Consider the following 110006-nt stretch of genomic DNA (forward strand, 5'->3'; position numbering starts at 1 on the left):
GAGCGAAGAACCGCGACAACGCGCTGGAACTCGGCGAGACGCAGCCCGACTACATCTTTTTCGGCCGTTTCGGCTATGACGGCAAACCTGAGCCGCACCCGCGCAATCTTGCGCTGGGCGAATGGTGGTCGCAGTTGGTGGAGATTCCCTGTATCGTGCTCGCCGGCGCGGATATCGCCTCGGTGGACGATGTCGCGCGGACCGGTGCGGAGTTCGTCGCCCTGGGCAACGCCGTCTTCGCCGCCGGCGCCGATCCGGCGCAAATGGTCGCAGAGGCAAATGCGCGGCTCGACACGCACGCACCGAGATTGGACGATCTGGCGAAATGAAGCCGAAGCAGTTCCCGCCCTTCCGCCTCGTCGTATTCGCGCTGGCCGCAGTCGTGGCCTGGTCCGCCGCCCCCGCGCAGGGGGTGGACGGGACGGAAAGCGGCGCCGAGGAGCGGCAGGAGGCTCCCTTCGAGCTGAAACGGCCCACCCTGGAGAACGTCGATCCCCGGCGCTTCGGTAAACGGGAGGATGCCGCCTTCGGCGCGTTTCAGCGCGGCTATTACCTCACCGCCCTGAAGCTCGCCCGTCCGCGCGCCGAGGCCGGCGATCCCGCCGCGCAGACCCTGATGGCGGAGATTTATGCCCGTGGGCTGGGGGTCGCCAAGGACGTGGAGAAGGCGGCTGAACTGTACGCCGAGGCGGCCAAGCAGGGCATACCGGAAGCGCAGATGCAGTATGCGCTGATCCTCATCGACGGCAGCCTCGTGGAGAAAGATCCCGAACAGGCCCTGACGCTGATGCGCAGCGCGGCGGAAGCCGGCGAGCCGCTCGCCCAGTTCAATCTTGCGCAGATGATGATGGAGTCGGGCTCCTCGGTCGACGAGGCGGTGAGATGGTACGAGCGCGCCGCCTCAGCGCGCCTGCCCGACGCGCAATATGCGATGGCGCAGATCCATACGCACGGCGTCGGCCACAAGCAGCAGGACGAAGCCGAAGCGCTCCGCTGGCTGCGCAAGGCGGCCCGCCAGAACTACGACACCGCCCAGCTCGACCTCGGCACCTGGCTGGTCGAGGGGCGTGGCGGAAAGGCCGATCCGAAAAAGGGCTTCGCATGGCTGAAACGCGCGGCCGAAAGCGGCAACATCGCCGCCCAGAACCGTGTCGCCAAGCTCTACCGAGCCGGCATCGGCGTCGAAGCCGATTCTGTGCTCGCCGCCGCATGGTATATCCTGGCCCGCCGCGCCGGTCTGGAAGATCCCGAAATGAAGGGCTTCATGGCGGGGCTCACCGACGAAGAGCTGAAGGAAGCCGTCGAGCGGGCCAATCGGCTGCGGTGAGCGAAAACAGGACAACGAGAGCCCGCTTGCTTTTGGTCGGCTCTTTTTCCATTGCCGCACCGGCCGACTGCCTCGCCCCACTCTCCCACTCCCCTGATCACCGCGACTTGCCTACACACCCGTTTTATGTTCTTGGAAGCTCCGGCCCGCGCCTGCGCGACGCACGAACACATCAGGACAGGTCAGGATGAAGATCAACGGCAATGAAATCCGGCCCGGAAACGTCATCGAGCACAATGGCGGTCTCTGGGTGGCTGTGAAGACCAACCACGTCAAGCCCGGCAAGGGCGGCGCCTACAATCAGGTCGAGATGAAGAATCTCATCGACGGCACCAAGCTCAATGAGCGCTTCCGTGCCGCCGAGACGGTCGAGAAGGTGCGCCTGGAGCAGAAGGAGTTCACCTATCTCTACGAGCAGGGGGACGCCCTGGTCTTTATGGATTCGGAGACCTACGAGCAGCTCGAATTGCAGAAGGACTTCGTCGGCGACCGCGCCGCCTTCCTGCAGGACGGCATGACCGTGACCGTCGAACTCTACGAGGAAAAGCCGATCGGCATCTCCCTGCCGGACCAGGTGACGCTGGAGATCGCCCAGGCCGACCCGGTGGTGAAGGGCCAGACGGCGGCCTCCTCCTACAAGCCCGCGGTTATGGAGAACGGCGTGCGCGTCATGGTGCCGCCCTTCATCAGCTCCGGCGAGAGGATCGTCGTCGACACCAATGAAATCACGTATGTGCGCCGCGCCGACTGAGGGCGCGCGCCATCCCAACCACGCATAGGATCGTTCATGCCGCGTTCGGCCATCATCAATGTCATGGTTCAGGCCGCCATGAAGGCGGGACGCTCGCTGGCGCGTGACTTCGGTGAGGTGCAAAACCTGCAGGTCTCGCTCAAGGGGCCGGGCGACTACGTCAGCCAGGCCGACCGCCGCGCCGAGGAAATCGCGTACGCAGAGCTGTCCCGGGTGCGCCCGGGCTATTCGTTCCTGATGGAGGAGCGCGGCGTGGTGGAAGGCGATGATCCCCAGCATCGCTGGCTCGTCGACCCCCTGGACGGCACCACGAACTTCCTGCACGGCATCCCCGTCTTCGCCGTTTCCATCGCGCTCGAGCGGCAAGGCCAGCTCGTGGCGGGTGTCGTCTACAACCCGGTCATGGACGAGCTTTATACGGCCGAGCGCGGCGCCGGCGCTTTCTTCAACGACCGGCGCATGCGCGTCGCCGCCCGCACGCGGCTGTCGGACAGCGTTCTCGGCACCGGCATTCCGCATCTGGGCCGCGGCAATCACGGCCAGACGCTCCTCGACATGCGCAACGTTATGGGCGAGGTATCGGGCATCCGCCGCCTCGGATCCGCTTCGCTCGATCTGGCCTATGTCGCGGCCGGACGTTTCGACGGCTTCTGGGAGGACGCACTCTCGCCGTGGGACATCGCCGCGGGCGTCCTGATGATTCGCGAGGCCGGCGGCTACGTCACCGACAGGAGCGGCAATCACGACGTCCTCGAGGCCAGTTCGATCGTCGCCGGCAACGAAACGATCCACCGCGCACTCCTCAAAGCGCTTCAGAAGAAGCCCGCCTGACCCTTCTTGCCGTGGTCCGCGTATTGCCGGCCCGAAGCCTCGATGGCATCGCTCGTCGTTTCGGGCGGCCTCCAGCCGAAGACATGCATGAAATTTGAGGGATCGACCGTCAGATCGCCGAGCAGGGTCTCGGCGAGTTGTCCGCGCCCGGCGACGCGCAAGCCAAGCCGCATGATGGACGGCGGGAAGGGCAGAAGGCGCGGCGGCCGGCCCATCCCGGCGCGCAGCCGGCTGAGGATCGTGCGCAGCGAGACCTGCTCGCGGTCGGCGATGTCGTAGGTGCCGCTGGCCCGGCCGGAAAGCGCGGCATCGAGCGCAACGCCGATCGCATCGCACAGATTGCCCACCGCGCAGAGGGAGCGCCGGTTGTCCACCCCGCCGAAGGGCAGCGGCAGGCCGCTCGCCGCGAGGCGCTGGAGCTTGGCCCAGTTGCCCGGCGCGTCGAAGCCGTAGACCAGCGGCGGCCGCAGCACGATTCCGGCCCGGTCCGCGCCCTCGCAGAAACGGCGCACGTGCTCTTCGCCCGCCCGTTTCGAAACGCCATAGGCATCCGCCGCTTCACGCGCGGCAATGCTGCCGAGGAAAACGAAAGCCTTTACCCCGGCAGCCGCGCAAGCCTCGACGAGCCGTCCGGTGCCGACGTCATTGACGGTGAAATACGCCGCTTCGGCCGCATCCGGGCGGTGCGCCACGCCGGCAAGGTGCACGACGGCATCCATGCCGGCGAGCGCGGGTGACCAGTCCGTCTCACCGTCGATCGCCCCGACGGGCACGAATTGCGCCGTGCTTTCACGCCGGTTCCGGCCCGCCTCCCTCACCGTGTGGCCGCGGCGGATCAGGATTGGCACGAGATGGCGGCCGATGAAGCCGGTGGCGCCGGTGACCAGGACCTTGGCCATGGACTCTCCTTCCGGAAGCGGTTCGTCCCGGCCATGCACTGTGCCGGGCGGACGCGCGCTTATTTCAATTTCGTCACAATTCCGTTTAGAGTCTCGACCAATCTCAGGCTCGGACCACCAGACGGGATTGGCTGCGCACCTTGAGCAATTTACGCTATAAGCACCGGTCACGGTGGCCGCGGCGTGATCGTCCGGACGGTCTAACACATTCGAGGAACAGATGGCCTTGCTGAAGTCGCTGGGGGCGGACAATCTCACCGCCGAAGAGAGATACGATCCGCGAAGCCTTTCCAGTCCACAGGTTTTCCTCTATTCGATGCTGATCTTCCTGGCGATCGTCGGCTTTGTGGCGGCCATTCTCTATCGTCAGATTTCCGCGGCGTTCCAGAGCAATCCCGGTCTCAACGGGCTTATCCTCGGTGTTCTTGCGATCGGCATCCTTCTCGCCTTCATGCAGGTGATAAGGCTTTTCAGGGAAGTGCGCTGGGTGAACTCCTTCCTCGCCGGCACGGAGGTGACGGAGCCGGTGCTTCTGGCGCCGATGAAGGCGCTGCTCAGCCGCTCCTCGGCCATGGCGCTGTCGACGTCCTCCATGCGCTCCATTCTCGATTCGATCGCCACCAGGCTCGATGAAAGCCGCGACATCTCGCGCTATCTGATCGGCCTGCTCGTCTTTCTCGGCCTGCTCGGCACCTTCTGGGGGCTTTTGCAGACCATCAGCTCGATCGGCGACACGATCCAGTCCCTCGATCCTGGCACGGGCAACGCCAACGACATCCTCGATTCGCTGAAGGCGGGGCTTTCCGCTCCGCTCGGCGGCATGGGCACGGCTTTTTCCTCCTCGCTTTTCGGTCTTTCGGGATCGCTCGTTCTCGGCTTCCTGGACCTGCAGGCCGGGCGGGCCCAGAACCGCTTCTACACCGAGTTGGAGAACTGGCTCTCCACGGTGACCGACCTGAGTTCCGACATGACCGAGGGCACCAGGAACGGCACGTCCGAGGAACTGCGGGAACTGGCGGAGAAGTTGCGCGCCGCCCAGGAGACCGGTGGCAGCAATCCGCGCACTGCCGCGGCGATGGCATCGCTCGCCGACGGCATTTCCGGCTTGGTGAAGAACATGCGCCAGGAGCAGCAGATGATGCGTGACTGGGTGGAAGCCCAGGCGGCGGACCAGAAGGCGATGCGCGAGACGTTGGAGAAAATCGCCGCCTCCCTGAAGAAACGGGAAAACAGCTGATGGCGCTGGCACGCGCCCGCCGCCGCGAACGCGGTGTCGACTATTGGCCCGGCTTCGTCGATGCCCTGGCGACCCTCCTGCTCGCCATCATGTTTCTGCTGTCGGTCTTTGTGCTGGCACAATTCTTCCTCAGTCAGGAAATCACGAGCCGCGACGCGGTGCTCGACCGGCTCAACGCCCAGGTGAACGAGCTGACGCAGCTTCTGGCGCTGGAGCGGGCCAACACGCAGGACGCCGAGGACACGATCGCCAGCCTGCGCTCCTCCCTCTCGGAAGCGGAAGCGGAGCGCTCGCGCCTTGAACAGCTTCTGGAAAGCGGCGCCGGCCAAAGCGAGGAAGCACAGGAACGCATCGGCGCACTGACAAGCGAGATCGAGGACGAAAGGCAGGTGAGCCAGCGCGCCCTGTCGCAGGTGGAGCTTCTGAACCAGCAAATCTCCGCGCTGAGGCAGCAGATCGGCGCGCTGGAGGCCGCGCTCGATGCATCGGAGCAACGCGACCAGCGCTCACGCGCCAAGATCGCCGATCTCGGGCGCCGTCTCAATGTCGCCCTCGCCCAGCGCGTGCAGGAATTGAACCGCTATCGCTCCGACTTCTTCGGCCGCCTGCGCGAGATCCTCTCCGACCGCGAGAACATACGCATCGTCGGCGACCGCTTCGTCTTCCAGTCGGAAGTGCTGTTCGCCTCCGGCGCCACGGAGATCAATCCCAACGGGCAGGAGGAGATGCAGAAACTGGCCGATGCCGTTCTCGACCTGCAGGAGGAGATTCCGCCGGAGATCAACTGGGTGCTCAGGGTCGACGGCCACACCGACGACGTGCCGCTTACCGGCACCGGCCGCTATCGCGACAACTGGGAGCTGTCGGCCGCCCGCGCCATCGCCGTGGTCAAGTTCCTGATCGACCAGGGCGTGCCGGCAAGCCGCCTGGTCGCCACCGGCTTCGGCGAGTACCAGCCACTCGACACCGCCGGCACGGCCGAGGCCCGCGCCCGCAACCGCCGTATAGAGCTCAAGCTGACGGAACGCTAAAAGGAGGCGTCCCGGCCCGCCCCAACCAGCACGAATGCCCGCCTTGCGCGTCGTGGAACCCGCTGCGCCTTGCAGCCGTTAGGTTTGCGCAAACAGAAAGGTTTATTGGGATGGCTGCCATGCATCACAGGTTCCACGACGATATGGGAGATGATCTGCGCGATCAGCTGACCAATCTTCGCGACGAAGTTGCTTCCTTGAGAAAGCAGGTCGCGCGCAGTGGCCGGCGCGGATACGGCGACGTCCGCCACATGGGCGCCGAGACCGCGGACCGGATGCGCGACTATGCCGAACACGCCCTGCCGGAACTGCGCCGCAGCGCCCGGCATCTGCAGCAATCGGCGCGTGAGAATCCCACCGCCACGGCCACCATCGCCGCCGCCAGCCTTGTTGTCCTGGGGTTGGCCGCCGCGCTGATGATGCGCCGGTGATGGCGAAAGACCGCCTGCGCTTGGCAACGACCATCGCCTTGCATATGGTCGGCGGAAACCGACCATGGAGGCACGCGTGCGCGACTCAAGGACGGCGGTCATCACCGGCTCCACCTCGGGCATAGGGCTGGGCATTGCGCGGGGGCTGGCGGCCGATGGCTGCAACGTGGTTCTGAATTCCTTCACCGACAGCGATGAAGACCACGCCCTGGCCGAGGAGATCGCCCGCGAATACGCCGTGAAAGCGGCCTACCTCCAGGCCGACATGGCCGATGGGGCAGCCTGTCGACGCCTGGTGGACGAGACCGCCCGACGCTTCGGGTCGCTCGATATCCTGGTCAACAACGCCGGGATTCAGCACGTGGCCGCGGTCGAGGACTTTCCGCCGGAGAAATGGGATGCCGTTATCGGCATCAATCTTTCCTCGGCCTTCCACACCACTGCCGCGGCGATCCCGCACATGAGGCAGTGCAGCAGCGGCCGCATCGTCAATATCGCCTCCGCGCACGGCCTGCGGGCATCTCCCTTCAAATCGGCCTATGTCGCCGCCAAGCACGGCATGGTCGGCCTCACCAAAACCGTGGCGCTCGAGCTGGCCGAAGACCGCATCACCTGCAACGCCATCTGCCCCGGCTATGTTCTCACGCCCCTCGTGGAGGCGCAGATTCCCGACCAGATGAAAACCCACCGCATGGACCGGGACACGGTGGTGCGTGAGGTCATGCTGGCCAGACAGCCGACACGGGAATTCGCCACGGTCGAGCAGATCGCCACGGCGACCGTCTTCCTGTGCTCCGATGGCGCTGCCCAGATCACCGGCACTACGCTTTCAGTGGACGGCGGCTGGACCGCACAATAGTAGAACTCCGGAAAATGTGCTTACCGCGGCGCCAGCGCCAGCTCGATGAGCGTGATGAACTGACGCGCCGACTGAGCGGCTTGCGTGCCGCAAAGACCGTGCGCCTTCAGCCCCTCCAATATGTCGAACAGCATCTCCGCCAGCGCCTCGGCTGACAGGCCGTTGTCCTCCAGCCGCACGCCCCGGGAACGCGCCTCCTCGCGGATCGCATCGGCGAAACCGGCGACCATGCTGGTGCGCCAATCGGCGACCAGATCGGATGCGATGTTGTGGTTCACGTCGACCAGTTCTTCGCCATGGGGCGATTCCTCGATGAGACGGAAGAGGCGGAACAGTCCGCGGTCGAGCGCTTCGAACAGCCGCTCGCCCAACCGCAGGTCTTCCTGCAAGGCCTCGCGCGCCGCCTGGTGCGACTGCTCCAGCATCGCCCGCGTCACGGCGCGGAAAATATCCGCCTTGTTGCGGAACAGCAGATAGATGGCGGGACGTGAAATCTCCACCGCGCGCGCGATATCGTCCATGGTCGCACGTGAGTAACCATAGGCCAGGAAAACGCTGCGTGCACCTTCGATGATACGTGTCCGCCGCGCATCTTCGGGATTGTCTTTAGCTTCTTTCAAGGTGGTTTCTGCCATAGTAAAATAGGTTGTTGACAAAATGACGGATTTTGTCAATGTGTCCGCGCCTCGGCGACGCCTTGGCGTGAGGAATTTGCGCGGATCGATCCAACGGAAGGGGACCCCTGTCAGGAGAGGCCCTCCAGGACATTTTTTGGCAGGCTGATGATGCTATAGGACTGTAGGATCGCTTCTTCGTTCCGTAACGTGATTGAACCGTTCGGCCGCCGAGGCCATATGCTTCTTGTTTTGCGGTGTTCCGCCCCGGTCTAGCACACTGGAAATCGACATGCCCAAGGTGAAGTTCCACAAGATCGCGGCCGTGGCGGTGCTCATTGCGACAGCTGCCTGGATCGCCACCGGTGAATTCTCGTCCGTCGGCAGCGCGACCCAGGAGGCGGAAGCCGCACGCGCCGAGGCCGAGCCCGAACGTCCGGCCGAGGTCAAGACCGTGCAGGCAACCATGCCGTCCCGCCTCGAGCATGCCCGCACGATCCGCATTTCCGGCCAAACCGAAGCCGACAAGCGGGCCGTGCTCGCCGCCCGCACCGCCGGCATCGTCGATGAGTTCCCCGTCTCGGAAGGCGAGGCCGTCGAGAAGGGCGACCTGATCATGCGCCTCGAGGCCGAAGGCAAGGAAGCCGCCGTGGAGTCGGCGCGCCAGGCGCTCGCGCAGCGCGAGGCGGAAGCAGCCGCGGCCGAACGTCTCGCCGAGAGCGGCAACATGGCACGGCTTCAGCTCGATGCGGCCCGGTCCGCGCTTGCGAGCGCCCGGTCCGCGCTGGAAGTGGCGGAGGCCGACCTCGACCGCACCAAGGTCTTCGCGCCCTTTCCCGGTGTTGTCGACCGCATCGACGTCGAGGAAGGCAGCGGCCTCCAGCAGGGGGCGGAGATCGCCACGCTTCTGAAGCTCGATCCCATACTCGCCGTCGGCGAGGTCAGCGAGCGCGATCTCGGCCTGGTCAGGAAAGGCGGCGAGGCCGAGGTGCGGCTTGTCAGCGGCGAGACGTTTCGCGGCACGATCCGGCATATCAGCCGCGCCGCTTCTCCGCAGACGAGGACGTTCCGCATCGAGGTGGCCATCCCCAACCCCGACGGCACCGTTCCCGCGGGCATGACGGCCGAGATCGCCGTCGAAGGCAAGATGGTGGAGACCGTCGCGCTGCCGCGCTCGGTCGTCACGCTCAACCAGGACGGCGAACTCGGCGTGCGCGGTGTGGACCGGTCGGGCAAGGTGGATTTCTTCCCGATCGACATCGTCGACGACACGCCGCAAGCCCTCTACCTTGCCGGCATTCCCGCCGACACCCGCGTCATCGTGGCCGGTCAGGACCTCGTCACCGACGGCGAGACGGTGAACGTCCAGATGGCTGATGAGAACGATCTGGCCGGCTCCGTGCTGGGCAAGGCCACCCAGTAGGACGTACGGGACCCAGGCTGATGGATATTGTCCGAATCGCCATCCGCAACGCGCGGCTGACGCTCTCCATCCTGCTGTTTTTCGTAGTGGCGGGTGCGCTGGCCTATCAGAGCATCCCCAAGGAGGCGGAACCGGACGTCCCGATCCCGGTGATCTATGTCAGCCTCGCCTATCAGGGCATCTCGCCGGAGGATTCGGAGCGGCTGCTCCTGCGCCCCATGGAGACGGCGCTGAAGGGCCTCGAAGGCGTGAAGGAGATGCGCTCCGCCGCCTATGAAGGCGGTGGCTACGTGCTGATCGAATTCCAGGCCGGCTACGACTTTTCCGATGCCATCGACGACGTGCGCGCCAACGTCTCCGACGCGCGGCGCGACCTGCCTTCGGCGGCGGAGGAGCCGACGGTCCACGAGGTCAACGTCTCTGAGTTCCCGATCCTCGTCGTCACCCTGTCGGGCAATCTCCCCGAACGCGTTCTGTCGAATGCCGCCAAGGATCTGCGCGACCGCATCGAGGAGATACCCGGCGTTCTCGAAGGTGCTCTCCAGGGTGCGCGCGACGAGCTCGTGGAGGTGATCATCGACCCGGTGAAGCTGTCCTCCTACGGGCTGGAGCTCGACCAGCTCGTCAGCGCCGTCAACAGCTCCAACAGCCTGGTGGCCGCCGGCGCGCTGGAGGGCTCGGAGGGGCGTTACGCGGTCAAGGTCCCATCGCTCATCGAGAATGTCGAAGACGTGGCCGGGTTGCCGATCGTGGCAACGTCCGACGCGGTAATCCGGGCGCGGGATCTGGCAACCGTGCGCTCCACCTTCACCGATGCCGAGACCATCACCCGGCTCGACGGCCACAGCGCCATCGCCATCGAGGTGAAGAAGCGCGTCGGCGCCAACCTGGTGGAGACGGTGGATGCGGTGAAGGCTGCATCGCACGAATTCGTCGACAATCTTCCCGGCGGCGTTCAGGTCACCTTCAGCCAGGACAAGTCGGTGATGATCCGGGACATGTTGAGCGATCTGCAGAACCATGTGCTGATCGCCGTCATCCTGGTCTTCATCATCGTCCTCTACACGCTCTCCGGCCGGGCCTCGATGCTCATCGGCCTGGCGGTGCCCGCCTCCTTTCTCATGGGCATCTATTTTCTCTCGCTCGCCGGCTACACGGTCAATATGGTCGTGCTGTTCAGCCTGATCCTGGCGGTCGGCATGCTGGTGGACGACGCCATCATCGTCACCGAGTTCGCCGAACGGCGCATGACGGAAGGCATGCCGCGGGCGCAAGCCTTCGAGCTTGCCGCCAAGCGCATGGCCGGGCCGGTGATCGCCGCGACCCTGACGCGCATCGCCGCCTTCTCGCCGCTGCTCTTCTGGCCCGGCGTGGTCGGCGAGTTCATGAAATACCTGCCGATCACGCTGATCGTCACACTGTCGGCATCCATGCTCTACGCGCTCATCTTCACGCCCACGCTGGGAGCGCTGATCGCCAAGGCGCATGTGCGCGAAGAGCCGCCGCCGGACGGGTGGTATGTCCGCCTCGTCAGGAGAGCCATCCATTATCCCAAAACCGTTCTTCTCTTGACGGTGGCGCTGCTCGTCGGCGTCCAGGTGGCCTATTCCAAATATGGCGCCGGCGTCGAGTTCTTCCCCGACGTCGAGCCGGAATACGGGCTGATGTACGTGCACGCGCGCGGCAATCTCTCGCTGGAAGAGATGGACCGGCTGGTGCGCCCGGCGGAGGAGAAGCTGATCGGCTGGCCGGGCATCGAATCGGTCTACACCCGCATCGGACAGACCCGCGGCGGCGGTCAGGACATTGACGAGGATGTGGTCGGTATTCTCCAGTACGAGTTCATCGACTGGCGCGAGCGCAAGCCGGCGAGCGAGATTCTCGACGACCTGCGCGCGGAGATGGCCAACATGCCCGGTGTGGAGGTCGAGGTGCGTGTGCCGGAAGCCGGCCCGCCGACCGGACAGCCGATCCAGGTGCAGCTTTCCGCCTCCGATCCGGACGGCCTCGACGCGCAGGCCATGCAGGTTGCCGATATGCTGCGCCGGATCGACGGCGTCATCGACATCTCCAACGGCCTTCCTCCGCCGGGCATCGACTGGGCGGTGCAGGTTGACCGCGCGAAGGCCGCCCAGTACGGCATCAGTCCCGTTTCGGTCGGTACCGTGGTGCAACTCGTCACCAACGGCCTGAAGCTCTCCGAATACCGTCCGCCCGGCGTCGACGACGCCGTGGACATCCGCCTGCGCCTGCCGGAGGACCGGCGCACGCTCTCCACCCTGGACCAGCTTCGCGTGCAGACCGCCGAAGGTCCGGTGCCGATCTCCAATTTCGTCACCCGCGAACCGGAGCGCAGCAGCGGAATCCTGAACCGCATCGACGCGCGGCGCACCATCACCGTCACGGCGAATATCGCCAGCGGCTATCAGGTGGCCGAGGTGCAGCAGCAGGTGACCTCCGAGCTTGAAGGCATGGATTTCGGCGCCACACGGTGGAAGCTGGCCGGCTCCAGCGAGGAGAGCGACGAGGCGGCCTCCTTCCTCTCCAAGGCGTTCGCCGCGGCGATCTTCCTCATCTTCGTGGTGCTCCTCGCCCAGTTCAACAAGTTCACCAGCGTCTTCCTGGTGCTGATGACCGTGGTCATGGCGACGATCGGCGTCTTCCTCGGCCTGCTGATCACCAATCAGCCCTTTGGCATCGTCATGTCCGGCATTGGCGTCATCGCGCTGGCCGGCGTGGTGGTGAACAACAACATCGTGCTGATCGATACCTATGACCGGCTGCGCGACGAAGGGATGAACAAGTACGATGCGATCATCCAGACCTGCCGCGAGCGCGTGCGCCCGGTGCTCCTGACGGCGATTTCGGCCGTGCTCGGCGTGCTGCCCATCGCCTTCGGTCTCGGTCTGGAGCTTTTCGACCACGAGGTCACTTTCGGGGCGCCGTCCACGCAGTGGTGGATCTCGCTGTCGGGCGCGATCGTCTACGGCCTCAGCTTCGCCACCGTTTTGACCCTGATCGTCACGCCCGCCGCGCTCATGGTGTTCACGCGCGAAACCCGGCCAGCCGGTGAGGCGCGGCGCAGCCTGCTGGGCCGCTTCCTGCAGCGCTTCAGGCGGCGCAAAGAGGGAGAGGCCGACCGGGACACTCAGCACGTAACCACCTTCCCGAGGGCCGCCGAGTAGAACCCAACCCGGTGCAGCATCGGAACCGGCTGCACCGGGTGCGCGTTATCCCCTCGCTACGCTCATATCGAGAGGGGAGACGCAATGTCGCTCGGCACAATTCTCATAATTATTCTGATACTCGTCCTCATCGGCGCAATTCCGACCTGGCCCCATTCACGAGGCTGGGGCTACGGCCCGTCGGGCATCATCGGGATCATCCTTGTCGTGATCCTCATTCTGGCATTGATGGGCAGAATATGACGCGGCGGCCGGCCTGAAGGGCCGGCACCTCAATGCCATCCGGCGTCAACCGTCCGAGGTGGGCGCCGGATGCGGTGCGATCGTGTCGGCCGGCCGCATCAGGTGGGCCATGAGCACCACCATGGCCAGAAGAACCGCGAACCCGGTAAAGACCGGAGCCAAACCGGTGTACTCGGCCACGAAGCCCACCAGCGAGGGTGCGGCCAGCATGCCCGAATAGCCGATCGTCGTCGCCACGCTCATACCGGCGGCGGAGGACATGCCTGGCTGATTGCCCGCTGCGGAAAAGGCGATGGGCACCATGTTGGCAATCCCGAGCCCGGTCAGCGCGAAGGCGCAGGTCGCCACGAGCGGGGTCGGCGCGATCCCGGCGCCCAGCATGCCTATGGCCGCCACGAGGCCGGAAAGGCGCATGGTCGCCACCGCCCCCAGCCTGTTGCGCACCCCATCGCCCAGAAAGCGCATCAAGGCCATCGCGCCCGAGAAGGCGGTAAAGGCGAGGCTCGCCGCGGCAAGGCTGGCGCCCATCTCCTGCCGCAGATAAAGCGCCGCCCAATCCAGAACCGCGCCCTCGGGCACCATCGAAAACAGCGCCACCACGCCGGTCAGATAGATGAGCGGGCTGCGCGGGAAGCCTTTGAGGCCACCTCCCGCGGTCAGCGCCGGCCTGTTTTCGACGATCAGCTTCGGAATAGCCAAAAGCACGAGCGCCAGCGCAACGACCGTCACGGCACCCGCGTGCGCCAGATGCCCCCACTGCTCGGCCACCACACCGCCCGCGCCGGCACCGGCGAAACCACCGAGGCTCCAGAAGCCATGCGAGGAGGACATGATGGCCCGTTGCAGCCGCCGCTCGACCACCACCGCATTGGCGTTCATGGCGATGTCCATGCTCCCCAGCAAGGCGCCGAACAGGATGAGCGCCGCCACCAGCGTCACCATGTTGGGCGCCGCCGCGACCGCCATGAGCGCGGAGGCGCACAAAATTCCCGCGACCCGCATCACGGCGCGGGAGCCCAGCCGCGTGATCAGATAGCCGCAAACGGGCATCGCCGACGCAGCCCCGAGGCCGAAGACGAGAATGAGCAGCCCCAGCACCGCCTCGCTCAGGGAAAACCGGGTGACCAGAAGCGGGATCTGCGGCGCCCAGCTTCCCACCATGAAGCCGTTGACGAAGAAGAAGGTCGCTACGGCCCAGCGGCCTTGAAGTGCGTCGTCCCGTGACATGCAACGTCCATCATTTGACCGTCGGCCGCCCCTGCAGCAGCGCTTGGAGCGGGTCGAGATTATGCCGAGTAATCGCCCGCCGCCGCGTCATCCGGAAGCGGCAGCAAGGCGGAGGCTGTCCGGGAACACACGCGGAGCCGGTCGCACCAGACCATTTTCGTTCTAAGCGGATTTAAATCGATTAAACGGGCGCGTCAAAGTGCCAGCTCAGCCATCTTGCAGGACCACGAGCAGATCCTTCGCGTCGATCTGATCACCGGCCTTCACCAACACCTCGGAAACCTTGCCGTCTTGCTCGGCATGCAACGCCGTCTCCATCTTCATCGCCTCGATGGACAGCAGCACGTCGCCCGCCTTGATCTCCTGCCCGGCAACCACGGCGACGGCGGAAACGACGCCGGGCATCGGCGCGCCGATATGCGCGGCATTCCCGGTTTCCGCCTTTCGCCGGACGGCCAATGCCGAGGCACCGTGCAGCCGGTCCGGCACCTTGACGCGGCGCGGCTGGCCGTTGAGTTCGAAAAACACCGTCACCATGCCCTTCTCGTCCGGCTCGCCGACCGCAAGGCATCGGATCACGAGCGTCTTGCCGCGCTCGATATCGACGAAGATCTCGTCCTCCTGCTCCATGCCGTAGAAATAGACCGGCGTCGGCAGCACGCTCACGGGACCGTAATTCTCGGTGGCGGTGGCGAAGTCGGTAAAGACCTTCGGATACATCAGCCACGAGGCGAATTCGAAGTCGCTCACGGCTCGGCCGAGCTTCTCTTCGAGCGCCGCGCGATCGCCCTCGAGGTCCGCCGGCGCAAGCAGCGAGCCGGGACGTACGGTGATCGGCTTCTCGCCCTTGAGTACCTTCTTCTGCAGCGCCTTCGGCCACCCGCCCGGCGCCTGGCCGAGATCGCCGTGCAACATGGAGATGACCGATTCGGGAAAGGCGATGTCCTTGTCCGGGTTCTCAACGTCGGCAACCGTGAGGTCCTGGCTGACCATCATCAGCGCCAAGTCACCCACGACCTTGGACGACGGCGTGACCTTGACGATGTCGCCGAACATCATATTGACATCCCGATAGGTGCGCGCCACGTCGTGCCACCGGGTCTCGAGCCCGAGCGAGCGCGCCTGTTCCTTCAGATTGGTGAACTGGCCGCCCGGCATCTCGTGCAGGTAGACTTCCGAGGCCGGCCCCTTCAGATCGCTCTCGAATGCCGCGTACTGGTTGCGCACCGCCTCCCAGTAGAAGGAGATGCGGCGGACCCATTCCATGTCGAGCCCGGTGTCGCGTTCGTCGCCCTTCAGCGCCTCGACGATAGAGCCGAGACAAGGCTGCGAGGTGTTGCCCGACAGCGCGTCCATGGCCGCATCCACCGCGTCGACGCCGGCTTCCGCGGCCGCCAGGACCGTCGCCGCCGAAATACCCGAGGTATCGTGCGTGTGGAAATGGATCGGCAGATCCGTCTCCTCGCGCAGTGCCTTGAAGAGGATGCGCGCGGCGGCCGGCTTCAGGAGCCCGCCCATATCCTTGATAGAGATGATGTGCGCGCCGGCCGCTTCCAGCTCCTTCGTCAGCTTGACGTAATATTTGAGGTCATACTTGGCGCGCGCCGGGTCGAGCATATCGCCGGTGTAGCAGATGGCCGCCTCGCACAGCTTGCCCTCCGCGCGCACGGCATCCATTGCCACGCGCATGTTCTCCACCCAGTTGAGACAGTCGAACACGCGGAAGAGATCGATGCCGCCGGCGGCGGCCTGGCGCACGAAGTACTGCACCACATTGTCCGGATAGTTCGTGTAGCCGACCCCGTTCGCCCCGCGCAAAAGCATCTGCATGAGCACGTTGGGGGCGGCCTCGCGGACGCGCTGCAGCCGCTCCCACGGGTCTTCGGTCAAGAACCGCATGGCCACGTCGAAGGTCGCCCCGCCCCAGCATTCGAGCGAAAGGAGCTCGGGCAGCGCCTTGGCGTAGACCCCGGCGATGCGGGCGATATCGAAGGTGCGCATGCGCGTGGCGAGCAGCGACTGATGCGCGTCGCGCATGGTCGTGTCGGTGACCAGGAGCCGCTTTTCCGCGCGCATCCACTTGGCGAAGTCTTCCGGTCCCAGACGGTCGAAGCGCTGCTTCGTGCCCTCGGGCACCTCGCCTTCCACATAAGGCACGCGCGGTGCGGCGATCTCCGCCTTGGGCCGGGGCCGGTCGCGCGTCTCCGGGTGTCCGTTCACCGTCACGTCGGCCAGATAGTTCAAAAGCTTCGTTGCCCGGTCCTGGCGCTTGACCTGGGTGAAGAGCTCGGGCGTCTCGTCGATGAAGCGGGTCGTGTAGCTTGCATCGCGAAAGCTCTGGTGACTGATGATCGCCTCAAGGAAGGTGAGGTTCGTCGCCACGCCGCGGATGCGGAACTCGCGCAAGGCCCGGTCCATCCGCAGGATGGCCTCCTCCGGCGTCGGCGCCCAGGCGGTCACCTTTTCCAGAAGCGGGTCGTAGAAGCGGGTGATCACGGCACCGGAATAGGCGGTGCCGCCGTCGAGCCGGATTCCGAAGCCGGTCGCCCCGCGATAGGCGGTGATGCGGCCGTAGTCGGGGATGAAGTTCTGCTCGGGATCCTCCGTGGTGATGCGGCACTGCAGCGCGTGGCCGTTCAGCTTGATGTCGGCCTGGGCCGGCACGCCGGACGCCGCCTCCCCGATGCGCTCGCCTTCCAGAATGTGGATCTGCGCCTTGACGATGTCGATACCGGTCACCTCCTCGGTGACCGTATGCTCGACCTGGATGCGCGGATTGACCTCGATGAAGTAGAAGGCGCCTGTGTCGGCGTCCATAAGAAACTCGACCGTTCCGGCACCGACATAATCGGTCGCCTCGGCGATCTTGCGCGCATAGCCGCAAAGCTCGGCCCGCTGCGCCTCGTCCAGATAGGGCGCCGGCGCACGCTCGACGACCTTCTGGTTGCGCCGCTGGATGGAGCAGTCGCGCTCGAAGAGATCAACGACGGTACCGTGGGTGTCGCCGAGGATCTGCACCTCCACGTGGCGCGCGCGCTCGACGAGCTTTTCCAGATAGACCTCGTCCTTGCCGAAGGCAGCCCGCGCCTCGCGCTTGGCCTCCGTCACCTCGCGCTCGAGGTCGGCCGCCGCGCGAATGACGCGCATGCCGCGCCCGCCGCCGCCCCACGAGGCCTTGAGCATCACCGGGAGGCCGACCTCCTCGGCCATCTTCTGAACGGCGTCCATGTCGTCCGGCAGCGGTGCCGTCGCCGGCACCACCGGCACGCCCACCTCCACCGCGAGATTGCGCGCGGCGACCTTGTTGCCGAGCTGGCGCATGGTCTCCGGCCTTGGGCCGATGAAGACGATGCCGTTGGCCGCACAGGCTTCGGCGAATTCGGGGCTCTCCGAAAGCAGCCCGTAGCCCGGATGAATGGCGTCGGCACCGGAGAGCTTTGCGACCCGGATCACCTCATCGATCGACAGATAGCTCTCGATGGGTCCGAGATCACGCTCAAGGTGGGGGCCGCGTCCCACCTGATAGGATTCGTCGGCCTTGAAGCGGTGCAGCGAATATTTGTCCTCCTCCGCCCAGATCGCGACCGTTTTGATGCCCAGCTCGTTGGCGGCGCGGAAGACACGGATGGCGATCTCGGAACGGTTGGCGACGAGGAGTTTCTGGATCTTCACTGGCATTGCTCCGGGTGTGAACTCGGGAATTGTTTAGCGTGCCCGCCATCCCGGTGCAAACCCCGTCATCTCGTCCCGAAGGAGAACGGCCCGGCATGTCTCCATGCCGGGCCGCCGGAACAAGCGTCTGCCTTTCGGCTTATTGCTCCAGATAGTCGTACTGGCCGTCATTCCACTCGTAGAAGACGTAACCGGGCAGCGTGACGTCGCCCTTGTCGTCGAATTCGAGCTCGCCGAGAACGGTCTCGAACGTGCCGGCGTCCAGCGCCTCGACCACCGGGTCGTAATCCGTGGAACCGGCTTCTTCGACCGCCTGCGCCCAGGCCTGGATGGCCGCATAGGTGTAGAGCGCGTAGCCCTCGGCCGTCTTGCCGGCGGCCAGCAGCGCATCGACCACCGGCTTGGCGATCTCGTTCTTGCGCGGATCGGGCGAGAAGGTCATCAGCGTGCCCTCGCCAGCGTCACCGGTGATGGCCCAGTACTCGTCAGTGACCAGCGCGTCACCCGACACGAGCAGCGTATCCATGCCCTGCTCGCGCATCTGCCGCACCATCAGGCCAGCCTCGGTGTGGTAGCCGCCGACATAGAGGACGTCGACGCCCTGTTGCTTCAGCTTGGAGACGAGCGCCGTATAGTCCTTCTCGCCGGCCGTATAGGCCTCGTAGAGTGCCGGCGTGCCGCCCGCCTCTTCATAGGCCGCCATGGTGGCGTCGGCGAGACCCTTGCCATAGGCCGTCTTGTCGTGGACGAAGGCGACCTTCGCGTCGGGGAAGTTCTCCATCAGGAACTGGCCCGCCACGTCGCCCTGCTGGTCGTCGCGGCCGCAGACGCGGTAGACGCCCGGACCGGGGCGGTTGTCGGTGAAGGACGGATTGGTCGATGCCGGAGAGATCTGGATGATGCCCTCGTCGGCATAGACGTTCGAGGCGGGGATCGAGGAACCGGAGCAGAAGTGTCCGGCAACGAAGACCACGCCCTCGCCGGCGAACTGGTTCGCCACGGCCACGGCCTGCTTCGGATCGCAAGCATCGTCACCGACCTCGAGCCGCAGCATCTCGCCGTTGACGCCGCCCGCCTCATTGATGTCGGCGACGGCCTGCTCGGCACCGGCTTTCATCTGCGCGCCGAAGGAGGCGTACTGCCCGGTCATCGGCCCCGCCGTGGCGATAACGATATCGGCCCAGGCGGAGCCGGTCATCACGAGGCTGAGCGCCGCCCCGGCCAACAGTGTCTTTTTCATGACTACTCCCTTGAAAAACACCAGAGGTTCCCTTGTGCATTCCGGAAATGGTGTTCGGCTTTCCGGTTCTGCCCGCGCGGGATTTTCCCGCCTGACCGGCATGAAAGCCCAATTTCAAAGGGAAATAAAGACTTTCGGCCGGCAACCCGCATTCCGCACGCCTACCTCGTCACCGGTCCGGACCGAATGCGACACGAGGCGTGTGAAAATGCGGGCAACCCATGTTTCGCGTCAGCCTCTCGCCTTCCAGTTGAGAAAGCCGGTGCCTGCGTACTGGAACCGATACTGCGTCGTCATCTGACGCGCGCGCGTGATGCGTTTTCCCAGAAAAGCGATCGCCGAAAGGACGATCAGGTCGACCACGTAATAGTGCAGCGTCAGGAGCGTGCCCCCGAACAGCGCAAAGTGGATGAAGCGAGCCGCCGCGGCCAAGAGCACGATATACACGAAAAGCTGCAGATTGGGCTGCCATGCGCGCGCGATGGCGCGCCCCGTCAGATAGGCCGCGCCGCCTGCCAAAAGCACGGTGACGAAGAAGAACTCCCAGAAGGTGACTTCCCACAAGAGTGCGTTCTCGTTCTCCATCAGTGCCTCCCACCTTCGAGATAGGCCGCGCGCACCTCTTCCCGGCGCAACAGCTCCCGGCCCGTGCCGCTCATGGTGATGTTGCCGTTGACCATCACATAACCGCGATGGGCGAGCTTGAGCGCGTGAAAGGCGTTCTGCTCGACGAGGAACACCGTCAACCCCTCGCTCTCGTTGAGCGCGCGGATGGCGTCGAAAATCTGCTTGACGACGAGCGGCGCCAACCCGAGCGAAGGCTCGTCCAGAAGGAGCAGCTTCGGCCGGCTCATCAGCGCCCGGCCGATCGCCAGCATCTGCTGCTCGCCGCCCGAAAGCGTGCCACCGCGCTGGTGAATACGTTCCTTCAGCCGCGGGAAGAGGTCGAACACACGCTTCAGGTCGTCCTCGAAATATTTCGGATCGACCAGCGAGGCGCCCATCTGCAGGTTTTCCATGACCGTCATGCGCGGGAAGATGCGCCGGCCCTCCGGTGACTGGGCGATGCCGAGGCGCATGATCTCGTGCGTGGGCATGGCGGTGATGTCCATGTCGTCATAGACGATCTGGCCCTTGCGGGCCTTGGGGTCGCCGCAAATCGTCATCATCAGCGTCGACTTGCCCGCCCCGTTCGCTCCGATCATGGCGACGATCTCGCCGCGATGGACCTCCAAGTCCACGCCGCGCAAGGCGACGATCTTGCCGTAATAGGTTTCGACCCCGTGCACCGACAGCAGGGTTTCGGCACCGCCGCTCATGAGCCCCCTCCTTGGCCGCCGCTCTTGGTTCTCTTGCGCGTGCGCGCGGACGCGGTGCTTGCGGGCGTTTTCTTCGCTGCCGTCTTGCCGGCATCTGTTTTCTTCGTCGCGGTTTTCTTCGCCGCCGGCTTCGGTTTGACGGCCACGCCGCCGGCATCCCCGACCGCTTCCGCGACGTCCTCCAGAACCTCGGGCACGTCGATTTCCTCTTCCTCCTCGACACCCAGATAGGCGGCGATGACGGCCGGGTCGGTGCGCACCTTCTCCGAATCGCCGTCGGATATCTTTTCGCCGTAGTCGAGCACGACGATATGGTCTGAAATCTCCATGACGACGCCCATGTCGTGCTCGATCAGAAGCACGGAGGTGGCGTGTTCGTCGCGGATGAACTTCAGGAGCGCGTTCAGCTCCGCGGATTCGCGTGGGTTGAGCCCCGCGGCCGGTTCGTCCAGGCACAGGAGCTCCGGACCGGTGCACATGGCGCGCGCGATCTCCAACCGCCGCTGGGCGCCGTAGGGCAGGTCAGCGGCCGGGTCGTCGGCGCGATCCACCAGACTCGTCCGCTCCAGCCAGTAGACGGCCTTGTCGATGGCCGCCTGCTCGGCGCGGCGGTAGCCCGGCAGGCCGAGGATGCCGCCAAAGGTGAAGCCGGAAGCCACCACGAGCGGGTTGTGCTGGGCCACCAGGAGGTTCTCCAGCACAGTCATGCCGCCGAACAGGCGAATGTTCTGGAAGGTGCGCGCCACCTTGGCCTTGTGGGAGATTTCATGATCGGGCATGCGCTCGAGCAGGAAAACGCCCGTCTGGCTGCTCTTCTTCCAGCGCAGGCCGCTGTCGGTAACGGCCTTGACCATCTCGTCCAGCCGGCCGGGACCGTGGCGCATGACGATGCGCCCTTCGGTGGGCTTGTAGAAACCCGTCACGCAGTTGAAGACCGTCGTCTTGCCGGCGCCGTTGGGCCCGATAAGGGCGGTGATGTCGCCGCGCCCGACGTCGAAGGAGAGATCGCCCACCGCGACCAGGCCGCCGAAGCGCATGGTCAGATGCTCGACGGAGAGGATCGGATCCTGCTCCCAGTTGCGCACGGACGCCTTGGGTGCCGCTTTCGTCTCAGCCGCCATCAGTGCCCCTCACCCTGTGCAACCATACCGGCATCGATGCGCTTCTTCTCCTTCAGCACGGTCGAGGGTTCGCGTGTCGAGATCAGGCCGCGCGGCTTCCACACCATGATGAACACCATCGCCAGGCCAAAGATCAGCATGCGGTACTGGACCGGGTCGAAACCGGGTCCGAAGACATGCGTGAGGAAGCCGAGATTGCGCAGCATCTCGATGCCGCCGATCATCACCACCGAGGCGATGACGACGCCGATCTGCGACCCGAGCCCGCCCAGCACAACGATGGCCAGGATGATCGCCGATTCCAGGAAGGTGAAGCTTTCCGGCGAGATGAAGCCCTGGCGCGTGGCGAAGAACGAGCCGGCCAGGCCGCCGAACAAGGCCCCGATCGAGAACGCAGTCAGCTTGGTGTTGCGGGTGTTGATGCCCAGCGAGCGGCAGGCGATCTCGTCCTCGCGCAGCGCCTCCCAGGCGCGCCCGATCGGCAGTTTTCGCAGCCGGATGGTGACTAGGTTCGTGATCAGGGCGAGGATGAGGATGATATAGTAGAGGAAGATGAAGCGCTGGATCGGATCGTACTCGATGCCGAAGAAGGCGGCAAAGCCGTCGTCGCCGCGCGAAAGCTCCAGGCCGAAGAAGGTCGGCTTGGGAATACCCGAGATGCCGTCGGGGCCGCCCGTGAACTGGTACCAGTTCAACAGAACAACGCGGATGATCTCGCCGAAGGCGAGCGTGACGATGGCAAGATAGTCGCCGCGCAGCCGCAGCACGGGGAAGCCGAGAATGACCCCCCAGAACGCCGCAAGGATGCCGGCGAGCGGCAGGGCGCTCCAGAAGCCGATCTCGAAATAGTGGGCCAAAAGCGCGAAGGAATAGGCGCCCACCGCGTAGAAGGCCACATAGCCAAGGTCGAGCAGCCCGGCGAGGCCCACCACGATGTTCAGCCCCCAGCCGAGCATGATGTAGGTCATGATGAGAATGGCCAGGTCGATGAACTGCCGGTCGCGCCCGGGAAAGAAGTTGGTGAAGAAGAAGGGCAGCACGAGTGCGAAGGCGAGCAGAGCCCGCGCCAGCCACTTGCCGAACCCGCCGGGCACGGCTTGTATCACGCTGGACAACGCCCCGCCGAGCGTCTGGGTGACCGGATGGTCGGCCCTGAAGACGAAGAGGCTGAGCGCCAGCCTGCCGGCGAAGACCACCAGGATGGAGACGATCCACGCGCCCCATCGCGTCGTCAGGTCCAGCCCGCCGGGTGCGATGTCGGTGCGTATTCCGATCAGGAAGAAGCCGAGCACCGCGGCCAGGAACGCCGCAGCCGCGGCGTCGCGCAGGGAATCGGCAAATCGGTTGGTCGTCGGCGCCGCCCGGACCGTACGCGGCGCCGCCGCCCGCGCCTCGCGTTCCGCCTGCGCGCCCACCGGCTTCTGGGTGGATGCCGGCATCCCCGTTTCACCTGTCATCACACCTTCTCCACTTCGGGTTTGCCGAGCAGCCCGGAGGGCAGGAAGATCAGCACGATGGCGAGAATGGAAAAGGCCGCGACATCCTTGTATTCGACCGTGAAGTAACCGGACCAGAAGACCTCGATCAGCCCGATCAGGAGCCCGCCCAGCATGGCCCCGGGTAGTGAGCCGATGCCGCCGAGCACCGCCGCCGTGAAGGCTTTGATGCCGGCCAGGAAGCCGATGTAGAAATCGAGGACGCCGTAAAGAAGCAGGAACATCAGGCCGGCCACCGCCGCGAGCGCGGCCCCCATCACGAAGGTCAGCGAGATGGTGCGGTCGACATTGACGCCGAGAAGGGCGGCCATCTTGCGGTCCTGCTCGCAGGCCCGCTGCGCGCGGCCGAGCGCGGTGCGGTTGATCAGCAGCGTGAAGGCCGCCATCAACACCACCGTCATGACGATGATGATCATCTGCATATAGGAAAGCCGCACCACGATGTCGCCGATAACACCGGACCCCTCCATCAGCGTGACGCCACCCTGGATCTGCGGCGGCAACGGCTTGACGCGCGCGCCCTGCGTGATCTGCACGAAGTTCTGCAGCACGATCGACATGCCGATAGCCGTGATCAGCGGTGCCAGGCGGAAGGAGCCGCGCAAGGGCCGGTAGGCGAGCCGCTCGACCGTCCAGCCCCAGGCGGAGGTGAACAGCATCGCCACGATCAGCACGATCAGCAGCACGACCGGCAGGAAGGCGAAACCGAAGACGCTGGTCAGCACCAGGAAGACGGCAAGGGAAATGAAGGCGCCGATCATGAAGATGTCGCCGTGGGCGAAGTTGATCATGCCGATGATGCCGTAGACCATCGTATAGCCGATGGCGATCAGGCCATAGATCGAACCCAGCGTCAGCCCGTTGATAAGCTGCTGGAGAAAATAGTCCATATCCTGCGGTACTCCCCTGGAATGTCGCCGCGAAGACGCACTCCTTGTTCTTATTCCCCAGGCCGTTCAAGGATGAGCTTATTACGCCCGTAAAGCCCCGTCGACCTTGTTGTGCCGCTTTCCATCACGGTTATCCCGGCGCGAAGGTAGCATCGTCACAGTGCAATGTCCTTGCCTTGAATACCAGATTTTTGCGCCTCTACAGAAGAATTCTGCATCGTTTTCCCTCTACGCAGCCGATCCTTGCGTCTTTTCGGCGATAACGGAGCGCACGGTCGCGGTCCGCACGCCAGCTTCCGGCGATCTTCAAAAATGCCCCCGTTGCACAAAGACGGTTCGCCGACCATATGTGGTGGCGAGGCAAACCCATGGAAAACACACAGATCAACGCCATTCTGACCCCTGCCGGCGACGGCGAGAACCGCCGCCGCGAGGAACGGATACGCCGCCGCTTCTGGCACACCGCCAGGAAAGCCGCGCGCCAGATCCCATTCATGGACGAGGTGGTCGCCGGGTACTACTGCGCGCTCGATCGGGAAACACCGGCACGGGTGCGTGGCACCCTGCTCGCGGCCCTCGCCTACTTCATCCTGCCGCTGGACACGATTCCGGATTTCTTCGTGGGGTTCGGCTTTACCGACGACATCGCGGTGCTCATGGCCGCGCTCGGCACCGTCCGTGCCCACATCACCCCTGCCCACCGCGAAGCGGCCAGGCGGGCGCTGGAGGATATCGACGAACTCTGAGCCCCTGCCGGGACGGTCGGCGGCCGGGCTGTGCACCGGCCGTCCTTCCGCTTCAGACAGGGAGTCAAACTCTCGCCTTTTTCTCCGATTCAAAGTCGCATCGGGGTACAGGGTCGCGCCGGTGGCCCATCCAGACGAAAAACGGCGGTTTCTCCGGCGGCATCACCCTTTGGTAACCAAAATTAAATAAAACTGAAGCAATCAGACTCGTGCGCTTCAGGACTCAGCAGACAAACAAACGGTCAGGACAATGCGTGGAATTCTCTCATCGCTTCTTCTGGTTTGCGCCGTCGCGGTTTCCGGACCGGCCTTCGCGCAGGCCACGGCTGTCGGCCAGCACCGTGACTGGGGCACCTACAGCTACCAGTCCGACAACGGCAAGGTCTGCTACGTGATGAGCGTTCCGAAAAGCAAGGAGCCCTCCAGCCTGGACCACGGCGACATCTTCTTCTTCGTCAGCCAGAAGCCCGGGCAGAACGTTGCCTATGAGCCCCAGTTCATCGCCGGCTACAGTCTCCGGGAAGATTCCAAGGTGACGGTGTCCGTCGGCGACCGCTCCTTCACCATGTTCACCCAGGACAGCTCGGCCTGGCTCGAGAACGCGGCCGAGGAGCCGGCGCTCGTCTCGGCGATGAAGGCCGGCGCCGACATGAAGGTGGAGGCCACCTCCGCCCGCGGTAACACCACCCGCTACACCTTCTCCCTCCTCGGCATTTCCGCCGCGCTCGACTCCATCCAGAACTGCCAGTAGACGCCGGCCCTGCCGGTCGGGAAGAGGCCGCGCCGAACCGCCCGGCCTTGCTCCTCTCGCTTTTCCTGATAATAGTGCGGCGCAATTTCGGGCCCGGCCGCGCCGGGCTTTGCACCATCGGAAAAGAGAATGGCGACGTACAAAGACATAAGGAAGGTCGTTCTCGCCTATTCGGGCGGGCTCGACACCTCGATCATCCTGAAATGGCTGCAGACGGAGCTCGGCGCCGAGGTGGTCACCTTCACCGCCGATCTCGGCCAGGGCGACGAGCTCGAGCCGGCGCGCAAGAAGGCCGAGATGCTGGGCATCAAGGAGATCTACATCGAGGATCTGCGCGAGGAATTCGCCCGCGACTTCGTCTTTCCGATGTTCCGCGCCAACGCACTTTATGAGGGCACCTACCTGCTCGGCACCTCGATCGCCCGGCCGCTGATCTCGAAACGGCTGGTCGAGATCGCCGCCGAGACCGGCGCCGACGCGATCGCCCACGGCGCCACCGGCAAGGGCAACGACCAGGTGCGCTTCGAGCTGTCGGCCTACGCGCTCAATCCGGATATCAAGGTTATAGCCCCGTGGCGCGACTGGACTTTCAAGTCGCGCACGGACCTCATCAACTTCGCCGAGCAACACCAGATCCCCGTGCCGAAGGACAAGCAGGGCGAGGCGCCGTTCTCGGTCGATGCCAACCTCCTGCACTCCTCCTCGGAAGGAAAGGTGCTGGAAGACCCTTGGTCGGAGCCACCAGAATACGTGCATCAGCGCACCGTCTCGCCCTTCGACGCGCCGGACCAGCCGACCGAGATCACCATCGGCTTCAAGCGCGGCGACGCCGTTTCGCTCGACGGCGAGGCGCTATCGCCGGCGACACTTCTCGCCGCCCTCAACGATCTCGGCCGCGACAACGGTATCGGCCGCCTCGATCTGGTGGAGAACCGCTTCGTCGGCATGAAATCGCGCGGCATTTACGAGACGCCCGGCGGCACGATCCTCATCGCCGCGCACCGGGCGATCGAATCGCTCACCCTCGACCGCGGCGCTGCGCACCTGAAGGACGAATTGATGCCGCGCTATGCGGAGCTCATCTATAACGGCTTCTGGTTCTCTCCCGAGCGCGAGATGCTACAGGCCTTGATCGACAGGAGCCAGGAGGACGTCGAGGGCGAGGTGCGGCTGAAGCTCTACAAGGGCAATGTCATCGTCACGGGTCGCCGCTCCGGCAAGTCGCTCTACTCCGACGCGCTGGTCACCTTCGAGGACGACCACGGCGCCTACGACCAGAAGGACGCCGCCGGCTTCATCCGCCTCAATGCGCTGCGGCTGAGGACGCTGGCGGCACGGAAACGGGGCTGAAGGCACCACCGGCGGGTTATCCGGAACACGGGACCACCGCGTCCTTTTTGGTAACCTGTGCATCGAAAGCGTCCGGTGTCTGCCCCCTCGCCTATTCCGCCGCCGCGCCGCGAAACACGTCCGCCCCCGCCTCGAACTGCAGGCTGGCGAGCCGCGCATAGATGCCGCCCTGGCGAACGAGATCGGCATGATCGCCTTCCTCGACGATCCGGCCGCCCTCCATCACGAGAATGCGGTCGGCCTTCAGGACGGTGGCAAGACGATGCGCCACGACCAGCGTCGTGCGGCCCTGCATCAGGCCCTCGAGCGCCCTTTGAACCAGGATCTCGCTTTCGGCGTCGAGCGCCGAGGTCGCTTCGTCGAGGAGCAGGATCGGTGCGTTGCGCAGGATCGCACGAGCGATCGCCAGGCGCTGGCGCTGGCCGCCCGACAGCATCACGCCGCGCTCGCCGACTTGCGTCTCGTAGCCGTTTTCCAGCGCCATGATGAAATCATGCGCGAGCGCGGCCTTCGCCGCCGCCTCCACCTCCGCCCGCGTCGCAGACGGCCGGCCGAAGGCGATGTTCTCAGCCGCGCTAGCCGCGAAAATGGTCACGTCCTGCGGAACGATGGACATGCGTTCGCGTACGGCGCGCGGGTCGGCCTGCCTGAGGTCCACGCCATCCACCAGCACCGCGCCCCCTCCCGGATCGTAGTAGCGCAGGAGAAGCGAGAAGATCGTGCTCTTGCCCGCACCCGACGGGCCCACGATGGCCACCGTCTCGCCCGGCGCGACGTCGAAGGACAGACCGTGCAGCGCCGCGCTGTCCGGGCGCGCAGGATAAGCGAAATCGACATCCCGGAAGGCGACGGCACCGCGCGCGGGCTCGGGCAGCGGAACGGGCTTGTCGGGCGCGGCGATCGCCGGCTTTTCCACGAGAAGCTCGCTCATGCGTTCCGCCGCACCCGCCGCCTGGGCCAATTCGCCCCAGACCTCCGACAACGCGCCGAGCGCCCCGGCCGCCAGGACTGCATAAAGCAGGAACTGTCCGAGCGTGCCCGCCGTGATGGTTCCGGCCAGAACGTCCTGCGCGCCGACCCACAGCACCGCGACGACGGAGGCGGAGGTGGTGAAGATCGCCAGGAAGGTCAGCAGCGCCCGTGCGGAGATGGAAGCGCGTGCCGCCCGGAAGGCCGCTTCGACCGCCTCTCCGAACCGGCCGGCCACGCTATCTTCGTTGGTAAAGGCCTGCAGGACCTTGACCGCGCCGATCTGCTCGCCCGCGAAGGCGCTGGCCGCGGCCAGTGTGTCCTGCGCGTGCCGCGCACGCCGCCTGACAGAGCGGCCGAAGGCCATCAGCGGCAGGACGATGAAGGGGATGGCCACCACCACAAGCAGCGAAAGGCGCGGGCTGGTGATCACCATCATCGCCAGGGCGCCCACGCCCATGATGATGTTTCGGAGCGCGACGGAGGCGGTTGCGCCGACGGCGGCCTTGATCTGCGTCGCGTCCGCCGTCAGCCGCGAGACGATCTCGCCGGACTGCGCCCTGTCGAAGAACGACGGCGACAGCCGCGTGACATGGCTGAAGACGTCGCGCCGCAGGTCTGCCACGACGCGCTCGCCCAGCGTGACGACGAAATAGTAGCGCAGCGCCGAAGCGAGGGCGAGCACTGCACCCACCGCCAGAAGCATGGAGAAATAGTTGGTGATGAAGGTTCCGTCGGATTCGGAAAAGCCATGGTCGATCATCCGCCGCACGGCAAGCGGAAGCATCAGCGTGGCGGCTGCAGCCAGAAGCAGGAAAGCCACCGCACCCGCCACAAGGCCGCGGTAGCGGCGCACGTACGGCACCAGTTCCCGCAGGGGTTCGAGGGAACGCCGCGCCTTATCCACCGGCACGGCATCTGTTTCGGCCATTGTGTTTCCTTCCGGCGTCGCCTCCAAGTTTCAGGCTTGGCGGCCTTGTCTCGCTCGGGCGCCTGATGTATAGGCACGCGAGCCTTTTCGAAGCCGTAGCCCTCCTTGGCCGCGGCTTCAAGTTTTCGTCATGGGCGAGATTGCCGCACGGAACGCCGGCAAACGCGCCGATGCGCAGACCATTCAGGATAGACCGATGAAAGCCGACATTCACCCCGATTATCACATGATCAAGGTCGTCATGACCGACGGCACCGAATACGAGACGCGCTCCACCTGGGGCAGCGAGGGCGACACGCTCCAGCTCGACATCGATCCGCGCACGCATCCGGCCTGGACCGGCGGCTCGCAGGCTCTTGTCGACCGCGGTGGCCGTGTTTCCCGCTTCAAGAAGCGCTACGAGGGGCTGGGCATCTGAACCGCCTCCATTCGACACTATCCAGGCGGCCATCGAGCCGCCTTTTCTTTTGCGCATCGGTCTGCAATGAATGCCACGATGCTGACCGACAGACAAACCGAACTGCTCATCCGGCCGACCGCTTCCGCCGATCTTCCCGCGATCACGCGCATCTACCGCCACGCCGTGGAGACGGGCACGGCGAGCTACGAGCTGACGCCGCCTGACGAAGAAGAGATGGCGGCGCGCCGGGAGGCACTCGTCCGCAACAGCTATCCCTATCTGGTGGCGGAAGAAGGCGGCCAGGTGCTCGGCTACGCCTATGCGGGTCCTTTCCGCACCAGGCCGGCCTACCGCTTCATGGTGGAAGATTCGGTCTATATCGCGCCGCACGCGCAGGGCCGGGGCATCGGCCGGCGCCTCCTTACGGTCTTGATCGAGGAATGTGAAAGGCTGGGTTTCCGGCAGGTCGCCGCGGTCATCGGCGACGGCTCACCCTTGAGCCCCTCCGTGCGGCTGCACGAGGCGCTTGGCTTTCGCCACACGGGCGTGCTCGAAGGCAGCGGCTACAAGCACGGGCGCTGGCTTGATACGGTTTTCATGCAGCTCAGCCTCAACGGCGGTGCGGCCACCGCCCCGGATCCCGATTCCCTGCCGGAAAGGATGTTTCGCAAAGGCCTTTGAGGGGGAACGCGTAGTGCCTATGCCCGCACGAGCTTAAGCGTGCGGTCGAACACGGCGAGCACGCGGCCGAGTTCATGCCCGCGCTTGAGTATAAGCCCGCTGGCGGCAATCACGCTGTAGGCGCCCTGTTTGCGCGCCAGCTTTGGGTTCTTCACAATCTGGAAGAGCGGCACTTCGCTGGTGCGGCGAAAGACGGAGAAGACGGCCCTGTCCTTCAGATGGTCGATGGCATAGTCGCGCCATTCACCGGCGGCGACCATCTGTCCGTAGAGGCGCAGGATTTGGTTCAACTCCCGCCGGTCGAATGTCACCGGAAGGTCGTTGCGGGCGCGCCGCGCCTCGCTCAGCCATACGAGATTTCCGGAGTCGTCGCCATCCTCCCCCGCGCTTCCGAAATCGGTCATGTCGCGCTCGCATCCCTGTGACAATTTTATGAATCAAGGTGGCTCGGCAAGGCAGCAATTGCAACCCCACCGGAAAATGGGGAGCTGCGCGAGCAGCCATCACGAAAGCAGACAAGGTGTCGGATTTGGTGATCGCCTGCCCCATTCTCGCCGTTTTCTGTCCAAGCTCCCGCCTGATTTAGAAGCCAGCATCACACCCGTTGCCTGAGACGGTTCGGTCCGGAGACGGCTCCGTACCCCAAGCCCCCCCGCCCACGGGGTCGTGGCCGGATCGAACCAACTCCGGGCGGCTCGCCGCCCAGCCACGCAGGGCAACGATCCCGAACTGGATCAGCGCCGGTACAGGCCAATGCCGTACCGGCGTTTTTTTGTTCGTTGTAATCGGCGAGTACGATTTTCGGCCGGCAACCGCCTTAAGCGAGGTTTGCGCGAAATCGCAAAATTCACTACCTCTCCGTCATGACCGACAGCATTTCCACGCCACCTGGCGAACGGCCGACCGCCATTCTCTTCGTCTGTCTCGGCAACATCTGCCGCTCGCCGCTGGCCGAGGGCATCTTCCGCGCCGTGGCCGCCGAACACGGGCTCGCGCAAACCCTCCACCTCGATTCGGCAGGCGTGGGCGCATGGCACATCGGCGCGCCGCCCGACCCGCGCGCGATCGCCACCGCACACCGTTTCGGCCTCGACATAACCGGCCAGCGGGCAAGGCGGGTGAGCCCGGAGGATCTCCTGCGTTTCGACCTGGTGTTCGGAATGGATCGCTCCAACGTCGCCGCACTGAAGAAGCTGGCGCCGGCGAAGGCCAGCGCGCGCATCCATCTTTTCCTGGACTATGCGCTTGGCAGGCCGGACGACGTGCCCGACCCCTATTACGGCGCGGACGACGGCTTCGCCGCGGTCTACCGCACGCTCCACGAAGCGTCTGAAGCGCTTGCCGCAAGGCTTTCCGAGCGCGCCGGCTCGGCCCGCAGCAAGGGCCAGGCTTCCTCAATGATATAGGGTCCGCCGCCAATCGATTCGCGCGAGGACATCAGGACGAACCGCCCCACCCGGAAGGGCGCGGCGGCGAAGTTGCCGCGCGCGGAAAGATAGGCCGCGACATCGCGCGGGCTGGCGTTCTTCAGCCGCGCCAGCGTCACGTGCGGGGTGAACTTGCGTGGGTCCGGCGGCAGACCGACGCGGCGGCAGATGCGCTCGATCTCGGCCTGGAGGGCGTAGAGATCCGGTGAGGCCGCAACACCCGCCCACACCGCGTGCGGCTTCTTCTGACCGAACGCGCCGACCCCTGAGAGCGTAAGCGAGAAGGAGGGCCGGCGCACCCGGTCCAGCGCATTGGCGACCTCGTCGGCCACGTGGCCTTCGACATCACCGATGAAGCGCAGGGTAAGATGGTAGTTTTCGACATCGCCCCACCGGGCTCCCGGGAGGCCGCCGCGCAGAAGCGAAAGCGACAAAGCCGCATCGCGCGGAATCTCGAGGGCGGTGAACAGTCGCGGCATGGCAACCTCCTCGAATCTCGATATGTCTTGGTTAGCGAATCATCGATCGGGCACAGGAGCAAGCGCTTTCTGGCACCTGCTCCTCAAGCACCGGATTTTTCCTCCGCGATGATTCGCTCGACCGCTGGCAGGGCATTTTCCACCATCACGTCCACGCCCTCGGCATTGGGATGCATGCCGTCCTCGAGCAGCAGCGCGCGGTTGGCCGCCACGCCCTCGAGGAAAAACGGCACCAGCGGCAGCTCGTGCTCCCGCGCCAGTCGCGGATAGATGGCGTCGAACGCCTCCTGATAGTCCGGCCCCAGATTGGGCGCGGCATACATGCCCACGAGCAGCACCGCCATGCCGCGCTCCCGCAGCCGGACGATCATCGTCTCCAGATTCTGTTTTGTGCTTTCCGGCGAAAGCCCGCGCAACATGTCGTTTGCGCCGAGCCCGAGGATCACAAGGTCCGTCTCCTCCGGCACCGACCAGTCGAGGCGGGAAAGCCCGCCGCTGGTCGTATCTCCCGAAACCCCGGCATTGGCGACGGTCACGTCGTGGCCGCGCGCCCGAAGCGCGGCTTCGAGCTTCTCCGGAAAGCTCTCGCCGGGAGCAAGCTGGTAGCCGGCCATCAGGCTGTCGCCGAATCCGACGATGCGGAAGGGCTCCGCCGCCGCGGGCGTGGCGATGCAAAGGAAAAGCGCCAGAACCGGCACCGATGACATTTTCGTGAGCGACGCGAGGGCACTGAAAATCTTGCCCAGAGCTTTGAATGCCATGAAACTCGACCCATATCTGCCGGACCACGCCCGGTTTATTCCTCATATAGGACGCTCCACCCGTGCCCAAACCCGTCATCGAACTCGACAACGTTTCCCTGCGGCTCGGTGAGGGCGCCTCCTCCGTGCATGTGCTCAAGGGCGTCAGCCTGACCGTGGAAGATGGCCAATCCACGGCGGTGGTCGGCCCGTCCGGCTCCGGAAAGTCGACGCTGCTCATGGTGATCGCCGGGCTGGAGAAGGTCGATAGTGGCACCGTGCGCGTGGCCGGGCAGGCGCTCAACGGGCTGAGCGAGGACCAGGTGGCGGCCTTTCGCGGGCGCACCATCGGCATCGTCTTCCAGTCGTTCCACCTGATCCCCAACATGACGGCGCTGGAAAACGTCGCCGTGCCGCTGGAACTTGCCGGCCACCGCGACCCGTTCGGGCTGGCCGAGCGCGAACTCGCCGCGGTCGGGCTCAAAGAGCGCCTCACCCACTATCCCGGAGAGCTTTCCGGCGGCGAACAGCAGCGCGTGGCGATCGCCCGCGCGCTCGCGCCCGAGCCCGCCATCATGATCGCCGACGAGCCGACCGGCAATCTCGACCAGACCACCGGTCGGCAAATCGCCAATCTGCTGTTCGAGACGGTGCGCGAGCGCGGCACGACACTTGTGCTCGTTACCCACGACCCGGCGCTCGCCGAGCGCTGCGACCGGCAGGTGGCCATGCGCTCCGGCTTGATCGACGAGACCGCGCCCGAAGCGGCCGTGGCGGGCTGAGGTGCCCATGGACCGCTCCGACGCTTCGGCCATCGACGAGAAGTCCGCTCCCCTCTCCCATGCCCGGAGGGACATGGCGGCCGCCGGCGCGGGCCCCGCGCTCGCGCTGCGTTTTGCGCTTCGCGAGATGCGCGGCGGGCTCTCCGGCTTCTTCATCTTTCTCGCCTGTATCGCCCTCGGCGTGGCGGCGATCGGCGGCGTCAATTCCGTCGCCCGGGCCATCAGCACCGGCGTCGCCTCCCAGGGTCAGGAGCTTCTGGGCGGCGACATCCGCTTCGAACTCAACCAGCGTGAGACCGACGAGGCCGAACATGCCTGGCTCGAAAGCCTCGGCCAGCTTGCGGTCAGCGCCAACATGCGCTCCATGGCGCGGCTTCCCGACGGCTCGGACCAGGCGTTGGTCGAAGTCAAGGCGGTGGACGGCAGCTATCCGCTCTACGGCAGTCTCGTCACCGAACCCGCCCTTCCCCACGAGGCGCTCTTCGGCTTGTCGGAAGGGGCCTACGGCGCGATCGTCGCGCCGCTTCTTCTGGACAGGCTGGGCCTTTCCGTGGGCGACCGGCTTATGCTCGGCGGCCAGACCTTCGAGCTGCGCGCCGCGCTCGTCACCGAGCCGGACGCGATTTCCGACGGCTTCGGCTTCGCGCCACGCCTGATGGTCTCGCTCGAGGGGCTCGACGCCGCCGGACTCGTCCAACCGGGGAGCCTGGTGGAGCACAGCTATAAGGTACGGCTTGAAGACGGGACGAGCGAGGCCGATCTGCGGGCCGTGCGCGAGGAAGCGGGCGAGCGCTTTCCCGAAGCCGGGTGGAGCATCCGCACCCGCCTCAACGCCGCTCCCGCGCTGACCTCCAACATCGAGCGCTTCTCCCAGTTTCTCACCCTTGTCGGGCTGACCGCGCTCGTGGTCGGCGGCGTCGGCGTGGCCAATGCCGTACGCGCCTATCTCGACGGCAAGCGGGCCGTCATCGCCACCTTCAAGAGCCTGGGCGCGGCGGGCGGTTTCGTCGTCTCGGTCTATCTTCTGCAGATCCTCATCATCGCGGTGATCGGCATTGCCGCCGGCCTCGTGCTCGCCGCCCTCATGCCTTTCGCCGCCAGCGCCATGCTCGCCTCGGTGCTGCCCGTGCCGGGTCAGGGCGGCCTCTATCCCGGGGCACTCGGCCTCGCCGCCCTGTTCGGCCTGCTCACCACGCTCGCCTTCGCGCTTCTGCCGCTCGGCCGCGCCCGCGACGTGCCGGCGACGGCGCTCTTTCGCGAGATGGGCATCGACGGCAAGGGCTGGCCCCGGCCGGCCTACATGCTGGCGGCCGGACTGATTGCGGCCTGCCTCGCCTTCCTCGCCATATTCTATGCGGACGAGCGCCGTATCGCGGCGATCTTCGTCGCTGCGACCGTGGCGTCCTTCCTGGTTCTGCGTGGTGTCGGCTGGGCCGTGCAGGCGCTGGCCCGACGCGCCCCGCGCGTCCGCTCCACGGCATTGCGCCTTGCCGTCGGCAACATCCACCGCCCCGGCGCGCTGACGCCGTCGGTGGTCCTGTCGCTTGGCCTCGGGCTTACCCTGCTGGCCACCCTGGCGCTGATCGACGGCAATCTCAGGCGGCAGATCGCCGGCAACCTGCCCGACGTGGCGCCGAACTTCTTCTTCGTCGACATCCAGGCGAACGAAGTGGACGACTTCACGGCGCTGGTGGAAGCGCAAGCACCCGACGGCAAGCTCATCCGGGTGCCGATGCTGCGCGGACGGATCGTCTCGCTCAACGGCGTCAACGTGGCCGACATCGAGGTGCCGCCCGAGGGCGGCTGGGTTCTGCGCGGCGACCGCGGCATCACCTATGCGAATAACCAGCCGGAAAATTCCACTCTCACGGCGGGCGAGTGGTGGCCGGAAGACTATGACGGCGAGCCGCTTGTCTCCTTCACCGCCGAAGAGGGGCGCGAACTGGGCCTCGAACTCGGCGACACGCTGACCGTCAACGTTCTCGGCCGCGACGTCACCGCGCGCATTGCGAGTTTCCGCCAGGTCGAATGGGAGACGCTGGCCATGAATTTCGTCATGGTCTTTTCCCCCAACACCTTCGCCGGCGCGCCGCATGCCTGGCTGGCGACGCTGACGGCCCCCGAGGCCACGAGTGCCGACGAGGCGCAGATTCTCAACGCCGTGACGCGCGCTTTCCCCACCATCACCACCGTGCGCGTAAAGGACGCCCTCGACGTCATCAACGAACTCGTCGCCCAGCTTTCCACCGCCATCCGCGCCGCCGCGGCCGTGGCACTCATCGCCTCCGTGCTGGTGCTCTCGGGCGCCCTTGCGGCCGGCAACCGGGCCCGCGTGCACGACGCCGTCGTGCTGAAGACGCTGGGTGCCACGCGGCGCACGCTCATTTCGGCCTTCGCGCTGGAATATCTCCTGATCGGGCTCGCCACGGCTCTCTTCGCGCTCGCGGCCGGCGGCGTGGCGGCATGGTACGTCGTATCGCGCATCATGACGCTGCCCTGGACCTTCCTGCCCGAGGTCGCCCTCTCGACCGTCGCCATCGCCCTGGTGCTCACCGTCGGCTTCGGCCTGATCGGCACCTGGCGCGTGCTGGGCCACAAGGCCGCTCCCGTGCTGCGGAACCTGTAAAGGCAGAGAAAGCCGGCAATTTCCCCCGCGTGGAGCCGCGTGCGGCAAACCGTCCGTTTTAGTGTCTGCGGCTCTTGCTCTTGACACGAACAGATATCATATTTGAACCACGCATGCTGGAATCCCGCCAGCGGCGAGCGGCCGTGTGGCCGACACCCGACGGGAGAGTGCGAGAAAGAGGAAACAATGGCTGACCTTCGCAACTATCAGGCCCGCGTGGCGACCGGCGCACGCACGGACGCGGCCATCGACGAGGGCCTGCGCGCCTATATGATCCGGGTCTACAACCTGATGGCCATCGGCCTGGCAATTACCGGGCTTGCGGCCTTGGGCACCGTTTCACTGGCGACGACGAGTGATCCCTCGGCCGCCGTCGCGCAATTCGGCAACGGCACACTTCTCACTGCTTTCGGAAGCGCGGTGTACCTGTCGCCCTTGCGCTGGGTGCTGATACTCGCTCCCCTGGCGCTCGTCTTCTTCATGAGCTTCCGCATTCACAAGCTGAGCGTTTCGGCGGCGCAGACGACCTTCTGGGTCTATGCGGGCTTGATGGGGCTGTCGCTGTCGTCGATTTTTCTCATCTATACGGGCGAGAGCATCGTAAGGACCTTCTTCATCACCGCCGCTTCCTTCGGCGCGCTGTCGCTGTGGGGCTACACGACGAAGCGTGATCTTTCCGGCATGGGCTCCTTCCTGTTCATGGGACTCATCGGCATCATCATCGCTTCGATCGTCAATATCTTCCTTGGCTCCTCGGCGCTGCAGTTCGCCATTTCGGTGATCGGCGTGCTCGTGTTCGCCGGGCTGACTGCCTACGACACGCAGCAGATCAAGGAGATGTACTACGAAGGCGACAGCCAGCTCGTGGCGGGCCGCAAGGCGATCATGGGCGCACTGAGGCTGTACCTCGACTTCATCAACCTGTTCCTGTTCATGCTTCAGTTCCTCGGCAATCGCGAGTAACGGCGAACGCCGGAACGAACGAGAAAGGGCGGTCCGACCGGACCGCCCTTTTTTCTGACCGACGTTTCAAAGCCGGGGCGCCGGCTTATCTGCGCTCCACGTGTCCCAGGTCGCGCTCGGGGTTGATACAGTCCCGCACACGGCGCTTCAGCTCCGCCGCATCCGGAAAGCCTCCGTCGCGCTTGCGTTCCCAGACAAGCTCCCCGTCGCAATGGATTTCGAAGATGCCGCCGGTGCCCGGGCGCAGCGCCACCTCGTCGAGCTCCTCCGAGAACGTGGACAGAAGCTCCTGCGCCATCCAGCCGGCCCTGAGCAGCCAATTGCACTGCACGCAGTAGGTGATGAATACGCGATGCGCCATATCCGCTTACCTCACGCTGCGCTCAGCTTGGCCATGGTCTCGTCGTCGACCTCGAAATTGGCGTAGACGTTCTGCACGTCGTCGTCGTCCTCCAGGACGGCAAGCAGCCTGAGCACCGATTGCGCGCGCTCCTCGTCGACGGGCGTGCCGGTTTGCGGCCGCCAGGTCGGACGCACCCGCTCGGCCTCCCCAAGCGCCTGCTCCAATGCCGTGCTGACGTCGCCAATGTCCTCGAAGGCGCAGGTGATGACATGGCCGTTCTCGTCCGACTGCACGTCCTCCGCGCCAGCTTCGATAGCCGCCTCCATCATCGTGTCGGCGTCGCCCGCCGAAGCGGGATAGACGATCTCGCCCACCCGGTCGAACATGAAGGCGACCGAGCCCGTCTCGCCCAGCGACCCGCCGGCCTTGGTGAAGGCGGCGCGCACGTTGGAGGCCGTGCGGTTGCGGTTGTCGGTCAGCGCCTCGACGATGACGGCCACGCCGCCCGGCCCGTAGCCTTCGTAGCGGACCTCCTCGTAGTTCTCCGAGTCGTTGCCCGAGGCCTTCTTGATGGCCCGTTCGATATTGTCCTTGGGCATGGACTGGGCCTTGGCGTTCTGAACGGCAAGGCGCAGGCGCGGGTTCATGTCCGGGTCGGGCAGACCGGCCTTGGCGGCGACGGTGATCTCGCGCGCCAGCTTGGAGAAGATCTTCGACCGCGCCGCGTCCTGGCGGCCCTTGCGGTGCATGATATTCTTGAACTGTGAATGGCCTGCCATGGGGCTCCTTTGTCGGAACGGTTCCAAAATTTCATGGATTGCCGGCGTTATAGTGAAATCGCCCGGCAACGTCCAGAAGCCGGCCTCACGCAATGGTTACGGCGCCCTGCATGGCGGACCGGCGGATCTTTGGATAGGATGACTGCCTGTCGATCCGGGAGAAGCCGATGCTCGCCTTCCGCCTGATTGCACCGCTCGTCATCCTGTTGCTCTCGTCCCTTGCCGCCCAGGCGCAGGAAACGCGGCCCAGCACCTGCCTTGCCATGGCCAACGCCCTGCCCGGCATCGTCTATGTGAATCTCCAGCCGGTCGCCGCCCAGGACGTGACGATCACTTATGCCGGTCACTCGACCTACGTCATCGAGACACCGGCCGGCGTGCGTATCGCCACCGACTTCGCCGGGGTGTACGGCACCAGTCCGACACCGGATGTCGTCACCATGAACAAGGCGCATTCGACGCACCACACGCCGAGTCCCGATCCCGCGATCGAGCACGTGCTCAGGGGCTGGAACCCCGAAGGCGGGCCGGCGCGGCATTCGCTGCTGGTCGACGATGTCTATATCCGCAACGTCACCACCGATATTCGCCGCTACGGCGTCTTCGAACCGGATGCCAACTCGATCTTCATCTTCGAGGTGGCCGGCCTGTGTATCGGCCATCTGGGTCACCTGCATCACCGGCTCGAGGATGCACACTACGCCGCCATCGGACGGCTGGACGTGGTGATGGTGCCGGTCGATGGGGGGCTCACCATGTCGCTCGACGGCATGAGCGAGATCACGCGGCGGCTCTCCTCCTCCATCGTCCTGCCCATGCACCGCAATGCCACGCCGCTCGGTGCGTTTACGAGCAGGATGGGCGAAGGCTTCGACCTGGATTTCCGCGAGGGCCGCACGCTCACCGTCTCGCTGGCGACGCTGCCCGAGCGGCCGACGATCATCATCCTCGACGGAGTTTGAAGGCGCTCAGGCCTCTTCCTGCATCGCCTTCTCACGCTCGCGCTTGCGCCGGGCCAGCATGTTGAGGCCCTCAACCAGCGCCGAGAAGCCCATGGCCGTGTAGACGTAGCCCTTCGGCACGTGGAAGCCGAAACCGTCGGCGATCAGCGTCATGCCGATCATCAGCAGGAAGCCGAGAGCCAGCATGACCACGGTAGGATTGGCGGCGATGAAACGCGACAGGGGCTCCGCCGCTAGGAGCATCACCGTGACGGCGCTGATGACGGCGATGAACATGATGGTCAGATGGTCGGTCATACCCACCGCGGTAATGATGGAATCGATCGAGAAGACGAGATCGAGCAGCAGGATCTGCACGATTGCCGCACCGACGCCCAGCGTCACCTTTCCGCCGACCATGTTCTCCTTGGAGTCGTGCGGGTCCACGGTATGATGGATCTCCTTGGTCGCCTTCCAGACCAGGAACAGCCCGCCGGCAATCAGGATCAGATCCCGCCAGGAGAACCCGTGATCGAACAGCGTGAACACCGGCTGTGTGAGCTGCACGATGAAGGAGATGGTCGCAAGCAGGGCCAACCGCAGCACCAGTGCGGCGCCGATACCCAGCCTGCGCGCGAAGGCCTGGTTTTCCTCGGGCAGCTTGTTGGTGAGAATGGAGATGAAGATCAGGTTGTCGATGCCGAGCACGATCTCGAGAACGACGAGCGTGACCAGCGCGACCCAAGCCTCCGGACTGGTGACGAAATCGAAATGCGAAAGCAACCAGTCCATGGGCCAATGCATCCTTCATCAAAAATCGCTGCGCGGCAGAGGTAAGGCCGGTTTGCGCGCCCGTCAACGCCAGAAGACGGGGACCGCCTCTTCTAGATGCGGGCCGAGCCGCAGCGGCGCGATCTTCTCCGCAAGCCCGGTCCGGTCGGATATCTCCAGCCCCACGCCGCAGATCGTGGCCGGCCCGTTGGCCGCCTCGAAGCGCCCCTTCGGTACTTTGGTAGTGAACCGGTTGAGCGGTTCTTCCTTGTCCATGCCGAGCGAGGAATCGTAATCGCCGCACATGCCGGCATCGGAGATGTAGGCCGTGCCGCCGGAAAGAATCTGGTGATCGGCCGTGGGCTGGTGCGTATGGGTGCCGATGACGGCGCTGACCCTCCCGTCCACGAAATGGCCGAAGCACATCTTTTCCGAGGTGGCTTCGGCATGGAAATCGATCAGCGCCGCATCCGCCTGCGCGCCCAGCGGACAGGCCGAAAGCTCCTCCTCGGCCGCGCGGAATGGGTCGTCCAGATCGGGCATCATGAAGACGCGGCCCATGATGTTGGCGATCAGGACGCGCGCGCCGTTGCGTGCCGTGAAAAGCCCCGAACCGCGCCCCGGCGTGCCCTTTGGGAAATTGGCGGGTCTCAGGAACCGCTCCTCGCGCGGCGCGAAGCCCAGCGCCTCGCGCTGGTCCCAGACATGGTTTCCGGTCGTCACCACATCCGCGCCCGCCTGCAGTGTAGCGGTGAAAATCTCCTCCGTGATGCCGAAGCCGCCCGCGGCGTTCTCGCCGTTGACCACCACGAAGTCGAGCTTGAAGTCGGAAATCAGGCCGGGCAGCTTCGCCCAGACTGCGGTGCGGCCGGTGCGCCCCACCATATCGCCGAGAAATAGAAGTCGCATATCCCTGCTCTTACAGGGGCGGGGCGAAGCTGCGCAAGCCGCTTTCGGTGAGGATTTCCGGGATGATCACGTCATGCGGCTCGTCGGGCACCTCCGCCACCTCCTGGCAATCGAAAGCGATACCAATGAGATGCCGCGCCTGTCCGTTCTCCCGCAGCCGCTCGATCGCCCGGTCGTAATAGCCCGCGCCGTAACCGATACGGTGCCCGCGCCGGTCGAACGCCGCCAGCGGGACGAGCATCAGCGAAGGCTCGAGCATGGCGGCCGTCTCGTCCGGCCCCTTGGTTCCGAAGCCCATGTCGACGAGTGGCGCTCCACGCTTGAGCTCGCGGAAGATCATGGTGGTCTTGTCGAGGAGCGCCGGCAGGCAGAGCCGAGCGCCCATTGCCGCCAAGGCCGCCATCAAGGGCCGTACATCGACCTCCGAGCGCATGGGCCAGAAGCCCGAGACCACCGTCCCCGGAGCAGGTGCGATCACCTCTGCCGCCTCCGCAAAGCCGAGGGATGCCTCCGCCCGCCAGAGCGGGTCGGTCGCGTCCCGGCGCGCCAACGCCTCCGCGCGCAGGGCGCGCTTTATCTCTCTTGCCGTCGTCGTCATGTGCTCACCATTTGCCGGCACCATAGGGCGACCGCCGTGCGACGGAAAGGCCGCTCAACGACATGGCGCGTCGACACGAACGACATGGGGGAAAACGGTGATCCACGGCAACCGATGGAATGTCGATCCCGGGAACCTACAAGGTAGGTGGGCGCCGTGTAGCCAAGCCCACGGGCAAGGCCAGGGACAGCTCCCTTTCGGATCGATAAGGCCCCGGGGATATGATTTCCTGTCGCGAGGCGCAGATCACCGTTCGCAATATAGGCCTCCTGCCACCCGCCCGCCAGAGGGCCGGGCGGCGATGGATGGGATTTTGTAACTTCCTCAATTCAGCTTGGGACTGAGGCACGTTTAGGGGATTCAGTCGGGAGGCGATGCGTGGTATCTTATCAACCACACGCGATGGGTGCAGCAGTGAGAAACGATAACTTCATCGGAATGGGTCTTTACACGCCCACAGAAGCGGGACGTCTTCTGCACGTGCCAAGTAAGAAAATAACACGTTGGCTGCGGGGGCACTCCGTCAAGGGAAAACGATACGAAAGACTTTGGCGTCCGCAAATCGTCATGGAAGACGATGCGATCTTTCTCGGCTTTAGAGATCTCATGGAAATGCGGGCTGCGGACGCCTTTATGAAAGCGGGTGTAAGTGCGTATATGATCCGCCGCGCGATCGAAGAGGCACGTAAGTACGTCGATGACGAACGCCCGCTGTCTACGACCAAGTTCCGTACCGACGGGCGTTCTATTTTCCTGGAGATTGCAGACGAAAATAACGACACGAAGCTGTTGGATCTGTTTCGGCGGCAATACGCTTTCAAGCGCATCCTCGACGCCAGCCTCAAAGGGGTCGAATTCGACGGAATCGCACCGTCGCGTTGGTGGCCCCTATCGCGTCAAAAGGGCATTTTGATCGATCCCCAGCGTTCGTTTGGACAACCAATCGAAGCGGAAAGCGGTGTTCCCACGGCCACGCTGGCCGCAGCTGCCCACACCGAAGGCATCAATAATGCATCAAAACTTTGGCGAGTTTCTCGCCAAGCGATGCGTCGTGCGGTGGAGTACGAGGATCTTCTGCAGGCTGCATGAAGGTCCTATTTGACAACTGCACGTCACCTGTCATGGCATCCACGTTGGATGGTTTTGTCCAGGCAAGCGGCCACGCGGGAGTGCATATACGCGATTTGCCCCTGCATAACCCAACCGACATCGAATGGATGACGTACCTTTCGAAAAGTAATGAAGACTGGCTCGTTATAACGGGTGATCAACGGATCCGCAAAAACAAGGCTGAGGCACAGGCCTTCCGTAGCGCCAATCTCAAAGCCGTTATATTAGCGTCAGCGTATCAAAAAACGCCAATGCACAGATGTTGTGCCGTAATAGTGCATCAATGGCCCAATCTTTATGACACGATCAAACGCTTTGAGGCGCCATTCATGCTGGAAATGAGTATAAATTTCTCTGGGAAGTTCAAACAGCTTTACTTCTGACAAACTACTTACTCACGCCACGCCGCGCCGCCCCACCTTCCTGTGTCCGACGGGCTTAAGCGCCTCCGCCTCGTCTCCGGCCTTCACCCCCGTCTGCGCGCCGGCGCCGAAGACCATCTCGAGGAACTCCACCAGCCATTGCTTCAGATGGGTATCCCAGATGAGGCGGCCGCCCAGATGGTCGCGGCCGGGCTGGGCGCCGGGAAGCACGAAGCGATGCGCGCCATGCACCACCCAGCGCTGCATCATGGTCCGCGTCAGCTCGGCATGGAACTGGATGCCCCAGGCATTGCGGCCGTAGCGGAACGCCTGGTTCGGATAGTGCTCCGCCGTCGCGAGCAGCGTGGCGCCGGAAGACAGCGAAAAGCCCTCGCGGTGGAACTGGTAGACCATCTCCGGCCAGTGCAGGAGCCGCCGCCCCTCCTCGGTCGCCCGAAGCGGATACCAGCCGATCTCGACCAGCCCGTCGTCGTGGCTTTTGACCTGTCCGCCCAGATGGTTGACCAGCATCTGGGCACCGAGGCAGATGCCGAGGAAAGGTTTGTCCTCTTTCAGCGGCACGGAAACCCATTCGGTCTCGCGCTGCACGAACTCGTCGTGATCGTTCGCGCTCATCGGCCCACCGAAGATCACGGCGCCCGCGTGCTCGGCAAGCGTGTCGGGCAGGGGATCGCCGAGCGGCGGCCGGCGAATGTCCAGGCTGAACCCGCTGCGTTCGAGAAGCTGGCCCACACGGCCGGGGCTGGACATTTCCTGATGCAGGACGACCAGGATCTTTTTCGCGTTCCCCCTGCCCATGTGCACGGCTACGCGTTTCCCTCCCCGCCTTCGGCCCGCTGGACACGCTGGCGCATCGTCACGCGGGTGCGCGTATCCACGCCGATGAGCTCGGCCACGCGCCAGACCAGATTGTCCTCAAGCTCGTGCAGCTCCCCGTCGGCATAGACGATCTCCCACATCAGCCGGATGAATTCGGCCCGCGCGTCCTCGTCCAGATTGTTCTTCAGAACGCTCGTGAAGATGTAGAGATCGACGGCTTCCGCCTCCGCCTCTTCGCCGGCTTTCATCAGGGCCTTCAGTTCGGGCCCCTTCACATTGTAGGCCGCCGAAAGCGTCTCCTTCAGCCGCTTCTGCTCCTCGGCGCTGCGCTCGCCATCGGCGTTCATCACATGGATGAGGAGTGCTGCGGCCGCCACCCGGGGGTCGTCCACGTCCAGACGCTGGGGTCCGCCGTCACCTGCTGGCAGATCCTTCAGGAAAGAGAGAATACGCTCGAACAAATCCGAATCCTTTGGAAAGCATTGTCTGCATCATGCGAAGCGGCCATCGGCCAAACAAGGTCTTTTTTCGCCGGATCGCGCCGAGGTGAGAAAAATGATCACGCGGCCGTGCGGTTCCCCGAACTGGCGATCATCGCCACACGAACATCAAAACAGGCGAAACCGCGACGAGGCCTGCCGCTCCGCATCCTCCGGTTCGACGCCGGGATCATCGGGCAGCGGCGGGCGCGCTTCTTCGCTCCGTTTGCGGGGCGGGGCCGCCTCGTCGTCCTCCCCGTTGCCGTTCGATGGAGCGGCCGCCTTCCCGCGCTCCTTCGGTGGCTCCTCGGGCTCAGCCGGCTTCTCCTCATCGATCTCCGGCTCCGGCTGTGCTTCTTCGGGTTCCGGCGGCGCTTCGGCTTCCCCGGGCGTCTCCGTGGCCTCGGGTGCCGGCTCGGCCTCCACGGTGACCACGGTTTCTTCGGGCACGGCGTCTTCGCTTCCCGAGGCTGTTTTTTCTTCGCGCGGCTCCGCTTCGATCGCCGGCAGCGCGAGCGCCTCTTCGCCTTCCAGAACCTGGCCGAGCCGCTCCACCGGCACGCGCCATTCGAAAGCATCGAGCTGCCCGGTCACGGGCGAGGCGGGCATCCACCGCTCCGAAACGAAGCCGTCGGCCACCCAGGCCGGGTCGCGCGGTGCGCGCACCGCCTTAGCGAGCCAGTGGCGCACGCGGCCCTGATCACCGGTTTCCGCTTCCTCGATATCGGCCAGAAGCAGGAAGGCACCCTCGCGCGGGGAAAGCCGTACCGCCGCTTCCGCGGCGCGCCGCGCCTCCGTGAACTCGCCCGCGTCGAGCGCGGCGCGCGCGACCGCCAGTTCCGATTCGGCATTGTTCATCCGCAGCCGGCCGAGCTTCTTCGCCCGCACAAGCCGGTCGTGGGTGGAATCGCCCGGCCGCGCGTGTACATAGACCTCGGCTATCTCCGGATGCGGTTCCTTTTTCCACGCCGCCTCCAACACCCTGGCGCCGCGGCGCAGGTCGTTCTGCCTGAACAGCGCCCGTGCGGCGGTCACCGCGGCGGGCACGAAGTCCGGCAGCTGGCGGTGTGCTTCCAGCGCCGCCGCCTGGGCGGCGGCCGGATCGACGTCGAGCTGCTCCATCGCCTGCGCCGTCAGGAGCACGGCACGGCGGCGGGTCTGCGTTTCGCGATCACCCTTCTGCTTCTCCACCAGGCGGAGCGCGCCTTGCCAGTCTCCTTCCTGGGTCTTGGCGTCGAGCGTGGCATCGACCGCCCAGCCGAGCTGCGGTGCGGCCTCCGCCGCCTTCGCCGCGTATTGGCGGGCCGCCTCCCGCTCACCCAGCCGCTCGGCCTCTAGGTAGAGCCCGCGCAGGCCCAGCAGGCGCGTTTCCGGATCTTCCGCCATGGTGGCAAACTTCCCGCGGGCCGCGTCGTGGTCGCCTTCGAGGAGCGCCGCCTGGGCATCGAGCAGCCGGATCAGTGGCTCGCGATCGGCCGGAAGCAGCTTCGCCGCCTGCTTGCCCATGCGCCGGGCCATGCCGCCATCGCCGGCACCCGCGGCAATCATGCCGGTGGACAATGCCTGATAGCCACGGTCGCGGCGGCGGGCGCGAAAATAGCGCGCCACGGCGTGCGGCGTGTTCCAGATGCTGCGAATGAGCCACCACAGGAACATGATGGCGGCGACGGCCAATACCAGAAGCACCGCGGCCACCACGAGCGACACCTCGTAACGGTAGCCGGCGAAGGTGATGACGATGTCGCCGGGCCGTTCCGCCAGCCAGGAGAAGCCAAGTCCGACAAGGAAGACGACGACAAGAAAGAAAAGGACGCGAACCATGAATGTCTTCCTCAAGCCGGCTGCAACACGCTGGAGAGCGTCTCTTCAAGGATCCGGTCGGCCGCCTGTCGCGCGCGCAGCTTTTCGGCGAAGGCGCGGGCCGCCTCCTGCGCCTCCGGCGGCAGCGATTCGTATTCGGCAAGGGCCTGGCCGTAATCGCCGCTCTCCACCGCCGCCTCCATGCGCGCGGCGACTGCCTCCGGCGCATTGCCCTCGACCTCGCCCACCGGCCTTACCGTGACGACGGAGCGCGCGCTCGCCATCAGGCGGTCCAGGAAACCGGCATCCCCCGCAGGAGGGGAAACCGCCTCGGCAATGCGCGAAGCCGCCTGCGGCGCCTCGGCGGCCAGTTCCGCGCGGGTGGGAATGCCGGTCTCCGCATAGGGGCGAAGGTCGGCGAGCCCCTCGGCCTCCGGGGAAAGCGAGGCGAAAGTTTCGAGCTCGCGCGCGAAAGGTTCGCCGCGTTCCACCGCCGCGCGAAGCGCCGATGCGGCGACCACTAGTGCCAGGCGCGGGCCCTCGTCCATCTCCTCGAACCGTGCCGTCAGCGCATCGAGCCTGCCGCTCAACGCCTGTAGCTGCTCGGCATTGGCCTCCGCTGCCTGCTGTGCTGCCGCCGACGCTTCGCGCAGGCCTTCCAGTTCCGAGGCGAGTGCCGCGATGCGCTCGCTCGTCTCGCCGTTGCCCGCGCCTTGGGCGCCGGCCTCGGCAAGTGTCGCCACCTGGCTTTCCAGTTCGGCAATGCGGGTGTCCAGCGCCTCGAGGCCGGCATTTTCCCCAGCGCCGCCCGAGGAGACGGCGTCCTGCAGCGCCGCGAGGCCCTGGCGAAGATCCGCGATCTCCTGGAGAGGTCCGGCAAGCGCCTGTTCCAGCGCTTCCCCGGACGTCCCGGCCGGCGCCGCCTCGCGCAACTGCGCAACCTCGCCCGACAAGGCTTCCATCTCCTGGCGAAGCTCGGTCACCGCCGGGTCGGGACCCGCACCGCCGTCCTGCATCCTTTCGAAGACCTGCATGCCGCCGGCAACGACACCTCCGCCGACCAGACCGGCGATCACCGCGAGCGCTATCGAACCCGTCCTGCCGCGCGGCTTCTCCTCTCCCGGAGTTTCGGACGGCGGTGGCTCGGATGCCGGCGGCCCCTCGCTTTCGGGAGCCGCCTCTCCTTCGACCGGTCCCAGCTCCTCCTGTGGAGTGCCGTCATCCGCATCCGCCTGCGCCTCGACATTGGGCTTCTCGGTATCGGCGGCGCCTGTTTCGTGCGAAGGTGATTCGGTCTCCTCAACCCGCGGCTGTTCCGTTTCGGCCGTCTCACCGGGCGCGCCTTCCACCGAATCGGCTTCCAGATCGATCGTTACCGGGTCCCGCTTCGTCTTGGAATGGCGTGTCCTAGGTGTCTTGGCCATCAGGCACTCCGCTGGCAGTTCCTATCCGTGCGCACTGGTGCAGCGCAGCACCTTCACTACCATAGGAGAGCAACATGGCCAGAGTCCTGCGTCATATTCGACTTTCCAGCAGAGAAAGCATCGCTGCCTCGTTCGGTTCCCGCGCCACCACCGCCGCGGCACGCAATTCCCGCGGTAAAGCCTCGGCGATTCGCGGAGAAAGGGCATAGAGGCAGGCGTTTTCGATCAGTTCACGCGGGATCGCCCGGCCGATGAGCTCCGAGAACGTCTGCGCGGCGAGAGCGGAATAGAAGAGCGCCGCATCCACCGGGAGTCCCCGAAACGCCGTCTCCACAGTACCCGCGGAGGGCGACAGCGGCCGCGTATCGTAGGTTTCGCAGACGACCGGCGCGAGGCCGGCGCCGGCAAGCTCCTCCTCCAACACGTCCCGCCGCACTTTTCCGCAGAGAAGGAGAACCCTGCTTTCGCGTGCCATCGCGCCGGCGATACGCTTCACGAGGCCCCGCGCATCCCCGGCGCCCTCGTCGACGGGTCCAAGCCCTGCATCCCGGACGGCCGCGCCGGTCGCCTCCCCCACGGCAAAGACAGGCAGACCGGCCAATCCCCGCAGAAATTCGGGCGGCGCATACCGCACGGCATTGGCGCTTGAAGCGGCCACCGCGCCGAACTGCCCCCGTGGCGGAGTGAAAGGTCTCACGGGCGTGATTTCGGTAAGCGGCAGCACCACCGGCTCGAAGCCAAGCGCCTTGAGCCTTTCGGCGGTGCGCGTGGCACCGGGGTCCGGCCGGGTCACGAGCACGCGGGCCATCGGCAGTCCTTCAGTCCCAGGAATCGAAAAAGCGGTTGCCCGCCTTCTCGCGGATGCGCGCTCCGGCATCCGCGCCGATCTCCGCGGCGTCGTCCACGCTGCCTTCGCCGGCGATCTCGTGCGCCTCGCGCCCGTCCGGCGTCAGGATCATGCCGGAAAAGCGCAGGTTCTTCCCTTGCACCTTCGCCTCGCCCGCGATCGGCGTGCGGCATGAGCCGTCGAGCGCGGCGAGGAAGGCTCGCTCGCAGGCAAGCGCCGCGCCCGTCTGCGCGTGACGGATCGTCTCGACCACGCCTCCGACCCGGGCGTCACCGACGCGGGTTTCGATGCAGATGGCACCCTGGCCGAGCGCAGGCGGAAAGGTCTCGGGGTCCATGACGGCGCTCGCCACGTGCTCCATCTTCAGCCGTTTCAATCCCGCCAGAGCCAGAAGTGTGCCTTCGGCGACGCCGTCTTCCAGCTTCTTCAGCCGCGTCTGCACGTTGCCACGGAACATGCCGACCTCGAGATCGGGCCTGAGCCTGAGCGCCAGCGCCTGCCGGCGCAGCGAGGACGTGCCGAGCTTCGCCCCTCGCGGCAGGTCCTCCAGCCGCTCGACCCGCCGGCCGATGAAGACGTCGCGCACGTCCTCCCGCTCCAGGAAGGCGGAAATCTCGAGTCCCTCCGGCAGGACGGTGGGCATGTCCTTGGACGAGTGCACCGCCAGATCGATGCGGCCGTCGATGAGCGCCTGCTCGATCTCCTTGGTGAAGAGCCCCTTGCCGCCGGCTTCCGACAGGGGCCGGTCCTGGATCCGGTCGCCGCTGGTGCGGATGACGGCGATCTCGAACGCCTCCTCCGGCAGGTCGTGCGCGGCCATCAGCCGTGCACGCACTTCCGCCGCCTGGGCCAGCGCCAGGGCACTGCCGCGCGTTCCGATTCTCACCACATCCGTTTGCATGTCGTCATGTCCGTGCTAACCGGCATTCTCGAAAACCGTGACCGGCCTCACCGATACCTATCGGGGAATGGCCCGGTCGGCAACACGGGGCAAGTGGCGCCGAATGACACGCGTGCTGGGCATCGAGACGAGCTGCGACGAGACCGCCGCGTCCGTGGTCGCACGCACCGACGACGGCGCCCCCGCGATCCTCTCCAACGTCGTGCTGAGCCAGATCGAAGAACACGCGGCCTTCGGCGGAGTGGTGCCGGAGATCGCCGCCCGCGCCCACGTGGAGGCGCTGGACGGCGTCATCGCGGCGGCCCTGGCCGAAGCGGGGCTGACGCTCCACGACACCGACGCCCTCGCCGCCACCGCCGGCCCCGGCCTGATCGGCGGGCTGATCGTCGGGCTGACCACGGCAAAGGCCATCGCCGCGGCCACGGGAAAGCCGCTCCTGCCCATAAACCACCTCGAAGGCCACGCGCTGACGGCGCGCCTGACGGACGGTCTCGACTTTCCCTATCTGCTTCTGCTCGTCTCCGGCGGCCACACGCAGATCCTCCATGTACAAGGCGTCGGGCGTTACGGGCGCTGGGCAAGCACCATCGACGATGCCCTGGGCGAGGCCTTCGACAAGACCGCCAAGCTTCTCGGCCTGCCCTATCCCGGCGGGCCGAGCGTGGAAAAGGCCGCGTTCCAGGGAGACCCCGCCCGTTTCACCTTCCCGCGCCCGCTCAAGGGGGAGGCGCGGCCCGACTTCTCCTTTTCCGGCCTCAAGACCGCGGTGCGCCGCGCCGCAACCGAGCTTGCGCCCCTGTCGGAGGATGACGTCGCCGATATCTGCGCCTCCTTCCAGCGCGCCGTCACCGAGACCCTTGCCGACCGCGTCACCCGCAGCCTGGAGCGCTTCCGCAAAGCGCATCCCAAGCATGCCCACCCCGCCCTGGTGGTGGCCGGCGGCGTCGCCGCCAATGCCGCGATCCGCAACACGCTTGAAACCCTGTGCGCGAACGAAGGTTTTACCCTGGTGGCGCCACCGGTGAAACTGTGCGGCGACAACGCCGCCATGATCGCCTGGGCCGGTCTGGAGCGGCTGGAAGCAGGGCTTGTCGAGGAAGATGCGCTCGCCTTCGCCCCGCGCCCGCGCTGGCCTCTCGATGCCGGGTCGGACCCTCTCTACGGCGCCGGCAAACGCGGAGCCAAGGCATGAGCGAAAACCGGACGATCACCGTTCTGGGAGCCGGCGCCTGGGGCACGGCCCTGGGGCTGACGATGCACCGCGCCGGCCACAAGGTCACGCTGTGGGCGCGCGATCCGGCGCTCGCCCACGAGATCGCGCACGCGCATACCAACAGCCGCTATCTGCCGGGCGTGACGCTCGACCCTGAGATTGTCGCCCTGGATGACATCGCGGCCACGCTCTCGGGCGCGGGGTGCGTGCTGACGGTCACGCCCGCGCAGAGCCTGCGCGCCGTGCTGACCCTCGCGGCTGAGACGCTTGCGCCGGATGTGTCCGTCGTCCTGTGCGCCAAGGGCATCGAGCGCGACACCGGTCGGCTGATGTCGGAAGTGGCCCGCGAGGTCCTTCCGCAAAACCCGATCGCGGTGCTTTCGGGGCCCAGCTTTGCCGCCGACGTGGCGCGCGGGCTACCGACCGCCGTCACCGTGGCCGCGAAGGACGCAGGGCTCGCCGCCAGGGTCGCCGCCGAGCTTTCCGCGCCCAATCTGCGCTGCTATTCGAGCAGCGATGTCGTCGGCGTGGAGATCGGCGGCGCGCTCAAGAACGTGCTGGCGATCGCCGCCGGCGCCACGAGCGGCGCGGGGCTCGGCGCCAGCGCGATGGCGGCAATCATCACCCGCGGCTTTGTCGAACTCAGGCGCATCGGCGCCGCCTTCGGCGCCGAGCCGGAAACGCTGATGGGACTGTCGGGGCTCGGCGACCTCATCCTCACATGCAATTCCGCCCAGTCGCGCAACTACGCCTACGGGCTGGCGCTTGGCCGTGGCGAGGACCTGGACGGCCTGCCGCTCGCCGAGGGGGTCTATACCGCGGGAATTGCCGCGCGGATCGCGCGCGAACGCGGCCTGGACGCACCGATCATCGGCAGCGTGACCGCGATTCTCGACGGCCGGCTCACGGTCGAGGCGGCCATGCAGGCCCTGCTCGCGCGGCCGTTGAAGAGCGAGGCCGGCTAAGCCGGCGAATGAAGGAGGGAAAACCGCATGATCTTCGTCATCCTGTGCCGGGACAAGTCCGGACACCTGCAGGTCCGCCAGGACACGCGCCCCGAGCATGTCGAATATCTCGAAAAGCTCAATGCCGCCGGCACGCTGAAATTCGCCGGTCCCTTCCTGGATGAGGAGGGAAAGCCCTCTGGCAGCATGGTGGCCGTCGAGACCGAGAATCGCGCCGCCGCCGAGGCGATCGCCAGGGCCGATCCCTACGCCCTTGCCGGCCTGTTCGAAACCGTCGAAATTCGCCCCTGGAACTGGGTTTTCAACAAGCCGGAGAACGCGTGATGGCCTATTGGCTGTTCAAATCGGAGCCCACCTCCTGGTCTTGGGAGATGCAGAAGAAGAAGGGGGACAAGGGCGAGCAGTGGGACGGCGTGCGCAATTACCAGGCACGCAACAATATGCGCCAGATGAAGGTCGGCGATCTCGGCTTCTTCTATCACTCGGTCAAGGAGACGAGCGTCGTCGGCATTGTCGAGGTCATCGCGCTGGCCCACCCCGATTCCACCACCGACGACCCGCGCTGGGAATGCGTCGACATCCGCGCCGTGAAGGACATGCCGAAGCCGGTCTCCCTCAACGACATCAAGGCCAATCCGAAGCTTCACGACATGGTGCTGGTCAACAATTCGCGCCTTTCCGTCCAGCCCGTGAGCGAGGCGGAGTGGCGGGAAGTCTGCCGCATGGGCGGCCTCGACAAGGCGCCGTGATCGCCAAGCCGTCACCCGACGACGCACGCGCCTTCATCAAGGCGAACACATCGCTCGTCCGCCCGCCGCACGTGCCGGAGATCGCTCTTCACCTCGCCGACGAGGCCCACGAGATCTGGCGCCGCACCGAGGAGGAGCTTCAGGAAATCGGCCTGCCGCCGCCCTTCTGGGCCTTCGCCTGGGCGGGCGGCCAGGGGCTCGCCCGCTACGTTCTCGACCACCCGGAAACCGTGAAGGGCCGCGCGGTGCTGGATTTCGCCGCCGGTTCGGGCCTTGTCGCGATCGCCGCCTGCAAGGCGGGGGCCGCCCGCGTGAGGGCCACCGACACGGACCCTTTTTCCGCGGCTGCCTGCCGCCTGAACATGGCGGCGAACGGCGTGGTCTTCGATTTCACCGCTGAGGATCTGATCGGCACACGCCCGCCCTGCGACGTTCTGCTCGCCGGCGACGTCTTCTACGACCGCCTGCTTGCCGAGCGGCTCACACCCTGGCTCGCCGATCTCGTCCCGGACGGAACACTTGTTCTCGTCGGCGATCCCGGCCGGGCCTACCTGCCGAAGGACCGGCTCGACCGGCGCGCCGTCTATGCCGTGCCGGTCACCCGCGCGCTCGAGGACGCTGAGGTCAAACGCACCACCGTCTGGCGGTTCTCTTGACGTATCATGCCGCCGGGCATTCAATCGGCCGGCTGAACCTTCAGGAAGGGCAGAACAATGGATTTTGCGGGGATGAACTATCTGGCGATCCTGGCGGCTGCCGTCGTCGCCTTCGCCTTCGGCGCGGCTTATTACGGTGTTCTGGGCAAGCCGTGGATGAAGGCCGCGCGGATCGATCCGGACAAGATGCAAATGAGCCCCATGCCCTTCATCACCTCCTTCATCGGCGAACTGATCATGGCCTGGGTGCTGGCCGGTGTCATCGGCCACCTGGGTGCGGGGCAGGTGACGCTCTGGAACGGCATCGTCTCCGGCGCCTTCATCTGGCTGGGTTTCATGGCCACCACCATCGCCGTCAACCACCGCTATCAGGGCTTCGGCTGGGACCTCACCCTCATCGACGCCGGCCACTGGCTGGGCGTGGCTCTCCTGATGGGCGCGGTTATCGGCTGGTTTGGAGTCTGACGGGAAGGGCGGTATGGAACTCGCCGCCCTAACCGCCTTACCGCCCTATACCCCTCCTACTGCCCTTCCTTCTCCAGCGAATGCCGCATGATGAGCGGCATCTGGCTCATGGTGAAGACCAGCGTGATGGGCATGATGCCCCATACCTTGAAAGCCACCCAGGCGTCGGTGGAGAAGCTGCGCCACACGACTTCGTTGACGACCGCCAGGAAGATGAAGAACAGGCCCCAGCGCAGCGTCAGCTTGCGCCAGCCTTCCGCATCCAGCCGGAAGGCCGAATCGAAAACATAGCCGAGCAGCGACTTGCCGAAGAACAGTCCGCCGAGCAGCACGGCCCCGAACAGCGAATTGACGATGGTCGGCTTCATCTTGATGAAGATCTCGCTATGTAGATAGAGCGTCAGCGCGCCGAAGATGAACACGACGATACCCGAAACCAGCGGCAAGATGGGCAGCTTGCGCACCAGGAGCCATGAGGCGCCGAGCGCGACGGCCGTGGCCACCATGAAGAGCGCCGTGGCAATGAAAAGCGGCCCGCCCAGCTCACCAAGTGCGGGAAAACGTTCCGCCAACCACTCGCCGCGCGCATTGGCGAAGAAGAAGACCATCAATGGCCCCAGTTCCAGCGCCATCTTCAGGAGCGGGTTCATCTCCTTGCGCTTGGGATCGGACGGGTCACGCTCGAAAATACTCTTGTCGGTCACTCAGGCAACTCCTGCGATCGCTTTTGCAAAATCGCTCGCCGAAAAAGGTTCCAGGTCGTCGACACCCTCGCCGACGCCGATGAAATAGACCGGCAGCTTGTGCTTGGCGGCGATTGCGACGAGGATGCCGCCGCGCGCCGTGCCGTCGAGCTTGGTCATCACGAGGCCGGATACGCCCGCAATATTGCGGAAGATTTCGACCTGATTGAGAGCATTCTGCCCCGTCGTGGCGTCGAGCGTCTGCAGGACCGTGTGCGGTGCATCCGGATCGTGCTTGTTGAGCACGCGCACGATCTTTTCCAGCTCCGCCATCAGTTCGGTCTTGTTCTGCAGGCGCCCGGCCGTGTCGATGATCAGGACGTCGCTGCCTTTGCCCTTGGCCTCCTCATAGGCGTCCCACGCCAGTCCGGCGGCATCGGCCCCGAGCTTGGACGAGACGACGGGGGCGCCGGTTCGCTCGCCCCAGATCTTGAGCTGCTCGATCGCCGCGGCACGGAAGGTGTCTCCCGCCGCCAGCATCACCTTGAGTCCGCCCTGCGAGAGCTTGGCCGCCAGCTTGCCGATGGTCGTCGTCTTGCCCGTACCGTTGACGCCGACGACCAGGATCACGTGCGGCTTGTGGGAAAGGTCGAGCTCCAGCGGCCTGGCCACCGGCCCCAGCACCTTCTCGATCTCCTCGGCCATGACGGCCTGCACCTCCGTGCCGGAGACATCCTTGCCGTAGCGGCCCGCCGCCAGCGTATCGGTCACGCGCATCGCCGTCTCGAGCCCCAGATCGGCGCGCAGGAGTACGTCTTCCAGGTCCTGCAGCGTATCCTCGTCGAGCTTGCGCTTGAGGAAGATGCCGGCCACGTTGTCCCGCAGTTCTTTGGAAGAGCGCGAAAGACCCTCGCGCAGCCGCTGGAACCACGGTTTGCGCGCCTCTTCGACGGCCGGCGCGGGCGTTTCTGCACGTTCATGCTCGACGGACTTGGAAACGGTGACCCTTGCGGCCGGCAGGTCTTCAACGTCGGCGCGCGCTTCACCTCGCCCTTCGACAGGCTCAGGATGAGGTGAAGCCTCGTCCGCTGCTCCCGCCTCGCGCCGCTCGGGCTCGGGCTCGGGCTCGGGCTCGGGCTCGGGCTCGGGCTCGGGCTCGGGCTCGGGCTCGGGAAGGGCTTCAATGGCTTCTTCTTCACGCGCAAGCCGCACCTCGGGTGGCGGCGAAGGCGGCTGTGGAGGCGGCGTCTCCGGGACCTCCGGCACCGGTTGGGAAGGTCGTTCCGGCGCGGGCTCGGGCACTTCCGGCGAGGGACCGGGCACCTCCTCGGGCTCCGCGGGACCGGGTTCGGGCGGAATCTCGGGCTCCGGCTTTTCAGGCTCCTGCGGTTCAGGGGCCGGCTCGGGCTGCTGCGGGGGTTTTCCCGGCTCCGGCGTGGGTTCCGACGGCGCGCCGGCTTCCGATGCCGGCTGCGGCGCTCCTTCGGCCCCCGGCTCGACGGGACGCACCTCCTCCTCGGCCGGTTTTTCCTCGACCTCCTTCTTACCGAAGGAGAAAACCTTCTTGATGAAGTTCAAAGCCATGAAATCTTGCTCTTCAAGCCGCTTCGCGCTCCGCGGGCACCGCCAGGAGGCGCTCCCCGTCATGCCCGGAGATGACGCCGTCGACGATCTCGCCGGGCCGGCCCGCCTCGATGGCAGCGAGGGTGAAACCTTCCGTGCGGCCGAGCCCCGGGCGTTCCACGAGGAGACGCTGGCGCGTGCCCTCGAGCGTCGCCAGATGCGCCTGATACGCCGCCTCGCCGGCAGTGCGCAGCCGCGCTGCCCGCGCCTTCACGACATCACGCGGCAGTTGCGGCATGCGGGCCGCCGGCGTGCCCTCGCGGGGCGAGAAGGGGAAGACGTGCAGATGCGTCAGCCCGCACTCCTCGACGATTCGAAGCGAGTTCTCGAACATCGCCTCCGTCTCGGTCGGAAAGCCGGCGATGATGTCGGCGCCGAACACGAGGTCCGGCCTGAGCCGCCGGACCTCGGCGCAGAACCGGATAGTATCGTCCCTGAGATGCCGCCGCTTCATGCGCTTCAGGATCATGTCGTCGCCGGACTGTAGCGAAAGATGCAGGTGCGGCATCAGCCGCTCTTCCTCGGCGAGCGCGGCCATCAGATCCTCGTCCGCCTCGATGGAGTCGATCGAGGAAAGCCTGAGCCGCTCGAGTTCCGGTACCTGCCGCAGGATGGTGCGCACCAGCCGGCCAAGGCGCGGGGTCCCCGGCAGGTCGGCGCCGAAGCTCGTCAGGTCCACGCCGGTAAGCACGACTTCCCTGTAGCCGTTCTCCACCAGCCGCCTCACCTGGTCGACCACCGCGCCCATGGGCACCGAGCGCGAATTGCCGCGGCCATAGGGGATGATGCAGAAGGTGCAGCGATGGTCGCAACCGTTCTGCACCTGTACGAAGGCGCGCGCCCGGCCCTCGATGGCGTCCACCATGTGCGAGGCGGTCTCCTGCACCTCCATGATGTCGTTGACGCGCACCTTCTCGAAACTGTTGACCCCGAATTCAGGCAGCGCGCGATAGCTGTGGCGTTGAAGCTTCTCCTCGTTGCCAAGGACGAGATCCACCTCTTCCATGGCGCCGAAGGTGCCGGGCTCGGTCTGCGCCGCGCAGCCGGTGACGATGATGCGGGCGTCCGGGTTCTCACGCCGTGCCTTGCGGATCGCCTGGCGCGCCTGGCGAACGGCTTCCGCCGTCACCGCACAGGTGTTGATCACCACCGCCCCACCATCGAGCGCGCCGAGACCCGCTCCATCCGCCTCGCGCTTAATGACTTCGGACTCGTAGGCGTTGAGCCGGCAGCCGAAGGTGACGACATCCACCGCCATCAGGCCGCTCCCTCGGTCTCGCGCTCCCAGGCGCCCGTGGCAGGATCGAAGCGGCCGGAAAACTCCCATTCCGCCGGCCCGGTCATGATCACATGATCGTCCTCGCGCCAGAGGATGTCGAGCGGCCCGCCCGGCACGGTGACCGTAACATGCCGGCCCGTGCGCCCCGTGCGCGCGCTTGATACCGCCGCCGCGCAGGCCGCCGAGCCGCAGGCCAGCGTCAGCCCCGCTCCGCGCTCCCAGGTGCGGATCGTCATCGTCTCGGACGAGGTCACGCGGGCGATGGTGATGTTGGCGCGCTCAGGGAAGATCGGGTGGTTCTCCAGCATCGGGCCGAAGCGCGCTAGGTCATAAGCGAAAGGGTCTTCCTCCACCCAGAAGATAGCGTGCGGATTGCCCATGGAGGCAACAGACGGCGAGGAGAGCACCGGCGCGTCGATCGGCCCTGCCTGCAATTCGATCGCGCGCGTGTCGCGGAATTCCTCGGCCAGCGGGATCTCCTGCCAGCCGAAGCGCGGCCGGCCCATATCCACCGAAATGAGCCCGTCTTCGTGCTCCTCCGCATTCAGGATCCCGGCGGGCGTGTGGAAGGTGAAGACCCGCCGCCCCGTTTCCGCGGCGAGCGCCTGGACCACGCAGCGCATGCCGTTGCCGCAGGCTTGCGCCCGGCTGCCGTCGGAATTCAGGATCTCGATATAGTTCTGCGTGCCGTCGAGACGCGGGTCGTGGACGGCCATGATCTGGTCGAAACGGGTGGCCGGGTCGGCCGCAAGCGCGCGCGCAGCCTCCGGGCTCACGCGATCGGCGCGCCCGCGCATGTCGGCAACGATGATGGCGTTGCCAAGGCCGTTCATCTTCGCGAAAGCTGCCTGCTCCGCCATAGCTCCGGATCCCGTCGGGTTCTGGCGCCTATATGGCGGAAGACGCGGCAAATTACCAGACGCGTGCGTCAGGCGACGGCTATGATGCCGAGGACCGCCAGCAGGAACAGGACAAGGACGATGCCGATCAGGATCTTCGCACCGGTCATGGCGGCGCCGGCGAGACTGTTGAGGCCGAGAAGGCCGGCCACGGCGGCGATGATGAGAAGAATGAGAATCCATTTGAGCATTGAAAACCCTTTCACAACAGATAATGGTGCCGCGATAACGCCGGGTTCGAGCCGCCGGTTCCCTGCACGCAGGCACACGCAGAGCGTGCCGGCCGGGGATTTCCTCGCGGAAACCGGTTCTTAACCATGGTCGTGTGTGATAATTTCCAAACTTCGCCACGATTGGGATCGATCAGGGGCGCGTTCACGGGCACGGCCGTTCGGTGCAAAATGGAGAGAGGGATGCCTTATTCGAAAACTGGAACCTTTGCCGTTGCGCTTTTGGCTCTGGCCCTTGCCGGATGCCAATCCGGCCGTTTCAGCAATCAGCCGGCGTCATCCACGCCCGCGCCTCTGACGCCGGCGCCCACGGGGCAGGTCACCGGGAGCCAGCTTCCGCCGCCCTCCGCGCCGGACCAGAACAGCTTCCCCGCCGCCCCCGGGCAGGACGGCACGACCGACGTGGCAGCACTCGATCCGAACCTCTCGGCTTCCGCCCCCGAGATCACGGCCGGCAGCGTCGCCGGTGTGTGGAGCGTCAGCGTCGCCGGACAGAATTGCCGTGTCGCCACGCCGCAGACGAAATTCGGCCAAGGCTACCGAGCGGGACCGTTGCGCTGTCCGGCACCCCTCGATGGCGTGAAGTCCTGGAACGTCTCGGGCAACCAGCTTGCCTTCTATGACGAGAACGGGGACCTGCTCGCCACGCTTCACTCCACCGGCCAGGAGCGCTTCAGCGGCCAGACGACAAGCGGAACGGCAGTCTCGCTTTCCCGCTGATCCGATGGCGGGCCTTCGCGCCCGCCTTCATTCGCCAGTCTGCTTCAGGAAGTGCGATAACGCCCCATGTCCCTGCGCGACGGCCTCGTGACGCACCCCACTGTCGCGCAGCGCTACGACCATTTCGTCGAGACCGGGACGATCAGTCGCGACCCGGAGCAGGAGCGCGTGGTTGCGGCCCTCGACGACCTGCTCGAGCGCATCATCGACCGCCGCCTGGCCCGCAAGTCGAGCGCGCTCGGATGGCTTTTCGCCAAGCGCCGCCGGCCCGAGACCATCACCGGCCTTTATATTCATGGCGGGGTCGGGCGCGGCAAGACGATGCTCATGGACACCTTCCATGAGCTGGTGCCGGTCCGCAGGAAACGACGCGCTCATTTCAATGATTTCATGGCCGACGTGCATGACCGCATCGCCCGCCACCGCGAGGCCCTGAAGAACGGTGAGGTGCGCGAAAGCGATCCCATCCAGCCGGTGGCCAAGGAACTCGCGAAAGAGGCATGGGTTCTGTGCTTCGACGAGTTCACGGTAACCGACATCGCCGATGCGATGATCCTTTCGCGCCTCTTCTCGGCCCTTTTCGCCGAGGGTGTGGTCCTGGTCGCCACCTCCAACGTCGCGCCCGACGACCTCTACCGGGACGGCCTCAATCGCGGCCTATTCGAGCCCTTCATCGACCTGTTGAAGCGCCATGCCAGGGTGATGCCGCTCGACGGCGGCGCCGACTACCGGCTGGAAAAGCTCAACCGCATGCCGGTCTACATGACGCCGCTCGACGAGGAGACGGAGCGGCAGATGGACGAGGCATGGCGCACGGCTACCGAGGGGCGGAGGACCAGGGTCGAGACGATCACGGTCAAGGGCCGCGAAATCCCCGTGCCCCGCGCCGCCGGCCGCGCCGCCCGCTTCACCTTTGCCGAGCTGTGCCAGAAGCCGCTCGGCGCCCGCGACTATCTCGCCATCGCCAGGGATTTCGAGACGATCTTCATCGACAGGGTTCCCGTCATGGACCTGTCGCGGCGCAACGAGGCCAAGCGCTTCATCCTGCTTGTCGACACGCTTTACGACAACCGCAACCGGCTCGTCGTCTCCGCCGAGGCCGCGCCCGATAGCCTCTACGCCGCTCCTTCCGGCACGGAGGCCTTCGAGTTCGAACGCACCGCCTCTCGCCTGATCGAGATGCAAAGCCGGGAATGGTCGCGGGGCGGCGACGCACATCCCGAAAGCAGGGCGGGACCGCGCTGAAACCGGCGCGCGAAAAACTTTTTCACGCTTTAATTTGACCTTTACGTAAATGCCCAATGACCTAAACGATTGAAAACACAAGTTCGAAAATAACCGGTTGAATTTTTTGCTGGGTCTGCTTATGCCAAATGAGGTCGTGAGACGGTCCAGTACCCGTCTCGACCCTGAAAAACTGCCGGGTCTTCAACGCAACACCGGCGCGCCGGAAAAGGGGATTCATACCACATGGCTCGCGACAAGATCGCTCTCATCGGTTCGGGCATGATCGGCGGCACGCTCGCCCATCTGGCCGGACTGAAGGAACTCGGGGACGTCGTGCTGTTCGATATTGCCGAAGGCACGCCGCAGGGCAAGGCACTGGACATCGCCGAATCTTCTCCGGTCGAGGGCTTTGACGCGAAGCTTCTGGGCGCCAACGACTACGCGGCGATCGAGGGCGCGAATGTGTGCATCGTCACCGCCGGCGTGCCGCGCAAGCCCGGCATGAGCCGCGACGACCTTCTCGGCATCAACCTTAAAGTGATGGAGCAGGTCGGCGCCGGCATCAGGAAATACGCGCCGAACGCCTTCGTCATCTGCATCACCAATCCGCTCGATGCGATGGTCTGGGCGCTGCAGAAGTTTTCCGGCCTGCCGAAGAGCCATGTCGTCGGCATGGCCGGGGTGCTCGACTCCGCCCGCTTCCGCTACTTCCTTTCCGAGGAGTTCAAGGTGTCCGTCGAAGACGTGACGGCCTTCGTGCTCGGCGGCCACGGCGACTCCATGGTGCCGCTCACGCGCTACTCCACCGTCGCCGGCGTTCCGATCCCCGATCTCGTCAAGATGGGCTGGACGTCCAAGGAGAAGGTCGATCAGATCGTGAAACGCACCCGCGACGGCGGCGCCGAGATCGTCGGCCTGCTCAAGAACGGCTCGGCCTACTATGCCCCCGCTTCCGCGGCCATCGCCATGGCCGAGAGCTACCTGAAGGACAAGAAGCGCGTGCTGCCCTGCGCGGCCCATCTTTCCGGCCAGTACGGCGTGAAGGATCGTTATGTCGGCGTGCCGGTTGTGATCGGCGCCGGCGGTGTCGAGCGCGTGATCGAAATCGATCTGAACAAGACCGAGCAGAAGATGTTCGACAATTCCGTCGCGTCCGTCGTCGGCCTGTGTGATGCCTGCGCCGAGATCGCGCCCAACCTGAAGAAGTAGGAGGCCGCGGCCCCATGAACATTCACGAGTATCAGGCCAAGGAACTGCTGAAGGGCTATGGCGCGCCGGTGGCCGAGGGTGTCGCCATTTTCAACCCGGAAGAGGCCGAAGCCGCGGCGAAGAAGCTGCCCGGGCCGCTTTATGTCGTGAAAAGCCAGATCCATGCCGGCGGGCGCGGCAAGGGCAAGTTCAAGGAACTCGGCCCCGACACCAAGGGCGGCGTGCGGCTCGCCAAGACGATCGAGGAGGTGGTCGCCAACGCCGAGGAGATGCTCGGCAACACCCTAGTCACCAAGCAGACCGGGGCTGCGGGCAAGCAGGTGAACCGCCTCTATATCGAGGACGGCGCCGACATCGACCGCGAGCTTTACCTCTCAATTCTCATCGACCGCACGGTCGGCCGGCCGGCCTTCGTGGTGTCCACCGAGGGCGGTATGGACATCGAGGCGGTGGCCGAGGAGACCCCGGATAAGATCCTGACGCTGGCGATCGACCCGGACAGGGGCGTGACGGCCGACGACGTGACCAGTCTCAATGCCGCGCTGAAGCTCGAAGGCGATGCGGCCAGGGACGGCGAAGCGCTCTTCCCCACTCTCTACAAGGCCTTCACCGAGAAGGACATGAGCCTTCTCGAGGTGAACCCGCTCATCGTCATGAAGAACGGCCGTCTGCGCGTTCTCGACGCAAAGGTCTCCTTCGACAACAACGCCCTCTTCCGCCACGAGGACGTCGTCGCGCTGCGCGACACCTCGGAGGAGGACGAAAAGGAGATCGAGGCCTCCAAATACGATCTTGCCTACATCGCGCTCGACGGCAATATCGGCTGCATGGTGAACGGCGCAGGCCTCGCCATGGCGACGATGGACATCATCAAGCTCTACGGCGCCGAGCCGGCGAACTTCCTGGACGTCGGCGGCGGCGCCTCGACGGAAAAGGTCACGGCGGCCTTCAAGATCATCACCGCCGACCCGAACGTGAAGGGCATCCTGGTCAACATCTTCGGCGGCATCATGCGCTGCGACGTCATCGCCGAAGGCGTGATTGCCGCGGTCAAGGAAGTGGGGCTGAAGGTGCCGCTTGTGGTGCGCCTCGAGGGCACCAATGTAAAGATCGGCAAGAAGATCCTCGCCGACAGCGGCCTCAACGTCATCCCCGCCGATGACCTGGACGACGCCGCGCGCAAGATCGTCGAGGCCGTGAAGAAAGGCTGAACAGGTGCCGCCGCGCAAGATCAACCTGCTGGATGCTGCCGACCGCCGGATCGCGAAGGTCTTCGATCCGCATATCGCCGGTGACGTCAACGATGCGCAGGTCAAGATCGCCAAGTTCGGCGAGGTCTTCGACTGGCACGCCCATGAGGACGAGGACGAGGCCTTCCTTGTCCTGCGCGGTCGCATCGCCATCGATTTCCGGGACGGTTCCATCGAGCTCGGGCAGAACGATTTCATCGTCGTGCCGAGAACTGTCGAGCATCGGCCGCGCGCGCTGAGCGAGGAGCCGGTGGTGCTGATGTTCGAGCCGGCCACCACCCTGAACACAGGCGATGCCGAGAGCGGTCTGACCGTCACTGAATTGAACCGATTGTAGGAAGAAGAATGTCCATTCTCGTCAACAAAGACACCAAGGTTCTTGTCCAGGGATTGACCGGCAAGACCGGCACCTTCCACACCGAGCAGGCGCTCGCCTATTACGGCACCAAGATGGTCGGCGGCGTGCATCCCAAGAAGGGCGGCGAAACCTGGCAGGGCAATGTCGACGGCGGCACGGCCGAGCTTCCCATTTTTTCCTCCGTCGCCGAGGGCAAGGAGAGGACCGGCGCCAATGCCTCGGTGGTCTATGTGCCGCCGGCAGGCGCGGGCGCGGCGATCATGGAGGCGATCGAGGCGGAGATCCCGCTCATCGTCTGCATCACCGAAGGCATTCCGGTAATGGACATGGTCAAGGTAAAGGCGCGGCTCGAAAAATCGAACTCGCGCCTCGTCGGGCCGAACTGTCCGGGCGTGCTGACGCCGGAGGAATGCAAGATCGGCATCATGCCGGGCAACATCTTCAAGAAGGGCTCGGTGGGCGTTGTATCGCGTTCCGGCACGCTTACCTACGAGGCCGTGTTCCAGACCACCAATGAGGGCCTCGGCCAGACGACGGCCGTGGGCATCGGCGGCGATCCTGTGAAGGGCACCGAATTCATAGACGTGCTCGAGATGTTCCTGGCCGACGAAGCGACCGAATCCATCATCATGATCGGCGAGATCGGCGGCACGGCGGAGGAAGACGCCGCCCAGTTCATCCTCGACGAGGCGAAGAGAGGCCGCAAGAAGCCGGTGGCGGGCTTCATCGCCGGGCGGACCGCGCCTAAGGGCCGGACCATGGGCCACGCCGGCGCGGTGATCTCCGGCGGCAAGGGCGGCGCCGAGGACAAGATCGCGGCCATGGAACGGGCCGGCATCAAGGTCTCTCCCTCGCCGGCACGCATGGGCGCAACCCTGGTCGAGGCGATCAAGGGCTGAGATTGGAACGCCGGCGGCATCCTCGGGTTGGCGCCGGTAAGGTAAGCGTAACGCGTAGCGCGGAAGCTGTCCGCGACGGCCAGGGTTGAGGCCAACGAAATAAAAGGAGACGGGGCGAAGGCTCCGGAAATGGCGATGGCACGGCAGGATCAAGCCAACGACGAATTCTCCCTCACATCGTTCCTCTATGGCGGCAACGCCGCCTATATCGAGGAGCTATACGCTGATTACGAGGCGGATCCGTCCTCCGTCAGCGAGGACTGGCGCAATTACTTCCGCCAGCTCAAGGACAATGCGGCGGACGTGAAGAAGAACGCCGCCGGAGCCTCATGGAAGAAGAAGGGCTGGCCGATCGCCGCCAATGGCGAGCTCGTCTCGGCGCTGGATGGCGACTGGGGCGCGCTCGACATCCATTTCGACAACAAGATCAAGGAGAAGGCGCAGAAGACCGGGGTCGAGCTGTCGGAAGCCGAGCTTCGCCGCGCCACGCGCGATTCGGTCCGGGCCATCATGATGATCCGCGCCTATCGCATGCGTGGTCACCTGCACGCCGATCTCGACCCGCTCGGCATCGCCAAACCGCTCGAGGACTATAACGAGCTTTCGCCGGAAGCCTACGGCTTCACCGAGGCCGACTACGACCGCCCCATCTTCATCGACCACGTGCTGGGGCTGGAGACCGCCACGATCCGCGACATGCTGGGGATCCTGAAGCGCACCTATTGCTCGACGCTGGGCGTGGAATTCATGCACATCTCCAACCCGGAGGAGAAGGCCTGGATCCAGGAGCGCATCGAGGGGCCGGACAAGGGCGTGGCCTTCACCGCCAATGGCAAGAAGGCCATCCTGCAGAAACTGATCGAGGCGGAAGGCTTCGAGAAATTCATCGACGTCAAGTACAAGGGAACCAAACGCTTCGGCCTCGACGGCAGCGAGTCGCTGATCCCCGCGCTCGAGCAGATCATCAAGCGCGGCGGCCAGATGGGGCTCAAGGAGATTGTGCTCGGCATGGCCCATCGCGGCCGGCTGAACGTGCTCTCCCAGGTCATGGCCAAGCCGCACCGCGCCATCTTCCACGAGTTCAAGGGCGGCTCCTTCACCCCCGACGACGTGGAAGGCTCGGGCGACGTGAAGTACCATCTCGGCGCCTCCTCCGACCGCGAGTTCGACGGCAACAGCGTGCACCTGTCTCTGACGGCCAACCCCTCGCATCTGGAGATCGTCAACCCGGTCGTCATGGGCAAGGCACGCGCCAAGCAGGACCAGATCTACGGACGCATCCGCGAGGAGATCGTACCGCTGCCGGAACGCGCCAAGGTCATGCCGCTGCTTCTGCACGGCGACGCCGCCTTCGCCGGCCAGGGCGTGGTGGCGGAGTGCTTCGGCCTGTCCGGCCTGCGCGGCCATCGTGTCGCCGGCACCGTGCACTTCATCATCAACAACCAGATCGGCTTCACGACCAATCCGCGTTTCTCCCGCTCCTCGCCCTACCCCTCCGACGTGGCAAAGATGATCGAGGCGCCGATCTTCCATGTGAACGGCGACGATCCGGAGGCGGTGGTCTATGCGGCCAAGGTGGCGACCGAGTTCCGCATGCAGTTCCACAAGCCCGTCGTCATCGACATGTTCTGCTATCGCCGCTTCGGCCACAATGAGGGCGACGAGCCGGCGTTCACGCAGCCGACCATGTATCGCAGCATCCGCCAGCACCCGACCATCAACGAAATCTATTCCAAGAAGTTGATGGACGAGGGGCTCGTCACCCAGGACGAGATCGACCGGATGCGGGACGGCTGGCGCGCCCATCTGGAGGCCGAGTTCGAAGCCGGCCAGTCCTACAGGCCCAACAAGGCCGACTGGCTGGACGGCGTCTGGTCGGGACTGCGCAAGGCCGACAACGAGGACGAGCAGCGCCGCGGCAAGACGGCGGTGCCGGTCAAGACCCTGAAAGAGATCGGCAAGAAGCTTTCCGAGGTTCCGGAGGATTTCGAGGTCCACCGCACCATCCGCCGCTTCCTCGACAACCGCAAGAAGATGATCGATTCCGGCGAAGGTATCGACTGGGCCACGGCCGAGGCGCTGGCCTTCGGCTCGATCCTGCTCGAAGGCGATCCGGTGCGCCTGTCCGGCCAGGATTCGGAGCGCGGCACCTTCTCCCAGCGCCATTCCGTGCTCTTCGACCAGCGCAACGAGAACCGGTTCATACCGCTCAACAATCTGGGGCCGCAACAATCCTATTACGAGGTCATCAACTCGATGCTCTCGGAGGAGGCGGTGCTCGGCTTCGAATACGGCTATTCGCTTGCCGAGCCGCGCGCATTGACCTTGTGGGAGGCGCAGTTCGGCGATTTCGCCAACGGCGCCCAGGTGATCTTCGACCAGTTCATCTCCTCGGGCGAACGCAAGTGGCTGAGGATGTCCGGTCTCGTCTGCCTGCTCCCGCACGGCTATGAAGGCCAGGGGCCGGAACACTCCTCCGCGCGTCTCGAGCGGTTCCTGCAGATGTGCGCCGAGGACAACATGCAGGTCGCAAACTGCACGACCCCAGCCAACTACTTCCACATCCTGCGCCGGCAGCTGAAGCGCGACTTCCGCAAGCCGCTGATCCTGATGACGCCGAAGTCGCTGCTGCGCCACAAGCGCGCGGTGTCCAGCCTTTCGGAAATGTCCGGCGAAAGCTCCTTCCACCGCCTCCTTTGGGACGATGCGGAGCATCTGAAGGACCAGAAGATCAAGCTGGTCAAGGATTCGAAGATCCGCCGCGTCCTCATGTGCTCAGGCAAGGTCTATTACGACCTCTACGAGGAGCGCGAGAAGCGCGGCATCGACGACATCTACCTGCTGCGCATCGAGCAGCTCTATCCTTTCCCCGCCAAGGCGCTGATCACGGAACTGTCGCGTTTCCGCAACGCCGAGATGGTCTGGTGCCAGGAAGAGCCCAAGAACATGGGCGCCTGGTCTTTCATCGACCCCTATCTGGAATGGGTGCTGCAGCACATCGACGCCAAGCACAAGCGGGTGCGCTACACCGGCCGCCCTGCCGCCGCCTCGCCGGCGACGGGGCTGATGTCGAAACATCTCGAACAGCTCGCCGCCTTCCTGGAAGACGCGCTGGGCAGCTAAGCGAACCGACCGAACAGAACCGACGGAAAGAGATTCCATGGCCACCGAAATCCGCGTTCCAACACTGGGCGAATCCGTTACCGAGGCGACCATCGGCCGCTGGTTCAAGAAGGTCGGCGAGACAATCGCCAGCGACGAACCCGTCGTCGAGCTCGAGACCGACAAGGTGACGGTGGAAGTCCCCGCCCCCGCCGCCGGCACGCTGCAGGAGATCGCCGCCAAGGAAGGCGAGACGGTGGAGGTCGGCGCGCTGCTCGGTGCCATCGGCGAGGGCGACGGCAAGGCCGACGGCGAGGAGAAGAAGGCCGAGGCGGAAGCGCCGAAGAAGGGCGAAAAGGAAGAGAAGGCCGCCGCGCCCGCAAAGGCGGGCGGCGATCTGGTCGACGTGAACGTGCCCTCGGCCGGTGAATCCGTCACCGAGGCCCAGGTCGGCGAGGTCTACAAGAAGGTGGGCGACGCCGTGAAGGCCGACGAGGCCATCCTTGAGTTGGAGACGGACAAGGCGGCCCAAGAAATCATGGCGCCCGTCGCCGGCGTGATTCGCGAGTTGGCCGTGGAATCGGGCGAGGAGGTGAAGGTCGGCGCCCTTCTCGCAAGGATCGAGGAAGGTGCGGCCGCCGACGTTGGCGAGAAGACCGGCGCGGTCGCCCAGACGACCGGCGCCGCGGGCGCGCGCACCGGGCGGGAAGCGGAGGACAAGACCGCCGATATCGGCGGCGAGCCGGAGATCCGCGAGCGCGGACGCCCACCCGCACCAGCCGCCGCCAAGCTGATGGAGGAGCACGGGCTCAAGGCCTCCGACGTTACCGGCACCGGCAAGAACGGCCAGGTGCTGAAGGGCGACGTGCTGACCGCAATCGAGCGGGGCGCCCCCAGCGAACCGGCGGAGAAGCCGAAGGTCGCCGAAGCGCCCAAGGCGGCCCGCGCGCCCTCGCCGAGCGACGACGAGGCGCGCGAGGAACGCGTGAAGATGACGCGCCTGCGCCAGACGATCGCCCGGCGCCTCAAGGAGGCCCAGGACACCGCCGCAATGCTCACCACCTTCAACGAGGTGGACATGACCGCGGTCATGGACCTGCGCAAGAAGTACAAGGACCTGTTCGAAAAGAAGCACGGCGTGAAGCTCGGCTTCATGGGCTTCTTCTCCAAGGCCGTCTGCCACGCGCTGCACGAGATCCCCACGGTCAACGCCGAGATCGACAACACCGATATCATCTACAAGAACTACTGCCACATCGGCGTCGCCGTCGGCACCGAGCGCGGCCTTGTCGTGCCCGTGGTGCGCGATGCCGACAGCATGACGATCGCCGAGATCGAAAAGGAGATCGGTCGCCTGGGCGCCGCCGCCCGCGACGGCAAGCTCTCCATGGCCGACATGCAGGGCGGCACCTTCACCATCTCCAATGGCGGCGTCTACGGCTCGCTCATGTCGACGCCGATCCTCAACGCCCCGCAGTCGGGCATCCTCGGCATGCACAAGATCCAGGAGCGGCCGATGGTCGTCGGCGGCGAGATCAAGATCCGCCCGATGATGTATCTGGCGCTCTCCTACGATCACCGCATCGTCGACGGCAAGGAGGCGGTGACCTTCCTCGTGCGGGTGAAGGAGGTTCTGGAGGATCCGGAACGGCTGGTGTTGGATCTTTAGGAGAGGCGCGAGGGGCGTGGGGGATATGGAAGTGCTCGCAGACGCCGGTTCTCTGTCGCGCGCCCCTCTGCCCTGCCGGGATTCTCCCCGCCCCGCTCCGGAGAGCCGTCGATGAGCATCGAGTTCCTTATCACCGCTCTGATCGTCGTCCTCGTCCCGGGTACAGGGGTCGTCTACACGGTTGCCATGGGGTTCACCGCCGGCCGCGGGGCAAGCTTCGCCGCCGCCTTCGGCTGTACGCTCGGCATCCTGCCGGCCCTGTTCGCCTCGGCGGTCGGCCTCGCCGCCCTCCTCCACACCAGCGCGCTTCTGTTTCAGGCGGTCAAGCTCGCCGGCGTCCTCTACCTCCTTTATCTCGCCTGGCAGACCCTGAAGGAATCGGGCCCGGTCAGGATAAAGGCCGGCGAACGCCGGCCCGTGGCGGCATGGGCGGTGATCAGGACGGGCGTCCTCATCAACGCGCTGAACCCGAAACTATCCCTCTTCTTCCTCGCCTTCATCCCGCAATTCATCGATCCCGCAGCAGGCTCCGCCATTCGCCAGATCATGGTCCTCGGCGCGGTCTTCATGGCCATGACCTTCGCCGTTTTCGTCATCTATGGTGCCTTCGCCGCGCTTTTCGGCGAGAAGGTGTTGAGAAGCGATACCGTGCTCAAATGGATGCGGCGCACGGTGGCGGCCGCCTTCGCCGGCTTCGGCCTTCGCCTGGCATTTTCCGACCGATAGCCTCACCCGATCCCATGCACCTCCTCCCACGACACCGAAATGGAGAGACCCGATGCCAGCCAGCAATGACGTCCTGATCGTCACCGGCGCGAGCCGCGGCATCGGCGCGGCCACGGCATTGCAGGCCGCCCGTGCTGGCTGGCGCGTCGTCATCAACTATCGCGCCGACGAAAAGGCGGCCGAAACCGTGCTCGACCAGGTCAGGAAAGCGGGCAGCGACGGAATCCTCGTGCAGGCGGATGTCGCCGAACCGGCTGACATCCAAACCCTGTTCGCTGCCGCGGATTCGTTCGGCGCCCTGGGCGGTCTCGTGAACAACGCAGGCATCGTCGACATCCGCGCCCGCGTCGACGAGATGAGCGTCGAGCGCCTCGAGCGCATGATGCGCGTCAACGTGGTCGGCTCGTTCCTGTGCGCGCGGGAGGCGGTGCGCCGCATGTCCACCCAGCACGGCGGCAAGGGCGGCGGGATCGTCAACCTCTCCTCCGTCGCGGCACTTTTGGGCGGTCCCGGCCAGTATGTCGATTACGCCGCCTCGAAGGGCGCCATCGACACCTTCACCACCGGGCTCGCCAAGGAGGTGGCGGAAGAAGGCATTCGCGTGAATGCCGTCCGGCCCGGAATCATCGATACCGAGATCCATGCCTCCGGGGGCGAGCCGGACCGCGTGAAGCAATTGCGCTCCGCCGTTCCCATGAAGCGCGAAGGCAGCGCGGAAGAGGTGGCCAACGCCATCGTCTGGCTTTTGTCCGACGCGGCGTCCTACGTCACCGGAGCATTCATCGACGTAACCGGGGGGCGGTAGTCCGCTCCAAAAGTGGAAACAGAACAGGCAGGAAGAACCCATGCCCACCACCTATGATATTGTCGTGATCGGAACCGGCCCTGGAGGCTACGTCTGCGCCATCAAGGCGGCCCAGCTCGGCCTCAAGACGGCGGTGGTGGAGAAACGCCCGAACCACGGCGGCACCTGCGTCAATGTCGGCTGCATTCCCTCCAAGGCGCTGCTCCATGCCACCGAGATGCTGGCCGAGGCGCAGCATTCCTTCGCCGATCTCGGCATCGACGTGGACCAGCCGAAGGCGGATTTGAAGAAGATGCTGGCCCACAAGGACAAGACTGTCGAACAGAACGTCAAGGGCCTCGATTTCCTGTTCAAGAAGAACAAGATCGACGTCTTCCGCGGAACCGGGCGCATCGCCGGGGCCGGGAAGGTGGTCGTCGCCGGCGAGGACGGCAAGGAAGAGACCGTCGAGGCGAAGAACATCGTCATCGCCACCGGCTCGGATGTGGCCGGCATTCCGGGCGTCGATGTCAAGTTTGACGAAAAGGCGATCGTCTCCTCCACCGGCGCACTGGAGTTCTCCAAGGTGCCGGAAAAGATGATTGTGGTCGGCGGCGGTGTGATCGGCCTTGAGCTCGGCTCCGTCTGGGCGCGGCTCGGCACGGAGGTCACCGTGGTCGAATATCTCGACACGATCCTCGGCAGCATGGACGGCGAGGTCGCCAAGCAGTTCCAGCGCCTGCTCGGCAAGCAGGGCATGACCTTCCATCTCGGCGCCAAGGTGACGGATGTCTCCAAGGCCAGGAAGGGTGCGAAGGTCACTTTCGAGCCGGCCAAGGGCGGCGAGGCCGAAACGATTCAAGCCGATGTTGTGCTGGTCGCCACCGGCCGCAGGCCGGTCACCGAGGGCCTCGGCCTCGATGAGGCAGGCGTGGAGACGGACGAGCGCGGGCGCGTGAAGACGGACGAGCACCTGCGCACCAACATTCCCGGCATCTTCGCCATCGGCGACGTGATCGCCGGGCCGATGCTCGCCCACAAGGCCGAGGAGGAAGGCGTCGCCGTGGCCGAAATGATCGCCGGTCAGGCCGGCCACGTGAACTACGGGGTCATCCCCAGCGTCGTCTACACCAGCCCGGAAGTCGCCTCCATCGGCCGCACCGAGGAAGAGCTGAAGGAGGCCGGCATCGAATACAGCGCCGGCAAGTTCCCCTTCACCGCCAACGGCCGCGCCCGCTCGATGCTGCACACGGACGGCTTCGTGAAGGTTCTGGCCGACAAGGCGTCCGACCGCATTCTGGGCGTGCACATCCTCGGATTCGGCGCCGGGGAGATGATCCACGAGGCAGCCGTCCTGATGGAGTTCGGCGGCTCGTCGGAGGACCTGGCACGCACCTGCCATGCCCACCCGACCATGTCCGAGGCGGTCAAGGAAGCCGCGCTTGCCGCCTTCTCCAAGCCGATCCACTCCTGACGGATGGCGTGGCGGCCGCGGGAGCCCNGCCCCGCGGCCGCAAGCCCGGCTCGCTACTGCGGCTGGGTGGTATCCGTATCGGTCGCCGGAGCCGTATCACCGGTATCCGGCGTGGCCGGTGCGGTATCGGCCGGGGCCTCGCCGCCTTCCGGCGCCGCTGGCGCCTCGCCGGTCGCATCGGGTGCCGTGGCGCCGTCGCCTTCCGGTACGACCACCGTCTCCTCGTCCTCCGGCGCCACGATCGTCTCGGTATCGCCGAAGAACGCACCGCCGCCAAAGGCAAGGAAGAGAACAATCAGGATTGCCGCCAGCACCGCCACCACGATGAAGGTACTGGTACCGCTTGAGCGCACCACTGTCTGATTCGCCGGCGGCGGCGTACGGCCGCCCGCCGGATCCGCGTTGGGCGCATCGGGATCTCGATTCCGGTCTCTCTCACTCATCGGGATTCTCCGTTGTTTGTTCGCCGCTTAACGCCGTAGAGTTGCAAAGTGTTCCCGATGGGGACCACGCCGCGAAAAGCCTCGTGCCGTGCCGACGCCCGGAAGATGTGCAAGGAAGCCGAAATCGGCGCTCCGGCTCAGTCGGCGCCGGTAACGGTGTAGCCCGCCTCGCGCAGGAGAGAGACCAGCCCGTCCGGTCCGGGCAGATGCATGGCACCCACTGCGATAAAGGCTCCGCCCGCCTCGATCAGTGGAACGGCACGTTCAGCCATCTGTCTGTTGCGCGCCTTCACCATGGCTTCCTCGAAGGCCGCATAGCTTTGGGCTGTCACTTCATCGTCTGGCAGGAGGCGGTCGAGAGCCGGCCAGAACATGCCGGTCTCACCGCGCAGATAAAGACCAATCAGCGTCTCGATCATATCGTCGGCGCGATCCTTGAGCGCAAGCGTCCCGATCAGTCCGTGGACATGCGTCTCCATCGGCAGGGACGCCATCGCCCCCAATTGCTCGCGGAGGCTCTCCAATCCGACGAGCCGCTTACCTTCGGCCTGTGCCTGGTCGGCAAGCTTTGCGTCGAGCACCAGTGCGCCCTCTTCCTGCCGTTCCAGCTCGCACGCCGGCAGCGACACGAGCGCGATCAGCATCCAGGGCTTCATCTTCACCACGCTTTGCAGCGGCACGCCGCGCGCGGCGAGTGCAGCGGAGACGATGTCGTACTCGCGCGGCGTGAGATGGTCCGTCAAGTCCTCGCCCGGCGGGAACATCATCAGGCCCGGTGTTTCCGCCATCGCAGCCATCATCTCCCGCTCGTCCAGCACTTCGGTGGTCTCGATGACGATCGTGCCGGCCTCGGCGAAAGCCTCGCGCGCCGCCGACGGCAGGTCCACCACGCGCGGATCGCTCACATGCATCGTACCGAAGAGATAGGAGGGCGGACCCTGCCGCCCTTCCACGCGCCACAGCAGGCCCCGGCCGTTTTCCGCCGCGGCCGCTTCCTCCTGCATCTCCTCGAGCAGCGCGGGATCGCGCTCGGCAAGCTCTTCCACCAGGTCGCGCCCCGCGCAGGCCGCCTCCTCGGCGCGAAGGCGGCCAGTCGCGATGAGAAGCATCGCCATGAAGACCAGCACGAACAGGAGATTGACGGCCGACACGAAGCCCAGCGAAAATTCCGCGATGCGGTCGGCGATGGAGCGGGCGCGTTTCATGGCTCACCCTTACCGTGGGAAAGCGGCGAAACTGTTAAGCCGCTCGTCGAAACTGCGCAGGTCAGGCGCGCGGATGCGCACTGTCGTAGATCTCCAGAAGCCGTGAGGTGTCGACCGCGGTATAGACCTGGGTCGTCGAGAGACTGGCGTGGCCGAGCAGTTCCTGGATTGCCCGCAGGTCGCCGCCACGGCCCAGAAGATGGGTGGCGAAGGAGTGGCGCAGCGCATGCGGTGTCGCCGTGTCGGGCAGATTGAGCGCGGAACGCATCTTCTTCATCTCGCGCTGGATGATGGCCGGCTGCAAGGCGCCGCCGCGCACGCCGCGGAAAAGCGGCGCTTCCGCCGTCAGGTGGTAGGGGCAGAGGCGCTGATATTCGCCGACCGCCTGGGCGACCACCGGCAGAACCGGCACCACCCGCGTCTTGCCGCCCTTGCCGGTGATCCGCAGGGTACCGCCGCGCAAGGCGGCGACCTCCGCCCCGGTCAGGCCCAGCGCCTCGCCGATGCGCATGCCCGAGCCGTAGAGAAGCGCCAGAACGGCGGCATTGCGCGCCGCCACCCACGGCTCTTCGGCAAGCTGGCCTTCGCCCGAGGCGACGCGACGCGCATCCTTTGCCGTCAGCGGCTTCGGCAGCCCCTTGGCCGCGCGCGGTGCCCTGAGCGCCGCGGCACCGGCGGCGTTGACGAGCCCGCGCCGTTCCAGATGGCGCAGAAAAGAACGTATCCCGGCAAGCCCGCGGCCCAGCGTGCGGGCACCTGCACCCCTTCCTCGGCGCGCCGCAAGAAACGCGCGCAGATCGGCCGGCCGCAGATCGGCGATTTCGGCGATCCCGGGCGCCCCGCCGCAATGGCCGGTGAGGAACTGCAGGAACTGCCGCGTGTCGCGTTCATAGGCTTCCACCGTCGCAGGCGAAAGCCGCCGCTCCTCGGCAAGCGTCGCCAGCCATTCGGCGCGCGCCTTTTGCAGATCCGGCTTTGCGGAAACGAGGAACTCTTCTCTTTCGCTCATGGGTGCTCCCGCGACAAGGAGCGCCATTTTCACCGCTCCGGGTTAGCACCCGGTGAACACCTCAATATTCCTGAAACACCATGTTGGTCACGATCCGCCTTCGATCTCCTCGCGCAGCATTTCGAGTTCCAGCCACTCCTCCTCGAGCCGCGCGCGTTCGGCAAGTTTTTCGTCATGCGCCTTCGTCAGCCGCGCGAAGCCCGCGGCGTCGCGGGCGTAGAGCGTCGGGTCCGCCAGTTGCTCCTCGAACCGGGCGATCTCCTGGCCCAGCGCCTCGATCCGCTCCGGCAGCGTTTCCAGAGCGAATTTCTGCTTGTAGGAGAGCTTCTTCGCACCCGCTTGCGGCGCGCGACGGGCCTCGCCGCGCTTGGCGGGCTCCGCCGCCGGCTGTGCCTTGCGCCGCTCCAGCGCCTCGCCCTTGCGCTGGGCCATCATGTCGGAATAGCCGCCCGCATACTCCGTCCAACGACCGTCTCCGGCGGGCGCGATGGTGCTGGTCACCGTGCGGTCGAGGAAATCGCGGTCGTGGCTGACCAGGATCACCGTGCCGGGAAAGCCCTGGACCAGTTCCTGCAGGAGGTCCAGCGTCTCCATGTCGAGATCATTCGTCGGCTCATCGAGCACCAGGAGATTGACCGGTCGGGAAAGCAGCCGCGCGAGCACCAGCCGCGCCCTCTCTCCGCCCGACAGCTCGCGCACCGGCGTGCGCGCCTGCTCGGGTTTGAAGAGGAAGTCCTGCATGTAGGAGACAACGTGCCGCTCCTGGCCGTTGACGACCACGCTCTCTCCACGCCCGTCGGTGAGGAAGTGGGAGAGCGTCTCGCCGGGATCGAGCGCGGCGCGGTTCTGGTCGAGCGTGGCTACCTCGAGGTTCGCCCCATGCCGCACTGTCCCGGCATCGGGCTCCAGCGCCCCGGTGAGCAACCTCAAGAGCGTCGTCTTTCCCGCCCCGTTCGGCCCCACCAGGCCGACGCGATCCCCGCGCAGGATGCGCGTGGAAAAATCGCGCACCACCGTGAGATCGCCGAAGCGCTTTTCCAGCCCCTTCGCCTCGATGACAAGCTTTCCCGACTGTTCCGCATCGCTGGCGGTCATGACGGCCGTGCCCTCCGGTCCGCGATGGGTACGCTGTCGGTCGCGCAGGGATTGGAGCTCCGACAGACGGCGCACATTGCGCTTGCGCCGGGCGGTCACGCCGTAGCGCAGCCAGTGCTCTTCGCGGGCGATCTTGCGGCCCAGCTTCTGCTGCTCGCGTTCCTCTTCTTCCAGGATCTTGTCGCGCCAGTCCTCGAAATGAGCGAACCCGTTGTTGAGCCGCCTCGTCCGGCCGCGGTCCAGCCAGACGGTGGCACGGCTGACCCGCTCCAGGAATCGCCGATCGTGCGAGATGACGACGAGTGCGGAGGAAGAGCGCGACAGCTCGTCCTCCAGCCATTCGATCGTGTCGAGGTCGAGATGGTTGGTCGGCTCGTCGAGGAGCAGCAGGTCGGGTTTCGGCGCCAGCACGCGGGCGAGGGCCGCCCGCCGCGCCTCGCCGCCCGAAAGCGTGTCCGGCGCCTCTTCGCCCGTCAGCCCCAGGCGGTCGAGCACCAGCGCCACGCGGTTCATGTCGTCGGCCGGACCGAGACCCGCCTCCACATAGGCGCGCACCGTGGAAAAGCCCTGCCAGTCCGGCGCCTGTGGCAGGTAGCGCATGGTGGTGTTCGGCTGGCGGAAGACCTCGCCCTCCTGCGCTTCCGCCAGGCCTGCTGCGATCTTCAACAAGGTCGACTTGCCCGAGCCGTTGCGCCCGACGAGCGCGATGCGCTCGCCCGGCCCCACCATCAGGGACGCGCCGGAAAAGAGCGGCGTGCCGCCGAAGGTGAGATGGATGTCGTCGAGCTTGAGCAGGGGCGGCGCCATGTCAGATCTTCTCCGGCTCGTTGAGATGCGCCATCAGCAGCGCCCTGCCTTGAGCGAGCGTGATCGACAACCGCCCGCGAACCTCATTGGAGAGCGTCAGCGAGGACCCGAACGGCACCTCGACGGCATCGAGCGGCCATTTCGCACCCTCTACCGTGAGGCCGGAAAGCGCGGTGAAGGCAAGGATGCTGAACAGGGTTCCCTCGGCGTAGTCAAAGCGGTGGCGCGGGCCGTTCAGCAGCGCCTGGCCTTCCTGCGCGCCGCTCGTCAAAAGCGTCGGCACGCCCGCCTCCGCGAGCTTCATCGCCTGGGTCAGATGCAGATGGGCATGGTCCGGCCGTTCGCCGCCAAAGGCTCCGACCAGCACCAGCGCCGTGGCGCCGAGGCCGAGCGCGGCCTCGATGGCGATCTCGCCGTCGGTCCTGTCCTTGTCGCGCGGATAGACCTCGCGCGGCACCTCGGCATGAGCCGCATTCATCTGGTCGGAAACGGAATCGAAGTCGCCGGTCCACAACTCCGGCACCAGCCCGAGCGCGCGTGCGTGACGGATGCCGGAATCGGCTGCAATAGCGCGGCAATCGGCAATTTGCGCCTTCAATTCGGACGTCGGGCGCACCTCGCCCCCAAGCAGGATGACAAATCGGCTCATGGGGCGGGCCTTACCACGGCTTATGGGCGGAGCGGAAGCACACCTTGCGCCGGCTCCGGACGCCTGTTCGCCCGATCGGGACGAAACGTCAGCACTCCGGTTTCACTTCTTCAACCGCAGGAAGTCCGTCCTCATCTCCGCCTCGCAAGCCTCCATGTAGCGCCAGGCGCTCAGCATGTGCCGGTACATGATGGAACGGACGCTTTCATTGTCGCCCGCCTTCAGCGCCTCGATCAGGCGCGTCTGGTAGGATAGCCCCTTCTCGCGCAGTTCCGGATTGGGCCGGTCGTAGATGCGGCGGCAAACGGTGAGGTCGCGCAAGAGGTTCTGCAGAAAACCGCACATGAAGCCCAGAACCGGGTTGGGGCTAAGCGCCGCCAGGACGGCGTGGAAGTCCAGTTCCGCCATGCGCTGCCGGTATTCCTCGCCCACCGTCTCCGCCGGGTGGTCATAGACACGCATGGTCTCTTCCAGCCGCCGGTAGTCCGCTTCGCTCAAACGACCGACGAGGCTGGCCGCAAGCTCGGGCTCCAGCTGGCAGCGCACCGTGTAGATGTCGGCGATGGAAGGCTGGCGGAAGAAGAAGTAGTTGCCGAGAAGCTCCATCGCACGGCTCTCCTCGAGGGCGGCGACGAAAACGCCGCCGCGTGGGCCCGTGCGGGTGGTGACGAGCCCCTGCGCCTCCAGCGTGCGCAGCGCCTCGCGCATCGTGCCCTTGGAGGCGCGGAAACGCTCGATCAGCGCCTTTTCCTGCGGCAGCCGGTCGCCAGGCTTCAGATTCTGCGCGACGATCCAGTCCTTGATCTCCTCGCAGATCACCGCCGGACGCTTCGGTCCGCGCGGCGGCCTGGCTTTGGTGGCCATGACCGTCACGCCGTCCGCTCCAGCACCGCCTCTTCCAGCGGATGGAAGCAGGCGGCACGGCGGCCCTCGCCCTTGGCCTCCAACGGCGGCCTTTTCCGGCGGCAATCCTCCTCGGCGCGCGGGCAGCGCGGGGCGAAGGCGCAGCCGGGCGGCGGGTTGAGCGGATCGGGAAGCTCGGCGAGGCCTTGCTCGCCGGCAAGACCCTTCTTGCCGGGCACGGGCGCGGAATCGAACAGAAGCCGCGTATAGGGATGACGCGGGCGAGCGAAGAGCTCGGCCGCGCCCGCCTCTTCCACGATGCGGCCGAAATACATGACCGCCACCCGGTCGGAGACGCTTTCGACCACCGACAGGTCGTGGCTGATGAAGACGTAGGTGAGACCGAACCGCGTCTTGAGGTCGTCGAGCAGGTTCAGGACCTGCGCCTGCACGGAGACGTCGAGCGCGGAAACCGGCTCGTCGAGCACCAGGATGTCGGCCTCGGCTGCAAGCGCGCGGGCGATGCCGATGCGCTGCGCCTGGCCGCCGGAGAACTCGTGCGGATAGCGGTCGAGGAACTCGGCGCGCAGGCTGACCGCGTCCATCAGCGCTTCCAGCCGCTCCCTGCGCTTGGCCGCATCGAGCCCGAGCAGATGGCGCATCGGCGCCTCGAGGATGCGGCGGATCGTCTTGCGCGGGTTGAGGGAGGAGACCGGATCCTGGAAGACGTACTGGATGTCGCGGGCGAGCGCCCGCGCCGAGCTTTTGGCGAGTGCCGTCACGTCCTCGCCGTTGAGACGGATCGTGCCCTCGGTCGGCGCGTCGAGGCCGACCAGCATGCGCGCCAGCGTCGACTTTCCGCAGCCCGATTCTCCGACGATACCCAGCGTCTCACCCTTCCTGAGGGCGAGGTCCACACCCTGGACGGCATGCACCTCCGGCTTGGCCTTGCCGAACAGCGTACGCCCGCCGCCGAAGATGCGCGTGAGGTTTTCCGTCGCCAGAATGGGTTCGCTCATTGTGCGGCCTCCGGCGTCCTGGCTTTCAGTGGCTTGATGCAGCGGGCGGCGCGGCCGGGCGCCAGTTCTTCAAGTCCGATGTCGCCCTCGCGGCATGCCGCCTCGACGTACGGACAGCGATCGGCGAAGGCGCAACCCTCCGGCAGATGGTTGACGGCGGGTGGCAGGCCGGAAATGGCGTCGAGCCGCCGCTCCGGCTCGCCCAGCACGGGCACGCAGTCGATCAGCTTGCGCGTATAGGGATGGGCGGGTGCGGCAAGCACCTCGTCGGTGGGGCCCGTCTCGACGATGCGGCCTGCATACATCACCGCCACGCGGTCACAGATCTCCGAGACCACGCCGAAATCGTGGGTGATGAAAAGCAGCGCCGAACCCTTCTCGTCCTGCAGCGCATCCATCAGCTTGAGAATCTGCGCCTGCACGGTAACGTCGAGTGCCGTCGTCGGCTCGTCGGCGACCAGGATCTCCGCGTCATTGGCGAGCGCCATGGCGATCGAGACGCGCTGGCGCATGCCCCCGGAAAGCTCGTGCGGATAGCCGTTCGCCCGCTCCGCCGCGTTCGGGATGCGCACCGTTTCAAGCAGCGCCACCGCTTTCTTCCATGCCTCGCGATAGGAAAGCGGCTGGTGGGCGCGGATGGCCTCGGTCACCTGGTCGCCCACGGTAAAAAGCGGGTGCAGCGTCGACAGCGGATCCTGGAAGACATAGGCGAAGGCACCGCCGCGCAGGCGCGTTAGCTCCGCTTCGGACGCTTCCAGAAGGTCACGGCCCCGGTAGAGCACGCGCCCGCCGGAGATGCGGCCCGGCGGCGTCGGCACGAGGCCGAGCAGCGACATCGCGGTGACGGACTTGCCGGATCCGGATTCGCCCACGAGGCCCAGGCACTCGCCCTGCTTCAATTCGAAGCTCACCCCGCCCACCGCCTTGTAGATATCACCACCGACGCGGAACTCGGTCCTGAGATCGCGCACGTCGAGCGCGGAGCCGGAGGGCGTGGCCGGCATGGGCGGCACGTGCTCGCGCTTTACGGTCGTGGCCGCGGCGGGACGGCTGAGCGCGCCGGACTTCAGCCTCGGGTCCAGCACGTCGCGAATGCCATCGCCCACGAGATTGATGCTCATCACCAGCGCGAAGATCATCAGGCCCGGAATGATCGAGACATGCGGCGCGGTGAACAGAAGCTTGCGCCCCTCGCCGAGCATGGAACCGAGATCGGCCTGGGGCGGCTGTGCGCCGAGGCCGAGGAAGGACAGCCCCGCCGTTTCCAGAATCATCCAGCCGACCGTGGTCGACATGGTGATCACGATGACCGGCAGCACGTTGGGCAGGACCTCGGTCAACAGGATGCGCAGGTGCCCCTTGCCCGAAAGCCTGGCCGCGTCGACGAACTCGCGCCGGGCGAGCCCGAGCGTCACGCCGCGGATGTTGCGGGCGAAGAAGGGAATGTTGACCACGGCGATGGCGTAGAGCGCGTTCATCAGACCGGGGCCGAGCACGGCGACGATGGCGAGCGCCAGCAGGATGTAGGGAAAGGCCATCAGCATGTCGATGCCGCGCATCATGACGTTGTCCGTGCGTCCGCCCGAATAGCCGGCGACGAGCCCGATGGCCGAGCCGACCACCGCCGCCACCAGCGTGGCCGACAGCCCCACGGCGATGGACACCCGCGTGCCCCACATGAGCCGCGAGAAGAGATCGCGGCCGAGCTCGTCCGTGCCCAGCAGATGGCCTTCGGCGAGCGGGCGCAGGAGCCGGTTTGCCGGGTTGGTGATATCCGGGGGCGCGAGCGGCAGGAGCGGCGTGAGAAGGGCCGCCAGGGCGATGACCGCCAGCAGCGCAAGCCCGAAGGCGGCCAGCCGGTTGGCGACCAGAAGGGTGAAGAAGCCCGGCCGCCCACCTTTTTTCGCCGGCGCATCCGGCGCGGTCGTCTGCGTTGCCGTACTCATGTCTTCAGCCTCGGATCGAGCGCGTGCTGGGCCATGTCGGCCAGCAGGTTGAACAGGACATAGCTCCCCGCCACCACCAGAACACCGCCCTGCACCAGAAGCAGGTCGCGGGTGGAGATCGCCTGCACCAGCATGCGGCCGATACCGGGCCACTGGAACACGGTCTCGATATAGACGGCCCCGCCGAGCACGAAGCCGGCCTGGATGCCGATCACGGGAATGACACCGACGAGCGCGGCCTTGAAGGCGTGACGGTAGATCACCCGGCGCTCGGCAAGGCCCTTGGCACGGGCGGTGCGGATATAATCCTGCCTGAGAACCTCCAGCATCGCCGCGCGCGTAAGACGGGCGATCACGCCCGTCGCCACCACCGCCAGCGTGACCGCCGGCAGGAGGAGATGGGTAAGAAGGTCGGCCAAGTCGCCGCCGCCATAAATGGCATACATGCCGGACGGCGGCAGCCATTGCAGGTTGACGGCGAAGACCAGGATCAAAAGCAGGCCCAGCCAGAAGGACGGCATCGAGATGCCGATCAGCACGAAGAAGGTGACGATGCGGTCCGTCCAGCCGAACTGGCGCACGGCCGAGACGATGCCGGCCAGAAGCCCGAACACGGTGCACAGGACGAGCGAAGCGCCGGCCAGGATCAGCGTCGCATTGAAGCGCTCCAGCACCTCGTCGAGCACCGGCCGGTTGAGCGAGTAGGACCGGCCGAAATCGCCCTGGAGCAGGTTGCCGAGCCAGATGAAATACTGCTCCGGCAGCGAGCGGTCGAGGCCGAGTTGCTCGTTGATGCGCGCAACGTTCTCCGGGGTGGCATAGGCCCCAAGGATGGCCGTTGCGGGATCACCGGGGATCATCGCCATGATCAGGAAGACGATGACGGTGAGGCCCCACAGCACGGGCACGGCGAGTACGATCCGCTTGAGGAAATAGGCGAGCATGACGCCTCCGGCTGCGAAGGCCACGGGCTGCAGCGCCCGCGGCCTTCGTGGCTACTGCTTGGCCACGTCCTTCAGAAGCAGGAAGAAGGAGGGCTGGAGCTGGAAGTTCTGCACCTCGGCCCTGGCGACGGCGCTCTGCTTCCAGTTGGCAACGAAGGCCCAGGGCGCGTCCTCGTGGACGATCTCCTGCATCTGCTGGTAAAGCGCGGCGCGCTCCTCCGGCTCGGTCGACTGTCGCGCCTGCTCGAGGATCGTGTCGACTTCCGGGTTTGAGTAGTACCCGGAGTTGAAGCCGCCCTGATCGGGCATCGCCTCGGTGCGCAGCGTGAGATAGGGCAGTGTATCGGGATCGTTTGTCATCCACGCCATCTCCGCCATGTCGGCCTTGCCTTCCAGACCGGCGTTCACCTGATCCAGGAAGGTGTTCCACTCATAGGTTTCGATGGTCACGTTCATGCCCACGGCGGCAAGGTCGGCCTGGATCGCGGTGCCCATGGCCACAGGCGCGAGCATGCCCGAGCCGCCTTCGGTGACGTAGAAGACAACCTCCTCCCCGTCATAGCCCGCTTCCTCGAGCAGTTGGCGCGCCCGGTCGGGATCGTACGGATAGGGCTCCAGATCCTCGTTGTACGCCCAGGCGAAGGCCGGCGGTGTCGGCCCGGCGGCAATCTCTGCCGTGCCCTGCAGCACGTTTTCCACCAGCGCTTCCTTGTTGATGGCGTAGTTGACCGCCTGGCGCACCTTCTTGTCCTGGAACGGACCCTCGCGCACGTTGAGGATCAGGAACCAGACGTGCGGCCCCGCCTGCTCATAAACGGTGAACGCAGGATCGTCGGCAAATTGCGCCACGTTGTCCGGTGGGACCTCCACCATTAGGTCCAGGCCCCCCGAAAGCATCTCGGCAATGCGCGTGTTGGCGTCGGTGATGGGGCGGAAGACGACGGCCTCCAGCGGCGGCGCGCCGTCCCAGTAATCCGGGTTGCGCTCGACGACGACGCGCTGATTGCTTTCCCATTCGGCGAACTTGAACGGTCCGGTGCCGGACGGATTGCGGCCGAAATCCTCGCCGTGCTCCTCGACCGCCGTCGGCGAGACGATCAGGCCGGTCGGATAGGCGAGATTGGACAGGAACGGCGCATAGGGCGCGTTGAGCGTGAAGGTGACGGTGTATTCGTCGTCGACCGTCACCTCCTCGACCGCGTCGAAATAAAAGGCGAGCGGGAAGGGTCCGGTATCATGATAGGGGTGGTTCTCGTCCAGCATGCGGTCGAAGTTGAACTTCACGGCCTCCGCGTTGAAGGACGAGCCATCGTGAAAGGTCACGCCTTCGCGCAAGGCGAAGGTGTATTCGGTCCCGTCATCGGAAACTTCCCAGCTTTCGGCCAGCGCCGGCTCCACCTCCAGCGTGCCGTCGCGATAGCGTACGAGGCCTTCATAGACGTTCATCAGGATGCGGAAGTCGTTGACCGCGGTCACCGCATGCGGATCCAGCGATTTCGGCTCGGCGATCTGCCCGACGATCAGCACGTTCGGCGGCGTCTGGGCGGCCGCCGGCGCAGCACCCAGTGCTGCCGCTCCGGCAATGGCAGCCCCGGCGAGCGCACCTTTGAGCGCGCGCATCATCCCGTTCATGGCATCCTCCTTTTCTCACCCCATGGCCAAGCCAGCCATTGTCATGGTAATTTATCATGATAAATACGCAACCCTGAAATTTTCACACCCCGAGTTTCGCCGGAGCATCGGCCATGACCCAGAACATTTCCGCCCTACGCATCGACATTCAACGCCTGCGCCGCGACATGGAGGCGTTGGGTGCGATCGGCCGCAATCCGGCGACCGGGGGCCTCGACCGCGTCAGCTTTTCCGACGCCGACATGGAAGGCCGACGCTTCGTCGGCGGCTTGATGGAAGCGGCGGGGCTCGACGTTTCTATGGACGGCGCCGGCAATCTCTCCGGCCGCTGGCAGGTCGGCGACGGGCCGGCGGTCATGCTCGGTTCCCACCTCGACAGCGTACCCGATGGCGGCATGTTCGACGGCGCGCTGGGTGTCGTTGCCGGGCTCGAATGCGTGCGTGCCATGAAGGAGGCGGGGTGCACGCCCGCCCGCCCCGTGGAGGTGATGGCCACGGCCGAGGAGGAAGGGCGTTTCGGCGGCATGTTCGGTGCTCAGGCGCTGACGGGCCAGGTCACCCGCGAATGGCTGGAGACGGCACGCGACGACGCGGGAATGCGCCTTTTCGATGCCATGCGCGCACAGGGCCTCGATCCCTACCGGGCGCTCGAGGCAAAGCGGCCGGAAGGTACGATCGCCGCCTTCCTGGAACTGCACGTGGAGCAGGGGCCGGTGCTGGAGCGGACCGGCAAGCCCGCCGGCATCGTCACAGGCATCGCCGGCGTCTTCAACTGGACGGTCCGGTTCGAAGGCGAGGCCAACCATTCCGGCACGACACCGATGGAGATGCGCCGCGACGCGCTGATGGGCATGGTCGATTTCGCCCACGGCATTCCGGATCTGATCGCCGAAGATGGTAGTAAAACGAGCCGCGTGACCATCGGCAAGGTCTCGGTCGAGCCGAATTTCCCGCACACCGTACCCGGAGCGGCCGTCTTCTCCCTGGTCACGCGCGACATGGACGAAGAGGTGATGCACCGGCTCGCCGCGGGCGCACGCCGGCGGATGGAAGCCGCCGCCAGGAAGCACGGCCTGTCCGTCGCGATCGACGAGACGAGCTGGCTACCGCCCTCACCCTGCCATCCCGACGTCATCGCCGCCTTTCGGCGCGCGGCGGACCGCCTCGGCCTCGACGCACCGTTGATGCCCAGTGGCGCCGGCCACGACGTGCAGGTCATGGCCGGCATCACACGCGCCGGGCTTATCTTCGTGCCGTCCGTCGGCGGCATCAGCCACGCACCGCAGGAATGGACGGAGTGGGCCGACATCGAAGCCGGCACCAACCTGCTGCTTCAGGCGGCGATGGAGCTTGCCGGCGTGACCGGGTGAACTTCCTGAAGCGCTGAGTGCAGGGACCCCTCTCTTGCGATTTTTAACTTAGCCTTTGGCTAAAATGTTGAAATCGCTTTCTCTCCCGCAAGGGGAGAGATAGGCGCTTACAACGTGGTCGATGTCAGACATCAATCTCGGAGATTGGCGGAAGTGGTGTTATGCGGCGCCTTTCTCCCCCTTAGCGGGGGAGAAAGCAAATTCTTGGGCTTGGGCAGAAGCCCAAGTCCTTAGAATTTTGCAAGCGAGGGGGCCTTTCCGCGCTGCCCTGGCGCACCCCCAGGAAAGGCGGGAACCCGGCCTTTCCGCTATGCGGCGATCGTCTCGTAGGGTTGGGCCGCACGCGCGTTCTTGAGCGCCCTTGCCCACCATTCGAGATGGGCGAGCTGGCGCGCCATGGCGTCTTCGGCATCCCGGCCATCGTTGAGCGTGCCGTCCGGCTGGAACCGGTTCCAGGGATTGGCGAAGCTCACCGTGTCTCGCAGCGTCACGGCGTGCAACTCGGCGAAGACGAGCCGCAGATGCTCCACCGCGCGCAAGCCGCCGGAGACACCGCCATAGGAGACGAAGCCGACCGGCTTCGACTGCCATTCCCGCTTGATCGAATCGATGAGCGACTTCAGCGCGGCCGGGTAGCTGTGGTTGTATTCGGGCGTGACGACGATGAACGCATCCGCCCGCCCGAGCCTGTCTCCGAAACCGGGCGGCGCAGATTCAGCCGGCAACGCCAACGGGTCGACCGTCTCCACGGCAAATCGCTGATCGGACTCGAGCCGGCGGCGAACCCAGCCTGCCACCGTGTCGCAGAACCGGCCGTCGCGAACGCTGCCGTAGATGAGGGCGACGTTGATTTTTTCCAGCATCATGCTCTCCTTGGGTCTTGGGTTGACAGGCGGCGTGTAATTCCTCAACCTTGATTGAGGTCAAGGTTTTGTTGGAGGTTTTCGCATGCAGCAAAAGGCGCACCCGAAAATCCAGCGGGAACTCAGCGTCGGCGAGGTGGCGCGGCGCATCGGAGTTGCCGTCTCGGCGCTGCACTTTTACGAAACCAAGGGGCTGATCGCGAGCTACCGCACGCGCGGCAACCAGCGCCGCTACGGGCGCGACGTGCTGCGGCGCGTGGCCATCATCAAGGTGGCACAGCGGCTTGGCATTCCGCTCGCCACGATCGGCGCGGCCCTGAACACCTTGCCGGAGGGCCGCACACCGACCACGGCGGACTGGCGCAAGCTGTCGGAGCACTGGCGTGCCGACCTGGACGAGCGCATACGCGCCCTCACGCAGTTGCGTGACCACCTGGACGAGTGCATCGGCTGCGGCTGCCTTTCGGTCGAGACCTGTCCGCTGCGCAATCCCTGGGACGAACTCGGCGAGACCGGCCCCGGCCCGCGCCTGCTGGAACCGTCGTGAAAGCGGACGACAGGCAGCGGCGCTGCGGCTATTCCAGCTCCGGGCGCGTGAAATCGCCTGTCTTGGGATCCATCACCCAAAGCTCCCCGCTGGAGATGTCGAACCAGGCGCCGTGCAGCGACAGGCGCCCTTTCTCCTCCAGGATCTTCACGCAGGGAAAGGTGCGAAGATTGGCCACCTGATAACGGATCGAGATCCGCTCCAGCGCCGTCTGCCGTTCGGACGGGGTCATGTCGTTGCCGGCCAGCGCCTCGGCGGCGGGCGCGACCAGCCCCATCCACTTGCCGATGAAATCGCCTGGCGACAGCGGCTCGGCCGTAGGGTTCAGGGCCGCACCGATGCCCCCGCAGCGGCCGTGACCCATCACCACGATGTTCTTCACCTTGAGGCTCTGAACGGCGAATTCAAGCGCGGCCGAGGTGCCGTGGTGCTGCCCGTCGGGTGCATAGGGCGGCACGATGTTGGCGACGTTGCGCACCACAAAGAGCTCGCCCGGACCGGCATCGAAAATGGTCTCCGGCGCGGCGCGCGAATCGCAGCAGGCGATCACCATCGTCTCCGGCGATTGCCCGTCACGCGCAAGCGTCTGGTAGCGCTGGCTTTCCGTGACGTAGCGACCGGCCATGAAATTGCGGTATCCGGCAAGCAGCCGTTCGGGCAGATGTGTCATGGCAAAGCCGAATAGCCGGGATTGACGGCGCCCGCAAGATGGACGCGGCCGTTGTGGTGGGCGTGCCAAACGGCGAGGATCCCCCTCACGCTCGTTCGGGGCTGTCCGGCATGGAAAAGCGGCTTGTCTTCACCATCGCCGCGGGCGAAGCAAGGCTCGCCGCGTCGGTTTCCAGCATCAGTTCGTCCGCGCCGCGCCCGGCGGCGCGCGCCAGCGTCTCGTAGGTGGCGGCGGTCGCCCGGCGTAGCGCTTCGGCCGGCGCAATGCCGAGCAGAATCCAGGCCAGAAGCAGGGCCGCCATGAGGTCTCCCGGGCCGTTGGCCGGATTCTCGATGGCGCGATGCTCGGCCAGATGCGCCTCCCCGGGCGACAGGAGAAGGTTGCCGATATTGCCCGGCAAGGTGCCCGGCACGGAGGTCACCATCATGGTCGGCGGCCCGGCGTGCCGCGCGGCCGCGGCCAGCGCCTCGGGCGTGTCCAGCTCCGCCTCCGCCAGCCAGGCGAGTTCATAGCGATTCGGCGTGGCGATGTCGGCCAACGGCAGGAGCGTCTTCTGAATGGCCGCCGCCGTTTCAGGCGGCACATAGAGCCCGCCGGCATCCCCCATCACCGGATCGCACAGGTAAAGCGCATCTGCATTGTGCGCCTTCACGCGGCGCACCAGCGCGGCCACCGCCTCGGCCTGGCTCGGCTCGCCGAGATAGCCCGACAGGACAGCCGTCACCTCCCCGAGCCAGGGCGCCCGCTCCAGATCCCTCAGGAAGGCCTGAAAGGCCTCCGCCGGCGGAAGGATCCGCGTCGCCGGCCCGTGGCCGGGGTGCCAGGGGAGCATGACCGTCGGCACCGCCCAGACAGGATGGCCGAGCGTTTCCAGCGCGAAGACGCAGGCCCGGTTGCCCACCGAGCCGCGGGCCACGTGGCTGGAGATCACGATCACGGCGCCGCGGGCGCCGCCCCTGCCCTCACCCTGCGAACCTGTCATGGGGTCCCCGTCAAGAAGCGCCACAGCCAGATGATGAGAAACACGGCGAAACCGAGGCCGAGCACGCGCCCGATGCGCCGGCCCCATCGCTCCGTCCAGTCCGCGTCTTCTGCCTCGCGCGCGGTGAAATGGTCCCGCGCCGTCGACGCCGCGCCGAGGAACAGAGTATCGGAATCGCGTTCCACACGCTTCAGGATGCGGCGTGATTCGGCCCGCCTTTCTTCGTCACGCTCTTTCTCGCCCATCGCCTGTCCGCCGCTGAAAGCACGCCCGTTCTCCCCTCGCGCATAGCACCAAACGGCGCGACAGTCGAACGCGCCGGCAGGCCCCGGTTCCGCTTGCAGCCCCCGGCCCGCGCGTCTATGGTTAATGGGCCATGAAGACACTATCGATCGACATCCGAAGAGCGGACCCGCAGGACGCGGATGCCATCGCCGCCGTGCATGACCGCGCCTGGCGCGGTGCCTATGCCGGGATCATCCCGCATCGCGCCCTCAATGCGATGGTCGGGCGCCGCGGGCCGCGCTGGTGGGCCAATGCGATTCGCCGCTCGGCCACCGTCCTGGTGATGGAGGTCGGCGGGGAAGTTGCCGGCTATGCGACGCTCGGGCGCAACCGCGCGCGTCAGCTCAAACAGGACGGCGAGATCTACGAGCTGTATCTGAGCCCCGAATATCAGGGCATCGGCATGGGGACACGCCTCTTCGAAGCCGCCCGTGAAATGCTTGTAGCCCACGGTTTCGAGGGGGTGGTGGTCTGGGCGCTGGAGGAAAATACCGGCGCGATCTCCTTTTATCAGAGCGCGGGCGGACGCAATGTCGCCGAAGGCGTCGAGGTTTTCGACAGCAAGGCCCTGCGCAAGATCGCCTTCGTCTGGGACTGACAGCGAAAAAAAGCTTTCCGGGTGGATCCGCCGCATTGCCCGTTGGCGCGAGAGCGGATAGGCAGCGCTCGCAAACGTCAACCAAATCGGGACCAGCCCATGCGCATCGAGGCCGTTTCCATCGGCAACAATCCGCCTGAAGATGTCAACGTCATCGTCGAGGTGCCCGTCGGCGGGCAGCCGATCAAATACGAAATGGACAAGAACGCCGGCACGCTGATCGTCGACCGGTTCCTCTACACTCCCATGACCTATCCGGGGAACTACGGCTTCGTGCCGCACACGCTCTCCGACGACGGTGACCCGATCGACGTTCTGGTGTGCAACACGCGCCAGCTCATCCCCGGCTGTGTCATCAATGTGCGGCCGATCGGCGTCTTGGTGATGGAGGACAATTCCGGCCAGGACGAGAAGGTGATCGCCGTTCCCTCCCCGCATCTCACGCGGCGCTATGAGAACGTGCACAATTTCACCGACCTGCCGGAGATCACGCTGCAGCAGATCCAGCACTTTTTCGAGCACTACAAGGATCTGGAGCCCGGCAAGTGGGTGAAGATCGGCGACTGGATGGACGCCGAGGCAGCCCGCCGCCTGATCGTCGAGGCGATCGACAGGGCCAAGAGCGCGACAGCCTGAAAGTGGGATCACTTGCCGTGGCGCGAATACGGCTTGCCTGCCGCCGATCAGCGCGGCAAGGGCGGAAGTGGAACGGCCCCTCGGGGCCGCAGAGCAATTCCAGGAAAACTGGAAGCCGGTTTTCCGTCCGGAATTGCGTGAAACCAACAATAGATCAGTTCACCGTTTGCCTGAAACGGTGAACTGATCTGAAACCGGACGCCCTACTGCGAAAGTGCCGGCAGCGGCACGTCGCCGGCGCGCACGGTCGGGCGCATGGAGCCGCAGATGAAATCGTTGGCCTCCTCGTCGGCGATCCGGCGCGCCTTTTCATTGGCGTTCGCGTTGCCGGTGGCCACGACATAACCCACCGCGCAGCCTTCGTGCACGTCCGGCTGCGCGACCTTCTCGACCACGAGGACCTCGACCTCCGCCTCGTCCTCGTTGACGAACCAGCGGTGAATGGTCGCGAAAGGCTTTTCGAGTCCACCCCCCTTTTCCACGCGCCATTCGATGGTCGGGCCGGCATGGTTGAAGCCGGTGAAGGATTCCCATTGCGGCTGAAGATCGCCCGGAAAGCCGTAAAAGAGCGATTCGCGCGCGTCCCCGTAGTTGATCACGACCGGATAGCCCTTGTAGCCGGAGCATACGAGATTGCTCCAGTCGCCGCCGTCCCGGTTCGCGGCAATGACCTCGCAGTCGCGCTTCGGATCGAGTTCGGTATAGGCGCTTTCGATCTCCCCGGCATCGGCCGGGTGCGCCATGGCAAATAGAGATAAAATCAGCAGAAGATATTTCATAATATAATATTCCACTTAAGGTTGAAATATGCTTTTATATACATCACCCTCTTCGGGAAATCCATGCCGTCATCGCCGGATTCTATCCAGCTGCGCCGAAAGAGATTCGCTGTCGCCAAGAATCGACAGCGTCTTCAGCCGTGATCTGCCACCGGAGACGAGCTTGACATCGCGGACGGGCACTTTCAGCCACTTGGCGACCAGTTTTTCCAGCGCAGCGTTCGCCTTTCCGTCCTCGGGAATGGCCCGCACGCGCATCTTCAGGTGCTGCGAACCATCCGCCGTGGTCTCCAGCCCCTCCACAACATCCCGGGAAGCTTTGGGTGTGAGGCGGACGCGCAGTTCGACGCCTTCGGACGTGGCGCGGAAAAAGGCAGGCGGCGTGCCCCCCAATGCTACAGAACGGCGGGAGCGACCGTTGTCAGGATGAACTGGCGTACGAAGAAGATGATGAGCAGGAGAATGATCGGTGAGATGTCGATGCCGCCGAGATCGGGCAGCACACTGCGGATCGGCCGCAGCGCGGGTTCGGTGACGCGGAAGAGGAAATTGCCGAACATGCCCACGAACTGGTTGCGGGGATTGACGACATTGAAGGCGTAGAGCCACGAGAAGATGGCCGCGCCGATGATGAGCCACCAGTAGATGTCGAGCGCCATGATGATGGTTTGGATGAACGCGAGCATGCCGATCTCCCGAAAGGTTTTGCGACATGTAGCCATTGGCGCCAATTGCGGCAAGTCCCGCGCAGACAGGGCCAACGCAACGCTTGACAGGGGCGCCGGCCACGACCTAAATGCGCTCCGTTCCGGCGAAACGGGGCTGTAGCTCAGTTGGGAGAGCGCATCGTTCGCAATGATGAGGTCAGGGGTTCGATTCCCCTCAGCTCCACCATCCTGTTTCGTTCTTCGAGTTTTGCAGGATCAGCGCCGCCGCTGAAAAGGTCCACGACGTCCTCCCAAGCCTTGGCGTAGGAGGACGGGCGGGATCTTCCCCTGACAGGTCTCGCCAACCGTATTTTCCGGCCCTTGAACCTGACACCGGCATTATAGTGCAGCCATGGGTGACGCCTGCGTCCATCCGGACGCAGAGAAGGGCGTTTTAGGTTTTGAACCCGTGCATCGTGTTTTCCGGAAAACGATTCCGGTTTGCGAACCGATGCACTGGCGTATCGGTCCGATCACCGGCATGAGCCGATCCTTGCGGTCAATGAAAGTTCCGCCCCTTGGGCATGGCGGAGGCGGCATGCGGCTTGTCGAGGGATTCGGACCGCGGCCGCGCCGGCGCATCCTTTCGTGCGCCGGCGACATGCGCTCCGGCTGTGCCGTTCCGAGAAAACGGCTCCTGCCGCTCCAGAAGACCGAGCCTATGGCTTAAATCCTCGATCCGCTCGGCCACCACATGAATGACGTCACCGGCCGACTGCAGGCGGCCGGTGATGCGCACGAACCGGGCGCCCAGCACCTGCGGCCGGAAGCGCTCGAACACCTTGTGCCAGACGACCGCGTTGGCAATGCCGGTCTCGTCTTCGAGCGTCATGAAGATGACGCCCTTGGAGGTGCCGGGGCGTTGGCGGATAAGCACAAGACCGGCGACGGAGAGGCGGCACCCGTTGCCCATCGACGGCAGGCGCCCATTGGGAATCACGCCTTCCGCATCGAGGCGGGTGCGCAGGAAGGAGACGGGGTGCGCCTTGAGCGACAGGCCGAGCGCACGGTAATCATGCACCACATGTGTGCCCAGTGGCATGGCGGGCAACCGCATCTCCGGCTCGTGCTCGGCAAGGCGGAGATCGGGCCGGTCGAGAAGCGGTAGCCGTGCGGTGGCGCCGATGCCGTCCAGCGCCTGCACCGCCCAAAGCGCCGAGCGCCGGTCGAGGCCGAGGGACCGGAAGGCATCCGCCTCCGCGAGGCGGGCGATCGCACCCTTGCCGAGGCCTGAACGCAGCCACAGATCGCGCACCGAATCATAGCCGGCGTCGCGGCTTTGCACGAGCCGCTCCATATCGTCTTTGGAAAGCCCCTTCACCTGTCGAAAGCCGAGGCGCACGGCATGGCGCGTTCCGATGACGCGGCGCATGTTCGCATGCCGCTCGGCCACGCGGGCGGGATCGAAGGGCGCCTCCTCCAGCGTGCAGTCCCATTCGGAGAGATTGATGTCCACCGGCCGCACCTCGACGCCGTGCTCGCCCGTATCGCGCACGAGTTGTGCCGGCGCGTAAAATCCCATGGGCTGGGAATTCAGGATCGCCGCGCAGAAGACGTCCGGATAGAAGGTCTTGAACCAGGCCGATGCATAGACGAGCAAAGCGAAGGAGGCGGCATGGCTTTCGGGAAAGCCGTATTCGCCGAAGCCCTCGATCTGCTTGAAACAGCGCTCGGCGAAATCGCGCGGATAGCCGCGCGAGACCATGCCCTCGATCATCTTCCGCTCATACTGCTGGATCGTTCCCATGCGCCTGAACGTTGCCATGGCACGCCGCAGTTGGTCGGCTTCCCACGGTTCGAAGCCGCCGGCGACAATGGCGATTTTCATCGCCTGCTCCTGAAACAGTGGAACGCCAAGAGTTTTCTTCAGGATCGCTTCGAGTTCCGGCCGCACATATTCGGGGTCTTCCGTCCCCTCCCGCCGTCTGAGATAGGGATGCACCATGTCGCCCTGGATGGGGCCGGGCCGGACGATTGCCACCTCGATGACGAGATCGTAGAATGTTCGTGGCTTAAGGCGCGGCAGCATCGACATCTGCGCGCGCGATTCGACCTGGAACACGCCGATCGTGTCGGCGCGGCTGATCATGTCGTAGACAGGTTTTCTTTCCTTCGGGATCGTGGCGAGCGTCAGCCTTTTGCCATAGTGCTTCTCCTGCAGGTCGAAGGCGCGGCGCAGGCAGGACAGCATGCCGAGCGCCAGCACGTCGACCTTGAGAAGGCCGACATTGTCCAGGTCGTCCTTGTCCCACTCCACCATCTTGCGTTCGTCCATCGCCGTTTTGACGATGGGGACGATCTCGTCGAGCCTGTCCTTGGTGATGACGAAGCCGCCCACATGCTGGGAGAGATGGCGGGGGAAGCCCATGATGTCATTGGCGAGCGCGACCAGGTGCCTCGTGCGGGGGTCGGCCTTGTCGAGCCCTGCGGCACGGGTCTCCGTCTCGCCCAGCCTGGCGTTCGACCAACCCCAGATGGAGCCCGAAAGCGCGCTCATCATATCCTCGGAAAGGCCGAGCGCCTTGGCCACCTCGCGCAACGCGGAACGGCCGCGATAGGAGACGACCGAGGCGGCGAGCGCGGTGTGCTTTTCGCTGTATTTCTCGTAGATATAGGCGATGACCTCGTCGCGCCGCTCATGCTCGAAATCGACATCGATGTCCGGCGGCTCGTCGCGTTCCACGGAGATGAAGCGCTCCAGGAGGTGGTCCATGATGTCGGGGCCGACATCCGTGATTTTAAGGCAGAAGCAGATGATGGAATTGGCGGCCGAGCCGCGCCCCTGGCACAGGATGCCTTTCGAGTGGGCGAACTTCATGATGTCGTGGACGGTGAGAAAGTAGCGGGCGTAGGTTTTCTCCCGCACCAGGGCGAGTTCCGTGCGGATGAGGTTTTCGACCTTTTCGGGAACGCCTTGCGGGAAGCGTTCCTTCGCGCCTTCCCAGGCGAGCCGTTCCAGTTCCTCCTGTGCGGGAAGCCCAGATTCCGTTGGCTCGTCGGGATAGTTGTGCTGGAGTTCCGAAAGCGAGAAGGTGAGACTTTCTGCAAAACGGATCGTCTCGGTCAGCGCCTCGGGATAATGGCGGAAGAGCCGCGCCATCTCTTCCGGCGGCTTCATGTGCCGCTCGGCATTGGCTTCAAGGGCGAAACCCGCCTCGGCAACCGGTGTGTTCAGCCGGATCGCGGTGAGCACATCCTGCAGGGAACGGCGCTCGGCCGCGTGGTACAGCACGTCGTTGACGGCCATCAGCGGCAGGCCCGCGGCGCCGGCAAGGGACGCGGCCTGCTCCAGCCGGAAGCGGTCGTCGCCTTTGTAGGCGGGCGCGGCGGCAAGGCGCAGATGGCGCCCGAACCGATCTTTCAAGGAGCGCAGAAGGGAAAGGGTCTTCTCCGGATCCGCCCGAAGATCCGGCAGGATGGCAAGGGACATGCGCTCGCCCCATTGCAGAAAATCCCCGGCGCGCAGGTCGGGATCGCCCTTCTCCCCGCGCTGGTTGGCGACGGTCAGCATGCGGCAGAGATGCGCCCAGCCGCGGCGATCCTGGGGGTAGGCGAGAATATCCGGCGTGCCGTCGGAAAAGACGAGCCGGCAACCGGGATGGAAAGGAAGCAGCGCCGGCTCGGCCCCTTCCGTCAGCTTGATGTGCTTGGACTGGGTCCAGGCGCGCACCACGCCTGCCACCGTGTTGCGGTCGGCAAGGCCGAGGGCCGAATGGCCGTAGAGCTTTGCGGCCACGACCAGTTCCTCCGGCCGCGAGCCGCCGCGCAGGAAGGAGAAATTCGACTGCACGGCGAATTCGGCATAGGAAGGGGCTGCCGTCATGCGAAGATCCCGTGCATGAACCAGCGCGGCATTCCTTCCCCGGCGCCGTAAAGACCCTGGCGATAGAGCCAGTAACGGCGGCCCTCGGCATCCTCGACACGAAAATAGTCGCGCGTGGAGGCATCCTCCGGCGTTCGCCACCATTCCGGGGCGATCCGCTCGGGCCCCTCGACGCGGGCGACGTGATACATGGCGCGCCGCCAGCGGAAGTGGAGCGGCGGACCTTCCGGCACCTCGGCGGCGATGACCTCGACCGGCTCGGGATTCGCAAAAAGGCGGATCGGCCGCTCCGGGCCGGGAGGGACTTGCGCGGACGGCGCCTCCTCCTTTTCCCGAAGGAGCGCCTTTTCGCTAGCCGTAAAGGGGACCATGCGGACGGCGCGCTCGGGAATATGGCTTTCGACCGGTACGGGCCGCATCAGCCCATTTCCGCCGAGGCGGGCCTGCACGCGGTCGGCGAAAAAGGCAAGGCCCTCTTCCTCGCTGGCGCCTTCACCGGCGAGATCGGCCTGCACAAGGGCGAAAGGAGAGGCTTCAAGCACCGAAAGCCGCACCAGTTCGAAGCCGTAACCGGTGTCGATCTCGTCTTCGACGGCGGCAAGCCTCTCGCGGAACAGCCTGCGGATCACGGCCGGCTCGCGCACCGGCAACGACGTGCGGACCACATATCGGTGCACCGCGCCGTCGACCCTGAACAGGGAAAGCTGCAACGCATCGGCCCCCTCCCCCCGGCGCTCGAGATCCTGCTTGAGCGTGACGGCAAGCGTATGGGCGAGGACCTCGATACCATCGGTCGAAACCATCGGTTCGGCCAGTTGCCGCTCCGCCGAGAGCGGCGGCACGGGCAGGCGCGGGGAGATCGCTTCCTCGGCACGCCCCAGCGCCTGGTCGAGCCGCGTCAGAAGCCCAGCCCCGAAACGCCGCGCCAGCGGCGCGCGAGGCGCATCCAGGATGGCGCCCGCCGTATAGAGGCCGACGCTTTCCAGCCCGGCCCGGATGTCCGTGTCGATGCGCAGGGCGGAAAGGGGGAGCGGCGCAATGGCGTCCGCCTCCCTACCGGAGGGTATGACCGAGGGGCTTGAAAAACGCGCCGCCGCCCAGGCCGCCCCGGGACAGGAAGCGAGCCCGGCGCGCGCGTCGAAACCCTGGCGGAGAAGGCGCGACAGCACGTCCTGCATCATCTTCTCCTCGCCGCCGAAGAGATGGGCGCAGCCGGTGATGTCGAGGAACAGGCCGTCGGCGCCGTCGAGGGCGACAAGTGGGGTATAGCGGTCGCACCAGTCGGCGAGTCCCGTAAGCAGGTGGCGGTCGGCTTCCGGATCGGCCTCGACGACCTCAAGGGAAGGATGCATGGCACGGGCATCGGCCACGCCGAGGCCGGGCCTCAGCCCCAGCGCCTCAGCCCGCTCGTCGAGGGCCAGGATGCGCTGGGCGTTCTTCTCGCGATGGCTGATCGCCAGGGGCGGGTGCCGCATCGGCACGCCGCAGCGCCACGACCGTCCCGCCCGCTGCCGGAAGATGCGGTCGGTGGGCAGGTGCGGGAACCAGAGCGCGAGAATACGCTGGCCGGATTTCGTAAAAAGCGAGGACATCGGGGTTCCACTCCAGAACGAATTCTCCCGGCAAGGAGGTGGGGCTCTTGCCGATGGCGACGGTGAAGGCGGGATGGCCGATCGAATCTTCAAGCGCGCCCGACAGGGTCGAGCGCGGCACGGCCGGTGCGGACGAGACGTGGAAACGGACGGGTGCCGCCGTCGGCTCGGCGAAGGACGCCGCACGGACCAGGAAAACGGGCCTGCCCCTCTCCTGCGCCCGCCGGTTGAGGCGCCGGGTGGCCGTGAGGTCGAGACGGGCGGGGTTACCGCGGATTTCCAGAACGACTGCGGCAAAATCGTCCAGGCGGGAGGCCTCCTCGGCGATCCACAACGCATCGGCAAGCTTCCCGGCGGCGCAGAACAGAAGGTCATGCGCCGGCAGGCCGAAGACCCTTTTCAGGCCGGGCGCGTAGGGAAAACCGGCTTCGCGGACGAGATCCGCCGTGCCGATCCAGCACACGGCCCTTCTTTTTTCCGGGCGCCGCCCCTCCTTGCGCAGCAAGGAAGAAAGGGCAAGGGCGAAGCCGGCTGCCGCGCCGGCGTCGCGGGCGGCGGGAGCGTGGATCTCGGTCAGCGCCCCCCGCGGCACGCCGCCGGCAAGCGCATTGTCGAGCCCGGCCGCACCGGTTTCGAGAAAAGCGCCGGCTGCCGCCCCGCGCATGGCCGAAACACCGCGGCGAAGCACCGGGTCCTCCTCGCCCGGAGCGGCAAGCCGCTCGGGCAGGACGCCCTCGATTCTGGCAATTTCCCGGCGCAGGGCATAAATCGTCTTCTGCGCCGTGGCATTGCGCGCCATGGCGTTCGCTCCAGTTCGAATGTTCTTGTTATGTTCCTATCGATTCCAGAGCCAGCGCCCGGAGTCAAGAAGGATTTTATTCCTTCTGCATCTGTCTTCGCCTCTCGAGTGACACGCACACTCGAATCCTGCGCGTGAAAACGCTATATGCGCGGCAAAGGACACGAAATGGCACGCATCTATCAGACCCGCGCCTGGCACGACCAGCTTTCACCATCGCTCGCGGAATTCGAGCTCCTGGCGATGGAGACCTACGCGAACCTGCCGGACGATTTCCGCAAACTCACGGGCGACATCATCATCCAGGTCGTCGAGTTCCCGAGCGAGGAAATCATGGACGACCTGGCGCTGGAGACGCCGTTCGACCTGCTCGGCCTGTTCGAGGGACGCGGCATTGCCGAGCGCTGGAACCCGGCCACCGGCGAGGGCCCCAACCGCATCACCCTCTACCGCCGGGCGATCCTCGACTACTGGGCCGAGAACGAGGAGACCCTGGGCGACATCGTCGCCCATGTGTTGATCCACGAGATCGGCCACCATTTCGGCCTGTCCGACGACGACATGGCGCGCATCGAGGAAGCGGCGGACGAGTGGCCGCATCCGGGCATGTAAATTCTCACGGCAGCGGCGGTCCCGCATTCAGCGCAATCCCGGAAAACGCAGGTTTGTCCGGAACGACGCGCATGCTGCGAGTGTTCAATAGTCCCCGAGCCTGACCTCCGGCGTGTAGTCCACCCCTTCCACTTCCTTGTAGACCGCCTGGCCGCAGCGCATCGTCTTCGTTTCGAGGTCGAAGGCGTAGGTCGGGTTGCCGTGCAGCAGCCAGCCCTTGTTCAAGGCCGCCGTGACCTTGTGGCAGAAGCCGGAATCGTCCGGGCCTGTCAGGAAGCGGTAGAGCCTCATGTCTCTTTCTCCTTAATTTGCCGCGCCTTGGCGAGCACGCCTTCGGCCATCTCCAGATGCAGACGCTCGATCATGCGGCCGTCGAGGGAGATAACCCCGCGGAAGCGGTTCTCCGGCTTCGCGAATTCGGCCACGATCGCTTCAGCTTCCGCCACCTCCTCCCTCGTCGGCGCGAAAGCCGCATTGGCGGGCGCGATCTGTGCGGGATGGATCAGCGTCTTGCCGTCGAAACCCATGGCGCGGGCTTCCGCGCATTCGCGGCCGAAGGCATCCGGGTCACGGAAATTGTTGGAGACGCCGTCGAGCACGGTGACGTTGCCGGCGCGTGCGGCGAGCACCATCTGCATGAGCCAGGGCAGGAGATAGCCGCGCCCGCCGGCAACCGAGATGTTCGTCTCCTTGACGAGATCGTTGGTTCCGGCAACGAGACAGGTCAGGCGCGCGGCGGGATCCCTTCCCAGTTCGGCGATCGCCCCGGCGTTGAGAATACCCCGCGGCGTCTCGATCATCGCCCAAAGGCGCAAGGATGTCGGCGCGTCCGTTTCGTCCAGGCTGTCGTCGGCGTCGAGGATGTCGCGCGGACCCTCGACCTTGGGAAGCAGGATGGCATCGGGTTTCAGCGCGCGTGCGGCCAGAAAGTCCTCCGTGCCCCATTCGCCGGCAAGCGAATTGATGCGGATGACGATCTCGCATTGCGGCCGTGCGGAGCCGGCGAGGAAGGCACGCAGGCGCTCGCGCGCCTGCTCCTTTTCCTCCGGCGCGACCGCGTCCTCCAGGTCGAAGATGACGGCATCGCAGGCGAGCGAGGATGTCTTCTTCAGCGCCCGTTCGTTGCTGGCGGGCACATAGAGGACGGAGCGGCGCAGACTGCGGAGAGGTTCGTGCATTGCGTGCTTCATGGCCCAAGGGGTCAAAGGACGCAAGGGCTTTGCTTGGCGCACGCGCTTGTGTAAAGGGTATGGCACCAATCTGGTTACAGACAGGCACGATTAGCCCCATGGAAAAGTTCACCACGCTCACCGGCGTCGCCGCGCCCCTGCCCATCGTCAATGTCGATACCGACATGATCATCCCCAAGGATTATCTCAAGACGATCAAGCGCACGGGCCTCGGCACGGGACTTTTCGCCGAGATGCGCTACAACGAGGACGGTTCGGAAAATCCCGATTTCGTGCTCAACAAACCGGCCTACCGCAACGCCAGGATCCTGGTCGCCGGCGGCAATTTCGGCTGCGGGTCGAGCCGCGAGCACGCCCCCTGGGCGCTTGCCGATTTCGGCATCCGCTGCGTCATCTCGACGAGCTTCGCCGATATCTTCCACAACAACTGCTTCAAGAACGGCATCCTGCCCATCACCGTTGGCGCGGAAGAGCTGGAAAAGCTGATGGACGATGCCGAGCGCGGCGCCAACGCCACGCTTACGGTGGACCTGGAAGCCCAGGAGATCCGCGGGCCGGACGGCGGCGTGATCAAGTTCGAGATCGACGCCTTCAAGCGCCACTGCCTGCTCAACGGCCTCGACGACATCGCCCTGACGCTCGAAAAGGCGCCGACGATCGAGAGCTTCGAGCAGAAATACACCGAGAGCCGGCCCTGGGCGTAAGCATGCGCCGCCTGATCTCGACCGGCTCGCCCTTCGAGAAGACCGCCGGCTACAGCCGGGCGGTCGTGGATGGCGAGTGGTGCTTCGTCTCCGGCACGACAGGCTACGACTATGCCACCATGGCGATGCCGGAGAGCGTGGAAGAGCAGACGCGCAACTGCCTTGCCACGATTTGTGCCGCGCTCATCGAAGCGGGCTTCGAAATGGCCGATGTGGTGCGCGCGCATTATTATGTGACAGACCGCGCCTATGTGGACCGGGTCTTTCCGATCCTCGGCGAGACCTTCGGTGAAATCCGGCCGGCAGCGACCATGATCGTCTGTGATCTCAACAAGCCGGAAATGAAGGTTGAGATCGAGGTGACTGCACTGAAGCGGGATCGTGCCGGGCCTTGAGGGGCCACGGCCGCTTTCTACGGGATGCATGGTTCCCTCGGGCCCGCGCCGGAGCGCCGGTCATGCACGAAACAGCCGCAAGACCCCGCCACCGCACCCGTCTGTCTTGCGCTGGCGCCCCGCGCCGTTTAGCAAGGGCACGGTTTCAATTCCCGGAGGCACATATATGGCAACGCGCAAGCTCCTTCTTCTTCCCGGCGACGGCATCGGACCGGAGGCGATGGCCGAGGTGTCGAAGCTCATCGCGGTGATGAACGCGGACTTCAGCGCCGGCTTCGAGACGGAAGCGGGGCTTGTGGGCGGTGCCGCCTATGACGCGCACGGCCAGGCGATCTCCGACGCCGACATGGAGCGTGCGCTCGCCGCGGACGCGATCCTCTTCGGCGCGGTCGGCGGGCCTAAATGGGACGACGTGCCCTACGACGTGCGGCCAGAGGCGGGACTGCTGCGCTTGCGCAAGGAGATGGAGCTTTTCGCCAATCTGCGGCCCGCCATCTGCTATCCGGCGCTGGCCGACTCCTCCTCCCTCAAGAAGGAGCTGGTCGAAGGCCTCGACATCCTCATCGTGCGCGAGCTGACGGGCGGCGTCTATTTCGGCGAGCCGAAGGAGATCGTCGACCTCGGCAACGGCCAGAAGCGCGGTATCGACACGCAGATCTACGACACTTTCGAAATCGAGCGCATCTCCGGGGTGGCGTTCGAGCTGGCGCGCACGCGGGCCAACAAGGTCTGCTCGATGGAAAAGCACAATGTGATGAAGTCCGGCGTGCTGTGGAAGGAGGTCGTGGCGGCCACCCACAAGGCGAAGTATGCCGATGTCGAGCTCACTCACATGCTGGCCGATGCCGGCGGCATGCAGCTCGTGCGCAATCCCAAGCAGTTCGACGTGATCGTCACCGACAACCTGTTCGGCGACATGCTCTCGGACGTGGCGGCGATGCTGACGGGCTCGCTCGGCATGCTGCCTTCGGCCTCGCTCGGCGCGCCGGACCCGAAGTCCGGGGCCCGCAAGGCGCTCTACGAGCCGGTGCACGGCTCCGCCCCGGACATTGCCGGCAAGGGCATCGCCAACCCGATCGCCATGATCGCCTCCTTCGCCATGTGCCTGCGTTACTCGTTCAACATGGTCAGCGAGGCGGACCGGCTGGAGAAGGCCATCGCAGCCGTTCTGGACGAGGGTTGCCGGACCGGCGACATCATGTCGGAGGGCATGCGCGAGGTCAGCACCAGCGCCATGGGCGATGCGATCGTGGAGAAGTTCCGCGCGCTTTCGGCCTGATCGTCCTCAGGCCAGCGCCCAGATGATCGCCAGCACGACGATGCCCGCCAGGCCGCCGATGAAGATCGCCCGGCGCAGAGGTGTTTTAAGCACGATGTAGCCCTGGCTGGCCTCGCGCCCCGAAAAGGTTCTTTTCTGCTCTTTGGCCATGAACGCCTCCTTGGCCGATCAATTCGTGCGGCGAGCGGAATGTTCCCGCCAATCGGACAAGTCAGAGGAAAGCGATCCAGCGTCCGGCGATAAGCGCGGCGAGCCAGAGCATCAGTGAAAGCACGGCGCCGAACCGCAGGCTTGGGCTTACGACGCCGCTTGCCGCTGCCGCGCGCCAGCCGGGGCTCAATCGAATCACCGCCGCGTTCGCCGCGCCGAGCGCGACAAGCGAAACCTTCGTGAGAAACGCCGGGTTGCCGGCATATTCCAGCGGCTGAACCGAAAAGAGCAGGAAGCCGGTAAGGATCGCGAGCACAAGGCCGGCGGCGGCCAGGCGGGTCATCAGCTTCAGAAAAGGGGCGGCGGGGATGCCTGAAAACAGCCCCAGCATGCGCAGATCGGCCGGCAGGATCGCGCCGATAAGCAATGCCAGCGAGAAGATGTGGGTCGCGTTGAGAAGCGGGTAGGCATAGAAGGAACGGCGGAAGAAGGTTGCGACCTGCCACTCCTGCAGCGCCTGCAGCCACTCCATCAGCATCTACCGCCCGGCCTCAGATATTCGGCACGCGGCGGGGATAGACGTCATAGGTCGCGCCGTTCACGAGGACCCGCGCCGCCTTCATGCTCCGCTCTCCCGGATCGCGCGAACGAAAGCCGATGCAGGTAACCGTATCGCCGATGCTCGCGGCCTCCTCGTCGAAGCCGGCACGAACCGTTCGCGCAAGCGGCGCCAGATCGACGTGCCAGGTACCACCCTCGGCGCGAACCTCCAGCGTGACGTGCGGGTTGCCGATATAGATCTCCTCGATCTCCCCGGTAAGCTCGAAAGGCTCGTCCTCGGTCCAGGCCCAGCCGTGATGGGCAAGGGCCGGCAAGGCCGCAAACACCACGGCGAGAAGTACGAGACAAGGCAGCAGTCCGGATACCGTCTTCCGTCGCATGGCCGATGCTCCTCGATGAAACGCTGCGGAGTGAAAACTACGGCCCCGCTGCTTCAGGTCAAATCACGTTCCGGGGAGCGGGGTTACCCGGATACCCGATTGACTTCACGTCCATTCGGCTTAAAACCCCATCCACGGAAACGGAGTTTCGACGGCACATGCGCGCTCATCCTCCTGCGCAGACCATTGCCAGCCTGCTTCACGCTGCCGGGTACGGCGGCGCCAGTTTCCGTCATACGACGACGACGGCCAAAACGACCGGCAAAACGGTCTGACCTTCCTTGGCCCGCTCGCACTCTCCCCGAGACAGGCCGGGGAGGGCGAGAAGCCCGCGCGGCCGGCGGGCCTCAACCAAAGCCAAGCGGAGAGGGACAGGAGTTTATCCATGGGTTTCAAGATCGCTGTCGCCGGCGCCACCGGGAATGTCGGCCGGGAAATGCTCAACATCCTGGAGGAGCGCGGCTTCCCCGCCGACGAGGTGGTGCCGCTCGCCTCGCGCCGCTCCGTCGGCACGGAGGTTTCCTACGGGGACAAGACGCTGAAGGTGAAGGCGCTCGACAATCACGACTTTTCCGACACGGACATCTGCCTGATGTCGGCGGGCGGCTCGGTCGCCAAGGAGCATGCGCCGCGCATCGGCCGCCAGGGCTGTGTGGTCATCGACAATTCGTCGGCCTGGCGTTACGACCAGGACGTGCCGCTCATCGTGCCGGAAGTGAACCCGGACGCAATCGAGGGCTTTTCGAAAAAGAACATCATCGCCAACCCGAACTGCTCCACGGCCCAACTCGTGGTGGCGCTGAAGCCGCTGCACGAGAAGGCCAGGATCACGCGCGTGGTCGTCTCCACCTATCAGTCGGTGTCGGGCTCCGGCAAGGAAGGCATGGACGAGCTTTTCGAGCAGACGCGCGCCGTCTTCGTCGCCGACCCGATCACCAACAAGAAATTCACCAAGCGCATCGCCTTCAACTGCATTCCGCATATCGACGTCTTCATGGAGGACGGCTTCACCAAGGAAGAGTGGAAGATGGTGGCCGAGACCAAGAAGATGCTCGACCCCAAGATCAAGCTGACGGCGACCTGCGTGCGCGTGCCGGTCTTCATCGGCCATTCCGAGGCGGTCAATCTCGAGTTCGCCGAGCCGATCACCGCGGAGGAGGCGCGCGAGATCCTGCGCGAGGCGCCTGGCTGCCTCGTCGTCGACAAGCACGAGGACGGCGGCTACGTCACGCCCTATGAGAGCGCCGGCGAGGACGCCACCTATATCAGCCGCATCCGCGAGGACTCGACGGTGGACAACGGGCTTGCCCTGTGGGTCGTCTCGGACAATCTGCGCAAGGGTGCGGCCCTCAATACGGTGCAGATCGCCGAGCTTCTCCTCGCCCGCGGCCTGATCACGCCGAAGAAAGAGGCCGCCTGAGGCAAGGGACCGGACAAACGGAATGGCCGGAGAGGATGCCATGGCCAGCGAAGCACTTGTCGTCGTCGACGTTCAGAACGATTTCTGCCCCGGCGGCGCGCTCGCCGTCGAACGGGGCGACGAGGTCGTGCCACTCGTCAACCGGCTGATCGAGCGCTTCGAGCACGTGGTGCTGACCCAGGACTGGCATCCCGCCGGCCATTCCAGCTTCGCCTCCACACACCCAGGCAAGGCGCCGTGCGAGACGGTCGACATGCCCTATGGCGAGCAGACGCTCTGGCCGGACCATTGCGTGCAGGCAACGCACGGTGCCGCTTTCCACGAGGGGCTGGAATGGACCAAGGCGGAGCTCGTCATCCGCAAGGGGTTCCGCAAAGCGATCGACAGCTACTCCGCCTTCTTCGAGAACGACCACGAGACGCCGACCGGCCTCACCGGCTATCTGCGCGAGCGTGGTATCGGCAAGCTGACCTTCGCCGGCCTCGCCACCGACTACTGCGTCGCCTTCTCCGCCCTCGACGCGCGGCGCCAGGGCTTCGAGGCGACGGTGATGCTGGAAGCCTGCCGCGGCATCGACCTCGGCGGCTCCCTCGCGGCCATGACCCAGCGCATGCGCGAAGCGGGGGTGGTGCTGGCCTGAGGGCGGGGCGCTCTATCTTCGTTCGGCCCACCCCTCAGTGCCGGAAATGGCGCATCCCGGTGAAAACCATGGCGATGCCGCGCTCGTCGGCCGCCGCGATCACCTCCTCGTCGCGCATGGAGCCGCCCGGCTGGATGACCGCCGTGGCCCCCGCCTCGACGGCCGAAAGCAGCCCGTCTGCGAAGGGGAAGAAGGCGTCCGAAGCAACCACCGAGCCTTTCGTCAAAGGCTCGCCGCCATTCGCCGCATCCTCGGCCTTGCGCGCGGCGATGCGGGCCGAATCCACGCGGCTCATCTGCCCCGCGCCGATGCCCACCGTGGCGCCGTCCCGGGCATAGACGATCGCGTTCGACTTCACGTGCTTGGCGATGCGGAAGGCGAATTTCAGATCGGCAAGCTCCTGTTCACTCGGCGCGCGCTTCGTCATCACCTTCAGGTCGAGATCGTCGACCACGCCATTGTCCCGCGTCTGCACGAGCAGGCCGCCCGCCACCGTCCTGGCGGACAGCCCCGGCTGGCGCGGATCGGCGATGCCGCCGGTCAAAAGCAGGCGGAGATTTTTCTTCGCCGCGATCAGCGCCTGTGCCTCCTCGCTGGCGTCGGGCGCGATGATCACTTCGGTGAAGATCTTCGCGATCTCTTCGGCAGCCTCGGCATCGAGCGCGCGGTTGAGCGCCACGATGCCGCCGAAGGCGGAGACGGGGTCGCAGGCGAGCGCCTTGCGATAGGCCTCCGCCGGGGAGGCGCCTTCAGCCACGCCGCAGGGATTGGCGTGCTTGATGATGGCGACGGCGGCGCTTCTGTCGGGATCGAACTCCGAGACCAGTTCGAAGGCGGCGTCGGTATCGTTGATGTTGTTGTAGGAAAGCTGCTTGCCCTGCACCTGGCGGGCGGTGGCCACGCCGGGCCGCCTGTCGCCGGTCACGTAGAAGCCGGCCCCCTGGTGTGGGTTCTCGCCATAGCGCATGACCTGCTGCAGCCGGCCGCCCAGCGCACGCCACTCCGGATCCGAAACGGATAGCGTCTCCGCGAACCACTGCGAGATGGCGGCGTCATAGGCGGCGGTGCGGGCATAGGCCTTGGCCGCCAGTTCCTGGCGCAGGCGATAGGGCAGCGCACCGCCGTTCTCCTCCAGAGCCGCCAGCACCTTCGTGTAATCCGCCGGATCGGTAACGACGGCGACATAGGCATGGTTCTTCGCCGCCGCGCGCAGCATGGCGGGGCCGCCGATGTCTATATTCTCCACCGTCGCGGCGTAATCCCCACCGCCGAAGCGCACCTCTTCGAAGGGGTAGAGATTGATGACGACGAGGTCGATCGGCTGGATGGCGTGTTGCTCCATGGCCGCGCGGTGCTCGTCATCGTCACGGATGCCGAGCAGCCCGCCGTGCACGGCCGGATGCAGCGTCTTCACCCGCCCGTCCATGATCTCCGGAAAACCGGTCAGGTCGGAGACGTCCCGCACCGGCAGCCCTTCCTTTGCGAGTGCCGCGGCCGTTCCCCCGGTCGAGATCAGCGCGACACCCTTGCCGTCAAGCGCCCGGGCGAAATCGGCAATGCCCGTCTTGTCGGACACGGAAATCAGCGCCCGGCGCACGGATACCAGGTCGGGCGCGGGGATGTTCTTTGCGGAAACGGTCATCGGCAGGCTCTCTCCATCGCAGGCACGGCTGGACTACCATAGAGCGCCGTCAAATCAAGCGGGCACCGCGCTAAGGTCGCGCGGCGCTGCCGTGGGTGCGCGTCAGCCGCCAGCTGACCTCCGCCAGCTCCTCCGCGGCGAAATAAAGCACGATCTGCCGGCTGCGGCAGGGCCCGGCGACGGCGGCGAAGAAGATGGTCTCCTCCACTGCCGGCTCGACGGCGCCGCAGGAAAACACCCAGGTGTCCGTCCCCTCCCCGGCGAGAATGAGCAGACCGTCGTCGTCCCGGTAGAGCTCGACATCGGGATGGATGTGGAAACGCACCGCGACATTGCACTTGGCCTGGCTCCCGCCCGTCCCGCGAAAGCGGTCCGTGCCCGCAAGAAGCGCACCCTCCTGCGAAAGCACGAGCTCGCGCTCGTGCACGATGCCGAAGCGGGCCGCATAGCCGTCGTGGCCGGCGACGAAGCCTTGCATGCCCGCTTCGTCGAGGCGGCGGCACGCGACGTTGCGCGGCCCGCCCACCAGCGGCGTGCCCACCCAGTCGTCCCAGCCGGCGGGCAGGGCGAAGCGGGCCTGCGAGGTGTCGTTGAGCGTCGCGGTCGAATGCGCGGCGGTCGCCCGTGCCAGCGGCCGGAAGGCTTCGTCCCCGTAATTGTCGATGCCGCAGTTGACGATGAACTGATGCCGCCCCGACGACAGCTCGAAAGAAAGACAGCCCGCATGCGCGAAGTTGGACAGTTCCGGCGGCGGCGGCGCGGCGGTGTCGGCGATCACCGTCGTGGTGCCCATGGCCAGCCGTTCATAGCCCGAATGGGGCGCGTGCGAGAGCGGCGCCCCGCCGGTATCGTCATGCCGCAGAATGGCGGCCACGCGGTCGTGGATGGTCACTCCCATGCCGTTGAACCGCGCGATGCTGCCGTCCCGGTGGCGGAAGAAGCGCAGCGCAGGCAACATCCGCTCCACGGCGCCGACCAGCGCCTCCGGCGGCGGTTCGGACTGGTTGGCATAGGTCTGGCGTAAAGGCAGAAGGTCGGCCAGAAGCTCCATGACGGCGCGCGGATTGCGCGAGACGTGGCCGCCGTCCGGCAGGATCTGGCGGTCGAGTTCCTCGGTGAGGTTGCGCGTCGCGTTGCGAAGCGCGGAAACGGACGTGGGCAGCGACAAGGCGGCGAAGGCGAGCGCCACCCGCGCCCTGAGCTTCTCCTCGCCGTCCTGCATTTCCGGCGCCATCGAGCGCAGATAGCGTATCTGAACGGCGATCATCTTCAGGTATTGCCGATAGAAGGCGAGGTCGGCCCCCTGCAGCACGACGCTGGAGTGCTGGAGCCAGGCGATCACACGCCGGGCGGTAACGGCCGGGTGCCAGGCGAGCCCCGTGATCCGCTTTCCGTGCAACGCCATCCAGTCCGTAACCAGCGCCCGGGCATTGGCAGCGGAAAGGTCGGACTGTGCGGCGTTCAGATGGCGCAGCCAGCGAAAGCCGTGCAACGCTTCCCGCCAGGCCCGGTTGTGCACCTCGATATGAAAGGGCGACTGTCCTCCCGCCTCGACCAGATGACCGGCAAGAAGGAAACGCCCGTGATAGATCTGCCGCGCGATCTCGGGATCGGCCAGCCGCAGGTCCGGCGGCGCGATCAGCAGCCGCTCCGGCGTGCGGCCGGTGTAGCGCCAGCGATAGACCGGGCCGGCGCGCAAGCGCCGGCGCACGCGCCGCCAGCCCTGTCGTAAGGCCAGATTCCACAAGAGCGGACGGTAGCCGCCGGCAAACCTCAATGACGCACCTTTTCCAATGGCCTCCACCCGCCGAAGATTCTAGGCGATTCAACGGCTTGTGCGAAGGACAAATCGCGCTAGCGCACACGCCGAAGTCGGGCGGCGTAAAATCCATCGACGCCGCCCAGGCGGGCGGGCTCCTCCGGTGCGGCCGGCGTGGTGCGCAACCACCCCTCCGGCGCTATGAAATGCGCCGCGCCTGGAAGCTCTTCCGGACGGATAGGCTCCAAAACGACATCGTCGCGCTGCGCAAGGAGACGCGTCACCAGTTCTTCGCCTTCTTCCGGGTCGAGCGAACAGTTCGCAAAGACCACCGCGCCGCCGGGGCGCACGAAGGAGAGCGCCCGTTCGAGAAACCGCGCCTGCAGATCGGCCAGCTTGGTGATATCCTCGGGCGTTTTCGTCCATGGCACGTCGGGATGGCGCCGGACCGTTCCCGTGGAGGAGCAGGGCGCATCGAGCAGCACCGCGTCGAAAGGGCGGTCCGGCTGCCAGGACAGGATGTCGGCTTCGATCGTTTCGGCCTCCAGGCGCAGGCGCTCGAGGTTGGACCGCAGCCGCCGCAGGCGACTTGCCGACTGATCGACCGCCGTTACGCGCGCGCCGGCAGCCACAAGCTGCGCCGTCTTGCCGCCGGGCGCGGCACAGAGATCCGCGACGTTGATCCCACGGACATCTCCGAGAAGCCGTACCGGCAGGCCCGCCGCCGCATCCTGCACCCACCACGCTCCTTCGCCATAGCCCGGCAGCTCGAAAACGGGTGCGGAAAGCCGGTCCACCCGCACCGAGCCCGTCGGCAGCATGCGCCCGCCAAGCCGCTCGGCCCAAGCCCCCGGATCGGCCTTGACCGTGAAATCCGTTGGCGGTTCCACGCGATGCGCCTTTAGAATGGCGTCGGACTGGCCCGCGCCATAGGCCCGCCGCAGCCGCTCCACGAACCAGTCCGGCGCATCGAGGACTTCATCCAGGGCGCGCGGAAGGGCTTCCGCCTTGCCGCGCGCGATGTTGCGCAAGATGCCGTTGACGAGGCCGGAAAACCGCGCCGCGCGCGGATCGGCTTTGGCTTGCGCCACGGCGAGATCGACGGCGGCACTGTCGGGAATGTCGAGGAAGAGGATCTGCGCCGCGCCCACATGCAGGATGTGCGACAGAGAATGGGCGTTCGACGGCAGCGGCCGCTCGAGCCGCGCGGCGATTAGCCTCTCGATGACGCAGCGATGGCGCAGGGCACTGGCGAGGATCGCCCTGACCAGCGACCGATCGCGTGGATCGAGGGCGAGAAAGTGCGGATGGCCGTGCTCACCGTCGGTCAGCGCGTCGAGCGGTGTGCGCGCATCGATGACGGCACCCAACAGCCGCGCCGCCGTCCGCCGCGCGTCGAGCCCGGGCTTGGCCGGGTGCTGTCGGGCCTTTGCCGGTCGTCCGTGACGCGAAGCCTGCCGTGCCGGCGCCGGCCTCACGACCAGGGACCCCGGCGCCCGCTCTCGCGCGGACCCCACGGACCGGCCGCGGTCCCACCCCAGGGTCCGCCGCCGGTATCGGCGCGCGGCGCCTGACCGGGGCCGAGGCCGGACTCGCGGGCCATCGCCTGGAGCGCCGCGATACGGTTTTCCGTATTCGGATGGGTGGAGAACAGGCCATCCATCCGCTGCCCCGACAGGGGATTGATGATGAACATGTGCGCGGTGGCCGGATTGCGCTCGGCGTCCTCGTTGACGACCTGGTGCGCGCCGCGGGCGATCTTGTTGAGCGCCGAGGCGAGCCACAGGGGCTGGCCGCAGATTTCCGCGCCGCGTCGGTCGGCGGAATATTCGCGCGTACGACTGATGGCCATCTGCACCATCATGGCCGCCAGCGGCGCCACGATCATGGCGATCAGGATGCCAACGAAGCCGAGCGGATTGTTGTTGCGTCCGCCGCCGAAGAACAGCGCGAAATTGGCAAGCATGGAGATCGCGCCGGCGAGCGTCGCGGTGATGGTCATGGTCAGCGTGTCGCGGTTCTGCACGTGCGCGAGTTCGTGGGCCATGACGCCGGCCACCTCCTCCGGCGACAGCCGTTGCAGAAGGCCGGTGGTGGCGGCGACCGCCGCGTTCTGCGGGTTGCGCCCGGTGGCAAAGGCATTCGGCTGCGGATTGTCGATGATGTAGACGCGCGGCATGGGCAGGCCGGCATTGGCGGCAAGCCCGCGCACGATGCGGTAGAATTCCGGCGCGCTGCGCTCGTCCACCTCGCGCGCGTGGTGCATCTTCAGCACCATCTTGTCAGCGTTCCAATAGCTGAACAGGTTCATGCCCGCGGCGATGACCAGGGCGATGATCATGCCACCGGTGCCGCCGATCAGGTAGCCGACGCCCATGAAGAGCGCCGTCATGAACGCCAGAAGCATTGCCGTTCGAATCATGTTCATGCGCTTGGGCTCCATCCGCATGCACCCGCCGCTCGAACCGTCCCGCGCGCTTAGACAGCGGCGGCGACGGCGCGGCTTATTTGCTTATATGATGGGAAGGCGATAACGCATATTCAACAAGATTGGGACCGGGAAGAAGCCCGTGAGTGACGCGTTCAAGAAGGGCGGGACCGCCCGCCGCCTGCCGCCCGCCGCACTGCGCGCCCTGGAAGAGGCCGAGGAGCGGCGCAAACGCCGAAAGATGCAGGAGAAAGAAGCGCCGCGAGAGATCGGCGGCCGCGAGGGGCCGGATCCCGCCCGCTACGGCGATTGGGAAGTCAAGGGCATCGCCAGCGATTTCTAGACACAGCGCCTAGAGGGCGGCGGGTCGGAACCGCCCCGCGCTTGCTATTTTCGAATAATAGGAATAATTTCCTTTTCATGCCGATTCGACCGCGCCATATCGCCCCCACCCTCTGCCTCGGGTTCGTCGGCTCCCTCTTGCCCGTGCCGCCCGCCTCGGCCGGGGAGACGCTTCGCGGCCCTGTTGAAGCGCGCGTCCTGCGGGTGATCGATGGCGACACCTTCGTCGCGGAGGCACGCATCTGGCCGGGACAGACCGTCACGGTAAACGTGCGGCTGCGCGGGATCGACGCGCCGGAAATCAGGACCCGTTGCGCGGTGGAGAAGGCGGCGGGC

The 110006-nt window shown here is 65.7% G+C and carries 111 protein-coding genes, 1 tRNA gene and 1 other RNA gene (2 of these 113 running past the window's edge); 53 read left to right on the plus strand and 60 right to left on the minus strand.

Going from position 1 to position 110006, the window contains the following annotated elements; all coding sequences use genetic code 11:
• The 4 genes from SIN08_RS18270 to SIN08_RS18285 form a co-directional block, all read left to right on the plus strand.
• Positions 1-329: the final stretch of a thiamine phosphate synthase gene (locus SIN08_RS18270; protein WP_322453032.1), read on the plus strand. It extends 334 nt beyond the left edge of the window; only the last 329 of its 663 coding nucleotides appear in the window; its start codon lies beyond the left edge, outside the window; its stop codon occupies positions 327-329.
• Positions 326-1327, plus strand: a complete 1002-nt coding sequence (locus SIN08_RS18275; RefSeq protein WP_322453033.1) for a tetratricopeptide repeat protein — start codon at positions 326-328, stop codon at positions 1325-1327. The genes SIN08_RS18270 and SIN08_RS18275 overlap by 4 nt, the downstream gene beginning before the upstream one ends.
• 187 nt (positions 1328-1514) lie before the next feature.
• Entirely contained in the window at positions 1515-2078 is a 564-nt protein-coding gene (gene efp, locus SIN08_RS18280; protein ID WP_322453034.1) for an elongation factor P, read from the plus strand.
• A gap of 36 nt (positions 2079-2114) precedes the next feature.
• Positions 2115-2909 (plus strand): inositol monophosphatase family protein, encoded by a 795-nt coding sequence (locus tag SIN08_RS18285; RefSeq protein ID WP_322453035.1) that lies wholly within the window; start codon positions 2115-2117, stop codon positions 2907-2909.
• On the opposite strand, the gene SIN08_RS18290 is transcribed toward SIN08_RS18285, so the two are convergent.
• Entirely contained in the window at positions 2891-3808 is a 918-nt protein-coding gene (locus SIN08_RS18290) for an NAD-dependent epimerase/dehydratase family protein (RefSeq protein WP_322453036.1), read from the minus strand. The two genes, SIN08_RS18285 and SIN08_RS18290, sit on opposite strands and share 19 nt — an antisense overlap.
• A gap of 220 nt (positions 3809-4028) precedes the next feature.
• Here SIN08_RS18290 and SIN08_RS18295 point away from each other — a divergent pair, with 220 nt between their 5' ends.
• The 4 genes from SIN08_RS18295 to SIN08_RS18310 all read left to right on the plus strand — a co-directional run bounded on the left by SIN08_RS18295 (position 4029) and on the right by SIN08_RS18310 (position 7366).
• Positions 4029-5045, plus strand: a complete 1017-nt coding sequence (locus SIN08_RS18295; RefSeq protein WP_322453037.1) for a MotA/TolQ/ExbB proton channel family protein — start codon at positions 4029-4031, stop codon at positions 5043-5045.
• Positions 5045-6076 (plus strand): peptidoglycan -binding protein, encoded by a 1032-nt coding sequence (locus SIN08_RS18300; protein WP_322453038.1) that lies wholly within the window; start codon positions 5045-5047, stop codon positions 6074-6076. Before SIN08_RS18295 ends, SIN08_RS18300 begins: the two co-directional genes overlap by 1 nt.
• Before the next feature lie 119 nt (positions 6077-6195).
• Positions 6196-6507, plus strand: coding sequence for a hypothetical protein (locus tag SIN08_RS18305; protein WP_322453039.1), 312 nt, complete (start codon positions 6196-6198; stop codon positions 6505-6507).
• Positions 6508-6571: 64 nt separating this feature from the next.
• Complete coding sequence (locus SIN08_RS18310) at positions 6572-7366, plus strand: 3-hydroxybutyrate dehydrogenase (RefSeq protein ID WP_322453040.1); 795 nt, start codon at positions 6572-6574, stop codon at positions 7364-7366.
• Positions 7367-7386: 20 nt separating this feature from the next.
• On the opposite strand, the gene SIN08_RS18315 is transcribed toward SIN08_RS18310, so the two are convergent.
• Positions 7387-7986, minus strand: coding sequence for a helix-turn-helix domain-containing protein (locus SIN08_RS18315; protein WP_322453041.1), 600 nt, complete (start codon positions 7984-7986; stop codon positions 7387-7389).
• Between the two features lie 286 nt (positions 7987-8272).
• On the opposite strand from SIN08_RS18315, the gene SIN08_RS18320 reads away from it, so the two are divergent.
• The 3 genes from SIN08_RS18320 to SIN08_RS18330 all read left to right on the plus strand — a co-directional run bounded on the left by SIN08_RS18320 (position 8273) and on the right by SIN08_RS18330 (position 12831).
• Positions 8273-9403: an efflux RND transporter periplasmic adaptor subunit gene (locus tag SIN08_RS18320; protein WP_322453042.1), complete on the plus strand. Its 1131-nt coding sequence runs from the start codon at positions 8273-8275 to the stop codon at positions 9401-9403.
• Between the two features lie 20 nt (positions 9404-9423).
• Complete coding sequence (locus tag SIN08_RS18325; RefSeq protein ID WP_322453043.1) at positions 9424-12588, plus strand: efflux RND transporter permease subunit; 3165 nt, start codon at positions 9424-9426, stop codon at positions 12586-12588.
• Positions 12589-12672: 84 nt separating this feature from the next.
• Positions 12673-12831, plus strand: coding sequence for a DUF3309 family protein (locus SIN08_RS18330; protein ID WP_322453044.1), 159 nt, complete (start codon positions 12673-12675; stop codon positions 12829-12831).
• Between the two features lie 45 nt (positions 12832-12876).
• Here SIN08_RS18330 and SIN08_RS18335 read toward each other — a convergent pair whose 3' ends face one another.
• The 8 genes from SIN08_RS18335 to SIN08_RS18370 form a co-directional block, all read right to left on the minus strand.
• Positions 12877-14058: an MFS transporter gene (locus SIN08_RS18335; protein ID WP_322453045.1), complete on the minus strand. Its 1182-nt coding sequence runs from the start codon at positions 14056-14058 to the stop codon at positions 12877-12879.
• 207 nt (positions 14059-14265) lie between these two features.
• A complete protein-coding gene (gene pyc / locus SIN08_RS18340; protein ID WP_322453046.1) occupies positions 14266-17730 on the minus strand; it encodes a pyruvate carboxylase in 3465 nt (1154 codons plus the stop codon).
• 139 nt (positions 17731-17869) lie between these two features.
• Entirely contained in the window at positions 17870-18970 is a 1101-nt protein-coding gene (locus SIN08_RS18345; protein ID WP_322453047.1) for a branched-chain amino acid ABC transporter substrate-binding protein, read from the minus strand.
• 231 nt (positions 18971-19201) lie between these two features.
• Positions 19202-19555 (minus strand): DUF6867 family protein, encoded by a 354-nt coding sequence (locus SIN08_RS18350; protein WP_322453048.1) that lies wholly within the window; start codon positions 19553-19555, stop codon positions 19202-19204.
• The gene (locus tag SIN08_RS18355) at positions 19555-20289 is read right to left on the minus strand and encodes an ABC transporter ATP-binding protein (protein ID WP_322453049.1); all 735 of its coding nucleotides are present in this window, start codon (positions 20287-20289) and stop codon (positions 19555-19557) included. Before SIN08_RS18355 ends, SIN08_RS18350 begins: the two co-directional genes overlap by 1 nt.
• Complete coding sequence (locus SIN08_RS18360) at positions 20286-21410, minus strand: ABC transporter ATP-binding protein (protein WP_322453050.1); 1125 nt, start codon at positions 21408-21410, stop codon at positions 20286-20288. The genes SIN08_RS18355 and SIN08_RS18360 overlap by 4 nt, the downstream gene beginning before the upstream one ends.
• Positions 21410-22867, minus strand: a complete 1458-nt coding sequence (gene livM / locus SIN08_RS18365; protein WP_322453051.1) for a high-affinity branched-chain amino acid ABC transporter permease LivM — start codon at positions 22865-22867, stop codon at positions 21410-21412. The genes SIN08_RS18360 and livM overlap by 1 nt, the downstream gene beginning before the upstream one ends.
• On the minus strand, positions 22867-23796 hold the full coding sequence (locus SIN08_RS18370; protein WP_322453052.1) for an ABC transporter permease subunit: 930 nt from the start codon (positions 23794-23796) through the stop codon (positions 22867-22869). The genes livM and SIN08_RS18370 overlap by 1 nt, the downstream gene beginning before the upstream one ends.
• 368 nt (positions 23797-24164) lie before the next feature.
• Between SIN08_RS18370 and SIN08_RS18375 the strand changes: the two genes are divergently transcribed.
• The 3 genes from SIN08_RS18375 (at position 24165) to SIN08_RS18385 (ending at position 26643) form a co-directional block, all read left to right on the plus strand.
• Positions 24165-24542, plus strand: coding sequence for a YkvA family protein (locus SIN08_RS18375; RefSeq protein WP_322453053.1), 378 nt, complete (start codon positions 24165-24167; stop codon positions 24540-24542).
• 250 nt (positions 24543-24792) lie between these two features.
• A complete protein-coding gene (locus tag SIN08_RS18380) occupies positions 24793-25293 on the plus strand; it encodes an invasion associated locus B family protein (RefSeq protein WP_322453054.1) in 501 nt (166 codons plus the stop codon).
• A gap of 129 nt (positions 25294-25422) precedes the next feature.
• A complete protein-coding gene (locus SIN08_RS18385) occupies positions 25423-26643 on the plus strand; it encodes an argininosuccinate synthase (RefSeq protein ID WP_322453055.1) in 1221 nt (406 codons plus the stop codon).
• A gap of 91 nt (positions 26644-26734) precedes the next feature.
• On the opposite strand, the gene SIN08_RS18390 is transcribed toward SIN08_RS18385, so the two are convergent.
• Positions 26735-28543 (minus strand): ABC transporter transmembrane domain-containing protein, encoded by a 1809-nt coding sequence (locus tag SIN08_RS18390; protein WP_322453056.1) that lies wholly within the window; start codon positions 28541-28543, stop codon positions 26735-26737.
• A gap of 196 nt (positions 28544-28739) precedes the next feature.
• Here SIN08_RS18390 and rpmE point away from each other — a divergent pair, with 196 nt between their 5' ends.
• Entirely contained in the window at positions 28740-28961 is a 222-nt protein-coding gene (rpmE, locus tag SIN08_RS18395; protein WP_322453057.1) for a 50S ribosomal protein L31, read from the plus strand.
• 78 nt (positions 28962-29039) lie between these two features.
• Positions 29040-29624, plus strand: a complete 585-nt coding sequence (locus tag SIN08_RS18400) for an N-acetyltransferase family protein (protein WP_322453058.1) — start codon at positions 29040-29042, stop codon at positions 29622-29624.
• Positions 29625-29641: 17 nt separating this feature from the next.
• Here the strand turns inward: SIN08_RS18400 and SIN08_RS18405 are convergent, their stop codons facing one another.
• Positions 29642-30028 carry a DUF2794 domain-containing protein gene (locus SIN08_RS18405; protein ID WP_322453059.1) on the minus strand — a complete coding sequence of 129 codons (387 nt, stop codon included), beginning with the start codon at positions 30026-30028 and terminating at the stop codon, positions 29642-29644.
• 459 nt (positions 30029-30487) lie between these two features.
• On the opposite strand from SIN08_RS18405, the gene SIN08_RS18410 reads away from it, so the two are divergent.
• On the plus strand, positions 30488-31030 hold the full coding sequence (locus SIN08_RS18410) for a low molecular weight protein-tyrosine-phosphatase (RefSeq protein ID WP_322453060.1): 543 nt from the start codon (positions 30488-30490) through the stop codon (positions 31028-31030).
• Here the strand turns inward: SIN08_RS18410 and thpR are convergent.
• Together thpR and SIN08_RS18420 are read right to left on the minus strand one after the other, a co-directional pair.
• The gene (gene thpR / locus SIN08_RS18415) at positions 30931-31530 is read right to left on the minus strand and encodes an RNA 2',3'-cyclic phosphodiesterase (RefSeq protein ID WP_322453061.1); all 600 of its coding nucleotides are present in this window, start codon (positions 31528-31530) and stop codon (positions 30931-30933) included. The two genes, SIN08_RS18410 and thpR, sit on opposite strands and share 100 nt — an antisense overlap.
• 83 nt (positions 31531-31613) lie before the next feature.
• The gene (locus tag SIN08_RS18420; RefSeq protein WP_322453062.1) at positions 31614-32291 is read right to left on the minus strand and encodes an arylesterase; all 678 of its coding nucleotides are present in this window, start codon (positions 32289-32291) and stop codon (positions 31614-31616) included.
• Positions 32292-32353: 62 nt separating this feature from the next.
• Between SIN08_RS18420 and SIN08_RS18425 the strand changes: the two genes are divergently transcribed.
• The 3 genes from SIN08_RS18425 (at position 32354) to SIN08_RS18435 (ending at position 36641) form a co-directional block, all read left to right on the plus strand.
• Complete coding sequence (locus tag SIN08_RS18425; protein WP_322453063.1) at positions 32354-33052, plus strand: ABC transporter ATP-binding protein; 699 nt, start codon at positions 32354-32356, stop codon at positions 33050-33052.
• A 73-nt stretch (positions 33053-33125) separates the two neighbouring features.
• Positions 33126-35678, plus strand: coding sequence for an ABC transporter permease (locus SIN08_RS18430; RefSeq protein ID WP_322453297.1), 2553 nt, complete (start codon positions 33126-33128; stop codon positions 35676-35678).
• Positions 35679-35864: 186 nt separating this feature from the next.
• Positions 35865-36641, plus strand: a complete 777-nt coding sequence (locus SIN08_RS18435; RefSeq protein WP_322453064.1) for a Bax inhibitor-1/YccA family protein — start codon at positions 35865-35867, stop codon at positions 36639-36641.
• 85 nt (positions 36642-36726) lie between these two features.
• On the opposite strand, the gene SIN08_RS18440 is transcribed toward SIN08_RS18435, so the two are convergent.
• Together SIN08_RS18440 and SIN08_RS18445 are read right to left on the minus strand one after the other, a co-directional pair.
• Positions 36727-37002 (minus strand): SelT/SelW/SelH family protein, encoded by a 276-nt coding sequence (locus SIN08_RS18440; protein ID WP_322453065.1) that lies wholly within the window; start codon positions 37000-37002, stop codon positions 36727-36729.
• Positions 37003-37013: 11 nt separating this feature from the next.
• Positions 37014-37763, minus strand: a complete 750-nt coding sequence (locus tag SIN08_RS18445) for a YebC/PmpR family DNA-binding transcriptional regulator (RefSeq protein WP_322453066.1) — start codon at positions 37761-37763, stop codon at positions 37014-37016.
• Positions 37764-37930: 167 nt separating this feature from the next.
• Here SIN08_RS18445 and SIN08_RS18450 point away from each other — a divergent pair, with 167 nt between their 5' ends.
• Positions 37931-38725 carry an MBL fold metallo-hydrolase gene (locus tag SIN08_RS18450; RefSeq protein WP_322453067.1) on the plus strand — a complete coding sequence of 265 codons (795 nt, stop codon included), beginning with the start codon at positions 37931-37933 and terminating at the stop codon, positions 38723-38725.
• A gap of 6 nt (positions 38726-38731) precedes the next feature.
• On the opposite strand, the gene SIN08_RS18455 is transcribed toward SIN08_RS18450, so the two are convergent.
• The 4 genes from SIN08_RS18455 to ssrS all read right to left on the minus strand — a co-directional run bounded on the left by SIN08_RS18455 (position 38732) and on the right by ssrS (position 41233).
• Positions 38732-39496, minus strand: a complete 765-nt coding sequence (locus SIN08_RS18455) for a TerC family protein (protein WP_322453068.1) — start codon at positions 39494-39496, stop codon at positions 38732-38734.
• 63 nt (positions 39497-39559) lie between these two features.
• Positions 39560-40384: a TIGR00282 family metallophosphoesterase gene (locus tag SIN08_RS18460; RefSeq protein ID WP_322453069.1), complete on the minus strand. Its 825-nt coding sequence runs from the start codon at positions 40382-40384 to the stop codon at positions 39560-39562.
• 10 nt (positions 40385-40394) lie between these two features.
• Positions 40395-40982 carry a 5-formyltetrahydrofolate cyclo-ligase gene (locus tag SIN08_RS18465; protein WP_322453070.1) on the minus strand — a complete coding sequence of 196 codons (588 nt, stop codon included), beginning with the start codon at positions 40980-40982 and terminating at the stop codon, positions 40395-40397.
• Positions 40983-41077: 95 nt separating this feature from the next.
• Positions 41078-41233, minus strand: a non-coding RNA gene (gene ssrS / locus SIN08_RS18470) — 6S RNA.
• A gap of 127 nt (positions 41234-41360) precedes the next feature.
• Here ssrS and SIN08_RS18475 point away from each other — a divergent pair.
• A complete protein-coding gene (locus tag SIN08_RS18475; protein ID WP_322453071.1) occupies positions 41361-42071 on the plus strand; it encodes a hypothetical protein in 711 nt (236 codons plus the stop codon).
• Positions 42068-42475, plus strand: a complete 408-nt coding sequence (locus SIN08_RS18480; protein WP_322453072.1) for a hypothetical protein — start codon at positions 42068-42070, stop codon at positions 42473-42475. The genes SIN08_RS18475 and SIN08_RS18480 overlap by 4 nt, the downstream gene beginning before the upstream one ends.
• A gap of 12 nt (positions 42476-42487) precedes the next feature.
• On the opposite strand, the gene SIN08_RS18485 is transcribed toward SIN08_RS18480, so the two are convergent.
• The 6 genes from SIN08_RS18485 to hemC form a co-directional block, all read right to left on the minus strand.
• On the minus strand, positions 42488-43273 hold the full coding sequence (locus tag SIN08_RS18485) for a glutamine amidotransferase (protein WP_322453298.1): 786 nt from the start codon (positions 43271-43273) through the stop codon (positions 42488-42490).
• Positions 43274-43281: 8 nt separating this feature from the next.
• Positions 43282-43755, minus strand: a complete 474-nt coding sequence (locus tag SIN08_RS18490) for a TerB family tellurite resistance protein (protein ID WP_322453073.1) — start codon at positions 43753-43755, stop codon at positions 43282-43284.
• A gap of 147 nt (positions 43756-43902) precedes the next feature.
• A complete protein-coding gene (locus tag SIN08_RS18495) occupies positions 43903-45594 on the minus strand; it encodes a heme biosynthesis protein HemY (RefSeq protein ID WP_322453074.1) in 1692 nt (563 codons plus the stop codon).
• 11 nt (positions 45595-45605) lie between these two features.
• The gene (locus tag SIN08_RS18500; protein ID WP_322453075.1) at positions 45606-46997 is read right to left on the minus strand and encodes a phage tail protein; all 1392 of its coding nucleotides are present in this window, start codon (positions 46995-46997) and stop codon (positions 45606-45608) included.
• A 91-nt stretch (positions 46998-47088) separates the two neighbouring features.
• On the minus strand, positions 47089-47805 hold the full coding sequence (locus SIN08_RS18505; protein WP_322453076.1) for a uroporphyrinogen-III synthase: 717 nt from the start codon (positions 47803-47805) through the stop codon (positions 47089-47091).
• 10 nt (positions 47806-47815) lie between these two features.
• Positions 47816-48745, minus strand: coding sequence for a hydroxymethylbilane synthase (gene hemC / locus SIN08_RS18510; RefSeq protein WP_322453077.1), 930 nt, complete (start codon positions 48743-48745; stop codon positions 47816-47818).
• A 103-nt stretch (positions 48746-48848) separates the two neighbouring features.
• On the opposite strand from hemC, the gene tsaD reads away from it, so the two are divergent.
• From tsaD to SIN08_RS18540, 6 genes are read left to right on the plus strand one after another with little or no spacing between them, the layout of a single operon-like run.
• Entirely contained in the window at positions 48849-49937 is a 1089-nt protein-coding gene (tsaD, locus tag SIN08_RS18515) for a tRNA (adenosine(37)-N6)-threonylcarbamoyltransferase complex transferase subunit TsaD (protein ID WP_322453078.1), read from the plus strand.
• Positions 49934-50923 carry an NAD(P)H-dependent glycerol-3-phosphate dehydrogenase gene (locus SIN08_RS18520; RefSeq protein ID WP_322453079.1) on the plus strand — a complete coding sequence of 330 codons (990 nt, stop codon included), beginning with the start codon at positions 49934-49936 and terminating at the stop codon, positions 50921-50923. Before tsaD ends, SIN08_RS18520 begins: the two co-directional genes overlap by 4 nt.
• Positions 50924-50950: 27 nt before the next feature.
• Positions 50951-51247, plus strand: a complete 297-nt coding sequence (locus SIN08_RS18525) for a YciI-like protein (RefSeq protein ID WP_322453080.1) — start codon at positions 50951-50953, stop codon at positions 51245-51247.
• On the plus strand, positions 51247-51672 hold the full coding sequence (locus tag SIN08_RS18530) for an EVE domain-containing protein (protein WP_322453081.1): 426 nt from the start codon (positions 51247-51249) through the stop codon (positions 51670-51672). Before SIN08_RS18525 ends, SIN08_RS18530 begins: the two co-directional genes overlap by 1 nt.
• Positions 51672-52328 (plus strand): methyltransferase, encoded by a 657-nt coding sequence (locus SIN08_RS18535; RefSeq protein ID WP_322453299.1) that lies wholly within the window; start codon positions 51672-51674, stop codon positions 52326-52328. Before SIN08_RS18530 ends, SIN08_RS18535 begins: the two co-directional genes overlap by 1 nt.
• A 57-nt stretch (positions 52329-52385) precedes the next feature.
• On the plus strand, positions 52386-52793 hold the full coding sequence (locus SIN08_RS18540; protein ID WP_322453082.1) for a DUF1761 domain-containing protein: 408 nt from the start codon (positions 52386-52388) through the stop codon (positions 52791-52793).
• A gap of 56 nt (positions 52794-52849) precedes the next feature.
• Here SIN08_RS18540 and SIN08_RS18545 read toward each other — a convergent pair whose 3' ends face one another.
• From SIN08_RS18545 to SIN08_RS18565, 5 genes are all read right to left on the minus strand, one after another.
• Complete coding sequence (locus SIN08_RS18545; RefSeq protein WP_322453300.1) at positions 52850-53443, minus strand: septation protein A; 594 nt, start codon at positions 53441-53443, stop codon at positions 52850-52852.
• A gap of 54 nt (positions 53444-53497) precedes the next feature.
• The gene (gene ftsY, locus SIN08_RS18550; protein ID WP_322453083.1) at positions 53498-55060 is read right to left on the minus strand and encodes a signal recognition particle-docking protein FtsY; all 1563 of its coding nucleotides are present in this window, start codon (positions 55058-55060) and stop codon (positions 53498-53500) included.
• A 13-nt stretch (positions 55061-55073) separates the two neighbouring features.
• Complete coding sequence (gene mtaB / locus SIN08_RS18555; protein WP_322453084.1) at positions 55074-56357, minus strand: tRNA (N(6)-L-threonylcarbamoyladenosine(37)-C(2))-methylthiotransferase MtaB; 1284 nt, start codon at positions 56355-56357, stop codon at positions 55074-55076.
• Positions 56357-57238, minus strand: a complete 882-nt coding sequence (dapF, locus tag SIN08_RS18560; RefSeq protein ID WP_322453085.1) for a diaminopimelate epimerase — start codon at positions 57236-57238, stop codon at positions 56357-56359. The genes mtaB and dapF overlap by 1 nt, the downstream gene beginning before the upstream one ends.
• A gap of 68 nt (positions 57239-57306) precedes the next feature.
• Positions 57307-57468, minus strand: coding sequence for a DUF1328 family protein (locus SIN08_RS18565; RefSeq protein ID WP_322453086.1), 162 nt, complete (start codon positions 57466-57468; stop codon positions 57307-57309).
• Positions 57469-57690: 222 nt separating this feature from the next.
• Here SIN08_RS18565 and SIN08_RS18570 point away from each other — a divergent pair, with 222 nt between their 5' ends.
• The 11 genes from SIN08_RS18570 (at position 57691) to lpdA (ending at position 70925) form a co-directional block, all read left to right on the plus strand.
• Positions 57691-58227: an AprI/Inh family metalloprotease inhibitor gene (locus SIN08_RS18570; RefSeq protein ID WP_322453087.1), complete on the plus strand. Its 537-nt coding sequence runs from the start codon at positions 57691-57693 to the stop codon at positions 58225-58227.
• A gap of 66 nt (positions 58228-58293) precedes the next feature.
• Complete coding sequence (zapE, locus tag SIN08_RS18575; protein ID WP_322453088.1) at positions 58294-59472, plus strand: cell division protein ZapE; 1179 nt, start codon at positions 58294-58296, stop codon at positions 59470-59472.
• A 225-nt stretch (positions 59473-59697) separates the two neighbouring features.
• Entirely contained in the window at positions 59698-60663 is a 966-nt protein-coding gene (mdh, locus tag SIN08_RS18580; RefSeq protein WP_322453089.1) for a malate dehydrogenase, read from the plus strand.
• Positions 60664-60677: 14 nt separating this feature from the next.
• A complete protein-coding gene (gene sucC, locus SIN08_RS18585) occupies positions 60678-61874 on the plus strand; it encodes an ADP-forming succinate--CoA ligase subunit beta (protein WP_322453090.1) in 1197 nt (398 codons plus the stop codon).
• A 4-nt stretch (positions 61875-61878) separates the two neighbouring features.
• The gene (locus SIN08_RS18590) at positions 61879-62250 is read left to right on the plus strand and encodes a cupin domain-containing protein (protein ID WP_322453091.1); all 372 of its coding nucleotides are present in this window, start codon (positions 61879-61881) and stop codon (positions 62248-62250) included.
• An 8-nt stretch (positions 62251-62258) separates the two neighbouring features.
• Positions 62259-63170, plus strand: coding sequence for a succinate--CoA ligase subunit alpha (gene sucD, locus SIN08_RS18595; RefSeq protein WP_322453092.1), 912 nt, complete (start codon positions 62259-62261; stop codon positions 63168-63170).
• 135 nt (positions 63171-63305) lie between these two features.
• Positions 63306-66293 (plus strand): 2-oxoglutarate dehydrogenase E1 component, encoded by a 2988-nt coding sequence (locus tag SIN08_RS18600; RefSeq protein WP_322453093.1) that lies wholly within the window; start codon positions 63306-63308, stop codon positions 66291-66293.
• A 37-nt stretch (positions 66294-66330) separates the two neighbouring features.
• On the plus strand, positions 66331-67941 hold the full coding sequence (odhB, locus tag SIN08_RS18605; protein WP_322453094.1) for a 2-oxoglutarate dehydrogenase complex dihydrolipoyllysine-residue succinyltransferase: 1611 nt from the start codon (positions 66331-66333) through the stop codon (positions 67939-67941).
• 111 nt (positions 67942-68052) lie between these two features.
• Positions 68053-68667 carry a LysE family translocator gene (locus tag SIN08_RS18610; RefSeq protein ID WP_322453095.1) on the plus strand — a complete coding sequence of 205 codons (615 nt, stop codon included), beginning with the start codon at positions 68053-68055 and terminating at the stop codon, positions 68665-68667.
• A gap of 52 nt (positions 68668-68719) precedes the next feature.
• Positions 68720-69472: an SDR family oxidoreductase gene (locus SIN08_RS18615; protein ID WP_322453096.1), complete on the plus strand. Its 753-nt coding sequence runs from the start codon at positions 68720-68722 to the stop codon at positions 69470-69472.
• Between the two features lie 40 nt (positions 69473-69512).
• A complete protein-coding gene (gene lpdA, locus SIN08_RS18620; RefSeq protein WP_322453097.1) occupies positions 69513-70925 on the plus strand; it encodes a dihydrolipoyl dehydrogenase in 1413 nt (470 codons plus the stop codon).
• 53 nt (positions 70926-70978) lie between these two features.
• Here the strand turns inward: lpdA and SIN08_RS18625 are convergent, their stop codons facing one another.
• From SIN08_RS18625 to SIN08_RS18670, 10 genes are all read right to left on the minus strand, one after another.
• A complete protein-coding gene (locus tag SIN08_RS18625) occupies positions 70979-71368 on the minus strand; it encodes a hypothetical protein (protein ID WP_322453098.1) in 390 nt (129 codons plus the stop codon).
• A 137-nt stretch (positions 71369-71505) separates the two neighbouring features.
• Complete coding sequence (locus SIN08_RS18630) at positions 71506-72573, minus strand: TraB/GumN family protein (protein WP_322453099.1); 1068 nt, start codon at positions 72571-72573, stop codon at positions 71506-71508.
• A 61-nt stretch (positions 72574-72634) separates the two neighbouring features.
• A complete protein-coding gene (locus SIN08_RS18635) occupies positions 72635-73582 on the minus strand; it encodes a tyrosine recombinase XerC (protein ID WP_322453100.1) in 948 nt (315 codons plus the stop codon).
• An 87-nt stretch (positions 73583-73669) separates the two neighbouring features.
• A complete protein-coding gene (locus SIN08_RS18640) occupies positions 73670-75484 on the minus strand; it encodes an ABC-F family ATP-binding cassette domain-containing protein (RefSeq protein WP_322453101.1) in 1815 nt (604 codons plus the stop codon).
• Position 75485: 1 nt separating this feature from the next.
• Positions 75486-76133, minus strand: coding sequence for a thiamine diphosphokinase (locus SIN08_RS18645; protein WP_322453102.1), 648 nt, complete (start codon positions 76131-76133; stop codon positions 75486-75488).
• 102 nt (positions 76134-76235) lie between these two features.
• The gene (locus SIN08_RS18650) at positions 76236-76997 is read right to left on the minus strand and encodes a FadR/GntR family transcriptional regulator (RefSeq protein ID WP_322453103.1); all 762 of its coding nucleotides are present in this window, start codon (positions 76995-76997) and stop codon (positions 76236-76238) included.
• Positions 76998-77002: 5 nt separating this feature from the next.
• Positions 77003-77995 carry an oligopeptide/dipeptide ABC transporter ATP-binding protein gene (locus SIN08_RS18655; protein WP_322453104.1) on the minus strand — a complete coding sequence of 331 codons (993 nt, stop codon included), beginning with the start codon at positions 77993-77995 and terminating at the stop codon, positions 77003-77005.
• On the minus strand, positions 77992-79941 hold the full coding sequence (locus SIN08_RS18660) for a dipeptide/oligopeptide/nickel ABC transporter permease/ATP-binding protein (protein ID WP_322453105.1): 1950 nt from the start codon (positions 79939-79941) through the stop codon (positions 77992-77994). Before SIN08_RS18660 ends, SIN08_RS18655 begins: the two co-directional genes overlap by 4 nt.
• Positions 79938-80885 (minus strand): ABC transporter permease, encoded by a 948-nt coding sequence (locus tag SIN08_RS18665; RefSeq protein ID WP_322453106.1) that lies wholly within the window; start codon positions 80883-80885, stop codon positions 79938-79940. Before SIN08_RS18665 ends, SIN08_RS18660 begins: the two co-directional genes overlap by 4 nt.
• 51 nt (positions 80886-80936) lie before the next feature.
• Positions 80937-82508: an ABC transporter substrate-binding protein gene (locus tag SIN08_RS18670; protein ID WP_322453301.1), complete on the minus strand. Its 1572-nt coding sequence runs from the start codon at positions 82506-82508 to the stop codon at positions 80937-80939.
• A 122-nt stretch (positions 82509-82630) separates the two neighbouring features.
• Here SIN08_RS18670 and SIN08_RS18675 point away from each other — a divergent pair, with 122 nt between their 5' ends.
• Positions 82631-83887: a Zn-dependent hydrolase gene (locus SIN08_RS18675; RefSeq protein WP_322453107.1), complete on the plus strand. Its 1257-nt coding sequence runs from the start codon at positions 82631-82633 to the stop codon at positions 83885-83887.
• Positions 83888-84195: 308 nt separating this feature from the next.
• Here SIN08_RS18675 and SIN08_RS18680 read toward each other — a convergent pair whose 3' ends face one another.
• On the minus strand, positions 84196-84750 hold the full coding sequence (locus tag SIN08_RS18680; protein ID WP_322453302.1) for an NAD(P)H-dependent oxidoreductase: 555 nt from the start codon (positions 84748-84750) through the stop codon (positions 84196-84198).
• 85 nt (positions 84751-84835) lie between these two features.
• On the opposite strand from SIN08_RS18680, the gene soxR reads away from it, so the two are divergent.
• A complete protein-coding gene (soxR, locus tag SIN08_RS18685; RefSeq protein WP_322453108.1) occupies positions 84836-85297 on the plus strand; it encodes a redox-sensitive transcriptional activator SoxR in 462 nt (153 codons plus the stop codon).
• A gap of 28 nt (positions 85298-85325) precedes the next feature.
• Here the strand turns inward: soxR and SIN08_RS18690 are convergent, their stop codons facing one another.
• The 3 genes from SIN08_RS18690 to SIN08_RS18700 all read right to left on the minus strand — a co-directional run bounded on the left by SIN08_RS18690 (position 85326) and on the right by SIN08_RS18700 (position 87194).
• A complete protein-coding gene (locus SIN08_RS18690) occupies positions 85326-85967 on the minus strand; it encodes a carbonic anhydrase (protein WP_322453109.1) in 642 nt (213 codons plus the stop codon).
• 85 nt (positions 85968-86052) lie between these two features.
• Positions 86053-86949, minus strand: a complete 897-nt coding sequence (gene pdxY / locus SIN08_RS18695; protein WP_322453111.1) for a pyridoxal kinase PdxY — start codon at positions 86947-86949, stop codon at positions 86053-86055.
• Positions 86946-87194: a hypothetical protein gene (locus SIN08_RS18700; RefSeq protein ID WP_322453112.1), complete on the minus strand. Its 249-nt coding sequence runs from the start codon at positions 87192-87194 to the stop codon at positions 86946-86948. The genes pdxY and SIN08_RS18700 overlap by 4 nt, the downstream gene beginning before the upstream one ends.
• Before the next feature lie 131 nt (positions 87195-87325).
• Here SIN08_RS18700 and SIN08_RS18705 point away from each other — a divergent pair, with 131 nt between their 5' ends.
• Together SIN08_RS18705 and ppa are read left to right on the plus strand one after the other, a co-directional pair.
• Entirely contained in the window at positions 87326-87832 is a 507-nt protein-coding gene (locus SIN08_RS18705) for a GNAT family N-acetyltransferase (protein WP_322453113.1), read from the plus strand.
• Positions 87833-87931: 99 nt separating this feature from the next.
• Entirely contained in the window at positions 87932-88468 is a 537-nt protein-coding gene (gene ppa, locus SIN08_RS18710) for an inorganic diphosphatase (protein WP_322453114.1), read from the plus strand.
• Between the two features lie 203 nt (positions 88469-88671).
• Here ppa and SIN08_RS18715 read toward each other — a convergent pair whose 3' ends face one another.
• The 3 genes from SIN08_RS18715 to SIN08_RS18725 all read right to left on the minus strand — a co-directional run bounded on the left by SIN08_RS18715 (position 88672) and on the right by SIN08_RS18725 (position 89933).
• Positions 88672-89247, minus strand: coding sequence for a hypothetical protein (locus SIN08_RS18715; RefSeq protein WP_322453115.1), 576 nt, complete (start codon positions 89245-89247; stop codon positions 88672-88674).
• A gap of 69 nt (positions 89248-89316) precedes the next feature.
• A complete protein-coding gene (locus SIN08_RS18720; RefSeq protein WP_322453116.1) occupies positions 89317-89640 on the minus strand; it encodes a DUF167 family protein in 324 nt (107 codons plus the stop codon).
• Positions 89641-89642: 2 nt separating this feature from the next.
• The gene (locus SIN08_RS18725; RefSeq protein ID WP_322453117.1) at positions 89643-89933 is read right to left on the minus strand and encodes a YggT family protein; all 291 of its coding nucleotides are present in this window, start codon (positions 89931-89933) and stop codon (positions 89643-89645) included.
• A 132-nt stretch (positions 89934-90065) separates the two neighbouring features.
• On the opposite strand from SIN08_RS18725, the gene SIN08_RS18730 reads away from it, so the two are divergent.
• Positions 90066-90141: transfer RNA gene (locus tag SIN08_RS18730), tRNA-Ala, on the plus strand.
• 312 nt (positions 90142-90453) lie between these two features.
• On the opposite strand, the gene SIN08_RS18735 is transcribed toward SIN08_RS18730, so the two are convergent.
• The 3 genes from SIN08_RS18735 to SIN08_RS18745 are packed head-to-tail and all read right to left on the minus strand — an operon-like array spanning position 90454 to position 96168.
• Positions 90454-93777, minus strand: a complete 3324-nt coding sequence (locus SIN08_RS18735; RefSeq protein ID WP_322453118.1) for an error-prone DNA polymerase — start codon at positions 93775-93777, stop codon at positions 90454-90456.
• The gene (locus SIN08_RS18740; RefSeq protein ID WP_322453119.1) at positions 93774-95252 is read right to left on the minus strand and encodes a DUF6504 family protein; all 1479 of its coding nucleotides are present in this window, start codon (positions 95250-95252) and stop codon (positions 93774-93776) included. Before SIN08_RS18740 ends, SIN08_RS18735 begins: the two co-directional genes overlap by 4 nt.
• Positions 95176-96168: a hypothetical protein gene (locus SIN08_RS18745; RefSeq protein ID WP_322453120.1), complete on the minus strand. Its 993-nt coding sequence runs from the start codon at positions 96166-96168 to the stop codon at positions 95176-95178. Before SIN08_RS18745 ends, SIN08_RS18740 begins: the two co-directional genes overlap by 77 nt.
• 168 nt (positions 96169-96336) lie before the next feature.
• On the opposite strand from SIN08_RS18745, the gene SIN08_RS18750 reads away from it, so the two are divergent.
• Positions 96337-96780 (plus strand): metallopeptidase family protein, encoded by a 444-nt coding sequence (locus SIN08_RS18750; protein ID WP_322453121.1) that lies wholly within the window; start codon positions 96337-96339, stop codon positions 96778-96780.
• Between the two features lie 84 nt (positions 96781-96864).
• Here the strand turns inward: SIN08_RS18750 and SIN08_RS18755 are convergent, their stop codons facing one another.
• A complete protein-coding gene (locus tag SIN08_RS18755; protein WP_322453122.1) occupies positions 96865-97071 on the minus strand; it encodes a DUF1737 domain-containing protein in 207 nt (68 codons plus the stop codon).
• Positions 97068-97958, minus strand: coding sequence for a CoA ester lyase (locus SIN08_RS18760; protein ID WP_322453123.1), 891 nt, complete (start codon positions 97956-97958; stop codon positions 97068-97070). Before SIN08_RS18760 ends, SIN08_RS18755 begins: the two co-directional genes overlap by 4 nt.
• Positions 97959-98068: 110 nt before the next feature.
• Between SIN08_RS18760 and leuD the strand changes: the two genes are divergently transcribed.
• The 3 genes from leuD (at position 98069) to leuB (ending at position 100348) form a co-directional block, all read left to right on the plus strand.
• Positions 98069-98674 carry a 3-isopropylmalate dehydratase small subunit gene (gene leuD / locus SIN08_RS18765; RefSeq protein WP_322453124.1) on the plus strand — a complete coding sequence of 202 codons (606 nt, stop codon included), beginning with the start codon at positions 98069-98071 and terminating at the stop codon, positions 98672-98674.
• A gap of 2 nt (positions 98675-98676) precedes the next feature.
• On the plus strand, positions 98677-99069 hold the full coding sequence (locus SIN08_RS18770; protein ID WP_322453125.1) for a RidA family protein: 393 nt from the start codon (positions 98677-98679) through the stop codon (positions 99067-99069).
• A 166-nt stretch (positions 99070-99235) separates the two neighbouring features.
• Positions 99236-100348 (plus strand): 3-isopropylmalate dehydrogenase, encoded by a 1113-nt coding sequence (gene leuB, locus SIN08_RS18775; RefSeq protein WP_322453126.1) that lies wholly within the window; start codon positions 99236-99238, stop codon positions 100346-100348.
• Between the two features lie 6 nt (positions 100349-100354).
• Here leuB and SIN08_RS18780 read toward each other — a convergent pair whose 3' ends face one another.
• The 3 genes from SIN08_RS18780 to SIN08_RS18790 all read right to left on the minus strand — a co-directional run bounded on the left by SIN08_RS18780 (position 100355) and on the right by SIN08_RS18790 (position 101439).
• On the minus strand, positions 100355-100498 hold the full coding sequence (locus SIN08_RS18780) for a peptide ABC transporter permease (protein WP_322453127.1): 144 nt from the start codon (positions 100496-100498) through the stop codon (positions 100355-100357).
• 61 nt (positions 100499-100559) lie between these two features.
• Positions 100560-101036 carry a DUF2214 domain-containing protein gene (locus SIN08_RS18785; protein ID WP_322453128.1) on the minus strand — a complete coding sequence of 159 codons (477 nt, stop codon included), beginning with the start codon at positions 101034-101036 and terminating at the stop codon, positions 100560-100562.
• A 13-nt stretch (positions 101037-101049) separates the two neighbouring features.
• Complete coding sequence (locus SIN08_RS18790) at positions 101050-101439, minus strand: DUF6152 family protein (protein ID WP_322453129.1); 390 nt, start codon at positions 101437-101439, stop codon at positions 101050-101052.
• Positions 101440-101824: 385 nt separating this feature from the next.
• On the opposite strand from SIN08_RS18790, the gene SIN08_RS18795 reads away from it, so the two are divergent.
• Positions 101825-102859, plus strand: a complete 1035-nt coding sequence (locus SIN08_RS18795) for an aspartate-semialdehyde dehydrogenase (RefSeq protein ID WP_322453130.1) — start codon at positions 101825-101827, stop codon at positions 102857-102859.
• Positions 102860-102899: 40 nt separating this feature from the next.
• Positions 102900-103499, plus strand: a complete 600-nt coding sequence (gene pncA / locus SIN08_RS18800; protein WP_322453131.1) for a bifunctional nicotinamidase/pyrazinamidase — start codon at positions 102900-102902, stop codon at positions 103497-103499.
• Positions 103500-103533: 34 nt separating this feature from the next.
• Here pncA and purH read toward each other — a convergent pair whose 3' ends face one another.
• The 4 genes from purH to htpX all read right to left on the minus strand — a co-directional run bounded on the left by purH (position 103534) and on the right by htpX (position 109328).
• Positions 103534-105141, minus strand: coding sequence for a bifunctional phosphoribosylaminoimidazolecarboxamide formyltransferase/IMP cyclohydrolase (gene purH / locus SIN08_RS18805; RefSeq protein WP_322453132.1), 1608 nt, complete (start codon positions 105139-105141; stop codon positions 103534-103536).
• Between the two features lie 70 nt (positions 105142-105211).
• On the minus strand, positions 105212-106918 hold the full coding sequence (locus SIN08_RS18810; RefSeq protein WP_322453133.1) for a heparinase II/III family protein: 1707 nt from the start codon (positions 106916-106918) through the stop codon (positions 105212-105214).
• A 77-nt stretch (positions 106919-106995) separates the two neighbouring features.
• Complete coding sequence (locus tag SIN08_RS18815; RefSeq protein ID WP_416208104.1) at positions 106996-108384, minus strand: RsmB/NOP family class I SAM-dependent RNA methyltransferase; 1389 nt, start codon at positions 108382-108384, stop codon at positions 106996-106998.
• Positions 108375-109328, minus strand: a complete 954-nt coding sequence (htpX, locus tag SIN08_RS18820) for a zinc metalloprotease HtpX (protein ID WP_322453135.1) — start codon at positions 109326-109328, stop codon at positions 108375-108377. Before htpX ends, SIN08_RS18815 begins: the two co-directional genes overlap by 10 nt.
• 142 nt (positions 109329-109470) lie before the next feature.
• Between htpX and SIN08_RS18825 the strand changes: the two genes are divergently transcribed.
• Entirely contained in the window at positions 109471-109671 is a 201-nt protein-coding gene (locus SIN08_RS18825; protein WP_322453136.1) for a DUF1674 domain-containing protein, read from the plus strand.
• 77 nt (positions 109672-109748) lie between these two features.
• Positions 109749-110006: the 5' portion of a thermonuclease family protein gene (locus tag SIN08_RS18830; protein ID WP_322453137.1), read on the plus strand. Its footprint extends 198 nt past the window's final position; the window shows 258 of its 456 coding nt (coding positions 1-258); it begins with the start codon at positions 109749-109751; the stop codon falls past the right edge of the window.

The sequence above is a fragment of the Chelativorans sp. M5D2P16 genome, assembly GCF_034427935.1.
GTDB lineage: Bacteria > Pseudomonadota > Alphaproteobacteria > Rhizobiales > Rhizobiaceae > Chelativorans.

Excerpts from the sequence above, each read along its gene's own strand:
- SIN08_RS18275 (WP_322453033.1), top strand. The coding sequence starts at position 326 with ATGAAGCCGAAGCAGTTCCCGCCCTTCCGCCTCGTCGTATTCGCGCTG.
- efp (WP_322453034.1), top strand. The coding sequence starts at position 1,515 with ATGAAGATCAACGGCAATGAAATCCGGCCCGGAAACGTCATCGAGCAC.
- SIN08_RS18285 (WP_322453035.1), top strand. The coding sequence starts at position 2,115 with ATGCCGCGTTCGGCCATCATCAATGTCATGGTTCAGGCCGCCATGAAG.
- SIN08_RS18290 (WP_322453036.1), bottom strand. The coding sequence starts at position 3,808 with ATGGCCAAGGTCCTGGTCACCGGCGCCACCGGCTTCATCGGCCGCCAT.
- SIN08_RS18295 (WP_322453037.1), top strand. The coding sequence starts at position 4,029 with ATGGCCTTGCTGAAGTCGCTGGGGGCGGACAATCTCACCGCCGAAGAG.
- SIN08_RS18300 (WP_322453038.1), top strand. The coding sequence starts at position 5,045 with ATGGCGCTGGCACGCGCCCGCCGCCGCGAACGCGGTGTCGACTATTGG.
- SIN08_RS18305 (WP_322453039.1), top strand. The coding sequence starts at position 6,196 with ATGCATCACAGGTTCCACGACGATATGGGAGATGATCTGCGCGATCAG.
- SIN08_RS18310 (WP_322453040.1), top strand. The coding sequence starts at position 6,572 with ATGGAGGCACGCGTGCGCGACTCAAGGACGGCGGTCATCACCGGCTCC.
- SIN08_RS18320 (WP_322453042.1), top strand. The coding sequence starts at position 8,273 with ATGCCCAAGGTGAAGTTCCACAAGATCGCGGCCGTGGCGGTGCTCATT.
- SIN08_RS18325 (WP_322453043.1), top strand. The coding sequence starts at position 9,424 with ATGGATATTGTCCGAATCGCCATCCGCAACGCGCGGCTGACGCTCTCC.
- SIN08_RS18330 (WP_322453044.1), top strand. The coding sequence starts at position 12,673 with ATGTCGCTCGGCACAATTCTCATAATTATTCTGATACTCGTCCTCATC.
- SIN08_RS18335 (WP_322453045.1), bottom strand. The coding sequence starts at position 14,058 with ATGTCACGGGACGACGCACTTCAAGGCCGCTGGGCCGTAGCGACCTTC.
- SIN08_RS18345 (WP_322453047.1), bottom strand. The coding sequence starts at position 18,970 with ATGAAAAAGACACTGTTGGCCGGGGCGGCGCTCAGCCTCGTGATGACC.
- SIN08_RS18350 (WP_322453048.1), bottom strand. The coding sequence starts at position 19,555 with ATGGAGAACGAGAACGCACTCTTGTGGGAAGTCACCTTCTGGGAGTTC.
- SIN08_RS18355 (WP_322453049.1), bottom strand. The coding sequence starts at position 20,289 with ATGAGCGGCGGTGCCGAAACCCTGCTGTCGGTGCACGGGGTCGAAACC.
- SIN08_RS18360 (WP_322453050.1), bottom strand. The coding sequence starts at position 21,410 with ATGGCGGCTGAGACGAAAGCGGCACCCAAGGCGTCCGTGCGCAACTGG.
- livM (WP_322453051.1), bottom strand. The coding sequence starts at position 22,867 with ATGACAGGTGAAACGGGGATGCCGGCATCCACCCAGAAGCCGGTGGGC.
- SIN08_RS18370 (WP_322453052.1), bottom strand. The coding sequence starts at position 23,796 with ATGGACTATTTTCTCCAGCAGCTTATCAACGGGCTGACGCTGGGTTCG.
- SIN08_RS18375 (WP_322453053.1), top strand. The coding sequence starts at position 24,165 with ATGGAAAACACACAGATCAACGCCATTCTGACCCCTGCCGGCGACGGC.
- SIN08_RS18380 (WP_322453054.1), top strand. The coding sequence starts at position 24,793 with ATGCGTGGAATTCTCTCATCGCTTCTTCTGGTTTGCGCCGTCGCGGTT.
- SIN08_RS18385 (WP_322453055.1), top strand. The coding sequence starts at position 25,423 with ATGGCGACGTACAAAGACATAAGGAAGGTCGTTCTCGCCTATTCGGGC.
- SIN08_RS18390 (WP_322453056.1), bottom strand. The coding sequence starts at position 28,543 with ATGGCCGAAACAGATGCCGTGCCGGTGGATAAGGCGCGGCGTTCCCTC.
- rpmE (WP_322453057.1), top strand. The coding sequence starts at position 28,740 with ATGAAAGCCGACATTCACCCCGATTATCACATGATCAAGGTCGTCATG.
- SIN08_RS18400 (WP_322453058.1), top strand. The coding sequence starts at position 29,040 with ATGCTGACCGACAGACAAACCGAACTGCTCATCCGGCCGACCGCTTCC.
- SIN08_RS18405 (WP_322453059.1), bottom strand. The coding sequence starts at position 30,028 with ATGACCGATTTCGGAAGCGCGGGGGAGGATGGCGACGACTCCGGAAAT.
- SIN08_RS18410 (WP_322453060.1), top strand. The coding sequence starts at position 30,488 with ATGACCGACAGCATTTCCACGCCACCTGGCGAACGGCCGACCGCCATT.
- thpR (WP_322453061.1), bottom strand. The coding sequence starts at position 31,530 with ATGCCGCGACTGTTCACCGCCCTCGAGATTCCGCGCGATGCGGCTTTG.
- SIN08_RS18420 (WP_322453062.1), bottom strand. The coding sequence starts at position 32,291 with ATGGCATTCAAAGCTCTGGGCAAGATTTTCAGTGCCCTCGCGTCGCTC.
- SIN08_RS18430 (WP_322453297.1), top strand. The coding sequence starts at position 33,126 with ATGGCGGCCGCCGGCGCGGGCCCCGCGCTCGCGCTGCGTTTTGCGCTT.
- SIN08_RS18435 (WP_322453064.1), top strand. The coding sequence starts at position 35,865 with ATGGCTGACCTTCGCAACTATCAGGCCCGCGTGGCGACCGGCGCACGC.
- SIN08_RS18440 (WP_322453065.1), bottom strand. The coding sequence starts at position 37,002 with ATGGCGCATCGCGTATTCATCACCTACTGCGTGCAGTGCAATTGGCTG.
- SIN08_RS18445 (WP_322453066.1), bottom strand. The coding sequence starts at position 37,763 with ATGGCAGGCCATTCACAGTTCAAGAATATCATGCACCGCAAGGGCCGC.
- SIN08_RS18450 (WP_322453067.1), top strand. The coding sequence starts at position 37,931 with ATGCTCGCCTTCCGCCTGATTGCACCGCTCGTCATCCTGTTGCTCTCG.
- SIN08_RS18455 (WP_322453068.1), bottom strand. The coding sequence starts at position 39,496 with ATGGACTGGTTGCTTTCGCATTTCGATTTCGTCACCAGTCCGGAGGCT.
- SIN08_RS18460 (WP_322453069.1), bottom strand. The coding sequence starts at position 40,384 with ATGCGACTTCTATTTCTCGGCGATATGGTGGGGCGCACCGGCCGCACC.
- SIN08_RS18465 (WP_322453070.1), bottom strand. The coding sequence starts at position 40,982 with ATGACGACGACGGCAAGAGAGATAAAGCGCGCCCTGCGCGCGGAGGCG.
- SIN08_RS18480 (WP_322453072.1), top strand. The coding sequence starts at position 42,068 with ATGAAGGTCCTATTTGACAACTGCACGTCACCTGTCATGGCATCCACG.
- SIN08_RS18485 (WP_322453298.1), bottom strand. The coding sequence starts at position 43,273 with ATGGGCAGGGGGAACGCGAAAAAGATCCTGGTCGTCCTGCATCAGGAA.
- SIN08_RS18495 (WP_322453074.1), bottom strand. The coding sequence starts at position 45,594 with ATGGTTCGCGTCCTTTTCTTTCTTGTCGTCGTCTTCCTTGTCGGACTT.
- SIN08_RS18500 (WP_322453075.1), bottom strand. The coding sequence starts at position 46,997 with ATGGCCAAGACACCTAGGACACGCCATTCCAAGACGAAGCGGGACCCG.
- SIN08_RS18505 (WP_322453076.1), bottom strand. The coding sequence starts at position 47,805 with ATGGCCCGCGTGCTCGTGACCCGGCCGGACCCCGGTGCCACGCGCACC.
- hemC (WP_322453077.1), bottom strand. The coding sequence starts at position 48,745 with ATGCAAACGGATGTGGTGAGAATCGGAACGCGCGGCAGTGCCCTGGCG.
- tsaD (WP_322453078.1), top strand. The coding sequence starts at position 48,849 with ATGACACGCGTGCTGGGCATCGAGACGAGCTGCGACGAGACCGCCGCG.
- SIN08_RS18520 (WP_322453079.1), top strand. The coding sequence starts at position 49,934 with ATGAGCGAAAACCGGACGATCACCGTTCTGGGAGCCGGCGCCTGGGGC.
- SIN08_RS18525 (WP_322453080.1), top strand. The coding sequence starts at position 50,951 with ATGATCTTCGTCATCCTGTGCCGGGACAAGTCCGGACACCTGCAGGTC.
- SIN08_RS18530 (WP_322453081.1), top strand. The coding sequence starts at position 51,247 with ATGGCCTATTGGCTGTTCAAATCGGAGCCCACCTCCTGGTCTTGGGAG.
- SIN08_RS18540 (WP_322453082.1), top strand. The coding sequence starts at position 52,386 with ATGGATTTTGCGGGGATGAACTATCTGGCGATCCTGGCGGCTGCCGTC.
- SIN08_RS18545 (WP_322453300.1), bottom strand. The coding sequence starts at position 53,443 with ATGAACCCGCTCCTGAAGATGGCGCTGGAACTGGGGCCATTGATGGTC.
- ftsY (WP_322453083.1), bottom strand. The coding sequence starts at position 55,060 with ATGGCTTTGAACTTCATCAAGAAGGTTTTCTCCTTCGGTAAGAAGGAG.
- mtaB (WP_322453084.1), bottom strand. The coding sequence starts at position 56,357 with ATGGCGGTGGATGTCGTCACCTTCGGCTGCCGGCTCAACGCCTACGAG.
- dapF (WP_322453085.1), bottom strand. The coding sequence starts at position 57,238 with ATGGCGGAGCAGGCAGCTTTCGCGAAGATGAACGGCCTTGGCAACGCC.
- SIN08_RS18565 (WP_322453086.1), bottom strand. The coding sequence starts at position 57,468 with ATGCTCAAATGGATTCTCATTCTTCTCATCATCGCCGCCGTGGCCGGC.
- SIN08_RS18570 (WP_322453087.1), top strand. The coding sequence starts at position 57,691 with ATGCCTTATTCGAAAACTGGAACCTTTGCCGTTGCGCTTTTGGCTCTG.
- zapE (WP_322453088.1), top strand. The coding sequence starts at position 58,294 with ATGTCCCTGCGCGACGGCCTCGTGACGCACCCCACTGTCGCGCAGCGC.
- mdh (WP_322453089.1), top strand. The coding sequence starts at position 59,698 with ATGGCTCGCGACAAGATCGCTCTCATCGGTTCGGGCATGATCGGCGGC.
- sucC (WP_322453090.1), top strand. The coding sequence starts at position 60,678 with ATGAACATTCACGAGTATCAGGCCAAGGAACTGCTGAAGGGCTATGGC.
- sucD (WP_322453092.1), top strand. The coding sequence starts at position 62,259 with ATGTCCATTCTCGTCAACAAAGACACCAAGGTTCTTGTCCAGGGATTG.
- SIN08_RS18600 (WP_322453093.1), top strand. The coding sequence starts at position 63,306 with ATGGCACGGCAGGATCAAGCCAACGACGAATTCTCCCTCACATCGTTC.
- odhB (WP_322453094.1), top strand. The coding sequence starts at position 66,331 with ATGGCCACCGAAATCCGCGTTCCAACACTGGGCGAATCCGTTACCGAG.
- SIN08_RS18610 (WP_322453095.1), top strand. The coding sequence starts at position 68,053 with ATGAGCATCGAGTTCCTTATCACCGCTCTGATCGTCGTCCTCGTCCCG.
- SIN08_RS18615 (WP_322453096.1), top strand. The coding sequence starts at position 68,720 with ATGCCAGCCAGCAATGACGTCCTGATCGTCACCGGCGCGAGCCGCGGC.
- lpdA (WP_322453097.1), top strand. The coding sequence starts at position 69,513 with ATGCCCACCACCTATGATATTGTCGTGATCGGAACCGGCCCTGGAGGC.
- SIN08_RS18625 (WP_322453098.1), bottom strand. The coding sequence starts at position 71,368 with ATGAGTGAGAGAGACCGGAATCGAGATCCCGATGCGCCCAACGCGGAT.
- SIN08_RS18630 (WP_322453099.1), bottom strand. The coding sequence starts at position 72,573 with ATGAAACGCGCCCGCTCCATCGCCGACCGCATCGCGGAATTTTCGCTG.
- SIN08_RS18635 (WP_322453100.1), bottom strand. The coding sequence starts at position 73,582 with ATGAGCGAAAGAGAAGAGTTCCTCGTTTCCGCAAAGCCGGATCTGCAA.
- SIN08_RS18640 (WP_322453101.1), bottom strand. The coding sequence starts at position 75,484 with ATGGCGCCGCCCCTGCTCAAGCTCGACGACATCCATCTCACCTTCGGC.
- SIN08_RS18645 (WP_322453102.1), bottom strand. The coding sequence starts at position 76,133 with ATGAGCCGATTTGTCATCCTGCTTGGGGGCGAGGTGCGCCCGACGTCC.
- SIN08_RS18650 (WP_322453103.1), bottom strand. The coding sequence starts at position 76,997 with ATGGCCACCAAAGCCAGGCCGCCGCGCGGACCGAAGCGTCCGGCGGTG.
- SIN08_RS18655 (WP_322453104.1), bottom strand. The coding sequence starts at position 77,995 with ATGAGCGAACCCATTCTGGCGACGGAAAACCTCACGCGCATCTTCGGC.
- SIN08_RS18660 (WP_322453105.1), bottom strand. The coding sequence starts at position 79,941 with ATGAGTACGGCAACGCAGACGACCGCGCCGGATGCGCCGGCGAAAAAA.
- SIN08_RS18665 (WP_322453106.1), bottom strand. The coding sequence starts at position 80,885 with ATGCTCGCCTATTTCCTCAAGCGGATCGTACTCGCCGTGCCCGTGCTG.
- SIN08_RS18670 (WP_322453301.1), bottom strand. The coding sequence starts at position 82,508 with ATGATGCGCGCGCTCAAAGGTGCGCTCGCCGGGGCTGCCATTGCCGGA.
- SIN08_RS18675 (WP_322453107.1), top strand. The coding sequence starts at position 82,631 with ATGACCCAGAACATTTCCGCCCTACGCATCGACATTCAACGCCTGCGC.
- SIN08_RS18680 (WP_322453302.1), bottom strand. The coding sequence starts at position 84,750 with ATGCTGGAAAAAATCAACGTCGCCCTCATCTACGGCAGCGTTCGCGAC.
- soxR (WP_322453108.1), top strand. The coding sequence starts at position 84,836 with ATGCAGCAAAAGGCGCACCCGAAAATCCAGCGGGAACTCAGCGTCGGC.
- SIN08_RS18690 (WP_322453109.1), bottom strand. The coding sequence starts at position 85,967 with ATGACACATCTGCCCGAACGGCTGCTTGCCGGATACCGCAATTTCATG.
- pdxY (WP_322453111.1), bottom strand. The coding sequence starts at position 86,949 with ATGACAGGTTCGCAGGGTGAGGGCAGGGGCGGCGCCCGCGGCGCCGTG.
- SIN08_RS18700 (WP_322453112.1), bottom strand. The coding sequence starts at position 87,194 with ATGGGCGAGAAAGAGCGTGACGAAGAAAGGCGGGCCGAATCACGCCGC.
- SIN08_RS18705 (WP_322453113.1), top strand. The coding sequence starts at position 87,326 with ATGAAGACACTATCGATCGACATCCGAAGAGCGGACCCGCAGGACGCG.
- ppa (WP_322453114.1), top strand. The coding sequence starts at position 87,932 with ATGCGCATCGAGGCCGTTTCCATCGGCAACAATCCGCCTGAAGATGTC.
- SIN08_RS18715 (WP_322453115.1), bottom strand. The coding sequence starts at position 89,247 with ATGAAATATCTTCTGCTGATTTTATCTCTATTTGCCATGGCGCACCCG.
- SIN08_RS18725 (WP_322453117.1), bottom strand. The coding sequence starts at position 89,933 with ATGCTCGCGTTCATCCAAACCATCATCATGGCGCTCGACATCTACTGG.
- SIN08_RS18735 (WP_322453118.1), bottom strand. The coding sequence starts at position 93,777 with ATGACGGCAGCCCCTTCCTATGCCGAATTCGCCGTGCAGTCGAATTTC.
- SIN08_RS18740 (WP_322453119.1), bottom strand. The coding sequence starts at position 95,252 with ATGCGGCACCCGCCCCTGGCGATCAGCCATCGCGAGAAGAACGCCCAG.
- SIN08_RS18745 (WP_322453120.1), bottom strand. The coding sequence starts at position 96,168 with ATGGCGCGCAATGCCACGGCGCAGAAGACGATTTATGCCCTGCGCCGG.
- SIN08_RS18750 (WP_322453121.1), top strand. The coding sequence starts at position 96,337 with ATGGCACGCATCTATCAGACCCGCGCCTGGCACGACCAGCTTTCACCA.
- SIN08_RS18755 (WP_322453122.1), bottom strand. The coding sequence starts at position 97,071 with ATGAGGCTCTACCGCTTCCTGACAGGCCCGGACGATTCCGGCTTCTGC.
- SIN08_RS18760 (WP_322453123.1), bottom strand. The coding sequence starts at position 97,958 with ATGCACGAACCTCTCCGCAGTCTGCGCCGCTCCGTCCTCTATGTGCCC.
- leuD (WP_322453124.1), top strand. The coding sequence starts at position 98,069 with ATGGAAAAGTTCACCACGCTCACCGGCGTCGCCGCGCCCCTGCCCATC.
- SIN08_RS18770 (WP_322453125.1), top strand. The coding sequence starts at position 98,677 with ATGCGCCGCCTGATCTCGACCGGCTCGCCCTTCGAGAAGACCGCCGGC.
- leuB (WP_322453126.1), top strand. The coding sequence starts at position 99,236 with ATGGCAACGCGCAAGCTCCTTCTTCTTCCCGGCGACGGCATCGGACCG.
- SIN08_RS18780 (WP_322453127.1), bottom strand. The coding sequence starts at position 100,498 with ATGGCCAAAGAGCAGAAAAGAACCTTTTCGGGGCGCGAGGCCAGCCAG.
- SIN08_RS18785 (WP_322453128.1), bottom strand. The coding sequence starts at position 101,036 with ATGCTGATGGAGTGGCTGCAGGCGCTGCAGGAGTGGCAGGTCGCAACC.
- SIN08_RS18790 (WP_322453129.1), bottom strand. The coding sequence starts at position 101,439 with ATGCGACGGAAGACGGTATCCGGACTGCTGCCTTGTCTCGTACTTCTC.
- SIN08_RS18795 (WP_322453130.1), top strand. The coding sequence starts at position 101,825 with ATGGGTTTCAAGATCGCTGTCGCCGGCGCCACCGGGAATGTCGGCCGG.
- pncA (WP_322453131.1), top strand. The coding sequence starts at position 102,900 with ATGGCCAGCGAAGCACTTGTCGTCGTCGACGTTCAGAACGATTTCTGC.
- purH (WP_322453132.1), bottom strand. The coding sequence starts at position 105,141 with ATGACCGTTTCCGCAAAGAACATCCCCGCGCCCGACCTGGTATCCGTG.
- htpX (WP_322453135.1), bottom strand. The coding sequence starts at position 109,328 with ATGAACATGATTCGAACGGCAATGCTTCTGGCGTTCATGACGGCGCTC.